The 115,343-nt window shown below is 44.9% G+C and carries 98 protein-coding genes, 2 tRNA genes and 1 riboswitch (1 of these 101 running past the window's edge); of the genes, 63 read left to right on the top strand and 37 right to left on the bottom strand.

Going from position 1 to position 115,343, the window contains the following annotated elements; translation table 11 throughout:
* The 4 genes in view from V513_RS11685 to V513_RS11670 are tightly spaced (at most 5 nt apart) and all read left to right on the top strand, a layout consistent with a single transcriptional unit that may run on beyond the window.
* Nucleotides 1–906 carry the 3' portion of an ABC transporter permease gene (locus V513_RS11685; protein WP_099772862.1) on the top strand. 75 nt of this gene lie to the left of the window's left edge, so 906 of the gene's 981 nt are visible here — the last part of the coding sequence; the start codon falls outside the window, past its left edge; its stop codon occupies nucleotides 904–906.
* A complete protein-coding gene (locus tag V513_RS11680; RefSeq protein WP_099772861.1) occupies nucleotides 906–1,883 on the top strand; it encodes an ABC transporter permease in 978 nt (325 codons plus the stop codon). The genes V513_RS11685 and V513_RS11680 overlap by 1 nt, the downstream gene beginning before the upstream one ends.
* A 5-nt stretch (nucleotides 1,884–1,888) precedes the next feature.
* Nucleotides 1,889–2,875 (top strand): ABC transporter ATP-binding protein, encoded by a 987-nt coding sequence (locus tag V513_RS11675; RefSeq protein ID WP_099772860.1) that lies wholly within the window; start codon nucleotides 1,889–1,891, stop codon nucleotides 2,873–2,875.
* Nucleotides 2,872–3,840, top strand: a complete 969-nt coding sequence (locus tag V513_RS11670) for an ABC transporter ATP-binding protein (RefSeq protein WP_099772859.1) — start codon at nucleotides 2,872–2,874, stop codon at nucleotides 3,838–3,840. The genes V513_RS11675 and V513_RS11670 overlap by 4 nt, the downstream gene beginning before the upstream one ends.
* A 550-nt stretch (nucleotides 3,841–4,390) precedes the next feature.
* On the opposite strand, the gene V513_RS11665 is transcribed toward V513_RS11670, so the two are convergent.
* On the bottom strand, nucleotides 4,391–7,105 hold the full coding sequence (locus tag V513_RS11665; protein WP_099772858.1) for an HD domain-containing phosphohydrolase: 2,715 nt from the start codon (nucleotides 7,103–7,105) through the stop codon (nucleotides 4,391–4,393).
* A 1,059-nt stretch (nucleotides 7,106–8,164) separates the two neighbouring features.
* Complete coding sequence (locus V513_RS11660; RefSeq protein WP_257212098.1) at nucleotides 8,165–8,353, bottom strand: hypothetical protein; 189 nt, start codon at nucleotides 8,351–8,353, stop codon at nucleotides 8,165–8,167.
* A 753-nt stretch (nucleotides 8,354–9,106) separates the two neighbouring features.
* On the opposite strand from V513_RS11660, the gene V513_RS11650 reads away from it, so the two are divergent.
* The 11 genes from V513_RS11650 to V513_RS13770 all read left to right on the top strand — a co-directional run bounded on the left by V513_RS11650 (nucleotide 9,107) and on the right by V513_RS13770 (nucleotide 20,273).
* Nucleotides 9,107–9,988: an alpha/beta hydrolase gene (locus tag V513_RS11650; RefSeq protein ID WP_099772856.1), complete on the top strand. Its 882-nt coding sequence runs from the start codon at nucleotides 9,107–9,109 to the stop codon at nucleotides 9,986–9,988.
* A gap of 137 nt (nucleotides 9,989–10,125) precedes the next feature.
* Nucleotides 10,126–10,344, top strand: a complete 219-nt coding sequence (locus V513_RS11645) for a hypothetical protein (protein ID WP_099772855.1) — start codon at nucleotides 10,126–10,128, stop codon at nucleotides 10,342–10,344.
* Nucleotides 10,345–11,906: 1,562 nt separating this feature from the next.
* A complete protein-coding gene (locus tag V513_RS11640) occupies nucleotides 11,907–12,650 on the top strand; it encodes a GntR family transcriptional regulator (RefSeq protein ID WP_099772854.1) in 744 nt (247 codons plus the stop codon).
* 12 nt (nucleotides 12,651–12,662) lie between these two features.
* Nucleotides 12,663–13,448 (top strand): nucleoside phosphorylase, encoded by a 786-nt coding sequence (locus V513_RS11635; protein WP_099773049.1) that lies wholly within the window; start codon nucleotides 12,663–12,665, stop codon nucleotides 13,446–13,448.
* A 21-nt stretch (nucleotides 13,449–13,469) separates the two neighbouring features.
* Nucleotides 13,470–14,750 carry an ABC transporter substrate-binding protein gene (locus tag V513_RS11630; RefSeq protein WP_099772853.1) on the top strand — a complete coding sequence of 427 codons (1,281 nt, stop codon included), beginning with the start codon at nucleotides 13,470–13,472 and terminating at the stop codon, nucleotides 14,748–14,750.
* Between the two features lie 53 nt (nucleotides 14,751–14,803).
* Nucleotides 14,804–15,691, top strand: coding sequence for a carbohydrate ABC transporter permease (locus tag V513_RS11625; RefSeq protein ID WP_257212094.1), 888 nt, complete (start codon nucleotides 14,804–14,806; stop codon nucleotides 15,689–15,691).
* Nucleotides 15,684–16,511 carry a carbohydrate ABC transporter permease gene (locus V513_RS11620; protein WP_099772852.1) on the top strand — a complete coding sequence of 276 codons (828 nt, stop codon included), beginning with the start codon at nucleotides 15,684–15,686 and terminating at the stop codon, nucleotides 16,509–16,511. The genes V513_RS11625 and V513_RS11620 overlap by 8 nt, the downstream gene beginning before the upstream one ends.
* 162 nt (nucleotides 16,512–16,673) lie before the next feature.
* Nucleotides 16,674–17,729, top strand: coding sequence for a zinc-dependent alcohol dehydrogenase (locus V513_RS11615; RefSeq protein ID WP_014731633.1), 1,056 nt, complete (start codon nucleotides 16,674–16,676; stop codon nucleotides 17,727–17,729).
* A gap of 11 nt (nucleotides 17,730–17,740) precedes the next feature.
* Nucleotides 17,741–18,547, top strand: coding sequence for a sugar phosphate isomerase/epimerase family protein (locus V513_RS11610; protein ID WP_014731632.1), 807 nt, complete (start codon nucleotides 17,741–17,743; stop codon nucleotides 18,545–18,547).
* Nucleotides 18,544–19,590 carry a Gfo/Idh/MocA family protein gene (locus V513_RS11605; protein WP_014731631.1) on the top strand — a complete coding sequence of 349 codons (1,047 nt, stop codon included), beginning with the start codon at nucleotides 18,544–18,546 and terminating at the stop codon, nucleotides 19,588–19,590. Before V513_RS11610 ends, V513_RS11605 begins: the two co-directional genes overlap by 4 nt.
* Before the next feature lie 536 nt (nucleotides 19,591–20,126).
* Nucleotides 20,127–20,273: an NAD(P)H-dependent oxidoreductase gene (locus tag V513_RS13770; RefSeq protein WP_143752432.1), complete on the top strand. Its 147-nt coding sequence runs from the start codon at nucleotides 20,127–20,129 to the stop codon at nucleotides 20,271–20,273.
* 132 nt (nucleotides 20,274–20,405) lie between these two features.
* Here V513_RS13770 and V513_RS11600 read toward each other — a convergent pair whose 3' ends face one another.
* Together V513_RS11600 and V513_RS11595 are read right to left on the bottom strand one after the other, a co-directional pair.
* Entirely contained in the window at nucleotides 20,406–23,018 is a 2,613-nt protein-coding gene (locus V513_RS11600; protein WP_099772851.1) for a calcium-translocating P-type ATPase, PMCA-type, read from the bottom strand.
* Between the two features lie 104 nt (nucleotides 23,019–23,122).
* The gene (locus V513_RS11595; RefSeq protein WP_099772850.1) at nucleotides 23,123–23,851 is read right to left on the bottom strand and encodes a TetR/AcrR family transcriptional regulator; all 729 of its coding nucleotides are present in this window, start codon (nucleotides 23,849–23,851) and stop codon (nucleotides 23,123–23,125) included.
* A 184-nt stretch (nucleotides 23,852–24,035) separates the two neighbouring features.
* Between V513_RS11595 and V513_RS14355 the strand changes: the two genes are divergently transcribed.
* The 11 genes from V513_RS14355 to V513_RS11535 all read left to right on the top strand — a co-directional run bounded on the left by V513_RS14355 (nucleotide 24,036) and on the right by V513_RS11535 (nucleotide 39,907).
* Entirely contained in the window at nucleotides 24,036–24,221 is a 186-nt protein-coding gene (locus V513_RS14355; RefSeq protein ID WP_143752436.1) for a transposase, read from the top strand.
* A gap of 710 nt (nucleotides 24,222–24,931) precedes the next feature.
* On the top strand, nucleotides 24,932–25,987 hold the full coding sequence (locus V513_RS11590) for a GntR family transcriptional regulator (protein ID WP_081484635.1): 1,056 nt from the start codon (nucleotides 24,932–24,934) through the stop codon (nucleotides 25,985–25,987).
* A gap of 1,314 nt (nucleotides 25,988–27,301) precedes the next feature.
* Nucleotides 27,302–28,531 (top strand): extracellular solute-binding protein, encoded by a 1,230-nt coding sequence (locus V513_RS11580; RefSeq protein ID WP_099772848.1) that lies wholly within the window; start codon nucleotides 27,302–27,304, stop codon nucleotides 28,529–28,531.
* A 43-nt stretch (nucleotides 28,532–28,574) separates the two neighbouring features.
* Nucleotides 28,575–29,486 (top strand): carbohydrate ABC transporter permease, encoded by a 912-nt coding sequence (locus V513_RS11575; protein ID WP_014731624.1) that lies wholly within the window; start codon nucleotides 28,575–28,577, stop codon nucleotides 29,484–29,486.
* Between the two features lie 4 nt (nucleotides 29,487–29,490).
* Nucleotides 29,491–30,369 (top strand): carbohydrate ABC transporter permease, encoded by an 879-nt coding sequence (locus tag V513_RS11570; protein ID WP_014731623.1) that lies wholly within the window; start codon nucleotides 29,491–29,493, stop codon nucleotides 30,367–30,369.
* A gap of 5 nt (nucleotides 30,370–30,374) precedes the next feature.
* Complete coding sequence (locus V513_RS11565) at nucleotides 30,375–31,790, top strand: endo-1,4-beta-xylanase (RefSeq protein WP_099772847.1); 1,416 nt, start codon at nucleotides 30,375–30,377, stop codon at nucleotides 31,788–31,790.
* A 16-nt stretch (nucleotides 31,791–31,806) separates the two neighbouring features.
* Nucleotides 31,807–33,753 (top strand): alpha-L-arabinofuranosidase C-terminal domain-containing protein, encoded by a 1,947-nt coding sequence (locus V513_RS11560; protein ID WP_099772846.1) that lies wholly within the window; start codon nucleotides 31,807–31,809, stop codon nucleotides 33,751–33,753.
* A 29-nt stretch (nucleotides 33,754–33,782) separates the two neighbouring features.
* Complete coding sequence (locus V513_RS11555; protein ID WP_099772845.1) at nucleotides 33,783–35,267, top strand: alpha-N-arabinofuranosidase; 1,485 nt, start codon at nucleotides 33,783–33,785, stop codon at nucleotides 35,265–35,267.
* Between the two features lie 104 nt (nucleotides 35,268–35,371).
* The gene (locus tag V513_RS11550; protein ID WP_099772844.1) at nucleotides 35,372–36,895 is read left to right on the top strand and encodes an FGGY-family carbohydrate kinase; all 1,524 of its coding nucleotides are present in this window, start codon (nucleotides 35,372–35,374) and stop codon (nucleotides 36,893–36,895) included.
* Nucleotides 36,896–37,639: 744 nt separating this feature from the next.
* Entirely contained in the window at nucleotides 37,640–39,166 is a 1,527-nt protein-coding gene (araA, locus tag V513_RS11540) for an L-arabinose isomerase (RefSeq protein WP_099772842.1), read from the top strand.
* Nucleotides 39,167–39,217: 51 nt separating this feature from the next.
* Nucleotides 39,218–39,907: an L-ribulose-5-phosphate 4-epimerase gene (locus V513_RS11535; RefSeq protein WP_099772841.1), complete on the top strand. Its 690-nt coding sequence runs from the start codon at nucleotides 39,218–39,220 to the stop codon at nucleotides 39,905–39,907.
* Between the two features lie 136 nt (nucleotides 39,908–40,043).
* Here V513_RS11535 and V513_RS11530 read toward each other — a convergent pair whose 3' ends face one another.
* Genes V513_RS11530 through V513_RS11505 form a run of 6 tightly spaced genes read right to left on the bottom strand, consistent with a single transcriptional unit; the run spans nucleotide 40,044 to nucleotide 46,155 of the window.
* Nucleotides 40,044–40,661, bottom strand: a complete 618-nt coding sequence (locus V513_RS11530) for a metal-dependent hydrolase (RefSeq protein ID WP_257212129.1) — start codon at nucleotides 40,659–40,661, stop codon at nucleotides 40,044–40,046.
* Nucleotides 40,645–41,151: a hypothetical protein gene (locus V513_RS11525; RefSeq protein ID WP_014731615.1), complete on the bottom strand. Its 507-nt coding sequence runs from the start codon at nucleotides 41,149–41,151 to the stop codon at nucleotides 40,645–40,647. Before V513_RS11525 ends, V513_RS11530 begins: the two co-directional genes overlap by 17 nt.
* A gap of 10 nt (nucleotides 41,152–41,161) precedes the next feature.
* On the bottom strand, nucleotides 41,162–42,031 hold the full coding sequence (locus V513_RS11520; protein WP_099772839.1) for a DUF4895 domain-containing protein: 870 nt from the start codon (nucleotides 42,029–42,031) through the stop codon (nucleotides 41,162–41,164).
* Nucleotides 42,028–43,221, bottom strand: coding sequence for a vWA domain-containing protein (locus tag V513_RS11515; protein WP_099772838.1), 1,194 nt, complete (start codon nucleotides 43,219–43,221; stop codon nucleotides 42,028–42,030). Before V513_RS11515 ends, V513_RS11520 begins: the two co-directional genes overlap by 4 nt.
* Complete coding sequence (locus V513_RS11510; protein WP_014731612.1) at nucleotides 43,211–44,308, bottom strand: AAA family ATPase; 1,098 nt, start codon at nucleotides 44,306–44,308, stop codon at nucleotides 43,211–43,213. The genes V513_RS11515 and V513_RS11510 overlap by 11 nt, the downstream gene beginning before the upstream one ends.
* Before the next feature lie 23 nt (nucleotides 44,309–44,331).
* Nucleotides 44,332–46,155, bottom strand: a complete 1,824-nt coding sequence (locus V513_RS11505; protein WP_257212092.1) for a hypothetical protein — start codon at nucleotides 46,153–46,155, stop codon at nucleotides 44,332–44,334.
* A gap of 325 nt (nucleotides 46,156–46,480) precedes the next feature.
* On the opposite strand from V513_RS11505, the gene V513_RS11495 reads away from it, so the two are divergent.
* On the top strand, nucleotides 46,481–48,064 hold the full coding sequence (locus V513_RS11495) for an IS1634 family transposase (RefSeq protein WP_099772836.1): 1,584 nt from the start codon (nucleotides 46,481–46,483) through the stop codon (nucleotides 48,062–48,064).
* Between the two features lie 981 nt (nucleotides 48,065–49,045).
* Here V513_RS11495 and groL read toward each other — a convergent pair.
* From groL to pfkA, 4 genes are all read right to left on the bottom strand, one after another.
* Entirely contained in the window at nucleotides 49,046–50,668 is a 1,623-nt protein-coding gene (groL, locus tag V513_RS11490; RefSeq protein ID WP_014731609.1) for a chaperonin GroEL, read from the bottom strand.
* Nucleotides 50,669–50,681: 13 nt separating this feature from the next.
* On the bottom strand, nucleotides 50,682–50,951 hold the full coding sequence (groES, locus tag V513_RS11485) for a co-chaperone GroES (RefSeq protein WP_006487663.1): 270 nt from the start codon (nucleotides 50,949–50,951) through the stop codon (nucleotides 50,682–50,684).
* A gap of 221 nt (nucleotides 50,952–51,172) precedes the next feature.
* Nucleotides 51,173–52,591 (bottom strand): pyruvate kinase, encoded by a 1,419-nt coding sequence (gene pyk, locus V513_RS11480; protein ID WP_099772835.1) that lies wholly within the window; start codon nucleotides 52,589–52,591, stop codon nucleotides 51,173–51,175.
* 13 nt (nucleotides 52,592–52,604) lie between these two features.
* Entirely contained in the window at nucleotides 52,605–53,564 is a 960-nt protein-coding gene (pfkA, locus tag V513_RS11475; protein ID WP_180274900.1) for a 6-phosphofructokinase, read from the bottom strand.
* Nucleotides 53,565–53,715: 151 nt separating this feature from the next.
* Between pfkA and V513_RS11470 the strand changes: the two genes are divergently transcribed.
* The 7 genes from V513_RS11470 to V513_RS11440 all read left to right on the top strand — a co-directional run bounded on the left by V513_RS11470 (nucleotide 53,716) and on the right by V513_RS11440 (nucleotide 60,034).
* Nucleotides 53,716–53,949, top strand: a complete 234-nt coding sequence (locus V513_RS11470) for a hypothetical protein (protein WP_014731606.1) — start codon at nucleotides 53,716–53,718, stop codon at nucleotides 53,947–53,949.
* Nucleotides 53,942–55,048 carry a glycine cleavage system aminomethyltransferase GcvT gene (gene gcvT / locus V513_RS11465; RefSeq protein WP_099772833.1) on the top strand — a complete coding sequence of 369 codons (1,107 nt, stop codon included), beginning with the start codon at nucleotides 53,942–53,944 and terminating at the stop codon, nucleotides 55,046–55,048. Before V513_RS11470 ends, gcvT begins: the two co-directional genes overlap by 8 nt.
* A gap of 12 nt (nucleotides 55,049–55,060) precedes the next feature.
* Nucleotides 55,061–55,432 carry a glycine cleavage system protein GcvH gene (gcvH, locus tag V513_RS11460; RefSeq protein WP_006487673.1) on the top strand — a complete coding sequence of 124 codons (372 nt, stop codon included), beginning with the start codon at nucleotides 55,061–55,063 and terminating at the stop codon, nucleotides 55,430–55,432.
* Between the two features lies 1 nt (nucleotide 55,433).
* Complete coding sequence (gcvPA, locus tag V513_RS11455; RefSeq protein ID WP_099772832.1) at nucleotides 55,434–56,780, top strand: aminomethyl-transferring glycine dehydrogenase subunit GcvPA; 1,347 nt, start codon at nucleotides 55,434–55,436, stop codon at nucleotides 56,778–56,780.
* On the top strand, nucleotides 56,777–58,225 hold the full coding sequence (gene gcvPB / locus V513_RS11450) for an aminomethyl-transferring glycine dehydrogenase subunit GcvPB (protein WP_099772831.1): 1,449 nt from the start codon (nucleotides 56,777–56,779) through the stop codon (nucleotides 58,223–58,225). The genes gcvPA and gcvPB overlap by 4 nt, the downstream gene beginning before the upstream one ends.
* Before the next feature lie 43 nt (nucleotides 58,226–58,268).
* Nucleotides 58,269–58,345 (top strand) — tRNA-Thr (locus tag V513_RS11445).
* A 288-nt stretch (nucleotides 58,346–58,633) separates the two neighbouring features.
* Nucleotides 58,634–60,034: a PAS domain-containing protein gene (locus tag V513_RS11440; RefSeq protein WP_014731602.1), complete on the top strand. Its 1,401-nt coding sequence runs from the start codon at nucleotides 58,634–58,636 to the stop codon at nucleotides 60,032–60,034.
* Between the two features lie 227 nt (nucleotides 60,035–60,261).
* Here the strand turns inward: V513_RS11440 and V513_RS11435 are convergent, their stop codons facing one another.
* From V513_RS11435 to yajC, 6 genes are all read right to left on the bottom strand, one after another.
* Complete coding sequence (locus V513_RS11435) at nucleotides 60,262–61,971, bottom strand: NAD+ synthase (protein WP_099772830.1); 1,710 nt, start codon at nucleotides 61,969–61,971, stop codon at nucleotides 60,262–60,264.
* Nucleotides 61,968–62,876, bottom strand: a complete 909-nt coding sequence (locus tag V513_RS11430; RefSeq protein ID WP_257212091.1) for a phospholipase D-like domain-containing protein — start codon at nucleotides 62,874–62,876, stop codon at nucleotides 61,968–61,970. Before V513_RS11430 ends, V513_RS11435 begins: the two co-directional genes overlap by 4 nt.
* Nucleotides 62,877–62,921: 45 nt before the next feature.
* Nucleotides 62,922–62,997: transfer RNA gene (locus V513_RS11425), tRNA-Ala, on the bottom strand.
* Nucleotides 62,998–63,051: 54 nt separating this feature from the next.
* Entirely contained in the window at nucleotides 63,052–63,972 is a 921-nt protein-coding gene (gene secF / locus V513_RS11420; RefSeq protein WP_014731599.1) for a protein translocase subunit SecF, read from the bottom strand.
* Nucleotides 63,969–65,474 carry a protein translocase subunit SecD gene (secD, locus tag V513_RS11415; RefSeq protein WP_041928237.1) on the bottom strand — a complete coding sequence of 502 codons (1,506 nt, stop codon included), beginning with the start codon at nucleotides 65,472–65,474 and terminating at the stop codon, nucleotides 63,969–63,971. The genes secF and secD overlap by 4 nt, the downstream gene beginning before the upstream one ends.
* A 66-nt stretch (nucleotides 65,475–65,540) precedes the next feature.
* Nucleotides 65,541–65,933 carry a preprotein translocase subunit YajC gene (gene yajC / locus V513_RS11410; RefSeq protein WP_099772828.1) on the bottom strand — a complete coding sequence of 131 codons (393 nt, stop codon included), beginning with the start codon at nucleotides 65,931–65,933 and terminating at the stop codon, nucleotides 65,541–65,543.
* A 155-nt stretch (nucleotides 65,934–66,088) separates the two neighbouring features.
* Here yajC and frr point away from each other — a divergent pair, with 155 nt between their 5' ends.
* The 10 genes from frr to V513_RS11360 all read left to right on the top strand — a co-directional run bounded on the left by frr (nucleotide 66,089) and on the right by V513_RS11360 (nucleotide 76,611).
* Nucleotides 66,089–66,646, top strand: coding sequence for a ribosome recycling factor (gene frr / locus V513_RS11405; RefSeq protein ID WP_041928234.1), 558 nt, complete (start codon nucleotides 66,089–66,091; stop codon nucleotides 66,644–66,646).
* Nucleotides 66,646–67,329 (top strand): polyprenyl diphosphate synthase, encoded by a 684-nt coding sequence (gene uppS / locus V513_RS11400; RefSeq protein WP_014731596.1) that lies wholly within the window; start codon nucleotides 66,646–66,648, stop codon nucleotides 67,327–67,329. The genes frr and uppS overlap by 1 nt, the downstream gene beginning before the upstream one ends.
* Nucleotides 67,329–68,183, top strand: a complete 855-nt coding sequence (locus tag V513_RS11395; protein ID WP_006487688.1) for a phosphatidate cytidylyltransferase — start codon at nucleotides 67,329–67,331, stop codon at nucleotides 68,181–68,183. The genes uppS and V513_RS11395 overlap by 1 nt, the downstream gene beginning before the upstream one ends.
* 12 nt (nucleotides 68,184–68,195) lie before the next feature.
* Nucleotides 68,196–70,805: an alanine--tRNA ligase gene (gene alaS / locus V513_RS11390; protein ID WP_014731595.1), complete on the top strand. Its 2,610-nt coding sequence runs from the start codon at nucleotides 68,196–68,198 to the stop codon at nucleotides 70,803–70,805.
* A complete protein-coding gene (locus tag V513_RS11385) occupies nucleotides 70,792–71,202 on the top strand; it encodes a Mini-ribonuclease 3 (RefSeq protein WP_014731594.1) in 411 nt (136 codons plus the stop codon). Before alaS ends, V513_RS11385 begins: the two co-directional genes overlap by 14 nt.
* A 23-nt stretch (nucleotides 71,203–71,225) precedes the next feature.
* Entirely contained in the window at nucleotides 71,226–71,945 is a 720-nt protein-coding gene (gene rlmB, locus V513_RS11380; RefSeq protein WP_236609153.1) for a 23S rRNA (guanosine(2251)-2'-O)-methyltransferase RlmB, read from the top strand.
* Between the two features lie 7 nt (nucleotides 71,946–71,952).
* Complete coding sequence (gene mutL, locus V513_RS11375; RefSeq protein WP_014731592.1) at nucleotides 71,953–73,749, top strand: DNA mismatch repair endonuclease MutL; 1,797 nt, start codon at nucleotides 71,953–71,955, stop codon at nucleotides 73,747–73,749.
* A 2-nt stretch (nucleotides 73,750–73,751) separates the two neighbouring features.
* A riboswitch (cobalamin riboswitch) is annotated at nucleotides 73,752–73,912 on the top strand.
* A 20-nt stretch (nucleotides 73,913–73,932) separates the two neighbouring features.
* Nucleotides 73,933–74,850: an ABC transporter substrate-binding protein gene (locus tag V513_RS11370; RefSeq protein WP_014731591.1), complete on the top strand. Its 918-nt coding sequence runs from the start codon at nucleotides 73,933–73,935 to the stop codon at nucleotides 74,848–74,850.
* Nucleotides 74,847–75,839, top strand: coding sequence for a FecCD family ABC transporter permease (locus V513_RS11365; RefSeq protein ID WP_014731590.1), 993 nt, complete (start codon nucleotides 74,847–74,849; stop codon nucleotides 75,837–75,839). Before V513_RS11370 ends, V513_RS11365 begins: the two co-directional genes overlap by 4 nt.
* The gene (locus tag V513_RS11360; RefSeq protein WP_014731589.1) at nucleotides 75,832–76,611 is read left to right on the top strand and encodes an ABC transporter ATP-binding protein; all 780 of its coding nucleotides are present in this window, start codon (nucleotides 75,832–75,834) and stop codon (nucleotides 76,609–76,611) included. The genes V513_RS11365 and V513_RS11360 overlap by 8 nt, the downstream gene beginning before the upstream one ends.
* Here the strand turns inward: V513_RS11360 and V513_RS11355 are convergent.
* Entirely contained in the window at nucleotides 76,602–77,072 is a 471-nt protein-coding gene (locus tag V513_RS11355; protein WP_014731588.1) for a YbaK/EbsC family protein, read from the bottom strand. The genes V513_RS11360 and V513_RS11355 overlap by 10 nt on opposite strands.
* A gap of 810 nt (nucleotides 77,073–77,882) precedes the next feature.
* On the opposite strand from V513_RS11355, the gene V513_RS11350 reads away from it, so the two are divergent.
* On the top strand, nucleotides 77,883–78,272 hold the full coding sequence (locus V513_RS11350; RefSeq protein ID WP_006487699.1) for a hypothetical protein: 390 nt from the start codon (nucleotides 77,883–77,885) through the stop codon (nucleotides 78,270–78,272).
* A 39-nt stretch (nucleotides 78,273–78,311) separates the two neighbouring features.
* A complete protein-coding gene (locus tag V513_RS11345; protein WP_014731587.1) occupies nucleotides 78,312–79,556 on the top strand; it encodes a hypothetical protein in 1,245 nt (414 codons plus the stop codon).
* 116 nt (nucleotides 79,557–79,672) lie between these two features.
* Here the strand turns inward: V513_RS11345 and V513_RS11340 are convergent, their stop codons facing one another.
* A complete protein-coding gene (locus V513_RS11340) occupies nucleotides 79,673–80,761 on the bottom strand; it encodes a serine hydrolase domain-containing protein (protein ID WP_014731586.1) in 1,089 nt (362 codons plus the stop codon).
* A gap of 464 nt (nucleotides 80,762–81,225) precedes the next feature.
* Here V513_RS11340 and V513_RS11335 point away from each other — a divergent pair, with 464 nt between their 5' ends.
* The 5 genes from V513_RS11335 to V513_RS11315 are packed head-to-tail and all read left to right on the top strand — an operon-like array spanning nucleotide 81,226 to nucleotide 86,409.
* The gene (locus tag V513_RS11335; RefSeq protein WP_014731585.1) at nucleotides 81,226–82,695 is read left to right on the top strand and encodes an ABC transporter substrate-binding protein; all 1,470 of its coding nucleotides are present in this window, start codon (nucleotides 81,226–81,228) and stop codon (nucleotides 82,693–82,695) included.
* Between the two features lie 15 nt (nucleotides 82,696–82,710).
* Nucleotides 82,711–83,661, top strand: coding sequence for an ABC transporter permease (locus V513_RS11330; RefSeq protein ID WP_014731584.1), 951 nt, complete (start codon nucleotides 82,711–82,713; stop codon nucleotides 83,659–83,661).
* Nucleotide 83,662: 1 nt separating this feature from the next.
* Nucleotides 83,663–84,466 carry an ABC transporter permease gene (locus tag V513_RS11325; RefSeq protein ID WP_006487704.1) on the top strand — a complete coding sequence of 268 codons (804 nt, stop codon included), beginning with the start codon at nucleotides 83,663–83,665 and terminating at the stop codon, nucleotides 84,464–84,466.
* Between the two features lie 6 nt (nucleotides 84,467–84,472).
* On the top strand, nucleotides 84,473–85,453 hold the full coding sequence (locus V513_RS11320) for an ABC transporter ATP-binding protein (RefSeq protein WP_014731583.1): 981 nt from the start codon (nucleotides 84,473–84,475) through the stop codon (nucleotides 85,451–85,453).
* Nucleotides 85,450–86,409 (top strand): ABC transporter ATP-binding protein, encoded by a 960-nt coding sequence (locus tag V513_RS11315; protein ID WP_099772827.1) that lies wholly within the window; start codon nucleotides 85,450–85,452, stop codon nucleotides 86,407–86,409. Before V513_RS11320 ends, V513_RS11315 begins: the two co-directional genes overlap by 4 nt.
* Before the next feature lie 73 nt (nucleotides 86,410–86,482).
* Here V513_RS11315 and V513_RS11310 read toward each other — a convergent pair whose 3' ends face one another.
* The 9 genes from V513_RS11310 to V513_RS11270 all read right to left on the bottom strand — a co-directional run bounded on the left by V513_RS11310 (nucleotide 86,483) and on the right by V513_RS11270 (nucleotide 96,739).
* Entirely contained in the window at nucleotides 86,483–87,661 is a 1,179-nt protein-coding gene (locus tag V513_RS11310; RefSeq protein WP_041928472.1) for an MFS transporter, read from the bottom strand.
* A 305-nt stretch (nucleotides 87,662–87,966) separates the two neighbouring features.
* Entirely contained in the window at nucleotides 87,967–89,685 is a 1,719-nt protein-coding gene (locus V513_RS11305) for an ABC-F family ATP-binding cassette domain-containing protein (protein ID WP_257212090.1), read from the bottom strand.
* Nucleotides 89,686–89,886: 201 nt separating this feature from the next.
* Nucleotides 89,887–90,288 carry an ATP-binding protein gene (locus V513_RS11300; protein WP_014731578.1) on the bottom strand — a complete coding sequence of 134 codons (402 nt, stop codon included), beginning with the start codon at nucleotides 90,286–90,288 and terminating at the stop codon, nucleotides 89,887–89,889.
* A gap of 4 nt (nucleotides 90,289–90,292) precedes the next feature.
* Complete coding sequence (locus V513_RS11295) at nucleotides 90,293–90,637, bottom strand: STAS domain-containing protein (RefSeq protein ID WP_014731577.1); 345 nt, start codon at nucleotides 90,635–90,637, stop codon at nucleotides 90,293–90,295.
* A 48-nt stretch (nucleotides 90,638–90,685) separates the two neighbouring features.
* On the bottom strand, nucleotides 90,686–91,807 hold the full coding sequence (locus V513_RS11290; protein ID WP_099772825.1) for a PP2C family protein-serine/threonine phosphatase: 1,122 nt from the start codon (nucleotides 91,805–91,807) through the stop codon (nucleotides 90,686–90,688).
* 12 nt (nucleotides 91,808–91,819) lie between these two features.
* Entirely contained in the window at nucleotides 91,820–94,834 is a 3,015-nt protein-coding gene (locus tag V513_RS11285; protein ID WP_099772824.1) for an FtsX-like permease family protein, read from the bottom strand.
* 2 nt (nucleotides 94,835–94,836) lie between these two features.
* Entirely contained in the window at nucleotides 94,837–95,535 is a 699-nt protein-coding gene (locus V513_RS11280; RefSeq protein ID WP_014731574.1) for an ABC transporter ATP-binding protein, read from the bottom strand.
* A gap of 32 nt (nucleotides 95,536–95,567) precedes the next feature.
* Nucleotides 95,568–96,119, bottom strand: a complete 552-nt coding sequence (locus tag V513_RS11275) for a hypothetical protein (RefSeq protein ID WP_014731573.1) — start codon at nucleotides 96,117–96,119, stop codon at nucleotides 95,568–95,570.
* A complete protein-coding gene (locus V513_RS11270) occupies nucleotides 96,119–96,739 on the bottom strand; it encodes a PRC-barrel domain-containing protein (protein ID WP_099772823.1) in 621 nt (206 codons plus the stop codon). Before V513_RS11270 ends, V513_RS11275 begins: the two co-directional genes overlap by 1 nt.
* Before the next feature lie 227 nt (nucleotides 96,740–96,966).
* Between V513_RS11270 and V513_RS11265 the strand changes: the two genes are divergently transcribed.
* The 4 genes from V513_RS11265 to V513_RS13905 all read left to right on the top strand — a co-directional run bounded on the left by V513_RS11265 (nucleotide 96,967) and on the right by V513_RS13905 (nucleotide 98,943).
* Complete coding sequence (locus tag V513_RS11265) at nucleotides 96,967–97,500, top strand: chromate transporter (RefSeq protein ID WP_099773046.1); 534 nt, start codon at nucleotides 96,967–96,969, stop codon at nucleotides 97,498–97,500.
* Entirely contained in the window at nucleotides 97,497–98,030 is a 534-nt protein-coding gene (locus V513_RS11260) for a chromate transporter (protein ID WP_099772822.1), read from the top strand. The genes V513_RS11265 and V513_RS11260 overlap by 4 nt, the downstream gene beginning before the upstream one ends.
* Before the next feature lie 576 nt (nucleotides 98,031–98,606).
* The gene (locus tag V513_RS13910; RefSeq protein WP_014731569.1) at nucleotides 98,607–98,753 is read left to right on the top strand and encodes a hypothetical protein; all 147 of its coding nucleotides are present in this window, start codon (nucleotides 98,607–98,609) and stop codon (nucleotides 98,751–98,753) included.
* A gap of 43 nt (nucleotides 98,754–98,796) precedes the next feature.
* On the top strand, nucleotides 98,797–98,943 hold the full coding sequence (locus V513_RS13905; RefSeq protein WP_006487741.1) for a hypothetical protein: 147 nt from the start codon (nucleotides 98,797–98,799) through the stop codon (nucleotides 98,941–98,943).
* A 24-nt stretch (nucleotides 98,944–98,967) separates the two neighbouring features.
* Here the strand turns inward: V513_RS13905 and V513_RS11255 are convergent, their stop codons facing one another.
* On the bottom strand, nucleotides 98,968–100,641 hold the full coding sequence (locus V513_RS11255; protein WP_014731568.1) for an HD-GYP domain-containing protein: 1,674 nt from the start codon (nucleotides 100,639–100,641) through the stop codon (nucleotides 98,968–98,970).
* 258 nt (nucleotides 100,642–100,899) lie between these two features.
* On the opposite strand from V513_RS11255, the gene V513_RS11250 reads away from it, so the two are divergent.
* A complete protein-coding gene (locus V513_RS11250; protein WP_099772821.1) occupies nucleotides 100,900–101,466 on the top strand; it encodes an MBL fold metallo-hydrolase in 567 nt (188 codons plus the stop codon).
* Here V513_RS11250 and V513_RS11245 read toward each other — a convergent pair.
* The 3 genes from V513_RS11245 to V513_RS11235 are packed head-to-tail and all read right to left on the bottom strand — an operon-like array spanning nucleotide 101,459 to nucleotide 104,268.
* On the bottom strand, nucleotides 101,459–102,751 hold the full coding sequence (locus V513_RS11245) for a carcinine hydrolase/isopenicillin-N N-acyltransferase family protein (protein ID WP_014731566.1): 1,293 nt from the start codon (nucleotides 102,749–102,751) through the stop codon (nucleotides 101,459–101,461). The genes V513_RS11250 and V513_RS11245 overlap by 8 nt on opposite strands.
* Nucleotides 102,752–102,763: 12 nt before the next feature.
* Nucleotides 102,764–103,531: a YdcF family protein gene (locus V513_RS11240; protein ID WP_041928229.1), complete on the bottom strand. Its 768-nt coding sequence runs from the start codon at nucleotides 103,529–103,531 to the stop codon at nucleotides 102,764–102,766.
* The gene (locus tag V513_RS11235) at nucleotides 103,528–104,268 is read right to left on the bottom strand and encodes a glycerophosphodiester phosphodiesterase family protein (RefSeq protein WP_257212089.1); all 741 of its coding nucleotides are present in this window, start codon (nucleotides 104,266–104,268) and stop codon (nucleotides 103,528–103,530) included. The genes V513_RS11240 and V513_RS11235 overlap by 4 nt, the downstream gene beginning before the upstream one ends.
* 390 nt (nucleotides 104,269–104,658) lie before the next feature.
* Between V513_RS11235 and V513_RS11230 the strand changes: the two genes are divergently transcribed.
* From V513_RS11230 to pruA, 5 genes are all read left to right on the top strand, one after another.
* Nucleotides 104,659–105,411 carry a hypothetical protein gene (locus V513_RS11230; protein ID WP_099772820.1) on the top strand — a complete coding sequence of 251 codons (753 nt, stop codon included), beginning with the start codon at nucleotides 104,659–104,661 and terminating at the stop codon, nucleotides 105,409–105,411.
* A 166-nt stretch (nucleotides 105,412–105,577) separates the two neighbouring features.
* Nucleotides 105,578–105,889: a (2Fe-2S)-binding protein gene (locus tag V513_RS11225; RefSeq protein ID WP_014731561.1), complete on the top strand. Its 312-nt coding sequence runs from the start codon at nucleotides 105,578–105,580 to the stop codon at nucleotides 105,887–105,889.
* On the top strand, nucleotides 105,882–107,699 hold the full coding sequence (locus V513_RS11220) for an FAD-dependent oxidoreductase (RefSeq protein WP_099772819.1): 1,818 nt from the start codon (nucleotides 105,882–105,884) through the stop codon (nucleotides 107,697–107,699). The genes V513_RS11225 and V513_RS11220 overlap by 8 nt, the downstream gene beginning before the upstream one ends.
* Nucleotides 107,683–108,831, top strand: coding sequence for an NAD(P)/FAD-dependent oxidoreductase (locus V513_RS11215; RefSeq protein ID WP_099772818.1), 1,149 nt, complete (start codon nucleotides 107,683–107,685; stop codon nucleotides 108,829–108,831). Before V513_RS11220 ends, V513_RS11215 begins: the two co-directional genes overlap by 17 nt.
* A 12-nt stretch (nucleotides 108,832–108,843) precedes the next feature.
* Nucleotides 108,844–110,415, top strand: coding sequence for an L-glutamate gamma-semialdehyde dehydrogenase (pruA, locus tag V513_RS11210; protein ID WP_014731558.1), 1,572 nt, complete (start codon nucleotides 108,844–108,846; stop codon nucleotides 110,413–110,415).
* Nucleotides 110,416–110,475: 60 nt separating this feature from the next.
* On the opposite strand, the gene V513_RS11205 is transcribed toward pruA, so the two are convergent.
* A complete protein-coding gene (locus V513_RS11205) occupies nucleotides 110,476–111,090 on the bottom strand; it encodes a hypothetical protein (protein WP_099772817.1) in 615 nt (204 codons plus the stop codon).
* A gap of 49 nt (nucleotides 111,091–111,139) precedes the next feature.
* Nucleotides 111,140–112,096 (bottom strand): aldo/keto reductase, encoded by a 957-nt coding sequence (locus V513_RS11200; protein WP_099772816.1) that lies wholly within the window; start codon nucleotides 112,094–112,096, stop codon nucleotides 111,140–111,142.
* 549 nt (nucleotides 112,097–112,645) lie between these two features.
* Between V513_RS11200 and V513_RS11195 the strand changes: the two genes are divergently transcribed.
* Both V513_RS11195 and V513_RS11190 read left to right on the top strand, forming a co-directional pair.
* Nucleotides 112,646–113,290 (top strand): DUF4230 domain-containing protein, encoded by a 645-nt coding sequence (locus V513_RS11195; RefSeq protein ID WP_014731555.1) that lies wholly within the window; start codon nucleotides 112,646–112,648, stop codon nucleotides 113,288–113,290.
* A gap of 81 nt (nucleotides 113,291–113,371) precedes the next feature.
* Nucleotides 113,372–115,343 (top strand): Ig-like domain-containing protein (locus V513_RS11190; protein WP_099772815.1); only part of this gene is annotated, 1,972 nt, incomplete at its 3' end.

The raw sequence follows: 115,343 nt of genomic DNA, 5'->3' as shown, positions 1-115,343 counted from the left end.
CCGAGAATGATGCCCGGTGATCCCGCACAGGATTTGATGGACAAGATGCAGGGCATTCCCCTTGAATCGCTCGAAGCTATAAAGGCCGCCTTCGGTGTAGATTCGACCGATCCTCTCCTGCTCCAGTACGGAAAGTACCTGCTGAACCTTATCAAAGGTGATCTTGGAATCTCTATTTCAAGATTCCCGACACCGGTCGGGCGAGTTCTCCAGGTTGCCGTTCCCTGGACCGTTGGCCTCATGGGTACGGCAACGATTATCAGCTTTTTCCTTGGCACGATAATTGGAATAGGCGTTGCATGGAAACGCAATACGAAGTTGGCCTCTTTCACCGTGGGGCTCTTTATTTTCGTACGTTCCTTTCCTTATTTCTGGCTCGGTTTGTTGCTGATCTACTTTCTAGCTTTCAGAATTCCCATCTTTCCTCTCGGAAATGCCTATACTCCGCAACTGGAAAGAGGCACTCTTGAGTTTTTCCTTTCGGTAGTCAAGCATGCGATTCTTCCAGCATTGACCATAGTCATCTCTTCGATGGGTGCATGGATCCTGACTATGAGGAACAATATGATAAACGTTCTTGCGGAGGACTACATAACCGTCGCCGAGGCAAAGGGACTTTCTCTGCGAAGAATCAAGACTTTGTACGCAGCGAAAAACGCCATTCTCCCTTCAATCACGGGCTTTGCAATGTCTCTTGGCTTCGTTGTTGGAGGGGGCCTACTCACTGAAATGGTCTTTTCTTACCCGGGAGTTGGGCTGATGTTGTATCAGGCCGTTCAAAGCAAAGACTATCCTCTTATGCAGGCCATTTTTCTCTTCATTTCGGTGGCCGTTCTAGTTGCGAACTTCATTGCAGATATCGCGATCCTCATACTAGACCCACGCGTCCGGGACGGTGGCAAGTGATGTTCAGAGACGTCTTTTCGCTTTTCATCGAAAATCGTAAGGCACTGATCGGGCTGATAATCCTGGCCTTCTTCTCTATCGTAGCGATATTCGCGCCGCTGATCGCGCCTTACGATCCAAAGACAAACAAGGTTGAAGTTCTGAGCATAGTCGAAGAGGAAATTGGAAGAACTAAGACGGTCGAGAGGGAGGAGATCGACGAATTTACCGAAAAAAGAGTATACACGCAGTCTATAACAACTACTTACGAAAAAGTCACCACAAAACTTCCGCTCAACGCCAAACCTTCCCGAAACCACTTGCTGGGAACGACACGGGCAGGCCAGGACCTCTTCTCCCAAATGGTCTATGGAACAAGAATCACACTTGCAGTTGGGCTCATTACTGGACTTTTCACAACGCTTCTAGCCCTTACTCTGGCTCTCGTGGCAGGGTATTTCGGCGGCATAGTGGATGATATAATCTCCCTGTTCACGAACGTATTCCTGGTTATCCCAAGCCTGCCTCTAATGATAGTAATTGCCGCTTACATAACCGTGAAGGGAGTCATCCCCATAGTCTTGATTCTGGGGCTCACTAGCTGGCCATGGCCTACGAGGGTACTTCGTTCCCAGGTTGTGAGTCTCAAAAACCGGGATTTCGTGAGAGTATCCAGGATTCTTGGCGAAAGGCCCCTGTACATAGTCTTCAGGGAAATACTCCCGAACATGATCTCGCTAGTTATGGCCTCTTTCTTCACATCCACTATGGCGGCAATAATGGGTGAAGCGACTCTTGAATTCCTGGGGCTGGGCAACGTATCGGTGGTAAGCTGGGGAACGATTCTATACTGGGCCCAGAACAGCGGGGCGCTTCTGTCCGGCGCATGGTGGTGGTTCCTTCCTCCCGGTATCTGCATAGCTTTGATCGGTACTTCCTTCGCCCTTATGAATTTTGCCATAGACGAGATCTCCAATCCGAAACTTAGGAAGAGATGATTTGAGTGAATAGACAAGAGAGCGAACAGCTACTCCAGTGCAGGAATCTTGTGGCCGGCTACAGGATCAAGAGCGGTTTTGTTCATGCCGTTGACGATGTCTCTTTCGATCTCGAACGGGGAGGCTTTCTCGGTATCGCGGGTGAGTCTGGGTGTGGAAAGTCTACGCTTGCCTTCGCAATTATGAGGCTTTTGAAGGACAATGCCACGATTGAAAACGGCAGTTTGTTGTTCAAGGGAACCGACCTGGTTGGACTTAGGGAAGAGGAGATGAAGAAAATCCGTTGGGTCGATATCTCGATGGCCTTTCAGTCGGCGATGAATGCCCTCAACCCCGTTCTTTCAATCGGAGAGCAGCTCACAGATGTCATCCATGCCCACGGTGAAGTTAGACAGAGCGAGGCACGTGATAGAGCATTAGAGGCTCTAAAGCTCGTAGATATTCCTCGTGACAGGTTCAATTCCTATCCTCATCAGCTTTCGGGAGGAATGAAGCAAAGGGTGATGATAGCGATGGCCTTGATCCTCAATCCCGACCTGATAATAATGGACGAACCTACAACGGCACTGGATGTAGTTGTACAAAGGACCATAATCGAAAAGATACAGGAGCTGAGAAAGTCCCTGGGATTCTCTGTGATATTCATAACGCATGATCTCTCTTTGCTTGTGGAAATCAGCGACACTCTCGCAATAATGTACGCAGGTAAGATTGTGGAGTACGGCAACTCCGATGAGTTGTTCAACATGCCGCTACATCCCTACACAATAGGACTCATGAACTCCTTTCCATCCCTCACCGGCAAGATCACCAGAATGGGCGGGATAGAGGGAAAACCGCCCGACCTTCTAAATCCGCCTGAAGGTTGCAGGTTCCATCCACGCTGTCCTCATGCAATGGACATTTGCGAAAAGTCCTGCCCGGCTCTTCAAAAAGTGGACCCTCGGCACAGTGTGGCGTGTTTCCTGCACAAAGGAGCTGAAACCCTTTGAACGGCGACATTCTGGTCCTCGAAGGGGTAAGAAAACACTTCCCCGTGAACTCACTGAGGAGACACGGCAAATTTGTTCACGCAATGGACGACATATCGTTCTCTCTGAGAAGCGGCGAAGTGCTGGCGATTGTCGGTGAGTCTGGCAGCGGAAAGACTACGACGGCTAACGTGATAGCACGTATATACAGACAAACAGAGGGGAGCGTAGTTTTCGAGGGCAGAGAGCTGAGCGGCAAAATGACTCGCACAGAAGAACTCAAGTATCACAAAAGAGTCCAGATGATCTTTCAGGATCCATTCGGGGCGTTGAACCCGACGCGCACAATAGGGAAAATCATGGAACGGCCCTTCGTTATTCACAGGATTGCCGAAGACAGGAAGGCCGTCAGTGAAAAGGTCGACAGCACATTGACACAGGTAGGCCTTGAACCGCCCGATCAGTTCAAGAGGAAGTTTCCCCACGAGCTCTCCGGTGGACAGAGACAGAGGGTCAACATAGCCCGTGCCTTTGCCGTCGAACCGGATCTTATACTGGCCGACGAACCGACCTCAATGCTGGATGTCTCAAACAGGATGAGCATAATGAATATGATGCTAAATCTCAAAGAAAGCCACGGAGTTTCATTCATATACATTACCCACGATTTGGCAGGCGCTAGATACATGAGCGACAGGATAATCGTCATGTATGCGGGAATGATCATGGAAATCGGTCCGGCAGAAGAGATAATTACGAACTCTTTCCACCCTTACACCAAGCTTCTTAAATCAGCGGCACCGGCCCCAGAAATGGGTCTAAAGCGAAAACCGCTCATTACGGGAGGAGAAATACCCTCCCTGATCGATCCGCCGAGCGGCTGTCGCTTCCACCCACGATGCCCCTTCGCCAAAGAGGTCTGTTCACTTGAGATACCCCCTATGAAGAAGATCGGAGATGACCACTACGCTCGATGCGTTCTTTAACTTTATAGACGCCTGATCGGGATTTGTAGCCACATTTCTACTAATCCTTCTCGAGAAAAACTGTGTTGCAAATCCGAAAAGCCTTTATATGAAATTGTGGTTCTGCTCGCATGCTTGTTCACACCTTAGTTTTGTGGAGGCGCTCTCTGAAATGAAAAAGAATTCCGGAGTGCTCTACGATCGAGATGTTGTTTCCGCCTGTGTGCAGATAATTGAATCGGGATTCACTTTCGAATCGAAATGAGTTGGCCTTCCGGAGGCGGAGCAGCTTCAAGCCACTGTCCAAAACGAGACTTACCGTTCTACATCTAGCAAGCCCTGACCAGCAGAACCTCAATCAAGCTTTCTAGGTGAGTCCTTGTTCTTGAGTTGTATCAGAGGAGAATCTGTCGCCCTCGTGATAAGCCATTGCATCAAGAAAGAGCAATCCGTGAGTGGGCCGGTATTTCCTCTATTATGGACTTTCTTTCGAAAAATCAGATCATCATCTGTCCGATTTGATGAATCCACGCATCATCATTAGTTCAAGAATACAAGCTTTTCATTTCACCTAAGCGTTCTTTCCGTCAATCATTTGAACAAACAACCTGGCGATATTTGGGTCGAATTGCTTTCCGGCGTCTTCTCTTATCACCTTCAACGCAGCTTTCCTCTTTTCTTCTAACGTGCCCTCCACCCTGCTCATTACGCGATCGTAGGCTCCCGCTATAGATATTATCCGTGATACTAGAGGAATTTGCTCACCCTTAAGACCTCTCGGATAGCCGCTTCCATCCCACCTTTCGTGATGGCTGTAAGTGTACTCGGCAATGTCTAACGTTTCGTCGAAGAGATTCAAAATTCGATAACCAACAATGGAGTGTTGCTTTATCTTCTCTCTTTCTTCCTCTGTCAAAGCCGTGTAGGTATCTTTGGAAAGGATGCTTTCGTCGAGTACGATCTTACCTATGTCATGGAGGTATCCGGCTCTTTTCAGGACGTTTATCTGCGACTGAGAAAGGTTCATGGCAGAGCCGATCTCCCCACACAATTCGCTTACCGCAATAGAGTGCTGTTTTTCCATAGGATACTTTGTGTGAAGAGTATCGATAATTGAGTCAATTAACTGCCTGTTCAAAGATTTTCGGTGTATCGTCTTGTCTTTGTACATGGAGCTCTCAGCGTTGGCCATTATTTCATCCAGTGACTGATCGGCTCGGGTCTTAGTATCAAAGCCAAGTGAAATGCTGCATTTAACTGCTTCGACACGGGCATCGGAGAAGCCCTCTTTGATTCGTGAAGCAATACTTTCAGTTTCCTCTTCACTCGTTCCCGGAAGAATAACGACAAACTCATCGCCACCCACACGTGCTATTAGATCTCTCTCTCTGCACGATTCTAAAAGGATTCTGGCTGACTCTTTTATTAACTCGTCTCCCGCCGCATGGCCGAAGACATCATTTGTCATCTTCAAGGCGTTAATGTCTGCAACGATTACGGATATGGGAAGGTTCTCTTCAACATCGACTGCTTTCTGAATCTGAGCCAAACTGCTTCTGTTGAGAAGGCCGGTTAGAACATCGTGAGAGCTAAGGTATTTGATTTCCTCCTCTCTCTTTTTGCGCTCGGTGATGTCTGAAAAAGTGATGACACCGCCAACGACTTCTCCGTTTCTCATTTGAGGATAGGAACGATACTCAACGTCAAAAGACGAGCCATCGGCTTTCCAAAAGACCTCGTCATCCGCCTGGAAACCTCTCCCATGTTTGATAGACCTAACAATCCTGCATTCTTCAATCGGGAATTTCGTTCCATCTCGCCGGCTGTAGTGAATCAACCGATGAACGTTCTTTCCGAGAATATCTTCTGGACCACTGAATCCCAACAGCTTTACAGAGCTCGCATTGCAGAATGTGCAGTCACCATTCAGATCTATACCATATATCCCTTCTGCGGTGGAGTCAAGCAGAAGCTGTAGCTGATTCTTGCTTTCTTTCAATTCCTCATTTGTCCTCTGCAGTTGCCTGGTTCTTTCTATCACACTCTCTTCAAGGTTATTGATCAAGAATTGCAGTTTGTCTGCAACTCTGTTCAGGCTTTCAGAAATCATCCCGATCTCATCATTTCTAACGACCTCTACTCGTTTAGACAGATCCCCTCTAGACAAGGCAGTTGAAACCTCAATCAGATTGTCTAGAGGCTTCATCAATTTTCTCGCGAAAACATTGTAAATAATCAATGAGAGCACTAAGGCAACCGCAACGATAATCGCGGTCAGATGGATACTGTCTATCACGTCCTTCATATAGAAGGCTTCAGGAATTGCGGACATCACAACCCATGTAGCATTGAGTATTTCGATCTCCCGCATGTTAATGAACAGCTTTTCCTCCTCACCTCTGTAGAATAAAGGTGATTCCCGGTTTGTAGTGGACTGAATGAAAGCCTTCTCAATATCGGGAAAGCCGATTTCGTCAACGGTGTGCTGCTTGAAAGAGCCATCTGGAAGAACTGTGAAGTTATCAACACCCATAGAGTTCGCTATTAGAGAGCCCGTTTCTTTGTCGGCAACTATTGCGTAACCTGAGTAGTCTCGAACAGCATCTACAAGGAAACTACCAATGTCAGAAAGAAGGATATGTGTCCCCATTACGCCTTGAAGACTTCCACTGGCATCATAAACTGGCCACGAGAAGGAGACTGTAAGGTCGTCCATCACGAAGTGCTTGTATAAAGGAGATAACGCCGGCCCTCCAGATTCCTCGGCGGCCTTATACCAGGCGCGTGTACGAGGGTCGAACTTACCGGCTTGAACGACCCTCTCCCCTGCGGTCAGATCCTCATTAACCGAGTAGTACCATGAGTTGCCCCCCGTAGAGGCGTCATTTCGCATTATTTCAATGACTCCCTTTTCATTTCTGCGGGCTCCATAATACTCCCCGTTTGCCGTGCCGTAACTAAAGCTATATATATGAGGGCTTTGAGCGCTCAACACTCCCACAAAGAACTTCTCTCTGAGCTCTTCATTTGACAAATCGAGAATTCCATATTCAATAACCTTATGGTTGACATCGTTCACACTGTTAGGTATATGCATAAACGAGGAGACTTGATTGTAGATGTTTTCCCCAACGTTTTCGACTATTCTTTCAGCCGCTTTTTCAGCCGAGGATAACCATCTTGAAATGATCAGGTATCCTATAACGACTGTCGAAAAGAGCAGTACTGAAACAGTCACGATAGTAATGATACTCTTTATTGAAATATTCTTCTTTCTCAACCTCATCTGCCTCACCTTGATAATTGTAATTGTCGATTAAGTCTATATGATAATCGAAATCATTTAAGCTCCTTTTCACAGAATCCGCTAACCATTCTTACCACCTAAGCCAGCCCCAAGAGTTTTCGCTTCATTGTACAAGTATCACAAAAGGCTAAAACCCTAAACTCCTACGAATTGTATACAGGATGTCCTCTCTTGAACAAACATGATGGTCTTACGATTCAAACTCATGACGAAATAATTGCCAGTGATTACTATGCCTTCAATAATCGTCGATTCTACACGTGAGACAGCACACCCGAAGACACTCAAAAACAATTATTACATATAATAGCAATCCTTCGTCATATTACGCATCAAATTGAGTCATGCAACTTCATGCCATAGCAATATCACAACTCGTAATTCAGTCATCCAAAGGGAGAAACAAGATCCTTAACCTCGGATTCTGCATGATACTTGCTGGAGTATAGTATCATCTCTCTTCAACAAAACCGGGATTGTGAGTCGAGAATTGCTGACCGCTGTAATTCGATCCGGGTCAAACATGACAGCTGTTCCTTGTTGTGAAATCGATGGGAATGGGATATTCGGTACTTAGCAAACTCATATTTCCGTCGAAGAAATTATCTCTTGCTATAGCTTTCGAGAAATTCGATAGTTATATTTCCATCTTTCGGTCTAGCAACGAGGCAACTCTGCATCCTATCACAGCCGCAAATCAGAAGAAACTGCCTCTGCTTTTCATTTTTCGCACCTTCGGTCGTAGCAAAATGTCCAGACTTGGGCGCCATAGAAATTACGTCGATTGTTATGGCCTCTTCCGCTTCTGCATTGGTTTGTCGACAAAGAGAACTCATCGGTCTTCGGCATACTGAGATCAAGAATCACTATATATCTCGATGCTCATCGATCTGCTACATCGTTCTACTGTGTTAGACGCTGTAAGGATATCATATCCTTTCAACATCCTCTCGATAATCATTAGGTCTGAAGCCGAATCGTCAACTATAGGATTTTTGTAGCCATTTCAATCCTCCCTTAATAAATGACACCCTTTTCTCAATCTTCGAGCTGACCAATCTCTTGTAGCGGTCTTCTGATCAAGAGGGTGAACCTCTTCTCAAGAGCCGGTATCTCCTCTCCCTTTTCACCTGCCAGAGTCTTTTGAAGCGCTACAAATACTTCATAAAGCCCTTTTACGCCAATACTATCGGAAGTGCTCTTTACATTGTGAACAATCCCGATCACATGCGAGAACCTTTCTTCTCTCATAGCTAGATTTACTTCAAAAGAAGAACATAGATTCCACTCTTGCATTGCTGAAGAGCATTCTTCTTTCCCTTTAGCATGAAATACCTTCTTCCAACAAGCCAAAACAAAAAAACGGTCCCGGAGGGACAAGCTCCGAGACCTAGTTGGATGTAATAGTGAGGTGTTACGAGGTGAATCCGTGCTTGCAGGATTACGTGAACCTGAATACATTGGGCGCTCAACTATCTTAATGATCGAGCACCACAAATCTATTATGAACCAGACTCACTCGATAATCCAAGTCTTTTCTCAACTCCCTCCAGGAAACTTCCACTCGGTCCAATTATATACCCGCTGTACTAATGATCCTGATCTTAAATCCTTCATTGAGGAAGGAGGGCGACGTAGTGGCGGGGGTGTCTTTGAGGTCGAAGAACAATGCATAAGACGCAATGCACCGGAAAGCATCGGCGGTCGCAATGCCGCCTTCAGCAGGAAGAGGAAGACCATTCGCGAAGTGCTTCAAAAAGGGTTTCCCCCAGTTCGACGTAAATACATCTAATCGCTGGAAATTAAGAAAGAAGCTTAAAGAAACGGTGCCACGCGAAGCGACTACGTCGGGCGTTGGTTGAAAAGTTGTCGCCTATTGGCGACAGAGATCGTCAGTTATCAGATCTTTTTCCAGTGAGTGAAAGAGATTCCACGCTCTTTTCACGCTATCTGGTTTACATTCGAAATGGAGGTGATCATATGAAGTTTCTCCTGACTTTAATGATAGTCGTTACCGGCACTCTTTGCCTTGCGAAGGGAAATTACACATTGCACTCGGAGATTCCATACAAATCTCACGAGGAGAGTCTTCTCAACTGTCTAGATATATACACACCCAATGAATTAGAAAGCAAGACCGGTGGAATTCCGGTAATGATAATGATTCACGGTGGTGCCTGGAGAACCGGAGATAAGTCTAATAAGAATGTCACTGTGAATAAAGTTCCATACTTCATCTCTAACAACTGGATCTTTGTGAGTATAAACTACAGACTATCACCAGAAGTGAAACACCCGGCACACGTCGAAGATGTAGCCGCTGCTATTGCCTGGGTCAGGGAAAATATATCTTCTTATGGAGGAAATGCCGATAAAATCTTCATCATGGGCCACTCTGCAGGAGCGCATCTTGCGGCTCTCGTTTCTACTGATGAGAGCTATCTGGCGAGATATGGAATCGGACTAGATGCTATTAAGGGAGTTGTACTGCTTGACGGGGCCGGCTATGATATTTGCGCGAGCATCGAGAAGTATGGTAGAGGGATCATCGCGAACTCGATGTATCTCAACGCTTTTGGTCAGGAAGAAGAGTCATGGTACGATGCTTCGCCAATCAATCATGTTGCTCCAGGAAAATCAATTCCTCCGTTCCTGATAGTTTATGCCGGCGAACGAATAAAGTCAGAAGAAATTTCCAATGACTTCGCTCTAAAACTCCGGCTTTCCGAAGTGCCTGTTCGGCTGTACCATGCCAAAGATAAAAATCACGCCGATGTGAATATCGATCTGGGATTAGTCCAAGATGATCTGACCATTGCAGTAGCAGACTTTCTGAACGATCTACTAGATTCTTTCGAGTGATAAGAACAGTTGTTTGCTGTTAATAGAAGTACGAAAAAAACTTTTAGAGTTCACTCCTCTTCAGTCTCGTCTCTCTTCTCGTAGAGAAGCTCTTAACGCTCTTACCAGAACCTGACCCCCTCTTCTCAGACACGTTGATGGAGAAATTCTACGCAAGATTTTTTGCGGATTCCATTTTTCACGAAAGAGCGAGAAAAGGAGAGAGAAGGGAGAAGAGAGAAAGGGAGAGAAGAGAGAGATTGGGAGAGAGAAAGAGAGAGAGAGAAAGGGAGAGAGAGACTGAAGAGATGAGATCCCGTATAGGAGCACTACGGGATGACAGCCCTACACGTCATCCCAACAATGCTCCTGGTTAGGATCTGGACGCGGTGCGACGGAAAGAGCAGGGTATCGAGTGTAAGGTCTGGGGTGTCGAGAAGAGAAGAACTCACCGTCTAGGCATTTTCACATAATAATGCTGATACAGTTATCCAGCTTGCGCCTTCAGGAGGTCCCACACATTGTCATCCCGAACTTGTTTCGGGATCTATTCTTTGAAGGCATCTACGATGATGAATCCGTGAATTTGCAAAGTTAGTGTGCAAAGAACATGATGCTGAAATGAGTTCATGACGCGAATAGCGGGGTATCGATTACAGGGTCTGGGGTGTCGAGAAGAGAAGAACTCACCGTCTAGGTATTTTCACGTAATAATGCTGATACAGTTATCCAGCTTGCGCCTTCAGGAGGTCCCACACATCGTCATCCCGAACTTGTTTCGGGATCTATTCTTTGAAGGCATCTACGATGATGAATCCGTGAATTTGCAAAGTTAGTGAGCAAAGAACATGATGCTGAAATGAGTTCATGACGCGAATAGCGGGGTATCGATTACAGGGTCTGGGGTGTCGAGAAGAGAAGAACTCACCGTCTAGGTATTTTCACGAATAACGCTGATACAGTTATCCAGCTTGCGCCTTCAGGAGGTCCCACACATCGTCATCCCGAACTTGTTTCGGGATCTTGGTGTTGATCTTATCCAACGAAGAACCTGGACGCGCAGCGTCGGAACGAAGAACTGCTCTTTCTAGGGACGGGTCCACGATTTGGGGAAGGACGGTTTTTCACAGCGTACAGCGGGTCTTCGTTCTTTAGCGCACAGCGGTTCTTGGGTACGAGATCCCGTACAGGAGCATTACGGGATGACACTCCTACACGTCATCCTGACATGCTTCTTGTCAGAATCTCTGTCCTTCGCGAAAAATGGGGCCATAGGAGCCGGTCAGTCCCTATTTTCGCTCTCGTCTTCTCGTGAGCGGAGCGAACCCTCGACAATGCATTTTCTCCGTTATCTCTTTGGAGGAAATAGATGCTGAACTTGATTCAGAATCTCGTGTCAATGGTTCCTGACTTTGACCAGAACGAAGAACAAATCGTCGCTCTGGAAAGAGTTCTCCTCGATGAACGGTGAACCATTCAACGGCTAACCAACCTTTCTTGAACTGTTTACCCTCAACCTACCCACAATCTACAACACACAACGGCTCTTGTGGATTTCTAGCCGTTTTTTAATGCGTATGCTTAAAAGGTTCTGATATCAGAACTGGTTCTGAGGTCAGAACAGCAGGTAGAAGTAGTATGAAAATAGGGACTCCTTTTTTACATTGCAGCGATGCCACTCTTCGTTCAGCAAGAGGTGCTGTTCGTTAGACACGTTAGTGGAAAAGTTCTCCGTAAGATCCGTTCTCCTACGATATGTACGAAAAACATCGTAATTATGCCCATCGTTGAGAATATTGCTTTCAATCGATCGTGGATACCCCAGAATTACTTTTTCACCCGATGAATAGAGATAGTAAATGAGAAAGGATTTTGTATACTCAGAATACGTCATACATAATACGTATGATGACTGAGATTTCCGGAGGTTGAGTAGAAAATGGCCAGGCGTAAATCCCTTTACGAGATCATATATTCACAGATAGAACAGAAAGTCCAGGAGATGAGTGATGGAACACAACTCCCATCAATAGAAAAGCTTTGTGAAGATTATGGAGCCAGCAGGACGGTGATAAGGGAAGTGATTACTGCTCTTGAAAAAGAGGGCCTAGTCGTTAGAAGGCAGGGGCTCGGTACATTCGTTGTTAAGGACAGCGGTCTGGTCCATACAGGGATCGAATATCTGAGAGGCCTGACACGGATCATTTCGAGCTCTGGAAAGACACCCGATTTGATACACGACAGATTTAAAAAGGTCCTTGCTGATAGCGACCTAGCAGCGAAGCTGGAGATGAGGGAAAAGGAAACACTTGTCCTGACGGAAAGGGTGTACGCCGCAGACGGTATTCCTGCAATATTTGCAAAGACGTACATTGCTTCGGAAAGAATACCCGGAGGCACAGAGGAATTACTCAAGACTCTCGGAGAAAGAAGGGCGAAGGAATTGGTCCTCTTTGATCTTCTAGAGGAGAAGTTCAAAGATCCAATTAGATATGCGATTGCAGAGATCGAATCTAGACTCGTGAACGAAGAGCTTGCGGACCTGCTCGAAATGACTCCGGGCACTTCGATAGTGCTGCTCAAAGAAGTTCACCGGGACATGAACAATGTCCCAATGCTTTACTCGGAGGATTTCATAAATACGTCGGTCTTCAGAATACATGTTCTTAGAAAGAAGATTTGAGGTGACGCTTTGATGGAGGATTACAGAGAGCCAGTAGGATTAGAGGGGAGATTTCAATATCACATTGAGTGCAGCGCGGGAGATATCGCACCCGTTGTAATTGTTCCGGGAGACCAGGGGAGAGTCGATAAGATCGTAGCCGGACTGAGCGAGGCAAGAAAGATCGCTGAAAACAGAGGCTTAATAACCTATACAGGTAAGTATAAGGATTACCCCGTTTCGGTGACTTCAACAGGCATGGGAGGCCCCTCTGCAAGCATCGTATACGAGGAACTGATCAACGTTGGGGCAAGAGTATTGATAAGAATTGGCAGCGTGGCAGGCCTCCAGGAGTATGTTAATGAAGGAGATATAGTAATTCCTTATGGCTGTGTGCGTGATGACGGGGCCTCGAACTACTATGTCCCGCCGAATTTCCCGGCCGTACCTTCTCCAGATGTCTATTCATCGCTTACAACATCTGCTAGAGAAAGGGAAAGAGAGATCGTCACCGGAATCAACTGGACACATTCCTGCTTCTACAAACGAGATCCCGAATACTTCCAGAGCTGGAGCAGGAGAAGGATTGTATCGCTAGAAATGGAGGCTTCTGCGCTCTTCGTCATTTCCTATCTTAGAAATGTCAAGGCCGGTTTCATTGGGATTTGCTATGCAAACAGATACAAACAATCTGCTGGCACAAAAGTAGATCTCTCTGTCAAGAACCCCAGAAGAGACGTCATTGAGAATTCAGTGAAAGAAGCGATCGAAATAACGCTGACCGCAATAAAGAAAATGTACGATGAAGACCTTGTTTAACTACCGAAGGGAGGAGATTCAATGAGAACCAGGTTCATGCTTTTGCTCTTTGTTCTGTTGATAGCTTCATGTTTTGCAGTTCCTTTGCGTCTTTCAAGTGAAGTTGGAATTCACACGGATGCCTGGAAGACCAGAATGGAAGGATTCACGAAAGAGACGGGAATCGAGGTAGAGATTCAACAGTTTCCTTACGCAAACTACCTTGATCAGCTGATGCTCGGTTACACATCTGGGAGGGTCGAAATCGATGTACCTTATATCTCGATGCTCTGGTATCCGGCTCTTTCGATTGCAAACTACATCTACCCGATAAGCGATATTCCGGGATACGAAAGAATCAACGAGACCGATATTCCCGGAATAAGAAACGCAAAGCTTAATGGCAAAACGTACATTGTTCCCTACATGAACGAGCTCGGAGGCATAATCTACAGGAAGGATCTCTTCGAAGATCCTGTGGAGAAGGCCAACTTCCTCAATAAGTACGGCTACGAGCTTCTGCCTCCTCAGACTCTGGAGCAGTACAGGGACGTTGCAGAGTTTTTCAACAGACCGCCGGATCTCTACGGAGTCACCATGATGGGAAGAAGAAGCATATTCCTTGCAACTCACTTCATGCAAAGGCTTTGGGCGAAAGGCGGGGCACTTCTAGATATGAATATGCGTCCAATCTTCAACTCGGAAGCGGGCGTTGAAGCGCTTGAAGAAGTCAAGTATATGTTCCAATTTGCGAACCCTGCCGCAATGAACTACGATTTCCAGGAAGCACTGAATGAATTCATCAGCGGAAGAAGCGCAATGGCGGAGGTCTGGACGACCGGAATGTTCTACGTAGAGGATGAATCGAGGTCCTCCATTGTTGGCAAGGCAGGATTCGTAGGATTCCCCAGACCTGAAGAAAAACTTGGAGAGATGCTTCCCATGCTTTATATCTCCTGGGGATTCTCGGTCAGCAGCTCGGCACCAGACAAGGAAGCAGCGCTGGAGTGGCTTTTGTATGTCACAGAAACAAAGAACGAAGTCGAGGCCGCTCCTACAGGCAACATACCGGCGAGATTCTCGGCGCTGAACAGCCCCGAGCTTGCGGAGTCCTTCCCCTGGATAGGAGACTTCGCCGCTGCTATGGAGAATTGCATTCCCACTCCAATCGTTCCATTGATACCGGAAGGCGGAAGTATAGTGAGCGGAATTATCGCTCCAGCGGTTTCTGAGTTCCTGGCTGGAACAAAGACGGCCGAAAAGGCTCTAGATGACGCAGTAAAAGAAGTAGACAGGCTCATGAGAGATGGAGGGTACTATTGATCTTATTCAAAGCCGGGTCGAAAGGCCCGGCATTTCTTGCGATGGGGGATCGGATGAAGTTGAAACAGAAAACTAAAGGTTTTGCATACATTCTTCCTGCACTTGTATTCATCGTGGTGATCTTCATGATCCCACTTACATACACTGTTGTCATGTCCTTTCTTCGGTGGAATCTGCTCAGACCCGATCTGGGAATCAAGCCAGCCGGTTTCACGAACTACGTAAGGCTTTTCACAGACTCCTTCACGCTGGACACAGTTGGAAGAACGTTCTACTTCGTAGTGGGAGCTGTCCTTGTTGAACTCATTATAGGGCTGTGTATCGCTCTCGCACTTGACACTGAGTTCAAAGGCTGGAAGATAGTGCAGTCGATTCTTCTTGTACCTTTCATGATCGCCCCTGTAGTCGTAGGATACGTATGGAGATTCGTGTTGAACAGCGACTATGGACCAATTATCCATTTGATGAAACAAATAGGGTTTGGCGGACTTGTAGATAAACCACTGCTTTCGAATCCCTCTGCGGCCATGCCAGTACTGATAGTTGCAGATGCCTGGGAATATATACCCTTTGTTACCCTGGTATTGCTTGCGGGTCTGAAGTCTGTTCCATACGAACCGTATGAAGCCGCATTCGTCGACGGTGCAAGCTCTATTCAGAGATTTTTCTACATAACCCTTCCGCTGCTAAGACCCTCGATACTCGTCGCGGTAGTTATCAGGACGCTTACGTCCTTGCGTGTGTTCGATATTGTGTTCATTATGACAGGCGGAGGTCCCGGGACAGCGACGGAAACGCTTGCCTTCTACGGTTACAGGACGGCCTTTCAAGCATACAACGTCGGCTTTTCTTCGGCAATAAACATGCTCACTTTCGGAATAGCTGTGGTCTTCACAATACTCTACATGAAAATTATAGGTGGTGGAAAGAACTATGATTAGGAGAAGACCTGTCACCAGAATACTGGTTTTCACTGTTATTGCTTTGGCTCTTATCTGGACTCTGGTGCCACTTGCGTGGATTCTTCTTTCCTCATTCAAGTTTGAAGCCGACCAGTTTTCTATACCACCAAAGTGGTTCCCAGAAAGACTTACGCTTCAGAACTACGCGAAGTTCTTCGGGAATTCTGAGTTTGTGAGATCATTGATCAACAGCGTCTTGATCACATTTCTTTCAACGGTAATCGCCCTTTTCCTGGGTGTGCCGGCAGCCTACGCTCTTGCCAGGTTCAACTGGAAGCATGCCAACACAATCGCTTTCGTAGTCCTTATAGCAAGAATGACACCCCCGATAGTCATGGTCTTGCCTTTCTTCATGATCGCCAGATATCTTGGAATATCCAACACATACCTCCCGATTGTTCTCGCTCTATCCTTTTTCAGCGTCCCTTTCGCGATCTGGATGATGCGTGGCTTCTTCCAGGAAATCCCTGTTTCTCTTGAAGAAGCAGCTATGATTGATGGATGCACCCGTTTGCAGTCGTTAAGGAGAGTAGTGCTTCCTCTTGTAATGCCAGGACTGTCAGCCACATCCATACTCTGCGCTCTGATTGCGTGGAATGAATTCCTTTTCGCACTTGTACTCACCGGTCAGGACACAAGACCTCTTCCTGTTCTGGTCAATATGTTCGTAAGCGAAAGGAATATTGAATGGGGTGTTATGAGCGCGGCAGCGATAATCACAGTGCTTCCGATGATTGTCTTTGGACTCCTCGTCCAAAATGACTTGGTTCGGGGATTGACAATGGGCAGCTCCAAATAGACCATTCTCAATCATCTTTCCGGACCTGCTGAGACTCTTCCCAGTGCGAACGCAATTATTCATGCACTGTATGAAACAAAGTAAGAATAAATAGTGTCTCCCTGCCTCATGTGTGATAATTGATCGGTGTAAAGAAAGTCTTTAACAAGGAGGTCAGGGTTGATGCCAAGGATGCTTGTGGCAACCGCACCGCGAAAAGCGGCCATCGTTGAGTATCAGGATAGAAAGGTAGCGGCCAATGAGGTGATGGTCGAGGTCGAGTTTGCTTCTCCAAAGCACGGCTCAGAGGTAGCAGACTTCAGAGGTGAAAGTCCTCTGATAGACGAATTCTACGACAAAGACTGGCATCTAATTTTACCGAGATCAGCTGGCGAAAAAAAGGGCGTAGAGTTCGGTTCCTGGAATCTGGGCAATATGTGGGTAGGAAAGATAGTAGTGAAAGGGGTAGACGTAAAAGACTACTCCATCGGTGAAAGGGTCTGCTCTTACGGAGGAATTCGTGAAACTCACATTATAAACGCTATAGGAAACGACCGTCTACTAAAGGTCCCTACCGGAGTCTCCTGGAAGAGCGCTGTGTGTTATGATCCCGCCCAGTTTGCCCTTTCCGGAATCAGAGACGGAAATGTAAGGCCGGGAGATTACATCGCAGTGATTGGCCTTGGAGCCATCGGATTAATGGCGGTACAGCTCGGGAAGAAAATCGGAGCCAGGCCAGTGATAGGTGTGGATCCGATCGCGATAAGGCGCGAGGCTGCGCTGAACTCCGGAGCGGATTACGTACTCGACCCAGGTGAGTGCGACGTCGGTCTTGAGATAAAAAGGCTTACCGGCAAGCTCGGGGCTGACTGCATCATTGAGACCAGCGGATCTGCAGGCGCGCTTCAGTCGGCTCTAAGGGGGCTTGCCTACGGAGGAACGGTTTCATATGTGGCCTGGGCAAGGGAGTTTGCCGGCGGCATCAACTTCGGAAGGGAAGCCCACTACAACTACGGAAGAGTTGTTTTTTCTCGCGCCGCGAGTGAGCCCAATCCAGACTTTCCAAGATGGGATAGAAAGAGAATCGAAAAAACCTGCTGGAATTTGATACTGGATGGTTCTCTCTCTGGCGACGACATCGTGAATCCAGTTGTGAACTTCGAAGAATCGCCGAGCGCGTACTGTAAATATGTGGACACTAATCCCGAACTGAGTATTAAGCTCGGAGTAGCTTTTTGAGAGGTGAGCATATGAAAGTGATAACTCAGGACAAGGACTTCTTCCCTTCTCAAATGGAGGAGAAACTGCAATTCATTCGAAGCCTTGGATTCGACGGTTACGAAATAGACGGAAAAGTTCTTCTGGAGAGGTTCGCGGAAGTGAGCGAAGCTGTCCGGTCAACAGGATTCCCTGTGACAAGCGCCTGTGGGGGATACCGTGGTTGGATCGGTGATTTTTCCCGGGAGAAAAGGGAGCAGGCAACAGAGGACATCGGAGAGATCTTGAAGGCACTATCTAAGGTCGGCGGAAAGGGAATCGTTGTACCTGCCGCCTGGGGAATGTTTTCGAAGAGGCTCCCACCTATGGTCCCTCCGAGATCTGATTCAGAAGATACAGCAGTTCTCCTGGAATCCCTTGGAAGCTTGAACAAAATTGCTGCAGAAACGGACACCTTCATCTATCTGGAGCCACTTAACAGGTACGAAGATCATATGTTAAACACCCTTCAATCTGCCGCGAAAGTGATAGAAATGGGCCGATTTTCTAATGTCAGACTGACGGCTGACGCTTTTCATATGAATATCGAAGAGGCCGATATCAGGCAGGCGGTAATAGAAAACGGCAGGTATATCGGACACGTGCACATCGCCGACAGCAACCGTTATCAGCCGGGTCAGGCGCACTTAGATTTCAAGACACTCTTTTCGGCACTGTCTGAAATCGGTTATTCCGGTGACATTGTATTCGAATGTAGAGTGATCGGAGACGATCCTGTTAAAGGATACGGTGAGTCATGCGCCTTTATTCGAGATCTTCTCAGGAGCATTGAAAGATGAAGTTTGGGAGACTCCGCGTCGCCTTGATTGGGGCCGGCCAGATTGCAGAGGTCACTCATCTCCCGGTTTTATCCGAGATGAGTGACAGGGTAGAACTGGTCGGGATAGCAGATCCCGCTGTAGAGAGGGCAGTTATGCTTTCCAGCAGATTTGGAATAGATAACACTTTCGGTGATTACAATGAAATGCTGTCTTCTTTGAATCCCGATGCCGTGTTCGTTTGTACTCCAAACAAATTTCACTCTGCAGCTACTGTAAGCGCACTGAGATCTGGATCTCATGTCTTTTGTGAAAAACCTCCTGCCATCAACGCAAGAGAAGTTCAAGAAATGATGGTCGCCTCAAAGGAAGCAGGAAAGATTCTTTCATTCAACTTCCATTATCGTTTCAGGAGTGAAGCAATCGCCATAAAGAAGTTTGTCGACAGTGGAGATCTTGGTGAGATATATTTTTGCGAAGCAACAGCGTTGAGGAGACGCGGAATTCCTGGATGGGGTTCCTTCACCAACAAAGAGATCCAGGGCGGAGGTCCACTGGTTGATATAGGAGTTCATATGCTGGATCTGGCGCTCCATATGATGAGATTTCCACAGCCGAAGAGCATTACGGCAAGCGCTTACTGTAAAATTGCCAAAAGGAGTGGAGTTGGACTTATGGGCGGCTGGGATCCTGAGAAATATTCCGTCGAAGATTCGGCCTTTGGCTTTGTGAGGTTTCACAACGGAGCTTCACTGATCCTGAAGACTTCCTTTGCGCTAAACATGAAAGATCGTTCAATCATGAATCTTCAAATTTTCGGTGATAGAGCAGGCGCTACGGTCTTCCCACCGGAAGTATTTGCCGAATCACACGGAGAGTTAACGAATACGGCCATACCGTTTGCAGAAAGCAAAGACTGCTATAAGAGGTCGGTAGAAAGTTTCATAGATAGTTGCCTGGGAAAGGAATCAACAATACCAACTCCCGAGGAGGCCCTGGCTGTTCAGAGCATCTTAGACGCCTTTTATCTGTCGGCCGAAAGTGCTTCGACTGTAGAGCTATAGCCGGAGATCCTCGTCATGAGAATCAGCATTTTGAACGGTGCACGATAGGTAGAGAAAAATTCGATGAGTACATTGACAGACTAGTTTCTTCTCTTCGAGATATAGAAGCAATGTCGAGTATTTCGCGCTAACGGATCTAGATATAAAACAGTGCATGGGATGCTTTGAATTCTGGGTGGAATCACCTGGAGAATGCGCCGCGAAAGATGATTCCGATGAAATAAGGAGATCAGTTAATTCTAGCCTTCTTCTATTTGCATCACCACTCATATTGTGTCTCACTTCGTCCATATTGGAGGAGGCGATCGATAAGATGATCCCAATAGTCCTTCCGTTTTTCACTGTTGGGGCAGGCAAAATCTATCAAAGAAGAGGTACGGGAAGTATCCCTTTCGAGTGTTCTGACTTAAGAATAGGACGATACAGCCATAGTTGATCTTGAGATCGTGAGGAAGATCTGTGAACGTACTGCTATAGAAATGGCTTCAATCTTGCCTTTTTTGATTCCACTGAGGGAACGTTAGAGGAGGTTTCAAATGAGACTGCTGGTCTTCAATGGATCTCCGCGAGAAGTTAAGAGCAACACATTGACGATTGTAAACCACTTTCTCGAAGAAGAAAGGTCATCTTTGGCGAGGAAGGGTTTATTGAGATTGTGGACCCTAGCAAGAAGCAAAAAATAATCCTCTCATTACATATATTATGATATATAACGAGGAACAAACGTGGAGAACTTCATGATAAGTCCTGTATGCTTTTCAGGCAAGCCCGGTTGCGCACGGTATTTTGTCGGCGAACTACAGGTCTTTTAATTATCAATCTCTGTGTCTTATGACGCCTGCGAGCTTTGCCAACTCAATCACCGGTATTGGTACAAGAGAAAGCAGAATAGCAAGCAGATACATCGAAGCGTTCAGCTCGGCTAGCCCAAATATTCTCGCGACTGGATCTATGAATAGAACAAAAGCAACCATTGCCAGCGACACTACTGTCGCAAAAATATGGAAGACATTGGAAAAGAGACCGGTTTTAAATAGCGAGTGATTTGACCGCATGTTAGAAGAATGAAAGATCTGGGTCAAAGAAAGTATAGCAAAGGCCATTGTTCTGCCTACAACGATATCTCCGGTACTCTTCCAGCCAATCGAAAACCCAATCAGAGTTAGAAAAGCGAACATGATTCCCTGCAGAATTACTCTGTAACCAAGTCCATTTGCAAATATTCCTTCATTCTTTCGTTTAGGCTTGCTTTTCATAACATCCTCTTCAACGGGTTCCATGCCTAATGCGATTGCAGGTAGGCTGTCGGTGACGAGATTTATCCAGAGCAACTGAGCAGATATTAGAGGAGCTTCTCTCCAGATAATCATCGCCGCAAATACAGTCAAAATCTCCCCTATATTCGTTCCAAGAAGGAAACCAACCACCTTTCTTATGTTGGCATAGATCCCCCGACCTTCCTTCACGGCCTCTACAATAGTTGAGAAATTATCATCTGTAAGTGTCATGTCAGCCGCGCTCTTTGCCACATCGGTTCCAGTTATTCCCATAGCACATCCTATATCTGCTGCCTTGAGAGCAGGAGCGTCATTAACTCCATCTCCCGTCATTGCCACCACTTCACCTTGTTTCTGCCATGCGTGAACGATCCTCAACTTGTCTGAAGGAGAAACTCTGGCATAAACCGAGATATCCCGAACTCGTTCTTCGAGCTCACTATCCAGCATTCTTGCAAGTTCGCTTCCATCAACAACCTTTTCTTCAGGTGACAGAATCCCGACTTCTCTGGCAATTGCTGCGGCGGTTAGCTTATGATCACCGGTTATCATGACCGGCTTTATCCCAGCCTGTTTACATAGTGCCACCGATTCCTTTGCTTCTGGCCGTGCTGGATCGATCATACCCACGAGACCCATGAATGTAAGCCCGCTCTCGATCTCGGCGGGATCAAGGATCTCTGGAATCTCCTCGATATGCTTATAGGCTATGGCAAGCACTCGCAGGGCATCGCTACCCATCTCTTCTGCAATTCTTCTTCCCTTTTCGACGTCTCCCGCAACACATCTAAGAGCAACTGAATCAATTGCACCCTTTGTAATTACTACATTCTTGTTTTCGATTCTGTTGATTGTTGTCATCATTTTTCGCTCTGAATCGAACGGAATCTCGGCTAATCTTGGATATTTCTCCTCAATTTTCTCTTTCTCAATTCCATTTCTTTTAGCGGCAAATACTATCGCTGTCTCAGTTGGGTCTCCTATTTGTTTTTCTTCTCCACTTTCGTAAATGATTCTTCCGTCTGAACAGAGTGTCGCATATAGTAAAAGGCTTCTGATTTCCGGCAAGTTCTCGGAAGAGATCTCTTCCAGAGTTGAGTCGTAATCGGAAAAGGCCTTAACCAGTGTCATTTTGTTCTGAGTCAGTGTTCCTGTCTTGTCTGAGCAGATTACGGTTGCACTTCCCAGGGTCTCAACGGCTGGCAGCTTGCGAATTATCGCGTTTCTTTTAACCATCCGCTGCACTCCTATGGCAAGAACAACCGTTACGATAGCAGGAAGGCCTTCAGGTATTGCCGAAACGGCTAGAGAAACGGAGATCATGAATATCTCCATTATCGGAATGCCATCAATCAAACCAACCAGAAAGATTATCGCGCAGGCAACTATAGCCGCAATTGCAAGATATTTTCCAAGAACATTCAATTTCTTCTGGAGAGGAGTTTCTGTCTCTTCTTCCGCTGAAAGCATGCTCGCAATTTTCCCCATTTCAGTTTGCATTCCAGTCTCTACGACAACAGCCTTCGCCCTTCCATAGGTAACGCTACAACCGGAGAAAATCATGTTGAACCTGTCTCCCAAAGTAGCATCTTCTTTTACCTTAGCCTCGGTTTTCTTCTCCGACGAAACCGATTCTCCGGTTAGGGCTGACTCATCCACTTTGAGACTTGCCGAACTCAATATTCTAGCATCGGCTGGAACGAAGTCACCGGCTTCTACAAGCACAATATCACCTGGGACCACGTTCGAAGCTTGAACGATCCTTTGCTCCCCATCACGTATTACCTTTGCATTAGGCGAAGAAAGCTTCTTCAAAGCGTCGAGAGCCTTCTCGGCTTTGCTTTCCTGTATTACACCGATTACCGCATTCAAGACTACTATAAGCATTATCAAAACAGGTTCGAAGAAACCTTCATTCTCGAATAGAGAAACAACGAAGGAAATTGCGGCTGCCGCCATAAGGATAGCTATCATAACGTCCTTAAACTGTTCTAGAAAACGCTCGAAGATGGTTTTCTTTCGTTCCTCTCTCAGGATGTTGCTGCCGAATCTAGCCAATCGTTCTTCCACTCCAGAAGAACTCAATCCTTTGTTGGGATCAACATTCAGTTTCTCTAATACCTCTTCTAGTTCCAATGAGTGCCATGCCATTCTTAGTATCCTCCGTTTTCTCTGTATGCAACTTTAAGGCCGCAAATCCATATCGCGACTTCTTGGATCGCTTTAAATACAGACTGAACTCCGGGCCGAGGCTTTCATCCAGTATCGTTAGAGCGCTTTGTTTTGAGCGAAATCTCATTCCCGCTTTTCAAAGAAGACAATACTTCTCTGAATGATTGAAGAAAGGAATTGCGCAGTTCATCACCACTCATCATACTTCTCTCTTTCAGATCATCATAGTATGCTGCAAAAGTTACAAGGGGCATTACAGAGAAGAAGAACTTGAACAATTCCATGTCCGGGGAGTAAGTGAAATCGTGGTCGGCTTCGGAAATCAATTTTAGGATGGGATTGCTATCGACGTCTCTCGAGAGATCAAGTAGTCTAAAGAGATCGTTATGGTGTTTGCTGTCTTTCAATGATTCGAACATCAAAACCCTCAGCAACAACCTGTTTTCCAATAGATAATCGAGTATCCTTTCATAGTATTCAAGTAGTCGGTTCACGAAAACAATAGCAGACTCCTCATTTGAAAACTTCATCCTCTCATATTCAATATCGAGTTCGCCGTCTTTGATCATCTGAATGATGCCTTCCTGGACGAAATCCATGGTGATGGAAGTAGCATCTTCAAGCAAGGAATTAACCACATGGCTTAGGATCTCCTCCTTACTTTTGAAGTAGTAATAGATCAGCCCTTTCGTCACTCCTGCCGCCTCAGCAATCTCACTTGTAGTAGTTGCATGGAATCCTCTTTTTGAAAACAGTTCTATCGATGCATCGATGATTCTTTCTCTTGCATCATTAGCATCATTTGATTTCATCACACCACTTCCTAACTGACCGGTTAGTCAAAATCATTTTACCATTTTGTTAGCTCTCTAGGGAGGTATCGAGTTTTTTAGATTCTCTCTGGTAAATGAATCAAGAAAATGGAAAGGTTTCGTATTCACCCCCAGGGAAACTGGACAAGTAAGTGAGGAATAGTAGACTAAGGAGAAGGGGTGAATATGGCTGAAGCATCCGAAAGGCAAGCATTATGATCCTGAGTTCAAACTCAGATTAGTTAGGGAGTTCTTAGAGACAGACAAAACCCTTGAAGAAATTGCACAAGAGAAAGGGATCGTACTTCAGAACACTTCAGAACATCACAAGACGATGGATTTCTCTAATTCGATGAGTATCGTTTATTAGGCGGGCCATTCACGTTTTCTAATCTCTGTTGGTTAACCATTCCTTGCAAAGGAAACTGTGAAAGTGCAACTTCTGGGAAGTCGAGATGGGAAGGTGAGAAATATTCTTTCTGGACTTAGCTCTTACCATTACCCGTAACTTGCAGTCACCACTGGATTCTTAGAAAATTACTAGCAAATAACTCTCAGGGAAATAGACTCGTTTTTGTCGTCTTAGCCCTTCAAAAAAACCATGAATAATGCAATAAACGCAATCGCAGCCCCATGAAACAATGGGGCCGACGTAGATCACTAGATGCACGAAACTTACCGAGATAACTCCATTCGAATCATTCAACTTGAAAAATCGAAATTTCCACTGCAGGGAAAGCTTGAAGAATAGATATGAACCGAGCGATAGAACCTTTGACACAGTTTGTTTAGGAGGTGCATCCAAAAAACCTTGTGAACAGCAAAAGATGGAAAACTACAACAAACAGTGCCTCAGCAGTGCTTTCCCGTCGTGATTAGAGAGCACGATCCCATTCCTGGAGAAGATACCCTGACTGTTGAATGACTGACTCTTGCCGCTATGCTTTCCCGCGCGACTGCTGAGTAAAATCCCGATCGATGACAATCTTTCTTTTTCTAGCTGAGTGCAAAAACTTGACTCAAAAATAATTCAGGTGTAGAATCCTATATGTACGTACATTCTAATTGGAGGCGACTGTTATCACTCCGAAGTATTCTGTAATTGAGCGTTTTCTGCTTGAAGAACTCAAGTCCGGGAAGTACTCTGTTGGAGATAAACTCCCAACGGAGAAAGAGCTAATGAAGAAGTTTAGTGCAAGCAGAGAAACTGTCCGAAAGGCTCTGGATAGGCTCTCTTTCGAGGCGGCAATAGTCAGAAGACCGGGTCTTGGAACCTTTGTAAGCTATGGAAGTGACAACCACCTCGTGGGTATTCTGGTCCAGCAAATAACCAGCTACATCTTTCCGTATATAGTGCTCGGGGCTGAGGACCACCTCTTTAGAAATGAATACAAGATGCTTCTAGGCAATTCAGCGGAGGATCCGGTCAAAGAACGACAGATACTCTCAGAATGGATTGCTTCCGGGGTAAAGGGTTTGATAATCGATCCGGTGTACAGTGCTACAAAGAGGTCAAATAAAGATCTAGTGAAATCTATGGCAAAATCGGGAGTCAAAATTGTTCTTGTACACAGCGACTGGAACATAGATCAAGTGAGCTGCAATGTTCTGGACGATGCCTTTGGAGGAGAAAAAGCGGCTGAGATCTTCTTTGAATACGGTCATAAAAGAGTTGCAGTAATATACAAATCAACACATCTTCCCGGCGTCATAAGGGCCAAGAGCTTCGTAGATCGATGCAGGCAACTGGGGTTTTCGAAGATATACGAAAAGTCCTTCAACGTTTCGGAGTTTACAGGTGCGCCTATGCAAATTGCTCACGAACTGATGTCGCTACCGCAGCAGATTCGCCCTACTGCAATCTTCTGTTACAACGATGCGACGGCCCTGCAGCTGCAGCTGGTAGCAAAGAGACTTGCTCTAAATATACCCGAAGATATCTCGGTTATAGGATTCGATGATGGACCTATCGGTGATTTCAGGGACGTCCTGACCACTTTTGCCCATCCAAAGGAAGATGTAGGAAGAAGATCTGTTGAAATCCTTCTTGATATGCTCAATGGCTCCAAAGCCTATAGAGTTGTCCATAAACCGGAACTGATTGAAAGAAGTTCAGTTGCTGGTGTGAAGGAATAGCTCTGAACCGCTTTCTTTATGAAACTCAAACTTCTGATCTTAAGACAGATCATCTGTAACCCTCTTTAAAGGCTAAGCGATCATGGAATTTCCATCTTTGGCTTTCACTCTATGACTATTTTAGTTTCTCTTCGTTATTCGCAAATCAAGTTGTGGCTATGACGTCCAGAGCGATTCCTTCTTAAACAACGTTGTCAAAAATCGCGGTTGTACTCTTCGCCTCGGGTTCTTATTAGTGGACTGGTAAGGGTTGGTTTCTCGAAGCCATAAGAAACGCAACGAAGAACTAGATTTTCAGAAAATACTGGACTAGCAGTGGCACAAGAAGCTAACTGGCGTCCTGCAAAAAAATACCTTTGCCGGGCACCGAGGAGCAGAAGTCGGCAGGCCAAAACAAAAAAGCTTCTCTCATATCTGTTCAAGGTTCTTCGATCTATTGAGAAATGAAACTTGACTTCTCTGCTAGAGAGACGCCGACAGGAATCCATTATAGAAACGACGGTTATGGAATCTTCCGAGAAAGTCATTCCCAACGTCAAAATGGATTTGGGTTTTTTGCGTCTCAAAATACGGACCTCTTGTTTCTCTTTCTCTCAAGCTCCAGGAACTTCGGTAAAGAGGAGAGAAAGTCGAGAAATGAAAAAGGGCATTTCCTACATGTTCGTTTCGCCAAAGGGATCAGAAAAGAAAAACAAGATGGTTTGCGCTTCCAAGACAGTTTCCGCCGTAATCGTTGCCCATATGCAATCCCCTGTTCTAGATCGAAATATCGGACTTCTTCATGAATTACTCCAGAGTAAACGCTCCATATATGTACGGACATTATTCTACGATAATCACGAAGAAATCAATGAGAATCCGTCCTTTCAATATTCGATTAATAGGAATTTGAAGATAGGGTCTTAAATTCGGCTCAAATCATCAGAGAACGGCTCTAATCGAATTTGGTGCAGCTTCTTCGATTTTGCTACAATGTGACCGTGAATTGATTCTCCTCTTAATAACAACTGATTTCTAATCGTGGCAGAATTCTGGATCTGTCTTTTGTGCGGAACTGTGGGCAAGCGTGTTTGGTTTTTTTCAATAAGGTACGTACATATATGTATTTCCCGACAAGCCAGAGTAGAAGCCAGTGCTTTCAAACGTATTCATACAACCAATTTATCTGTGAAGAGCTTAACTCATTTTTTCGGTCTGACTGATCAAGAAATATCATTTTTGGGGGGGTGGTATAACGGGCAATAGATCAAAAACTGGATCGCGTTCTTGTTCATTGACAATCTGCCATTTGGTATTTCTAGGAGGTGAAACTTAGTGAGAAAGTTGATGGTTTTGGTACTTGCGCTGGTTCTTGCCGTAGGTTTCTCTTTCGGTATAACAATTACGATGATGTCACCGCTGACCGGAGCTGACGGAGCTTACATGGATGAAATCGTGGCAAGATTCAACGAGGAACATTCTGACATCGAAGTTGTTCATGTGGTCGTAGAGTCTTCTCTGGATATGAAGAACAAACTTTCAATGGGTATTGCATCCAAGACAGCGCCCGAGATCATGTTCATCAGGAAATTCGACATGCCTCTTTACCTCGAACATTTTAAGGGATTCACAAAGGAAGAATGGCTTGAGAACTATGGAATCGACACAGATGATATCTTCCCTGGTGTTCTCGAAGGACTAGTTGTGGATGGTAAAGTGGTAGGAATTCCAATGGACATATGGCTGTTCTACATGGCCTACAACAAGGGAAACTTCGCAAAGGTCGGCCTAGATCCTAACAACCCGCCGAAAACGAGAGAAGAATTCATATCTGCCATGGAGGCTTTGTTGCCTATAACGCCTGAAGGCTTGACACCATATTATGAGAACCCTGCCTGGACATGGATCTGGTTCCACCTTCTCTGGCAGCACGGCGGCGAAGTGCTTACCGACGACTTCAAGGCACCTGCGTTTGAAAAAGCCGGAATCGAAGTTTGTAAGTTAATGCTTGAGATGCAGGATAAGGGCATTCTGCCGATGCAGGTAGCCGATCCAGGCGTTTCCTTCCAGTCGGGCGAAAGCTCAGTCTTGATTACCGGTATCTGGACTATCAAGCCATGGATGGAACAGCTGGGTGAGGATTTTGGTTATGCAGTAGCTCCTCAGCTGGGTAACACTAAGGCCGTATTTGGAGGATCCCACGTGCTTGCAATGCCAGCTGTCATGGTCGAAGATCCAAAGGTACTTGAAGCTGCGACAACATTCATCAAGTATCTTTGGGACCACTCGATAGACTGGTATGAAGCAGGGCAGACTCCCGCAAGAAAGTCCATTGCCGAGAGTGAGGAACTGAAGGAAAGGCTTCCTCATATCTACGCGGTCTCTCAGGACTCTGAATATGTAAGGCAGTTCCAGATGTTCCCGCTGATTTCAGAGATTGAGGCCGAAATCGCCGTTTATCTAGAGGAAATCCTCGTACTTCATTCGATGTCCCCAGAAGCTGGAATGAAGGAAGCTGCATTTGCCGTTCAGGAAATTCTCGACGACTATTGGTCGAGAAACTGATCTGCGTAAGTAACGGTTAATAAGGTGAAGGGAGGAGGAGTAATTGAGACAATCACATTCTAAGTCACCAAGAAGTTTCCGCAGGGAGGTGGGATCGTGGTTGTTCCTCCTCCCTCACCTGTTCTTTTTCATTCTTTTCGTTGCTGTCCCTCTAGTATTCGGACTCATAATCAGTTTCTTCAACTGGAGTCTCCTGAAAGAAAACGTATTCATTGGTTTCAATAACTATGTGCGGACATGGAACGATTCAAGGTTCTGGCCAACGGTTCAGCACACCGTGATCTTTGCACTGATTAGCGTCCCTTTGGTAATAATTGTGGCAATCCTTTTCGCCCACATACTCAAGAAGAAGCGCTTCGGTCAGCTTTGGTTACTCGTTGCCTTCGTTTCGCCAGCTTTCTTCGGATCTGTAGGAATTCTTAGTTCCTGGAAATGGATATTCGCTTCTTTTCCTTCAGGCCTTGCCAACTATTACCTGGATAAAGTCGGGCTCATCAACAAAGCGGTTTCCTGGTTTGGAAGCACTTCGGTAGCCTGGGGAGTGATTATCCTTGTTACGGTCTGGTGGATCGTTGGGTTCAGTATACTGCTATATCTTGGAGCTCTACAAAGAATCCCGCCCGAACAGTACGAATCAGCAAAACTAGATGGAGCCGGACCATGGAAGAGATTCATCTACATAACTCTCCCATGGATCAAGAGCGTGCTGTTTTTCGATGTCGTTCGTCAGGCGATTCTGGCATTCGGGCTCTTCGATCAAGCCTATATATTGTCTGGGGGAGGACCCGCAGGGACCACTCGTACACTCGTTTACTATCTCTATCTCGTAGGATTTGAGCGACAGGATTTTGGAAGGGCCGCGGCGATCTCCTGGTATATATTTGCGATCGTACTGATTTTCGCAGTGATTCAGCTAGTTCTGGTCACCAAATCTATACGATCGACGGAGGGGTGAAACTATGACTTCAACAGTCCCCAAAAACAAGAAGAAACTCAGCAAACGAATAACTGCAGTGATAGTGACTGTTCTTCTTTGGGCCTTTGCAGCTTTCTGGTTTGCACCGATCTTCTGGATGCTGTCGACTTCGATGAAATCAACGGCGGCAGCCGTCATTGAGACTCCTCCTCAATGGATACCTCAGAATCCAACTCTAGAAAACTACAAGATCATCTTCGCACCTTCAGGTGGTCTCTCGTTGGTAAAGGCCACGATTAATAGCATCATTGTTGCAGTTAGCTCTACTCTGGCAACACTTGCACTTTCAATTCCTGCAGCTTACGCGCTTTCCCGACTGAGATTCAGAGGGAGAATGCTGATATTCTGGATATACGTTGCGGTTCTCGCCTTCCCTTCAGTGCTGTTCCTCATACCACACTTTTTTATAATAAACGGAATGGGACTGTCGAATTCTTACCTTTCTCTGATTCTTCCGGGACTTGGGGGCACTTTCGGAGTATTCTTGCTCAGGCAGTACATGCTCGATATCCCAAAGGAGCTTGAAGATGCTGCTTGGATTGATGGTTGCACAAAATTGAGATTTCTTATCAGTATCGTAATCCCATTTGTTAAACCTGCTATGCTTGTACTTGGCTTGATGACATTCCTTGGCTCCTGGAACAGCTTTCTCTGGCCTCTGCTAATCCTCAGCAAAGCCGACAAGTTCACGCTCCCAATAGCTCTCATAAGATTTAGCGCGGGGTGGGGAGACCCCTACAGAGGAATCGGTCCGATGATGGCCGGTGCATTCTTCTCCGTAGCACCCTCTTTGATAATTTTCATTGTCTTCCACAGGTATTTGATGAAAGGAATCTCCCTGGGATCGCTTGGAAAGGAGTAGATATTATGTCAGGAATTAAGAAGTATTTTTGGAAAACCGAAGGAGAGAGTTTTGGAACACCCCTTAAGAGATACTTTGTCTTGATTCTTGGCCTGCTGTTTCTTAGTCTATGTTTTGGAGGTAGTGTTTTGCCTATCGACATCGACATTAGTGCTTTCGAAGAGAGAATAGAAGCCAATAGAAAGGTGCCCATTAAGATAGAGATCGTGGATGAGAATGGGCATCCTGTTAGCGATGCACACGTATCGGTAAGGCAGATTAATCACGAATTCTTCTTTGGAAATGCCCCTGAGTATCTGATTTATGCCTACGCTTGGACAAGCTACAACCGTGGCAGAAGGTTTGGAATCAAGCCCTTGCCTGAAGAGGATTTAGAGGTATATAAAAGGTTATACCTCGATCTCTTCAATTTTGCCACTCTTCCATCTTTCTACTGGAAGGACTACGAACCTACACAAGGCAGAATCCGGCTAGACGAAGCTTCAAAGAAGATAGCCGAATGGCTTAATGAAAACGGAGTGCCTGTTAAGGGCCATACTCTGGTTTGGGGCAACCCCCCAAGTGTAGGTGTTCCTGCGTGGATAGAAGTTAAGGGGAAGGTTGGCCAGTGGGCAGGGGTGAGAGAGGCCCTTTTCTTCAGAGTTGAGAGAGAAGTAGAAGAGTTCAAAGATTTGGTGCAGTACTGGGATGTTGTGAACGAACCTATTGTTCAAAGCTGGTTCGATGCTCTTGGTCCCGATTACATTGCAGAATCGTTTAGGATTGTTAAAGAGACTGACCCAGATGCCATAACGGTTCTTAACGAGTACGGGGTACTTGTCAACGAGCGGACAAGAAGAGCTTTCATTTCCAGAGCTCAACAACTGATAGGTGACGGTGTCCCTATAGACGTAATAGGAGCCGAAGCACATATCTTCACCGCTCAAGATCTATTAAGCCAGCTGCAATCACTGGAAAGTATCTATCTTGCTATAGATGAACTGGCTCAGCTCGGCAAGCCAATTCACATTTCTGAATTTCAAATCCCTCTTCCCGCGGTTATCGATGCCTTCGATGTCTCCATAACTGAGGCCGAAGAGATACAGGCGGAGATCGCAAAGATCTTTTACACGGTGTTTTTCAGTCATCCCGCAGTAGAGGTAATTACCTACTGGAATTTCTACCGTGCTTGGCAGTCCGGAAGCGGATTTCTTTGTGACGACCTGTCAGAAAAACCAATGTTCTACGAGCTGATGAAACTCATCCATGGAGATTGGAAGACCTCATTTGAAGCAGAATTAGACTCGTCTGGAGAATTGTGTTTCAGCGGGTTCTCAGGAGAATACGACATCACGGTAGCATTTGAGAACTTCTCCGAGACAGTATCGATAAACGTAAAGAAGAACGAGAACAATCAATTCACGCTCGTTCTTGGACAATGATCGAGGGGGTAATCGGATGAGATCAACGACGATAATCCTCACTCTGGTCTTTCTTGCTGTTTCACTTTCCACATCCGCTCTAGCGAATCCCGACCATGTCTTGACGGTAGACCCAAGCAGTTTGGGCCCAGAAGTTAGCTCTCTTCTGTACGGGATATTCTTCGAGGACATAAATCATGCTGTAGACGGTGGCCTGTATGCAGAAATGATAAGAAATCGATCTTTCGAGCATCAGGATCCTGTCGAAGGCTGGTTTGCGGTCTTTGAATCCGATTGCAAGGCTACCTTTTCGATTGAGACTGATCGGCCTCTCAACAAGAATAACACCAAGTATCTGAGCTTCGAAATTCAATCTGACGACAAGCTGATATCCCTTTCAAATGATGGCTACGACGGTATACCTCTTAAAAAGGGCCAACGCTACTTGTTCTCGGTATTTGTTCGAAGCGACGAAGAGTATAACGGTGAAATCAAGGTTATGCTGGCCAATGCTAAAGGTGAACCTGAGGCCGAAAAAAGCCTGGGAACGGCATTTAGCTCTGAATGGGAGAAATACTCTGTGGAATTGCAGCCTAACGAAAGCCTGGATGATGGAAGACTCATCATAACGATGAAGGGCTCCGGTAAGATCTCTTTTGATATGGTATCCCTCTTCCCCGAAGAGAACTGGAACGGCATGAGGATCGATCTGCTTGAGATGCTGGAAGAGCTGAAGCCCGCTTTCGTCAGATTTCCTGGCGGTTGTCTTGTCGAAGGCGATAGTCTCGAAAATGCCTACAGATGGAAAGATACAATAGGTCCAATTGAAGAAAGAAAGACCAACTATAATCTTTGGGGCTATCATCAGTCGTATGGAATCGGATTCTACGAGTATCTGCTTCTTTCAGAGCACCTTGGAGCCGAACCTATTCCGATCTTCAACGCCGGTATGTCATGCCAAGTTAGGGGTGCCGAATACTGTCCAATGGACGAAATGGATGAGTGGGTTCGAAATGTTCTCGACTTCATAGAGTTCGCTAACGGGCCATCCGATTCTTTGTGGGGCTCGAAGCGTTCCGAGCTCGGCCATCCAGAACCCTTCAATATCAAATACATAGGCATTGGAAACGAGAACTGGGGAACGGAGTATCACGATCGCTTCCCGTTGTTCAGAGAAGCTGTCAAGGAGAAATATCCCGAAATTACTATTATTTTCAGCGGTCCTCCTTCATATGAAGGAGCTTCGTTCAATCGTGCATGGAGATGGGCAAGAAGCAATGGTATCGAGATCCTTGATGAGCATATGTATGCAGTTCCGGAATGGATGCTAAGAAATACAGACAGATATGACAAATATGACAGATCTGGTCCGAAGGTGATGCTTGGAGAGTATGCAGCCCACGCGGCCGGCACCAGAAACACTCTTCAAGCAGCGATAACAGAAGCAGCACTAATGACCGGCCTCGAGCGGAATTCCGACATCGTAATAATGGCCGCTTACGCACCTCTGTTCAACAGAGAGGGCTGGTCACAGTGGACTCCGGACCTCATCTGGTTCGACAATACTCGAGTATACGGAACACCCAGTTATCACGTTCAGAAGCTGTTCAACGATAACACTGGCAATGTGATTATCTCCTCGTCACTGACCGATGAAGACATAGAGATAATCGGTTACTGGTTCAAGTCGCTGTATCATGTCTGCAGTTACGATTTTGAAAGCAAAGAACTGATTATAAAAATCGTGAATCCCTGGCCCGAAGAAAAGAAACTCAGAATTGAGATCGGCGAAGAGGTTCAGGTAACCGGGAAGGCAGAGATGATCTCCATTACCTCCGACAACATCTTTGACGAAAACACATTCCAGAATCCAGATAAAGTACGACCGAAAACGGTGGGAATGTCCAACCTATCCAACGAATTTACACTAACCTTTTCCGGGAATTCAGTAACGGTATTAAGACTGGAGACGACTGGTCTCTAGCACCATATAAATACGAGGGAGGGATTAAGATGCAGACATCAGTGAAAGTGTGGCCGAGAAAGCTTGGGAAGATAAACGAAATGATCTATGGTCACTTTACCGAGCATCTTGGAAGATGTATCTACGATGGAATCTATAACGAAAAATCTCCTAAGTCCGATTCGCGGGGTTTCAGAAAAGACATTATGGAAGCTATAAAGAGAATCAAGTGCCCAATTCTTAGATGGCCCGGCGGTAACTTCGTGTCTGCCTATCACTGGGAAGACGGGATCGGCCCTCTCGAGAAGCGTCCCCAGCTCCCGAACTACATTTGGGGAGGTGTGGAATCAAACAGATTCGGTACAGATGAGTTCATACAGTACTGCAGAGAGATTGACACCGAGCCTTACCTGGCAGTCAGTTTGGGAACCGCTACTCTCGACGAGGCGATCTCCTGGCTAGAATACTGTAATCTGGACACCCCTACGAAGTACTCCAGAATGAGGAAAGAAAACGGTCACCCAGAACCTTACGGTGTAAAGTATTGGGGAATCGGGAACGAAGTATACGGGCCCTGGCAGGTGGGTCATTGCAGTGCGGCTGAATACGCCGAGAAACTTCGTCAGTACACCCAATTCATGAAGGGCGTAGATCGATCAATAAAGGTGATAGCAGTCGGTGCAGACGACCCCAATTGGGATCTGACGGTTTTGAAACACGCGGGGCATTTGATAGATTACATTTCGATCCACGAATATCACGGGTCCGATGATTATCTTGGAACAGTAGCCTCCGTCTACTATTGCGAACAGAGACTGAGACTACTCGAAGCGCTGATAAAGCACCTGCGCCTCGATCATGTGAAGATTTCTTTTGACGAGTGGAATGTATGGTACAAGATAAGCGCGGAAAAGGAAGGCATGGACAAGGGCATCGTTCTACTTGAAGAACCCTATGCCCTGAAGGACGGCCTCTTTGCGGCGGGAATCTTTGTGGTCATGCATAGAATGGCCGATACCGTGCAAATGGCCAATCTTGCTCAGATGGTAAACGCTCTGGGCATGATAAAAACGAAGGGAGATGAAATGGTTCTCACTCCCATTTACCATGCTTTCGACCTCTTCGTTAATCACACCGGTAGAACTAGACTGAACATGGCGGTAGACTGCGATACCTACGACATCAATACGAGAACCTTCGTTGAGGGACGAAACAGCTTCAACCTGAGCGGCGTACCTTATGTTGACGGGTCGGCAACCTATGACGAAGAGAAACAGGTTCTAAGCGTCGCGCTAATTAACTACTACCAAAGGGAAGAGGAAGTACGTCTGGATCTATCGGGAATCGAGGTCAAGAAGAGGGCGGTTCTAAATGTGCTGACCGGTTCCGCTCCCGATGAGATGAACGATTTTGACAATCCAGATCGAATAAGAGTTCAAAAAAAGGTGTTAGATAACTGTTCTACGGAGATGTTCCTTAAACTCGATCCGATGTCGGCAAATGTAATCGAGTTCTCGCTGGAAAGTGGTCTGTAAGACCCTGGAAGGAAGGCGAAGTGTTCGGTTCCGGCGAACCTGGATTGGATGAGATACAATCTTGGTTAAGGCATGAAAATGACGAAATCTAGAAGGTGATATGTATGTACTTAATCGGATGTGACATTGGAACTCAGGGGACGAAGAGCGTACTGGTGAATGAAAGAGGAGAGGTCCTCTTAGAAGCTCAAAGGGAGTACGACGTAATAAAGCCAGGTTCAAATTGGGCCGAGCAATGGCCAGATGTCTGGGCAAAGGCCGCTTTCGACACAATAAGGGAAGTTGCTGAAAAAGCGGATGTTACAAAGAAGGAAATCGCCGGATTAGCTATCAGTGGCCTTTACGGTGGATCCGGCATTCCCGTTGATAGAGAGATGAAGCCACTACATCCATGCCTGATCTGGATGGATCGACGGGCGACCGCTCAGACAAGCTGGGTGAAGGAAAACATTCCTGAGGAGAAAATCTTCTCAATAACGGGAAACTATGTAGATTCTTATTACGGCTTCACAAAAATCATGTGGCTCAGAGACAACAGACCGGAAGTCTGGAAAAAGACTTATGAATTTGTGACGCCGAAAGACTATGTGGTTTATCTGCTTACGGGTGAAGACGCGATCGATTATTCCTCTGCAGGAAATATTGGAGGCGTCTTCGATATAAGGAAATTGACGTGGTCCAGGGAGATGTGCGAAGCTCTGGGAATACCAATGGAACTTCTTCCAGAAAGAATTGTGAAGTCTAGCGATATCGTTGGCAGAGTAACTGCCGAAAGCTCGAAGTTGTGTGGTCTTCTCGAAGGAACTCCAGTCGTTTCAGGGGGCATAGATGCGCCGGTTGCCCAGCTTTCCGCAGGAGCACTCGAAGAGGGTGAACACGTTGCTATGGTAGGGACTTCTACGTGCTGGGGGACGGTCCACGATGGAAAGGAAATGCCGTTTGGTCTGGTCAGTTTTCCATATGTGGTTCACGATACCAAAAGAATCTACTCTTTCGGAGGCTCGGCAACCACGGGAGCTCTTGCAAAATGGTTCAAGGATGAATTCGCAGACAGCGAAGAGTCTGTCGGAAAAAGAACTGGAACGTCTCCTTACCAGTTGCTGGATAGGGAAGTTGAAAAGATTCCAGCCGGAAGCGATGGACTAATAGTCCTCCCCTATTTCATGGGTGAGCGTTCTCCGATTTGGGATCCTTTTGCCAAGGGGGTTTTCTTTGGAGTGACTCTTGTTCACACAAGAGCGCATATGTACAAGGCTCTCATGGAAGGTGCTGCATACGCACTGAGGCACAACATGGAAAATGGAATCAAGGCTGGATTGAAACTTGACGATGAATGCTTGATAGTCGGCGGAGTGGCCAAATCTACGGTTTGGAACAAGATCTTTGCCGATATTACGGGATATAAGATGAGACAGGTATCCAGTCTCGTTGAGGCGCCTTTCGGTGACGCATTCCTCGCAGGCCTTGGAGTTGGGCTCATAGATAAACCCGAAAGAATCAAAGACTGGGTCAAATTCAGAGATCCGATTAGCCCGGACCCAAACCATAGGGAGATCTACGAGAAACAGTATTCTCTTTTCCGGGAGCTGTACGAGAAAACCAAGGAGACTATGTGGAAGATGGTCTAAGCGGTGAGAATGTATACCAGCAATAAGAGTTGAGACGGGAAACGATCTTTTGAGGAAACTTGAAGCTCGAAGCAAGTAGCTGAAAGTCATCGGCCGATGCACAGAAGGCTTTTCTAGAGAGGTCGTTATCGATTTATCGCTGAATGGTCTCCGTCTAGCTGGTCGAAGAGCTTAAAAGATACTCTGGATCCGTTTGTTCGGAACTGTTAAGTTCTCATTTAGCGCACTAAGACATTGAAAAGTTTAAGACGGCCGAGTTCGATGAAGCCTATTGACTCAAGGTAAGGAGACTAGCTTCATGTTAGATTCGTGGAATTTCACGGGCCAAGCATGAGCTTCATATAGTTTTTCGCCTCATGCGATTGACAAATCAAACTGTTCGAAACCTCTCCTGATTTTCTAAGGTAAGTGGGAGCAGATGTGCATGAGATTTGTTCGTGTCAGCTCCTAGAACACTAGAAGAAATGGAAATCATGAATCTCCTAGACAGATTCGAGGACCTGGTTCCAAAGCCAGGTGAGGGAGTTATGAGACGGCTTGATTGATTTCGGAAACAAAGCGTCGGCTGAGTTAAGAGGTGCAGAATCATTCATGCTTGACGAAACTAAATCCATAGGTTACGACAAAGCAATGAAATCTCGAAAGCCATCAATGTGTTTTGGTCTCAAGCGCTCCAAAGATCTACCGTTATTTGTAGCCTTAAAGCTTCAATGCTTTTTGGATAAACATGGGTGACCAATCTCTTTGCGAAAAGGAGGACTGATTATCATCAGCACAGATAGCCTTGAAGTTTGGTTTTTGACGGGAAGTCAAGAGCTATATGGTAAAGAAGTTTTAAGAAAGGTCGAAGAGAACTCTAAAAAGCTAGTGAACGCTCTCAATGAGAAGATAACTGCCCCAGCAAAAATCCTGTGGAAACCCGTGCTAAAAGATGCAATTCAGATAAAAGCAACAATTGATGAAGCGAACTCCAACAACAAATGCATCGGTTTGATCGCATGGATGCATACGTTTTCACCGGCGAAGATGTGGATCGCCGGTCTGAAATCCGTTGACAAACCCTTTCTTCATCTCCATACCCAGTTCGAACAGAAGATACCGTGGGATACCATCGATATGGATTACATGAATACGAACCAATCTGCTCACGGGGGAAGGGAGTTCGGATTCATCTCCACAAGGCTAGAACTGAAGCGCAAGGTAATTGCCGGACACTGGACGGACAAGGCTGTCATTGCAAAGCTTGAAGACTGGCTTAGGGCGGCTCTAGGCTGGAATGAAGCACATAGACTCAAGGTCGCAAGATTGGGAGACAATATGCGGGACGTTGCCGTTACCGAAGGAAACAAGGTAGACGCCCAGATCGACTTCGGTTACGAAATCCATGGCTTTGCGGTCGGAGATTACATAGAAGGATACTTCAAGAAAGTGAAAAGAAGCGAAGCAGAGGAACTAGTTAAGGAATACTTGAAAGAGTATCCCGTTGTGAAATTGACGGTCTCTGAAGAAGAATTTCAGGCTTCAGTTCGCGAAGCCGCAAGGATAGAAATCTCTTTGAGAAGGTTTCTGGAAGATGGTGGCTTCAAGGCATTCACAACTACATTTGAAGATCTTCACGGAATGAAACAGCTTCCAGGGATAGCAGTCCAAAGACTTATGAGGGACGGTTACGGCTTCGGAGGAGAGGGAGACTGGAAATCGGCTGCCCTTGTAAGAATCATGAAGGTAATGGCCGAAGGCATCGATAAAGGAACATCATTTATCGAAGACTACGTATATCACTTTGAACCGGGAAACGTGAAGGAGTTAGGGGCACACATGCTCGAGGTATGTGAATCGATAGCCGACGGTACTCCTTCTTTAGAAGTCCATCCTCTATCGATAGGAGGTAAGGAACCTCCAACAAGGCTAGTATTCAATGCGAAAGCGGGACCCGCTGTTCAGGCCTGTATCGTCGAATTCGGAGATAGATTCAGAATGATCGTAAATGAGCTGGATGTTGTTAAGCAGGAGGTGGCGATGCCCAAGCTGCCTGTAGCAAGGGCCCTATGGATTCCGAAACCAGATTTATCAACTGCCGCGACAGCCTGGATTCTGGCCGGTGGGGCACATCATTCAAGCATGAGTTACACGGTCACCACAGAACAGCTTGAAGATCTTTGTGAGATGTTCGGGATTGAAATCGTCGTGATAGATGAAAATACAGACATTAGGGAGTTCAAAAAGGAACTTAGATACAATGAAATATACTACAAACTGAAGAAGCTTTGATCTTAGCTCTGTCATGGAAATTGCTCACGCTGAATGTGAAAGGAAGAGAATATGCTGAATAAGCTTAAGGAGGAAGTATACAAGGCTAATATCGCTATCGATGAGTATGGACTGGTAAAGCTTACCTGGGGAAATGCCAGCGCAATATCTAGAGAAGAAGGTCTAGTTGTTATTAAACCCAGTGGGGTAGACTATTCCGTACTTTCGCCGGACGACATGGTGGTTGTCGATCTCGAAGAAAGAGTAGTGGAAGGTCGCCTTAAACCTTCTTCAGATACACCGACTCACATCTTTCTCTACAGATCCTTCCGTGAAATAGGCGGAATAGTTCACACTCATTCAACCTGGGCAACAGCTTGGGCGCAGGCTTGTAGGAGTATTCCATGCTTTGGTACGACCCATGCAGACCACTTCTACAAAGAAGTGCCCTGCACGAGATTTCTGAAAGCTGAAGAAGTCGAAAACGATTACGAACTAAATACGGGTAAAATAATAGGAGAGGCCTTTTCCAGTAGAGATTACCAAAGAACTCCCGGAGTGCTGGTAGCCGGTCACGCACCTTTTACCTGGGGAAAAGATGTGAAGGATGCCGTTAAGAACAGCATAATTCTAGAGGAAATTGCAAAGATGGCATGCCTGACGCTTTTGATCGAAGGGGAAACGCAAGTGCTTCCTGAGTATATAATGAACAAACACTATTTCCGGAAGCACGGCAAAGATGCTTATTACGGACAGAAATAGAACTGAAGAAGGCAGTCCTACTCCAGAAAGAACTGATAGAACGACTCGATAAAGAGGGCTTTAAACTGCCCCTGTTCGATAATTAAGTAAAGACAATCTTTGGCAGCATCGGAAATTTCTCGGGAACAGGCGGAAGTTACAGAATGGTATTACTCTCTTGCCCGGGGTCGGATCTTCGTGTTCTTTTGACCCCGTGGATTTTATCAAGAAGCAGATGTAGACAGTAGCCGCTTGAACCGGCTATACCCAGAAAGATTGTCTCCGTATGATTCATTGAACCGCCAAACGATTCCAGTCTGAAAATCACAACACTTTCGATTACCAGCCCATATAGAAGGCTTCCCCATACTGTATGAAAGAAGCCTCTGTGACTGAGAAGGTTTGTCAGTTTGGATACAACCAGTCCGGAAATAATGGCAAGTGAAAAGGAAAGTGTAACTGCCACGGGCAGTGAAGGAAGCCTGGAAAGCAGGAATGGCTGAACCCTGGGCGAAATTATGGAAATGTAAAGAGCAGAAGCAACAAAGCTTGCGATTAGTATTTCGATAATTCTCTTTATCAACGCGCTTTTCGAATCTATGTCGGGCAGATCGCTTCCAAGGACATAGAGAAGGTACCCAGAACCTATCAAGCTACTATCCTGAAGCTGTTGGACTGGCAAGAGCTCGATAGCACTCAGTGAAAACAAGGTGAATATCGGATAGGAAGCGATACCCCAGTATATGTGTGTCTTAAAGTCAGCCATCTTCCTCACTGCCAAACTTCGTCCCCCGACTCGAAATATCGACATAGAGAAGCACATCTTTCAGCGATATACTCATACCGCATTCTACTTCGTCGGGAACGGGTTCATTCAAATCGACCGGATATAGAGATGTCCGATTGCATAGAGAGAGGTTGACTCTTGAGAAACGTTTGTACAAGGCCGTTATTTCCTCCTCCTCGACATTGAGCCCAACGGTCGCCGTTATGCCCGACATAAAGAGATACTCAAGATCATCGAGATCAATCTTCACTGAATCTGAGCTGAGTCTCCCTTCTGATGGAGTACAGAAAAGAATGAGCTCTCTCGAAAGATTGTAAAACGGTGTACCTTCCAGTCTCTCGTACGTTCTATATTTGTCGACAGTAGTTTCATCTGCAAGAAGAACTTGACCAGTATATTCGATCAAGTCTCCGGCCTTCAACTTTCGAATATTCTTTATCGATATCGGATAGAACATTTTAAGCGTTTGCCTTGCCAAATCACACCACCTATTTGCTCAGCGGAAAATCAGTATGAATGAATCTCAACATGCTTTCTATCGTTTCAGATATGAATTTCGAGTAGTATTTGTAGAATGCTTCAAGCCTTTCGTATACTGGCTCTGAGTCTACTAGATCTATCTCGAAAACAGTTGCAACCGGTCTCGAGATATTCATGTCGGGAGTTACACTCGAGTTTCTGAGAACGTCACACTGTTTTGTTACCTCGATCCTGAACAACCTTGAAAGCTCCATAATTATAGAACGGTCGATGTTTTCATTTATCTTTGGTAGACCAAAGGCGATTTTTAGAATGTTTTGAAAGGGAAAAACAAGGACTTCTCCGTCGTCGAACTCAATCCACTTTCTATAATTTTCTCTGCAAATAGAGAACAGCGTATCATCGATAACTTCGGACAGCCTGAAGTAATCCTTTCCGCGCAGGGAGTCCTTCAGAATCTCTTTACGTAGAAGCCTTTCATTACCATAATAAGCAAGGAAGTAAAGCTTCAAAGGACTTTGAAAGATCGCTCGATGGTATGTCAGTTCCGTTTCGTCCCCAAAGAAACTGGCGAATGCTTCCATGAACGGGTTCTCGACTTCGTTTGGGAACCGGTACAAGGCGCTTGCTGTCTCAAATGGGGATGAGTTTGAAAGACCCACATAACCTCTGCCTTCGCTGTCCACAAAGACCGAAAGAACGGGAGCGTTCCCTTTTGAAGTCTGAACTACCAGTGTCATGAAGTGGCCAAAAGCATTGTCCAGTCGATCAGAGTGGTCTCCGACAAGTTTTGCCCACGAGGCGAAGCTGTCTTCAACTCCTTCGTAGACTCTCCTGAGAATTTCCCTGTAGCTTTCGGGGCCGGAATAGTAAGTCACTTAAGAAACACCACCGACGAACGTCCGTATATTGATTTTGCTTCTTCAGCAAAATCTGAATTGTGGCTCTTTGGTAGAACGAACAATACTCTTCTCGAAACTGTAGGCAAATCCGTGAACCCGTCGGTGAAGAGGAGGAGACCTTCAGGTCTCAGCTTTTCCTGAGCGTAATCGACGGCCGGCTGAAGATCAGTTTCTCCTCTTCCCATGAGCTTAAGGTCTCTCCACATTCCCTTTCCATATTTCATCACGCTCTGAACCGTCTCATCAACCTGCACCAGCCAGACCCTGGAATCTGTCACTCTTGTAACTTCGTCTATCTCACTGAAGAAAGAGTTGAACTCCTCTTCGATAATGCTGCCACTGGTATCGACCACTACTACCAGCTTTGCCGCATAGTCGTTTCTCCATCCCGGTTGATCATCATATCTTCGGTTGGGCCTCATCGGAGTTCTGTACCTTCCAACCTGCATGGAGGAACCAAAGAAACGTCGAATCATATTTCTCCAGTCCAGAACGGGATTGTCGAGAACCAGCTTCATAACTCCCTCGAGACCTTCTGGCATGCCGGTCTTGGCCTTTTCCATAGTCTCAGAGATCACCTGCTTCAGCAGATCCTCTACAAACTCCTTGGGAAGCTCGAACTTGCCAAAGTCCTCATGTGAATCCGGCTTGGAGATGTTTGAATCCAGTAGTTCGAGATCAATGGTCTTGTTCTTCTTCATGAAGTCAAGTCCCCAGTCGTGATAGAACTCAGCCGTCATTCCCGGATACTGCATTGGAGGTCCGACGAAAAACCTCTCGTTGTCGGTCCCGCAGCCTTCTTTCAAAATCGAATCCAATGGGAGGCTGAACGCATCGAGTTCCCGTATGAACTGATTCACGGCCGCGTCCATCGACAGATCCCACAGCATTTTTTCTCTGGACTTGCTTACCGGTATCAGTATGTGACCATTTACTATGTGGAGACACTCATGTTTTAGTAATGCCTTTGTGAAAGCCAGAGGTTTATTTCGAAGAGTATCTGGATTGTATAGGAGCTGAAACCTTCCTCTTGAACTCACTCGTAGTTTCAACGTTCTGACTGCAACCGAGGGGATTCTATCTATGAATAGGAGGAGAAAATTGTAGAAAGGACTGTCTTTTCCCAATTCAAAGACTGCCCGTTCCATCAATTCCTCATTTATCATCCTTTTCGCTCCTCTGAAGGAATTTCAGAACATCGTGATCCATTGCCAGTTCCTCAAGAAGATTCTCATAAAAAGCCCGTTTCAGTCCCTTCTCTCCTTCTACCTGATGAACAATGTGCCTTATCACCGAGAAGAATGAGTCTTTTGGAATCACTTTCCCAATTCTGAGAAGATTACCGGCGATTAGCGGAACGTTCTGAAAGTATTCCTGAACTTGCAAATCATCTAGCTCAGAAAGATGCTTCGTAACACGGAGCACCGAGGCACTGGTCCATGAGATGTCCCCCTCCGAAAGCCTCCCTAGAATGTTCTCGTCAAGATCAAGAAGGAGAGCTCTTGGAGAAGGGAGAAGTTCGCTACCCTGAATCTTGCTCATGAAAGTCCTGGCCGCCTCGGGACCAACAATGCCGGCAGCTATTACATAACCGTATCTCTCGATCTCTTCGCTTGAAAGGTCTGCGAATACTCTTCCAAGCTTATACCAGCTACGGGGGCTCGGCCTCAGCTCGAGACGCATCGAAACTATTGTATCCCTCGAAAGAAACTCCGGATACTCCCTAATAAAATTCGTCACGTTGCTTGGCATTCCCTGAATTTCAGCCCATTTAAGCCACTCATCGGGATCTGGAGTGAGCTCTATGTGGAAGAACCTCGACATGAAGGCGGGGTCAGTTATTAGCTCTACCTGATCGTATTCCTCATCCGGCGGGTTAGCCGCTGCCATTATCCAGCTTCCTTCCGGAAGAAAGTGATTGTGTATTCTTCTATCTATTAAGAGCTGCATTATTGCATTTCTTATCGATCTGTGAGCTCTGTTCACTTCATCTATCATCAATATGACATTTCCTTCGGTTGGCCACCAGTCAGGCCTTAAGAACAGTGTCCGCTCTCCATCCCTTGAAGGCATTCCGATGAGATCACCGGGCTCCATCTGTGAAATCACTAGAATTATCAGTTCTCTGCCCGTCTCGGATGCGATCTCCCTAGCGAGATCTGTCTTTCCAACCCCAAAGTGGCCCCAGAGAAGCGGGATCTCTCCAGACTCCATAATTATTTTACTCAAGTGTTTTGCATCTTGAACCTTCAAGCGTATCCCTCCAAAATCCTCATTCAGACAAAATTATAGCACAGTGATCTGAACGATGCCCAGGCTATAGAGACCCAGAGAGAAACCGGCAAAACAAGTCCTAAGAGCCAGGTAAAGGGTGAAACTATAGGGATATTCATGAAATTAAGAAAAAGACCGATATTTCCGGAAATGTACAGGGTCATTGGAAGCGTTGAAAAAACGGGGAGAAGTGTTGATAGAAGGAAAGATAGAATCGCACCCGAAAGACTTAGTGCCTTAAAAACGTTCTTCGAATCCTTCGTTCCAAAGCTCTTCTCGAGAAATCCCCCTAACAATGAAAGAACGAAGATCGTAGGAATCATAAATAGAATGAAATTCATCATGAAAGTCCCGTACTGTGAAGTGTTGTTGGAGACGTATAAACCCACAAGCAAAATGACGAAAGAATACAGAGAGGTAATAACGAACGATTTCGATAAGATCGTCTTGACCCGCCTGATGGGAAACAACCATGAAGTATCGCCAAGTTGCCTCTCAAAAGCAAAAAGTGCGGTAGAAGAGACGGTTGTATAGTTACTGAAGAGGAAAACTATAAGACCCAACAGCTGTAAAATACCAAAGCTGCTTAGAAGACCCGGGTTGACAAGGACAACCACAGGGACGAACAGTGAAGGATACAGAACTGCAAACATGAGTTTGGGCTCTCGAAGAAGCAACAATGAATCCTTTATCAGCAGACCCAAAAACAATCCATGAACTTTGAAATCTCCATTTGATTTCGGGGACACATTCCCGATTGGTCTAGTCATAAGCTTCTGGAGAACCTTGCTGTAAAGGAAGATTTCTAGCAGTGCTAGAGAAGAAAAGATACCTATCGAGGATACTATGAACACGGCAAGATCCCTTGTACCTCCCGTAATTGCTCTTACAAAGGGCGACCAGGGAAGATAGGGGGAAGTGACAATGCTCTGAAGCCCGCCGAATTGTTCTGCAACCTGATCAGGTTTTGCAAGATCAATTGCGGAAAAGTCCATGAATCTCAATGTGAAAATGAAAACGAAAAGCGTAACCATGGTCATCATAGCCGAAAGCGTCTTAAGAAAGCGCCCCTTAGATAGAAAGACAATCACGAATGAGATTATCGCAGTTATCGCCAGAGTGTTGAGCACGAAGACAAAGAGCAAGACGAGGGCCATCCAGAATCTCCCGTCCGAGTACCCCAAGCCTCTTAATGCGGCCATGAAGACCGGCGCAAAAAGAAGTATGGGCAATCCTCCCGCAGCCAGAACTTCAAGCAACTGAACATTTGCAATAGTGGCTGTCCTTACCGGCAAATTCAGCAGCATTTCAACCCGTTCAGAAAAGAAAAGGTTTGAGACTACAATTGGAAGGTCGCTCCCAAGAAGTATTGAGAATATTATCGCCGAAAAGAATGAGACAACTATCAGTTTTAGATCGATTCCCGTCAGTTCCCTTAACTGATCGGAGAGATCGGCGACCCTGGAGAAATTCGGCACGAGGTAACCTCTCAAGTAGAAGGCAATCGGAACAGCGATCATTATCACGAATGCGACAGCAAGAAAAGAAGCAACAAACGCTCTCTTTCCCTGACGGGTCAGCATTCTCAACCCTTCGACACCTCGCCACTTAAGAATCAACAAGAAATCTCTCATGAAACTATTTTGCCACACTCTACGAGTCTTTAGCCAAAAGGCCTTCTGCGAAATTGACGAACCTCTTTCAATAAAAGCCAGGGTCAAAGTTATCAAAGCTTCGTCACGACAAATCTTTATTAACTCAAGAAATTTCTCTTCCAGTCGACAATACCCGGTTATGCATCGTGGCGTAGAAAGAAGTGCCTTCATTCAGGCAGATTACCAATAACAGTGCAATATCGTGTAGGAAGCGTGAGACATTTAAACAGCCAGCTAAACGGTCCATCGTTCTTTTGAGAAGGAGCGAGTACAAACGAAAACAGTTTCCTCCCGAAATGAAAGTATCCAAAAGAGCTTTCGGAAAAGACTGGAGAATACCAATTACCAGTCACTGCTGAACCACTGTTTTGAACCCAAAATTCCCGAAAAGTCTAACGATGAAAACCTTGTAAAGGGTTGAAAAGACTGAGCCAGAGTTAGTCTCTCTAGGTTTGTTACTCGTTATATATTATAATGCATGTAACGAGGTGAAGAGATGGGAATTGTCTATCAGAAGAACAAGAAAACTGGAATCACATATGTCTACAACAATCAAGCCTATTGGGACAAGGAAAAACAACAGTCCAGAGCCAAGAGAACCTTAATCGGCAAGCTAGATCCAAGTACTGGAGAAATCCTACCGACCAGGTCATACAGGAAGGATAGCATTTCGAAAAAGCCCGGTCCAGTTCCCATAACCAAAATCCGCAGGGATTTCTATGGTGCTTGCTATCTTCTCGATCAGGTTGGAAAGATCACAGAAGTTGAGGCAGATTTGAAAGCGTGTTTCCCCGATCGTTATAGAATGATTCTGTCTATTGCCTATTATCTTATTCTGGAAGAGAACAACTCACTCAGTAGGTTTTCACATTGGCAGAGATTGCATGTTCATCCTTATGGAGAAGACATACCATCACAGCGCAGCAGTGAGCTGTTCCAATCTATTTCCGAAGAAGAGAGGATGATGTTTTTCAAGAAGCAGGGCAGACGTAGAATTGAGAAAGAATACTGGGCCTTTGACATCACTTCCATCTCCAGTTATTCAGAGACACTGAGACAGGTAAAGAAAGGAAGAAACAAAGAGTACGAGAGACTACCTCAAATCAACCTGGCCCTTCTCTTCGGTGAACAGTCTGGACTTCCCTTTTACTACCGGAAGCTCCCTGGCAATATCACCGACGTGAAAACGGTCAAGCAACTTATGGCTGAATTCAATGTCATGGGATACAAAAAGGTAAGTGTCCTTCTTGACAGAGGCTTTTATAGCAGAGAGAACATAAACCTGCTCTTCAAGAACCACCAGAAATTCATCATCGGTGTCAAACTGAATTTGAATTATGTGAAAGAGACCCTGGAAGAAGAGCGTGAGAACCTTCAACTGTGGTCAAACCTGCAACCCCAGTTCGGAGTATATGGCTTGTGCCGGACGATCCAGTGGGATTACGAGCAGGAAAGACCAAACAAAGGGGACGTATTAAGCTCGAAGAGACGGGCATATCTTCATCTTTTCTACAATGGCGAGAAGGCCGCCAAAGATCAGGCAGAGATGAACGATTATCTGAGCAGACTATACAATGATCTGGTAAACAACACACGTGAAGAATACCGCATGAAGGACTACGACAAATACTTTACTGTTACCAGTAAATTCAGGAAAATCACACCGAAGGAAGAGGCGATGCGTGAAGCGGCAAGAAACTATGGCTATTTCGCACTGCTCTCCAATGAAGTCAAAGATCCCTTCGAGGCCTTATCTTTGTATCGCAGTAAAGACATAGTGGAAAAGGGTTTTGGGAACCTCAAAGACCGTTTGAATTTCCGGAGAATGCAGGTTTCATCTGAACTATCACTGAATGGAAAGCTGTTTGTCGAGTTTGTCGCCTTGATTTATCTTTCCTACATAAAGAAGAAGATGCAGGACACCTGTCTCTTCGAGAACTGGACATTGCAAGGTCTCCTTGACGAACTTGACACCATTGAAAGGTTTGAGTCTCCCGAACATGGCCGCTTGATCGGAGAAGTTACTAAAAAGCAGAAGGATATCTATGCCAAACTGGGTATGAAATCACCCTCGTTATAATTTCCGGGAATGCAGGATGGATGTCTCTCACTTTGTCATCCCGAACTTGTTTCGGGATTCAGTTTTGATCTTATCAGCGCATAGCGGTTCATGGGTACGAGATCCTGTACCGGAGCACTACGGGATGACAGTATGTGGGAATTAGGGAATCACCCTGAACAGGAGCACTTCAGGGCAGGCTCTCCCTTCACGTCATCCTGACAATGCTCCTGGTCAGGATCCCTGTCCCTCGCGTAAAAAAGACGTGAGGAGAATCGTCAGTCCCTATTTTCGCTCTCATCTTCTCGTGAGCGAGTGAACGTCTCGACAACGCACTTTCTCGGTTGTTATTTTCGGCGAACGGGTCCTTGTTCTTGAACGGTCAACGGATAACGACCATTACAGCGATCAGCGGGTCTTCGTTCTTTAGCGCATAGCGGATCTTAGATCGAGATGCTGAAACAAGTTCATGACGCATTGTTAGATTCTCTGAACGATCTTGATCTTCATACATTTATCCTCAAACCTCTGACATCTTTATCGATTTTTTTGATCCTATTCAAAAACGGTTCTTCACAGCGATCAGCGGATCCTTGATTTTAAGAGTACAGCGGTCATCAAGGAACTCATTACTCTCTACTTTCGAATTTTCGTTTTCTCGATTTTTACACCATTCAATGACCAACTATCAGTGCCTTCTAACAAATAGATCTTTCAGCTGCAAACGGCCCCTCGATCAAGCGAGATTAATGTCAAGACCGTAGAGATGAGTGAAGTCGTGTTCGTTTGATGATGATTACCGATTCGGTAAGGAACTATTGAGCTCCAGAGAAGATGATATGGGTAATGATCAGCTATTCAAAGGAGAATTATAGGAAGAAACTGTGAGAGAAGATAATTCATAGAGGCTCTCTTAGTTCGTTTTCTTTATCGTACAAAGAGGCTTTTCTACTTAGCAAAAAAAAAGGGAGAGCAAGCTCTCCCTTCAAAAGATCTACTTCATCAATACTCAGGCATCTGTGGCATTGGAGCCTGGGGTTTTTCTTCTGGCTTTTCTGTAAGAGCGGCTTCTGTTGTAAGAAGTATACCCGCAATGGATGCAGCATTCTGAAGAGCACTTCTTGTAACCTTTGCAGGATCTATGATACCCACTTTGAACATGTCTGTATAGACATCGTTCAGAGCATCGTATCCAAAAGCTGCATCGTCACTGTGAAGAATCTTGTCAACAACAACTGCACCGTCTAAACCGGCATTTTCAACTATCTGCCGAATCGGAGCATCTAGGGCCTTCATGACCACCTTGATACCAATCTTGATATCGGGATTCTCCGTGCTATCGAAGAGTTCCTGAACGGGCTTCTTCGCTCTCGCAAGAACAACTCCGCCTCCGGCTACGATTCCTTCCTCTACTGCAGCTCTTGTCGCTGAGAGAGCATCCTCAATTCTATGTTTCTTCTCTTTGAGCTCGGTCTCTGTTGCAGCACCGACTTTGATAACCGCCACTCCTCCTGAAAGCTTTGCAAGTCTTTCCTGGAGAGTTTCCTTTTCGTATTCGGAAGTAGTCTGATCGATCTGAACCTTGATCTGACCAATTCTCTGCTTGATCTTTTCGGGATCTCCTTTGCCATCAACGATTATCGTGTCGTCCTTCTTGACCTTTACAACACCCGCACTACCGAGGTCATCGATAGTTGCATTTTCGAGGGTGAGTCCAACCTCTTCGCTGATCACAGTACCACCCGTAAGAATTGCGATGTCCTGCAGCATTGCCTTTCTTCTGTCACCGAAACCAGGAGCCTTAACAGCTACTGAGTCGAGAGTACCTCTGAGCTTATTGAGAACGAGAGTGGAAAGTGCTTCACCTTCAATGTCTTCAGCGATTATTACGAGAGGCTTGCCTGCCTGGGCCACCTTTTCCAGAATCGGAACGAGCGGTTTTACTGCTGAGACTTTCTTGTCGGTTATAAGAATAAGAGGCTCTTTGATTATAGCTTCCATCTTCTCTGGATCGGAAACAAAGTAAGGAGAAATGTAGCCTCTGTCAAACTGCATACCTTCAACGAACTCTACGTATGTGTCGAGGGTCTTGGAATCTTCTACCGTTATTACTCCATCCTGACCGACCTTGTCCATCGCTTCTGCAATGAGTTCACCAATCTCCGAGTCATTGGCAGAAATAGCTGCAACTGAAGCAATGTCCTCTCTTGAAGAGATCTTCTTCGATAGGGACCTGATGTGAGAGACGGCCTTCTCTGTTGCCTTCTGGATACCCTTCTTCATGAGTATAGGATTGGCTCCAGCGGTAACATTTTTCAAACCTTCCTTGATCATTGCCTGTGCGAGAACGGTCGCAGTCGTAGTTCCGTCACCGGCAATATCGTTCGTCTTGGAAGCTACTTCTTTTACGAGCTGAGCTCCAAGATTCTCGAATTTATCTTCCAGATCGATTTCCTTTGCGATCGATACACCATCATTGGTTATCGTCGGAGAGCCCCAGCTCTTCTCAAGAACTACGTTTCTCCCTTTGGGACCGAGCGTTATCCTAACTGCATCTGCTACCGCGTCTACACCTTTTTCAAGCGATCTTCGTGCTTCTTCGCTGTATTTCAGAATCTTAGCCATACCGATTCCTCCTTCAATCCTCGATCTTTGCCAGGATATCATCCTGATCGATGATTATGTAGTCGTCATCATCGATCTTGATCTCCGTGCCGGAATACTTGGAATAGAGGACCTTGTCGTTTTCCTTAAGGTCAATATCCTCGACTTTCTCTCCAACTGCAATTACCTTCGCAGTCATCTGTTTCTCCTTCGCAGCGTCGGGAAGAACGATACCACCTGATGTCTTCTTCTCTTCCTCATAAGGCTTAATCAGTAATCTTGTACCAAGGGGAACTACTTTCATAAAAAGCCTCCTTTCGAATTTTATGTTTTAGCACTCACAGTGATAGTCTGCTAATTAATAATAAAACATCGTTCCGATTTCTTCAAGAGCTTTCTGTGTTAAATGATCGTAAACATAAAAAAATAAGCACGCAAGAAGACGGTTTTTCCCATTTTTCTCTGGATTCTTTTTGTTATCTTACAGCTTCTGCCTCTTGCATGGTTTCGAGTCAGGCAACTCTATCACGCAGTTTCCAGTTTGAGAATGTTCGTGGAGTTGCTAGTTCCAAACGGAATACCGGCCGTCAGTATTATCGTGTCACCGGATTTCACAAGCTTTAGGCGTCTAGCAAGCGGTCCGGCCACTCTGACGAGATCGTCTGTCGAGGAGCCAAGGCCCATTAAAACTGGGCGGGCACCCCAAACGAGGTTCAACCTGTAATACGTCTCCTCGTTTGGAGTAACTGCAAGTATGTGAGCTCTCGGGCGAAACCCGGAGACGTTTCTAGCCGTGTGCCCCGAGAATGTGGAGCTCACTATTACTTTCACTTTCAGCTCCTCACTTATATCCCATGCTGCCCTGCATATGGCATCTGTATGGTCGTCCGTAGATATCTTTTCCCTTGTCCACTTCAGTAATTCCGGATTCTGCTTAAGATACTTCTCTGCAGCTCTAGCAGTAAGATCCATAACCGACACTGCTTCTAGAGGATACTTGCCGATTGAAGTCTCGCCAGAAAGCATTATCGCATCGCTACCGTCCAGAATGGCATTTGTGATATCGGTTGCCTCTGCTCTCGTCGGTACCGGATTTTCTATCATCGATTCCAGCATTTGAGTAGCAGTTATCACGGGAATACGCTTTTGATTACCGTGTCTAATTATCTTCTTCTGAGCTACCGGGACTTCTTCGACCGGTATTTCAACTCCTAAATCGCCTCTAGCAACCATTAATCCGTCGGAGACTTCCGCGATTTGTTCAATGTTTTTTAAGGCCTGTTCTGTTTCTATCTTCGAGATTATTGGAATAGAACCCCCAAGATCCTTAATCACTTTTTTGGCATGTACAACATCTTCCGATCTTCTCACAAATGAAAGGGCAAAATAATCAACCCGTTCTTCAATTCCAAGTTTGATGAACTTCTTATCCTTCTCGGTAATTGCAGGAATGCTTATGTCGATTCCAGGAAGGTTTATACCTCTTCTGTGTGTCACTATTCCACCGTTTAAAACCTTAGTTCTAACTTCAGAACCGGTTATCGATTCTACTCTCAGTTTTATCTTCCCATCATCCATGAGAATCAGATTCCCCGGCTGGACTTCTTCGGGAAGTTTCTTATAGTTCACACCGACAATCTTCTCGTCCCCCTCGATATCTTCGGTTGTTAGAATTATTTCACTGCCTCTTTTAATGTCCACCGCATCCTTTTTGAAGACGCCCGTCCTGATCTTTGGACCCGAGAGATCTAATAATATGGTAAGGGGAGAATTCGCCGACTTTCGAATCTCCTTAAGATTCCTTATTCGCTCCCTGTGTTCGGAAATGTCGCCGTGAGTCGTATTCAGTCTTGCAACATCCATTCCCCTTTTAAGAAGGGTTTTCAAAACCTCCAGAGATTCGGTAGCCGGACCGATGGTACATACAATCTTCGTCTTCCTCAATCAAACCACCTCATTAAGAGAGTATTTTCGCCATTTCCATCAGTTCCATATCCAGTTCTTTTTTGTGTGAAAGCACTTCCTCAAGAGGTATTCCTTTGATTTTCCCACCATTCAACGACATCATCATTCCCGCTTTACCTTCTTCAAGCGCCTTAACCGACGCATATCCCATTCTTGAAGCAAGTACTCTATCAAATGCAGTGGGAGAGCCTCCCCTTTGAATGTGGCCGAGAATGGTTATTCTTGTTTCGTATCCAATCCTGTGTTCAACATGTCTTGCAACTGTATATGCGCTTGCAGCCCCTTCAGCGACAACTATAATACAGTTGATCTTTCCCCTTTTCCTTTCATTCCATATCTTCTCGGCAATCGCTTCGTAGTCCACTGGAAGCTCTGGAACTATAATGGCTTCAGCTCCAACGGCCATACCGGAAGCAAGCGCTACATATCCAGAGTTCCTTCCCATAACTTCTACAACAAAGGCCCTTTCATGTGAAGAAGCCGTGTCCTTGAGCTTCTGAATCGTTTCTACGCAGGTATTCAAACAGGTATCGACACCGATACACATATCCGTCATGGCAATATCATTGTCAATCGTTCCGGGAAGACCTATTACGGGAATTCCGTTTTCATCCATGAGAAGCTTGGCTCCGTTTAAGCTTCCTTCTCCACCAATAACTACAAGTGCATCAATCCCATTGCTTCTCAAAAGGTCGGCCGCTCTTGCCCTTCCCTCTTCGGTTCTGAACTCCTCACAGCGTGAGCTGCGAAGTACTGTGCCGCCCTTCTCCATTATTCCTCCCACAGAGGAGTAATCCATATCGATGAATTCCTCATCGAGCAGACCGGAGTATCCTCTGCGAATTCCAACGACAGCTATCTCATCCGTGTAAGCCGTTCTTACCGTCGCTCTTATCGCCGCGTTCATTCCCGGTGAATCTCCCCCGCTCGTAAGGACACCAATCTTCTTTATCATAATTATCCCTCCCAACAACTTCTACACTCAGCTAGACGAAAACATTCTAGCACATTGAGCTTCTAAAGTCATCAATCAGAAAAGCTTCCAGAAGTTAACTAATCTAATTACTTGGTGTATAATTTCTGGTGAACCGGGAGGTGATAAAATGAAGGTCCTCAAATCGGGAGTTCCTGAATTTGAAGCGAAGATGTTCCAGGAGATTCTGCTCAAAGAGGGAATCTTTTCAGAACTTGTGGATTCTCATTTTGCATATACCGACAGTGTCTATTTTGGTTCGGGCGGTTTAGTAGACATTATTGTACCAGACGAAGTCTTTGATGAAGCCGTCCAGATCTTTGAAGACTTAAAGAAAACGGGGAGGGAGGAAATGGATGAGTGAGCTAAAGAGAACTCCGCTTTTTGATGAACACGTACGCCTAAAGGGGAAATTGGTGGATTTTGCGGGATGGGAAATGCCGCTCCAGTTCGATTCTATTATCAATGAACACAACCTTGTGAGAAAGGTAGCCGGTCTTTTCGACGTTTCACACATGGGAGAGATAGAGATCGCGGGTCCAGATGCCATTGACTTTTCGGACTACCTGGTAACGAACTCCGTTTCTTCACTCAAGAACGGAGCTATAGTGTATTCACCAATGTGCAATGAAAAGGGCGGAATAGTCGACGATGTTCTAGTCTACAGGTTGAACAATGCTAAAATTATGTTCGTTGTAAATGCCTCAAACAAAGACAAGGATTTCAAGTGGATTACGAGCAATAAGGGTAGTTTCGATGTGAAAATCAAAGACGCATCGGCTGACTTTGCGCAGATTGCATTTCAAGGGCCACGAGCGGAGGAGATCCTGTCGGAGGTATCACAGGTAAGGCTTGAGAAAATCCCATTCTATCACTTTGAATACGGCAGGGTGAATGGCATAAAGGCTCTCGTATCTCGCACGGGATATACGGGTGAGGATGGTTTTGAGCTATACGTTGACCCCGAAGCTGCAGTTGCTTTGTGGAGAAAGATACTTGAATTGGGGTCAAGTATTGGTGTCAAACCAATCGGCCTCGGAGCAAGAGATACCCTTAGATTTGAGGCTGCTTACATGCTTTACGGTAACGAGCTAAACGATTACAACTCTCCTCTTGAAGCAGGTTTGAAGTGGACCGTCAAGATGGAGAAGGATTTCATTGGCAAGGAAGTACTTGAGGAGCAACTGGCAAACGGAACAAAGTATAAATTGAAGGGACTGGAGCTATCAGGCAAGAGCATTGCCAGACACGGGTTCGAAGTCTTCGATGGTGAAAAGAAAATCGGCTGGATCACGAGTGGTATCTTCTCACCGACCCTTCAGAAATCGCTCGCACTCGCTTACTTAGAAAAAGAATACTGGAAAATCGGTTCCCAGGTACAGGTTGAGATCCGAGGTAAGAAGTCTCCTGCAACTGTAGTAAAAACACCTTTCTATAGAGGTTCTGTGAAATCAAAAGGTTAAGGAGGAGTGTAAATGAAAAAGTATGCTGCAACACATGAATGGGTATCGGTAGAAGGTAAGATCGCCACAATAGGAATATCCGATCACGCTCAAGATCACCTTGGGGACATCGTGTACGTTGACCTTCCTGAAGTCGGTAAGTCATATAAGAAGGGAGACGTCTTCTGCACGATAGAGTCTGTAAAAGCTGCCAGTGATATCTACGCACCAGTAAGCGGCAAGGTTGTTGAAGTGAATGAAGAACTCGATTCATCACCTGAAAAGATCAACGATGATGCTGAAGGTGAAGGCTGGATTGCAAAGATGGAGATAAGTAACGAATCTGAACTTGACAGCCTGATGGATTTGGAGGCATATAAGAAACACTGCGAAGAGGAGGGCTAATATGCCTGAGTTCCCCTATCTACCCCAAACAAAGAAAGACATAGATGAAATGATGGAGGTAGTTGGTGTCAAGAGCATATCAGAGCTGTTCAGCGACATACCCAAAAGGTTCGAGGTTGATATCTCTTTGCCTGAGAGTAAGGATGAATTCACTGTACTGAGAGACCTCAGTGAACTCAGCAAAAGAAATCTCACGCTTAACGATATGTCTGTCTTCCGAGGAGCCGGTGTGTATAAGCACTTCATCCCTAGCGCGGTTCAAGCGATAGCATCAAGAGGGGAATTCCTGACTGCTTACACACCTTACCAGGCAGAAGTTTCGCAGGGCACTCTTCAGATGTTATTCGAGTTCCAGACAATGATATGCGAACTCACCGGGATGGAAGTTGCCAATTCATCGATGTACGATGGTGCAAGTGCCGTTGCGGAAGCTGCTCTTATGGCTGTCAGAGTAAAGGGTGGTAAGAAGGTTTTGGTCTCGGAGGCACTTCATCCCGAATACGTTGAGACGATCAAAACATATTGCTTTGGTAGCGACATCGATGTAGAGACTGTTGCCTTCGATTCCGAATCTGGACAGATAGATGTCACTGACCTTCAGAAGAAACTAACAGAAGATATTTCTGGCTTTGTTCTAGGTTATCCAAACTTCTTTGGAATAATCGAAAATCTCTCCGAAATTCGCTCCACGATTGGGGAGAACACTATGATGATAGTGAGTACAAACCCTATCGCTTTGGGCATACTTGAAGCTCCGGGGATGTTGGGAGCCGATATAGTCGTGGGCGACGGTCAACCGTTGGGAAATGCGCCTTCCTTCGGTGGACCGGGGCTTGGCTTCTTCGCATCTAAGGAGTGTTACATCAGAAAGATGCCCGGAAGAATCATCGGGGAGACCAAGGACAACGATGGTCGCACAGGCTACGTAATGGTTCTCCAAACGAGAGAACAACATATCAGGAGAAGCAAAGCTACTTCGAACATATGTTCGAATCACGCTTTCAATGCACTAATCGCTTCAATATACATGAGCATGATCGGTTCTGAAGGTTTAAGGGAGATAGCGAAGAGATCCTTCGATAAGGCTCATTATCTTTCCGAAAGAATAAACAGAACAGATCATGTAAGCCTTGTCTTCACAGGGCCCTTTTTCAACGAGTTTGTGGCTCGCTTTGATTGTGATCTGAAAGAGTTTAACAAAGAGTTATTGAAGGATAAGATATTGGGCCCACTTGAACTTGAGAGATTCAACGAAAAACTGAAGGATTGTGGTTTGATTTGTACAACTGAAGCAAACCTTAACGAAGAAGTGGAGTTCTTTGCAGGTAGGTTGGAGGCGATAGGATGACAATATTCGAACTGTCAAAAGAAGGAAGAAAGAGTTTCTTTCTTCCAAAGGAAGAATCTTATGGTTACGAGCCTTCGGAATTACTGCCTGAAGAATCGGTTCGGAAGAATGAGCCGTTGCTTCCCCAACTGAGCGAACTTCAATTAATCAGACACTACACGGGACTCTCGAAGAAGAATCACTCTGTTGACAGCGGCTTTTATCCACTTGGTTCATGCACCATGAAATACAACCCAAGAGTGAACGAGAAGATCGCAAATCTTGACGGGTTCAGTCAGATACATCCATATCAGTCTGAGGATACGGTTCAGGGTGCTTTGGAAGTCATGTACAACTTGCAGAACTCCCTTTGCGAGATAACCGGCATGGACAGCTTTACCCTGCAACCGGCTGCCGGGGCTCATGGTGAACTGGTTGGAATGCTGCTGATGAAAAAATACTTCGAACTTAAGGGTGAGGATAATAGAAGAAAGGTAATTGTTCCAGACTCTGCTCATGGAACCAATCCCGCATCCGCAGTTATGGCGGGTTTTGAAGTCATAGAGGTCCCTTCAGGAAGAAATGGTAGAGTCGATTTGAAAAGCCTTGAGGAAATCCTGGACGAAAGTATTGCAGGAATAATGCTGACAAATCCCAATACGTTAGGGCTCTTTGAAAACGAGATTTGCGAGATTCAGGAACTGGCACATAGTAAGGGTGCTCTGCTGTATTACGACGGCGCGAATCTCAATGCCATTATGGGCCACGCAAGACCTGGTGACATGGGATTTGACATAGTGCATCTGAACCTCCACAAGACTTTCTCCACACCTCATGGTATGGGTGGCCCCGGAAGCGGCCCGGTTGGCGTTAAGAGTTTTCTGGCAGATCTTCTTCCGGTTCCCGTAGTTCGTTTTAATGGCAGAAGATTCTCGCTGGATTATGATTTGCCTAACTCCATAGGTAAGGTGAGGAGTTTCTATGGAAACTTTGGAGTCTTCTTGAAGGCATATGCTTACATTCTCACTTTAGGCGGAGACGGACTAAAGAGAGCAAGTGAGATGGCGGTGCTGAATGCAAATTACCTTCGGGCAAGATTGACGAAGCTGATACCTACTGCTTATGCCGGGATCTGTATGCATGAGTTCGTTTTGAAAGGAAGTAAACTCGTCTCGGATTATGGAGTAAAAACCCTAGACGTCGCTAAGAGGCTCTTAGACTACGGGATTCACCCGCCTACTATTTATTTCCCGCTAATAGTCGAAGAAGCACTTATGATCGAACCAACTGAAACGGAGAGCAAAGAATCACTAGACATCTTCGCTGACACGTTCGAGAAGATCTTGAACGAGGCAAAGAAGGATCCTGAGATACTGAGAGCTGCCCCTAAGTTTACTACCGTGGGCAGACTTGATGAAGCAACGGCTTCAAGAAAGCCAAAGACAAAGTGGAGCAAAGATAGTTGATATTGAAACTTGAAAAATGCTGTGATATCATAGTTTCAGCAGAGCAGGCGTAGCTTCAATCGGTCGAGCGCCGCCTTGGTAAGGCGGAGGTTGTGAGTTCAAATCTCATCGCCTGCTCCATTTTATAACCGGATGATCATCCGGTTATTTCTTTTGTTGGCCACGAAAGTACTAATTTTGAATCTTCTCCCAATCTATGCTAGAATAAAAATGTAACTTTCTTTTCGTAGCATAACCATCCAGTTCCCTTTGCAAGGCTTTGAACGGCATTGTTAGCAAAACGACTGTAACCTCCGGTTGAACATCAAAGTTTAGCTTATTCAGAATGGATTTTGCGAGTTGTTTCCTTTTTGGGTGGATGTATAGGTAACTGGTTTCATCGGTGCGTTCTGTTCAGGGGTGAAGTCTGTGTTTGATTTCTATTCAAAGCCACGAATTATCCTGGTTGGAAGAAGCCAAAAGGATGCAAGAAGGTTAATTGAAGCTTTCGATGAACGCTTCGATGTCAGATACGTTGAAGAAGTATCTGACGAATACAGTCGCTTTTCTGATGCAATGGTCTTCGATTATGTCGGAGAAGACATAATCAGGAATCTTCGTTCAGGTTCCATTCCTTATCTGTGTCTCATTGGTAGCGAGAAGGCTATTGTGAAGTACTCTCTCGAACCTGGAGAGTATCTTCTCAAGGGGCCCGGTTATCTTCACTATCTCCCCGAGATAGTCTATTCGATGTTGGAAAAGCATCGTCTTCAAAAAACTCTTGATTTCGAACGAGAGAAGTACATGGGTCTGGTGAATAGCATGGGCTGCGGAATGCTAATCCTTAGAAAAAGAGACGGAAACGTGATCTTTTGCAATCAGGTCGCGCAGAGCCTTCTGGGATACACGGAGGAGGAAATCGAAAAGATGCGATTGCAGGATCTTGTTTACGACGAACCCTTTGCTTTGGAGACTATTCTGGGGATTGAGCATTTCGACACTGATCGAGAAATCGTTATGCTAACAAAAACCGGTGGAAAGACTTATGTAATTTTCAACACTTCTGAAATGCTTTACGGCGCAGAGAGTGTTGTTCAGCTGACCTTCATGGATGTCTCAAAACAGAAGAGAGACAGAGAAGAACTGATATTCCAGTGGCGTTTTCTTGACAATGCAGAGGAAATTGCAATAGCCATCGATGAGAAGGGAAGGATTGTATATCTGAACAAATTCGCTGCAGAAATCCATGGATATGATCTTGAAGAAATGCTGGGAGATAATCTTGCCTCATATTTGGTACAGGGTGAGGGAGAGGCAGAATCCATGCAGTTCTCGATGATGAAGTCCGGCAAGTGGAAGGGAAGACAACTTCACAGACGAAGAGACGGAACCGAATTCATAGTTGAAGCGAAGCGAAGCATGTTGAGGGTTGACGATAATGTCTATGAACTCGTTATTGGAATAGACATTACCGAGAACATTGAGCTTCAGAGGCGCAATAATCTTCATTCCCTGCTTCTAAACGGGACTGGTGATCTGGCGATCGCAACCGATATGAAGAATCGACTGATTTACTTGAATGAAGCTGCCGAGAAATACTTTGAAACCAGACTGGAAGATGAAGAAAATAAAGCTCTGGAGGACATTAGTTCAGAACCTCTAAGGAACTTCCTTAAGATTGCCGCTTCAAAGCCATCAGAGCCCCTTGAAAACAAGATCAGATTTCCAGTCAGGCAGGAATCAAATGCCGTCATTGAATTCACGGGGGAAATTGTACGCGATCACGATGAAGAAGTAGGCACAATCTTTATTGGCAGAAAGGTTACTTAGTCTCTTTCATTCCTCCATAACTGACTGCCTAGCGCAAATGACAATCAGTTTCTCGGCGCTTAAGATGGCGACTGTCTCTCGAGGAATCGAGATCTTGAAGCTTTCTTACTTGAGTTATCACACAGAGAATTCCTATCACATTACCAAATAAGGTAAAATACCAAAATTGCTGAAGACTACCTCGAATCCCTTGATGATATTTGCTCTGTTCAAAACAGTGGAGTGGTTCAGTAGTGATTGGTAATTGGCATTCTCCAGTCTTTTCCGAAAGCTCTCTTGGACACTTTTATTCCGGGAGGACACTGTTTGCGTTTGTACTCGCTCCTTCTCAAAAGTTTGAGCGAGTGCTCCACAGTATCCCTCTCAAAACCCTCCAGCACAATCTCTTCCGCCGACTGACCCTCTTCAATGTGAAGCCTGAGGATTTCGTCAAGAATCTCATATGGGGGAAGAGAGTCCTGATCTTTTTGACCTTCTCTCAACTCTGCTGACGGAGCTTTGGAAAACACATTTCGCGGTATCATATCTCTCTTCGCGAGTTCATTTATTCGCTCTGCGATTCTATATACCTGGGTCTTGTACAGATCCTTGAGGACGGCAAATCCCCCCGCCATATCCCCGTAAAGAGTAGCATAACCTGTTGCCATCTCACTCTTGTTGCCGGTAATAAGAACCAGCCATCCAAACTTGTTAGAGAGAGCCATCAGTATCATCCCTCGAATTCTTGCCTGCAGATTCTCTTCAGTAATATCTTCAGATGTCCCCGTAAACACTGGTTCTAGAGTGCTCAGTGTCGTACACATGATATCGTCTATTGGTATTTCCAAACCCTCTATTTGGAGATTATTCACAAGTTCCAGTGCATCTTTCTTTGATTCGCCGGAAGTTATCCTCGAGGGCATCATTACACCCTTAACATTGTCGTTACCGATTGCCCTAACAGCTAGTGCTGCTACTAGCGAGGAATCCATTCCCCCACTTAAGCCAAGAACTACCTTCTTGAAGCCGTTCTTTTTCACGTAATCTCTTATACCGATTTCCAGGGCCGCTATCAGCTCATCGTACTTGCAGAGTTCTTGACAGGAGCTATCAGGGTTTACCGATGGACTCTGTCGATGAGATGGTGTTATTGAGACCTCTTCGAGGCTTACCTGCATAGAATAGTCTTTCCTCTTTCCTTCGAAAAGGTTGTATCTAGTCGAAACATCGGTGTCTATATCGAGCAGAATTATATCTTCTTCAAAAGCCTTTCCTAGAAGCAATCTTCCATCCGGCATCGCTACGCAGCTTCTGCCGTCAAAGACTAGATCATCTTGACCACCCACCAGGTTACAGTATACTATGATGCTGGAGTACTCCATCGCCCTTGTAAGCAACAGAGCGGACCTTGTCTTGCTCTTCATCCCGGAAAAGGGAGAAGCTGAAAGATTGAGTATGAGATTTGCGCCTCCAATAGCCTGTTCGTTTATCGGGCCGGAAGGAACCCAGAGATCCTCACAGATATTTATCCCGATATTCGCTTCCCCGTATCTTACTAGTAAAGGGTGGCTTCCCGGAGAGAAGTATCTCCTTTCATCGAATACCGAATAGTTTGGCAGGCTCATCTTTCTATAGACGGCTCTAATCTCGCCCGAATGAATCACGGCAGCAGCATTGTAGATTTCGTTGGAGAAATCTACAAACCCAAGAACGATCATTGTTTTGCTTCCTTCTGTGTAGTTGGCGATTTCCTTAAGCGCAGCCAAATTCTCTCTGAGAAAGCCTGTGTTTAATAATAGGTCTTCAGGTGGGTAGCCCGTAATTGTCAGTTCGGGGAACAAAAGTATTTCCGAATCACTTGCGGTCGCCTTATCAATTGCCTCTATGATCTTATTCTTGTTGCCGTTTATATCTCCAACAGTCGTATTTATCTGAGCCAGCGCCGTTCTGACAATCATCTTGAGACCCCCCTTATATACTCGAAATGATTCACAAATTCCTTTGCAAGTTCTCTCGAGTCGATTATAGCAACTACCTCTCGATTTTTCCCCCAGCCGCTCAGAGACGCATTCGCCGAACCAGTAATCACAGTTTCTCCGTCAACGACAAATGTCTTGTCGTGAATTGTGACAGCACCGCCTTCATCTACTTCCATTCCAGAAGTTAGATATTCCCGCAAAGGAGAATCCTCGTTCCAGCTGTCTACTATTCCAGTAACCCTCACTCCAATGGAAGCGCAAAATTTCAAAGCTGCTAAGATTTCCGGGTCGGTAAAGGCAAACATAGCGAAACATATCTCCCTTCTAGCTCCCATAAGCTCCTTTATTACTCTTTTCCTTGCCTCCTGTGAAGGGCACAAGTAGAAATCAATGTTTCCAATATTAACTTCGTCCAAAGAGACCCCAGTTTCAATTGCTTCAAAGTATCGTAGAAACAACTCAGCTACCGATGGAGATTCGAAAACCAAAAAGCTATTCGAATCTTCTCTTAGGCTTCCTTCAGTGAAGTTGCCCGTTCCGAAGACAACCACTTGTCTGTCAACGACAAGGAATTTCGAGTGGACTAGAGCCGCTGCAGTATCGCTCCTGATTTCAAACTCCGGTGATTTTGCGAAGGCTCTATCCACAGTCGAATCATCGATCATCACCTCAATTCTTACTCCCCTTCTTTCAAGGTTATTGAGACATTTCATTATCTCGGTTTCATCAAGAGAGTAAGATACCAAGATAACTTCTTCTTGCGCATCCTCAAGAACGTTCAGTATTCTTTGCACCGCTCTCCCATCATCAGTGAAAAACACAGAGGGGACTGCAACTAGTGCGGCTTCAATTAACACCAAGACAAAAACGAGGAGTCTCTTCATCCACATCACCAAAATTGAAAAAGCGGAGAACTCACGTTCCCCGCCTGGTGGAGACGAAGGGATTCGAACCCTCGGCCTATACAATGCCATTGTATCGCGCTCCCAACTGCGCTACGTCCCCACTCTAAAAAAATTATACTCTACCAGGTTTCACTTTTCAAGAGGTAGACAACGATCAAGCGTGGCTTCTGCTCTCTGATCTCTTCAACCACTCGATAACGACAGGGCTGGAGATGTACAGAGAGGAATATGTTCCAACGACAACACCGACCAGCATTCCGAACGCAAATGGTCTCAAGACCTCTCCCGAGAATATGAAGAGAGTGAGAACAGCCAGAAAAGTGGTCAAAGAAGTGTTTATCGATCTAACTATTACATCATTGATACTTGTATTTACCACTGTTTCTATCGTCTTTCCCCTCATCTTCTTGGTATTCTCCCTAATTCTGTCGTAAACGACGATCGTGTCATTGAGAGAGTATCCAACCAAAGTAAGGAGTGACGCAACTACCGGTGCATTGAACTCAATTCCGAAGATACTGTAGAATCCCAGTACTATAATCACATCGTGAATAAGCGTTAGTATAGCTCCTACTCCAAAAGAGAACTTGAATCTAATCGTTATGTATAGAAGAAGAAGCGCCATGGACACTGTTACGGCAATCCAAGCATATCCCCTTATCTCCTGGGCAGCATATCCCGAAATTGTACTCACAGAAAGTATATTGTCATTTGTAACATCTTTCACTTCTAGTCCGGCCAGCATCTTTGCTGTTATGGATTCTTCACTCTCTGAAGTATTGACGATAATCGAGAATCTACTCCTCTGTTCGGAAGAACCTTCTTCGGTAAGCGGTCTTTGTTTTATGATTCTTGCAGCCGCAAAATCGGGGTCCTCTGCGCTCAGGAGCTCTCTCATCTCAGCCACAGTCATATCGACATCCTGGACGGAAACGCTTATTTCGATTCCGCCGGTGAAGTCAACTCCAAAATTGAATCCTTTTGTGAAAATGAAGATAACAGAGACGACAATCAGCACAAGGGAAAGAGCAATGAAATACTTCCTTTTTCCGACGAAGTCTGCTTTGAAGGTCATCTTGCATCTCTCCCTTCCGTTTCAACTTCAACGTAGCGATGGGGTTTGAGACTTCCCGCCATTCCCGTAAGTACGGTTCTTGACACCACTATATTTGTGAACATTGCGCCTACAACGCCTATTATAAGTGTGACTGCGAATCCCTTAACCGTACCCGTTCCAAAATAGAAGAGAACGAGACCGGCGAGTATTGTAGTGAGGTTGGCGTCGAAAATCGTCCACACAACCTTAGAAAAGGCCGAATCTATTGAGTTCTCCGGCGTCTTTCCCAACCTCAATTCTTCTTTTATTCTCTCGAAGATCAGAACATTTCCATCGACTGTCATTCCTATTGTCAGAACTATACCAGCTATACCAGGCAGTGTGAGAATTGAACCGGTAAGAGATATCATTCCAAAGAGAAGCACCGCATTATACAGCAAGGCGATGTCTGCCACAATACCCATCTTCTTGTAGAAGACAACCATGTAGATCATTATTATAACGATACCTGCTACTCCGGCCCAAAGGCTTGAATTTATGATATCTCTGCCGAGCGTGGGCGACAAAACTCTCTTGTTGAACGATGCGAGATCGACGGGAAGATTTCCACTTCCGACAAGAATGGAAACTTCCTTCGCTTCTTCGATTGAATTCAAACCCTCAATTACGGCATTTCCATCGGAAATCTGAGACTGAACTAGAGGTGCGATGATTACCCTATCGTCCAGGACAATTGCGAGCCTCTTCTTCATATCGGTATCGGCATATGTGGACTTCACTGAAGTAATGTCCCTAAAAGTCTTCGCACCTTCGGAACTGAACTTCAGAGAAACCATGAATCTTCCTTGCCCGGGTCTGGGCTGATTGTTCACCAAAGGCTTAGCATCTGTAACCACGCTTCCGTCAAGCTCTGCATAGCTAGACCCTATGCTGACTTTGGGACTGATGAAATACCATGTGTTGTTCTGTACTCCTCCGACGTATTCTCCGTAGTGAAGTTCCTTGACCCAGTAAGGTTCGGCTCCTTGAAGCTTTCTCCTGCTTATCTCCAGCGACATTCCTGCTGGGATAGAAGGCGTAGAAACCGAAGTTTCAATCGCGAGAACATCAGCAAAATAGAGCCTCCCGGTCTTTCCCACTAGACTCTCGGCTCTAGATACATCTGTTATTCCAGGAATTTGAACTCTCACTCTCACAGGTGGAATATCTTCCCCAAACGAAATTCCCGTGGTAACCTTTTCTACTGTTGCTTCAGTGAATCCGGCAGCATCCAGTCTTGCCCTCAAAACTTCAATGACTCTGTCTGCAAGTGCATTCATCTCTTGATCAGAGACATCGGTAAGCATCTGGTACTCAAGAAGAGCTCCACCCTTTATATCAAGCCCTAACTTGATGTTCGCAGCCAATTTATCTATGAAGCTGCTTCCGGCTGGTGCACTACCGTGAGGTATAAGTAGTGGCAATAATGCCGCAACAAACACCACAACGGTAACGATCAAGCGTTTTTGGTTTGCTCTCATACGGACTTTGCCCGAAAGACTCGGACAGACACCCCCTTCCAATATCTACAAATGTACCTGAAACTATTACTGTTTGACATTCACATCGGGTTCTACTTCTTCTTTGTCATTCTCGCCTTTATTAACTACGACGGCGATTGCCTTTCTTGTAACATCAAGTTCTGTTCCGGTGCCGGTCCTGATCCTTAGGCTGTCAGGTTTTATCATTGTAATCTTTCCGATGATTCCGCCGGCCGTAACTATTCTATCGCCAACCTTGAGCTTCTCCATCATCTGCTTGAACTGCTTATCCCTCTTTCTTTGAGGCATAATTATGAGGAAATAGAAGAAAGCAACCATAAGAACTAGCAATATGATTATTCCTGAGAAGCCCCCGCTGGTTGCTGCCCCCGGATCTGTCGAAGGAGCTGCCACATCTCCTGCCGGGGCATATGCAATGAAACTAAGGACTGAAAACATTTACATACCTCCTGTCATGGTTAGAGCACCTGTATGATTTTACCAGAATAGACTACCCAATTCAACTAACAAACCTTTTTTGCAGTTCTGACGCTACTAATACGAAAAGCCTTACATGATATAATTCCGTTGACATACGAGAGAAAGGGAGGAAGATCATGAATAGCCTGCTGAAAGATGCTGAAAACCGAATGAAGAAGAGCGTAGAAAAAATCGTGGAAGAGTACGCCCAAATGCGTACGGGCAGACCTTCCCCTGCCCTTCTTGAGTCTGTAAAGGTCGACTATTACGGAGTGCCTACACCGATTAACCAGATAGCCACAATCACAACTACCGAAGACCGTTCTTTAGTCATTAAGCCCTGGGATAGAAGCGTCCTCAGCCAAGTTGAAAAAGCAATCTTTGCCTCTAAACTTGACTTGACTCCCATAAACGACGGGGTCAATATCAAGTTGAACTTTCCTGTACCGACGACGGAACAGAGAGAAAAGTGGGTGAAGATCGCAAGAGATAATGCGGAGAAGGGAAAGATAGCTATTAGAAATATCCGAAGAGACGTTATAAAGGAAGCTAGAGAACTTGAAAAGGCATCAGAGATGACTGAGGACGATCTTAAGAAATTCGAGGAGGAAATTCAGGAGCTTACAAATCGATATATTGAAGAGATGGACAAGGCCTTTGAAAAGAAGAGTAAGGAGATCATGGACTTTTAATGGCCTTTCCCGTTCATGTAGCCTTTATAATGGATGGAAATGGCCGATGGGCCAAGAAAAGGGGACTTGAGAGAATTGAAGGACACAGAAAGGGTGCTGAAGTAGCGGACGCCGCCTCTCACTGGTGTGCAGATCTTGGAATAAGATACGTAACACTTTACGCGTTTTCCACGGAGAACTGGAGGCGTCCAAAGGAAGAAGTCGAATTTCTATTTGAACTGATGCTCCTTTACATAAGCAGCAAAGTCGGCAGTATGCTGGAAGAGGGCGTTAGAATGCGATTCATGGGGAGGCTGAACGAGCTTCCTCCTGAACTCGGGGACTTCGTCTTTCAGATCGAGAACAAGACTTCGATGGGTAAGAAACTTGATGTTATCGTAGCCCTTAATTATGGTGGAAGGGCAGAGATTGTTGACGCGGTAAACGAGATTCTTAAGATCGGAAAGGAACAAATATCGGAAGAAGACATAGCCATGAATCTTTATCTTCCAGATGTTCCCGAACCCGATCTGATCATTCGAACCTCTGGAGAAGAAAGACTCAGCAACTTTTTGACGTGGCAATCGGTATACAGTGAGCTGTTTTTCACTGGAACTCTGTGGCCTGATTTCACGAAAGAGGAATTCCATAGAGCAGTGGACGATTACTCAAAAAGGAAAAGAAGGTTTGGTGCATTGGACTGATGAAGAAAATCTCGGAGACAGGTATCAGGATAGTGACCGCTGCCGTTGTGGCTCCTTTTGTCATTCTATGTTTCGTTAACTATTATTCATTCATTGGATTGGTCTCTGCCGTGGTGCTTTTTTCAAACTATGAATACCTAAAGTTCAGTTTAAAAGAGCGGAACCATCAGTCAGTCAGAATTGCTCTGTCCGGGGTAATACCTGCGATAATCGTTGCTTACGGAATACTTCTCGATAGATTTGCCAGAGTTGAATCTGCAGCTCCTAGACCGGAGTTGATTTTTGCAGTGGGTGTGATTTCTATTACTTCGATAGTCATAACTACAGTCGCCGATGTAAGGAGTGCCAAAGAGATAATAGCTAATTCCGTATTCTCCCTTATATACATTGGCTTCGATCTTGCATTCTTTTATCACATCTATCTCGGGTTCGGTTCATCTATGGCGTTGATGTCATTAACATCTGTGTGGCTATTCGACACCGGGGCTTACTTTTTAGGAAAGAAATTTGGTCACATCAGGATCTCTCCGAGTTACAGCCCCAAAAAGAGTCTCGAGGGAGTAATTGGTGGATACGTGACTTCTCTTCTTTTTATGCTTCTGTTCGTCTCTTTGAGCAAACTAACAGGACTTTACAACGGTCCCGACCTGGGAATACTTCAGTTCATGGTATTGGCAGTTGTGGTAGCCGTATTTGGTACAATTGGTGACATTGCCGAATCATCTTTCAAAAGATATCACGGTGTTAAGGATTCTGGCAGTTTGCTGCCTGGACATGGTGGTATGCTTGATCGTATAGACGGTGTTCTTTTCGTAACACCCATGTTTTATATTTTCCTTACTCTTTTGACTTGAGGAGGCAAGATAGTGAAATACATGACTGGCGCTGAGATAAGAGAGAGTTATCTCAAGTTTTTTGAATCTAAAGATCACAAAAGGTTGCAGAGTGCTTCATTGATACCGAACGATCCCCAGCTGATGTTCACAGTCGCCGGGATGGTTCCTTTTAAACCGATCTTCTGGGGCAAGATAGAACCCACTTACAGAAGAGTAACAACCTGTCAGAAATGCGTAAGGACTAACGACATCGAAAACGTAGGAAGAACCCCTAGACATCAAACGTTTTTCGAGATGCTGGGTAACTTCTCGTTCGGCGATTATTTTAAGAGAGAGACCATAAAATGGGCTTGGGAATTTGTTACCGAGTATCTGAATCTCCCGGAAAACCGTTTGTGGGTTTCCGTCTATCTTGACGATGACGAAGCGTTTTCAATATGGAGAGATGAAGTCGGCATCCCAGAAAAGAAGATCATTAGGCTTGGAAAGAAGGACAACTGGTGGGGTCCGGCCGGGCCCTCCGGTCCATGTGGACCCGATTCAGAGATCTTCATAGACAGAGGTCATGGAGACAACTGCCCGGATCCCGAGAACTGCAGCCCCGCTTGCGATTGCGGTAGATTTCTTGAATTCTGGAATCTTGTATTTACAGAATTCAACCAGGACGAGGAAGGAAATCTCACTTACCTCGAAAGAAAGAACATCGATACGGGATTTGGCCTTGAAAGAGCCGCCTCGATACTTCAAGATGTCGATTCGAATTTCGACACCGACTTGTTCATACCGATAATCAAAAAGATTGAAGAGATCCTTGGAATTAAGTATAAGGAAAAACCGGGCTCCGATATCTCGATAAAAGTCATTGCCGATCATGCGAGATCGGTTGCATTTATGGTTTCAGATGGTATTCTTCCCTCTAACGAAGGTCGTGGATACGTACTCAGAAGAATTTTGAGAAGGGCTGTACGCCACAGTTCACTGCTCGGATACAGTTCCCCGTTTCTTTACCGAATAGTGGAGACAGTTGCGGATCATATGGGAAATGTATATCCCGAACTGAGGCAGAGGCTTTCATTCACTCAAGAAATCACTCTTAAAGAGGAGGAGAGATTCCTCTCAACACTTGTAAATGGTGAAAAGAGATTGAAGTCAGTACTTGTCGACAAGAAAGAACTTTCAGGTCCCGAATTATTCATGCTACACGATACTTATGGATTCCCCCTGGAACTTGTTGAGGAGATCGTTGCGGGTACCGGTGTAACTCTTGACAAAGAAGGCTATGAAAGGGAAATGGCGTTACAGAGAGAGAGGGCCAGGGAGGCAATGGGAGACAGAGAATATCTTAGCAACGTCGAAGCATATTCAACTATATTTCCTGTGACCGGCAATTCGAAATTCACAGGTTACTCGAGATTCGAAGACAAATCCAAGATCGTCGCCATTCTAAAAGAAGGTGACGCCGTAGAAACCCTTAGCAAAGGCGAAACCGGAGATTTAATCTTTGAAAAAACACCGTTCTATCCCGAAAGAGGAGGACAGGTTACCGATACGGGTTTGATCCGTACAGACAATGCTTCTGCAAAGGTCGAGAGAGTGTTCATACCTTACCAGGAGATGATAGTCCACAGGGCTTTTGTTGAAGAAGGTGCTTTACATGTTGGGGACAAAGCTTGGCTTTCGGTGGATGAGGACCGAAGAAAGGCGATAACGAGAAATCACACCGCTACTCATTTGCTGCACGCAGCGTTAAGAAAGGTGCTTGGGGAACACGTCCACCAATCTGGTTCTCTGGTTCAGCCAGATAGATTACGTTTCGATTTTTCGCATTTTCAGCCGTTATCGACAGATGAACTCAACGAAGTTGAAGAAATCGTAAATGAAGAGATCCTCAAGGCTAAAGTAGTAGATAAGGCAGAAAAAAGCTTTGACGAGATTAAAGGGCAGGATGTGATGGCGCTTTTTGAAGAGAAGTACGGCGACAAGGTGCGGGTAATATCAGTCGAAGGATTCAGCAGAGAACTTTGCGGAGGCACTCATGTTGACAACACCGGAGAAATCGGTCTCTTCAAAATCCTTTCCGATACCTCTGTTGCTGCAGGGACAAGGCGAATAGAAGCGATAACAGGAAAAACGTCTCTTAATTATTTCAGAAATCTGTTCAACAGGCAGAAAACAATAAGAGAAGTGCTTGAGGTTCCCGAAGATTTAATTATCCAGAGGCTTCAAGGGGTTTTGAACGAGCTGAAGTCAGGTGGACAAGAGATAAAAAGATTGAAAGAAAAGCTGCTCTCTGGAGACTCCCTGATGAAAGATAAGAAGATGATCGTTAATGGGACGAAACTGCTCATAAGAAGGGTCGAAAACGCTCCTTCTAGCGCCCTGAGAAATGGGGCCGATGTTCTTCTTAGCAAAGAAGGCGGCGGAATAGTGATAATATTCAACGAGCTGGAAGACTCAGTCTCGTTCGTTGTGAAGGTCGAGAAGAAACTTACTGACAAATTCAACGCAGGTGAGATCGCCAGGAAAATCGCAAGAGACCTTGGAGGGGGCGGTGGAGGTAGACCAGACTTTGCCCAGGCAGGTGGAAAGGATCTATCAAAGTTGCAAACATTAATCGAGAGGATTGATGAATACCTATAACAACGGTAACGACAAAAGGGATAATCTCTTTTCTTTCTCGGTAAGTCCTGACCAGTTGTCGCTTGACAGCCTTGCTTTCTTAGGAGATGCAGTTTATTCGCTCTATTTTCGATTGAATACCTTGCCGCAGGCCCGGAGGAGAGCAGGTCATCAGCACAACATAGTAAAAGATTACGTAAGTGCCTCAGGTCAAAGGAAAGCTCTTGAAGAAGTTGCTGACCTTCTTGATGAAGAAGAGAAAGAAATCGTCAGAAGGGGTTACAATTCAAGAGGTTCAAAAAAACATGGAGATGATGAGGACTATAAAATGGCCACCGCTTTTGAAGCTCTCATCGGATATTTATTTCTTGAAGGAAAGACTGAGAGAATCAGAGAGCTGTTCGAAAGGGTGATTTAATGTATTTACATGGAAGAAATGTATTGAGAGAGCTTCTCACAGTCGACTCTTCAGCTCTGAACGTAAAGCGCATAGTTTTCACTAATCAGAAAAATGTCGACTCGCAACTTCTTGAACTGGCTGAGGAATCAAAGGCAAGGGGATTCAGAATTGAAGAGATGGCACCAGAAAAGCTTGCCAATCTCTGTAGAGAGAAGAAGCATCAAGGCGTCGTGATTGATCTTAAACAGTTTCCTTACTCTGACTCCGAAGAGCTCCTCCGAGCAATTGAAGAGCAAAGGACAGCTACGATTGTACTTCTTGACCAGATTCAGGATCCGCATAATCTTGGTGCAATAATTAGGACTTCAGTGGCAGTTGGGGCGGATGCTATCGCAATTACCTCGAGTAACTCCGCGGAAATAACCCCGTCGGTTGTGAAAGTCTCTGCCGGTCTTGCTTTTAAAATTCCGATAATAAAGATAATAAATATGGCACAGTTCGAAGAGATTCTGAAGGAGAAAGGGTTCTGGATTTATGCTTCAGATATGGAAGGAATCCCTTATTATGAAAACGAATACTCTGAAAAGTCTGCTATTGTGTTCGGGAATGAAGGGAAGGGTGTAAGGCGACTGGTAAAGGAAAGAAGTGACCGTCTCATTTCGATACCTATGGAAGATACAGTGGACTCCCTTAATGTAGCCGCCTCGGCCGCAATTATTCTCTTTGACAGGCGTCGCCAGCTTGCCCTGGGAGGAGAGTGAGCTTTTTATGAGAATACACGAGCTCCCGACAGATGTTGTGAGAAAGATCGCGGCGGGAGAAGTGGTAACGGGTTGTTTTTCTGTTGTAAAGGAGCTTGTAGAAAACAGTATAGATGCAGGAGCATCATTAGTTGAAATCGAAATAAGATCCGGTGGTAAGGAATACATAATGGTTAGAGACAACGGTAGTGGGATGACTAACCAGGAAGCGAAACTTGCAATAAAACCCCATACTACGAGTAAGATCTCCTCGATAGAGGATCTTGACTCGCTCATTACGTTTGGCTTTAGAGGCGAAGCTCTCTCGACAATTGCTTCAGTTTCACGCATGCGTCTTTCGACCGCAGCAGATTCAGAAGAACTTGGGACGATCCTGGAAATCGCAGGAGGAAGTGTCACTGGGCAGAAACCCCTAAGCGGCTCAAATGGCACTTTCGTGGAGGTCTTTGATCTGCTTTACAACACACCCGCCAGAAGGAAGTTCTTGAAGTCCGCCTCAATTGAAGGTCGTATGGTAACTGAGATGATCCAGAGATTTATTTTAGCTTTCGAAAATGTCGATTTTGTGTATTCCCGTGATTCTCAAACGGTATTCGACACAAGAGGAGCCGGATCTCTTCAGGATAGGATCGCTCTCATCTATCCGGGGATCTCTACGAGGGATCTAATTCCCGTATCAGGTGATTCAGGCGAAATCAAGGTCAATGGTTACGTTACACTCCCTAGCCGCACGAGAAAAAACAGAATGGGTGAAAACATCTTTGTGAACAGAAGATATGTGAGACAATTCGAACTGAATTATGCACTGGAAAGAGGTTATGGCGAAACCCTTCAAAAAGGTAATTTTCCTTTTGCAGTTCTTTTTATTGATATTGACCCTCAGGAAGTCGATGTTAACATCCATCCACAGAAACTCGAAGTTAAGTTTGCTTCTACTGCAGCCGTTCTGGATGAGGTGAAGAGAGCAGTGCGGTCGGCCATCAAAGGTGCCGGTCATTTCACAATCAATATAGTCCATAGCGAAGAGAACATAACCGGAAGTTCGGAGGAACGGAAAGATGTCTCAGAGATTTATCAGGATCACGAAGTAAGTAATCACGGCTTCAAACACCCATGGAGGAACCAAAAAGTCTTCGATAACAATGCTAGCGACACCTACACGCAGTCCAGAATTGATCGTCACCATTTCAGATCATTTGCTCTTGGTGGAGAGCGTGAAGGTTCACCGGAAAAGGAAAAAAGTGGGGAAGGAAAAGTCAGTTTTATTGGCGTATTCGGAGAAAGGTATTTGATTGCGGAATCCGAGGACGGTCTCTTGTTGATCGATCAGCATGCCGCTCATGAGCGGATCATTTTCGAGACCCTCAAAGAAAGCAAGAGAATCGCCCCGCAAAATCTTCTAATGCCTCTTGAACTGAATCTCGAGAGGTCAAGAATGGATCTGGTTATCGCAAGAGAGGAAACGCTGAAGAAACTTGGGTTCACTTTCGATTTCGTCAATGATAAAATCATAATGGTCTCTATCCCTCAGGTCATGGGAGTAGAAGGCGTAGTCGATGTGCTAGAGGAGATTCTCGACGAAATGAGGCTTGAAGGTCTTGAGGATCCGAAAACGGTTTTCGATAATCTCCTGGCATCGATTGCATGCAAGGCTGCAATAAGGACCGGAAACAGACTTGACATAGGACAAGCGGAGGAGCTCTTCGAAGAGCTGAGAAGAAAGAATCTTCTTGTTTGTCCCCATGGAAGACCAATCTCCATGGTAATAAGACTGGAGGATCTGGACAGGTATTTCTCCAGGTAACTCTGAAAAACATAGCTTCATATCAAGGGAAACCGGTGTGAATCCGGTACGGTCCCGCCACTGTGAGCGGTACGAACTCTGCGAGTGCCACTGGGTAACCGGGAAGGCGCAGACATTAGGTTGATCCGCAAGTCAGGAGACCTGAGTGAAGCTCAGATATCACCATCCTTCCGAGGTAGAGGGGTGGTGAAATTCCTTGCAAAAGAGGTGAGTGTTTTGAAAAGAGCTTTAACAGTTGGTTTGGTTGTACTGTTTGCTGCTTTGTCAGCTGCGATCGACATTGTGGATGATCTTGGAAGACTCGTAACGATCAATGAACCTCCCGAAAGAGTGGTTGTCGCTTCTCCCGCGATAACGAAGTATCTTGAGGTTCTTGACCTTTCATCCAGAATCGTAGGAGTAACCGACTGGGATCCATTTGCGCTTTCGAACGAAGTAGAAAAGATCGGCAATCTGGTTCCCTTAAACCTGGAGAAGATAGTCTCACTCAGTCCTGATCTTGTGATGATTTCGGGAGGGTTTCAGGAGGCAGAAGTTGAGAAACTGGAGAATATCGGGGTCAATACATACGTGATGAATCCAAACTCCTTCGAGGACATCTACAGAAATCTCGTGGTTGTTGGGAATATTTTTGGCGTTCCCGAGAGAGGCAAGACCTCCGCCGATGACTTCAGAGAAGAGGTTCTCGCAATCGCAAAAGACTCTCATAAGCTATCTCAAGATGAGAAACCCAGAGTAATTTACATAATGATAGCCGGGGAGGTTAGCGATATATGGACATGCGGGACAGGTTCCTTTGTGAATCAAGCAATCGCATTCGCAGGCGGTGCGAACGTCGCCGCTCCATACAGTGGAAACAACGGGTGGTTTCCAGTAAGCCCAGAGTTTGTGCTGAATTCTCAGCCCGAGATAATACTGGTTCCATACTATTACGAAGGTGGGCAGGAAGAAGCTGTCAATATGATTGTCTCATACAAGCCCTTTGAAGAACTGCCAGCTGTGAAGAACGATAGAGTTTATCCCCTTTATGACGGACTTACAGCTTATGCAAACCCCAATTTTGTCAACTTAGTTAAAACGCTAAAGGAGTTCTTCTTTTGAAACGAACTGTATTATTCGTACTGCTTTCCACAGCATCCATTCTAGGGATGCTGTGGTTTTCGAGTTTCGGCACGATAAGCTATTCCCTCGGCGAAATCTTCGAGATACTCATCGGTAATTCTTCGGGAACTGCCTCCAGTATCTATCTGAATCTAAGGCTTCCAAGGTTATTGGTGGCATTCCTAATCGGTTCGGGACTGGCAGTGGGTGGAAACGGTCTTCAGTTAACCCTTAAAAATCCTTTGGCAGATCCTTACATTATCGGTATATCTGCAGGGGCTTCTTTTGGAGCTGTTCTTTCTCTATTCTTGCGGGAAGTGAGCAGATTAGACCTCAATATGAACACGCTTGCTTTTGCATTCGCCCTGTTTTCATCTTTCCTGACTTACACGATCTCCAGAAGGGGAGGAAGGATTCCGATTACAACACTCGTCCTATCCGGGGTAATAGTCTCTTTTCTCTTTAATGCAGCAGTAACATTTCTCGTCGTTTTTGCGTGGCGAAACGTAATAACTCTACATTTCTGGTCCCTGGGTTCGCTGTCTGGAGCTACATGGAATGACGTCTTCAAATTAACTCCTGTCATTTTTGCCCAGTATGGAATATTTGCGGTAATCCACAGGAAAATGGTAATTATGGCGGCTGGTGAAGAACACGCAATTACCGTCGGTGTCCGTCCTGAATTACTCAAGTTTCTCGTCTTTTTCACGGTTTCTATAGTATCCGCCGTCGCCGTTTCAACTGCAGGGTTGATAGGTTTCGTAGGTCTAGTCATTCCGCATATGATAAGACTTGCTTTTGGGGCGGACAGCAAATTGAACCTTCCTGCAACTGCGCTGCTTGGAGGGCTGTTCTTGGTGATTTGCGATGCTTTTGCAAGAACACTGTTTCAACCAACAGAGCTTCCTATAGGTGCAGTTACAGCGCTTGTGGGAGCGCCCGTATTCATCTTCTTGTTGAGAAGCAAGGAAGTGGCTAAAGATGGTTGAACCTATACAAATAGAGGGACTCCATTTCAGCTACGGCAAAGAGGAGGTCTTGAGAGGAATCGATCTCCACCTAAAGAATGGTGAAGTACTTGGAGTTCTGGGACCTAATGGAAGCGGTAAATCAACCCTCATGAGCGTAATCTGCGGAATTCGAAAGAACTGGAGCGGCAAAATTAGTGTGATGGGCGATAACCTTCGGGGCCTCTCGACAAAAAAACTGGCAAGAATAGTATCTTACATTCCACAGAGCTTTGAACCATCATTTGATCTGAAAGTTGAGACTATTGTTTCCTTTGGAAGAAATCCACATTTGAACGGACTGGGAAACATGACAAATGAAGATTACAGGATCATTGAGGAATCGATGAGGCTTACGGAAGTATATGAATTCAAGGATCGTCCCTTCAGTACGCTCAGCGGAGGTGAGAAACAGCGTGTAATAATTGCAAAGGCTCTTGCCCAGGAAGGGAAGATACTTCTTATGGACGAGTTCACAACTCACCTAGACCCTGGCCACGCAAGAAGAGTCGGAAAAATCGCGACCGATCTCGTCCGCGCAAAAGGACTAAGTGCAATAGCGATCTTTCACGATATAAATCAGGCGGTAGAAATTTCAGACAGGCTTCTATTCATCAATAATGGAAGAGTAATTGCTTCAGGCAAGGTATGGGATATCGTTACTCCGGAAATTATTAGTTTGGTTTACGGCCTCAAATCAAGAATCATGGAAAACCCGATCAGCGGGCTGCCACTGGTAGTATTCTACGATTGAGACATGGGATTGCTGACATCGGCTACCTTGGCTCCAGTTATCCTTACAAGCTCTTCGAAGCTCGTCTCAACTGCAGAACCCGAAGTCCCCGCGGCAGGGAACACGACATCATATTCCCGTAGATTAAGATCAACGATAATATTGATATCCTGAAGTCCGAAGGGGCAAACACTTCCGGGAGAAAAGCCTGTTAACTGAAGTGTTGTGGTCTCATCTGCGAGTCTCGGTTTTTCACCGGCGATTTTCTTGAGCTTCGAAAGCGACACCTTCCGATCACCCGGGCAGACCACAAGATAAGCTCTTCCACTTTTGCAAATGAAGAGGATCGACTTTGCTATCTGACCGACTTTCACCTTCAACATCTGCGCAGCCGTGATGGCAGTGGGTGTCGTCCCTTCAGGAAACTCGTAAAACTCTAGGTCGTTGGCCTTCAGTATGGCCATTACCTTCTCTGGAATCATCGTACACCTCCGGGAAAGCAATTGAATTATGATACCACGAGTTTGAGAGTCAAATCGAGCATCCGATATGCAGATAATGAAGTCAAAATCTAACTCAAAGGGACGTGTTCTTAATCTCCTTCATGTCGACTTCGAGTAGATTTTATTTTGATGCATCAACTCTCTCTTAAGTAGATTTAATTATGATGCATTACGGCATCTATTACAAAAGTAGAAATGGAAAATCTTTGAGGAAAAAGCTTTCCCCTGAATAAAGGAAACATTCAAAGTTTTCTGCTGCCTTCCGATTCGGACCAATCGCAAGCCGTTTTCGTAATTTTGGACATCAAAGACGGGCATATGGATGCATAATCGATCACATTCTCATGAACAGTCGCCAAGCGATAGCTTTCTTAAATTTATTTTCACTCTCTTCATTAAAGACCGGGTCACTCTCTCGATCAGAATGCAATCAGATTAACAACGTGCGTGTTTCTACAGAGTTTTTTGACAGCCAGCCACAACCTAGAATTTCACGAACCGTCAATCTTCTTCACTGCGACAATCCAGCCTCTTCGCAGAACCAATGCCGTCATACAGAAATCCGCGCGCCAAAAAAATCAGAACCTGCTGAACCTTTCCAACCGCCTCGAGCGGAAAAGCTTGGTCTCCCGATCGCCTTCATCGCTTTGTTGGCAGTACTTCACCAATATAATGAAATGTATTTATAGAGATTCCGTATTGCCTTTAATTTACAATACGGTATTGTGGTAAACTATTGGTGTACATACTCATGTGCCCTATCCAAATTCAATCATTGGAGGTGGTATTATGAGACTTACGGTAGTTCTACTTCTGCTCTGCCTTCTATCAGTCTCTTTCGCAAACGGTCTGGAGCAAACAAAACAGACGCGTGTCGAACTTCCGGGTTGTTATATCATAAGATGCTACGGAAGCTGTTTCCGGGGCGATCAGGGATACGACTGCGTACTAACGGGCAGAGCGGCGAACTTCGATGGCAACGGAAATCCACTGGCCGTAACATTGCATCTCTATCTAGATTGTTACGTCGTTTATTTCATCGTTCAGTCCTGCAGTTCCAGCGGTGAGTTTTCCGGCATCGGAGAGGTTGAAGGTTCGGTGGGTTGTTTCATAAACACCGGGCCTTACGAAGGCTCTTGCTTCACTTATGAGTCATCATGTGCCTGTTCGGACTCATAAAGTTTCTCCGAAATGTCACAGATAACTGGAGGTGATTTTATGAAAAGGACAATGCTTTTTCTAATACTTTCTCTGTGTTTCGTCACTACCTTTGCCGCCGGCCTTACAGGCTACTTGACTCAACAGATTCCATGGATGGCCGGAAACGAAATGACGCTCGTCCCGCTCAGCGAATCAAAACCTGACACTCTGGAAGCTCCATCTATAAAAGGATTGAAGTACGGCCTTCTCGAGCTCGGCGCCAAGCCGATAGTATTCGCGCTCATACCCGGAGAGATCCCCCTCCTGTGGATCGACGCAAACAACAACAGCAATGTGCTTGACGACCCAACGATCGCACCGGACTTCAAGGAGACCCACCAAGACACTACGACCTACGAGTGGATTACCAGAGTCAAAACCTTTTATGAACTCGAGGGTTATTGGGAATCAAGATCTGTCAAACTGTTAGCCAGAAAGACGGGGTTGACTGGCGAGTTGGAGTTCCGATACTGTTTGTATGAGCACATGGAGGGGTTAGTCTGGGCCGAAGACGGCCCGAGAAAGCTCAAACTCTTCACGCTCGACCCCAAAGGTTTTTACTCTACCGACCAGGTTTACTTCGGAGTCGATACGGACGGCGACGGCGAAATTGCTCTAATCCACGACTCTTACGAGATCTTCCTGCATGGGGAAGTCTTCTCTTTGAACGGCAAGGCATACAGACTTGGCGAAGTTTCCAAAGACGGGAAAAAGGTTTCCTTCGAGGAGACCGGGTACGCTCCGACGGAGAAACCGAGATTTCTCAAGGGAGATGCTCTTCCGATTCCCGGAGTTCTCCAGACGGATCCAATTGTTAATGCGGCCTTTTTTGAGGGATCCCCCAGCCTGATCGTCCTCAGCAAAGTCACGCCTGCGACAGTCGTCGAACCGGTATACTCCGATTGCGACTGCATTTCTCTGAGCGCTTTCGAAAGGTTCAGATTGGACGGAATCATCGATCTCGCCCAAAGGTACACAGATCTGAAGGTTCTATGGGTACTCACAGGAAAGGAGCAAGTCGAGCCGGAAGCGGCGCTGCTGGAAAATATCTATTTGAGAGACGAAAAAGCCCTGGTCGATTTCTACGGCTTCCCAGGCGAGGAGAGGGTTTTCATCGTCGACTCGAAGGGCGTTATCGCCGAACTAGACAGCTACTGGGTCGACGAGGCGAGCCTCGACACTGACCGGCCGCAGAACGGAAAGTTGATGCTCAATTACTCCGACATAAGAAAGACTGTAGAAGCTCTGTACAAAACCGATTGAAGATTAACCCCGTTAGCAAATCGAGTCTTCCGATAAGGCAGAGAACCGCTCTTCAAATGAATGAGAGCGGTTCTTTCCATTTAGAACTTCCGACAAAAAACGCTCAACCCGCCGAATCAATTACTTCCCATATCGTTCACTATAACGGCTTTCGCCAGTTCGTGCGCGAGAGCGGTGAAATCCTTTCCCTCGATGTTGCTCAGCACCACCACAAAGATGTCGTCATCGACATACCTATTTATTCTAGTCGAGGTACCCTTCGTGTCTCCGTCGTGATAAACAACTCTTCTGTACTCGCCATCTATAAGCTCGTTACCGATGAAGACTCCATAGCCTGCCTCAAAGAGTTCGTTTGATGGACTCTGCATTAGTCTTAAAAAGCTTTCTGAAAGCACTTCGCCGGCGGAAAGCGCTCGGTCCCACAGATACAGATCATACACAGTGGAGTATAACCCCCCGGCTCCTCCGGGAAGCCTTCTATCGACCCAGTCAGCAGGTCTTACGCTAGAGAGATCTATAACATAGGAATCACAGTAGTAAGGAAGACCCCATCCGCTATCGTATTCATTGTAGTCGTAACCGGTGTTGTTCATTCCCAGTGGTTCGAAGAAGCTCGTTCTCAGATATTCATCATAGCGCTTCCCGCTTGCCCTTTCTACTATGACACTGAGAAGGAAATAGGCGCTGTTGCTGTAGAGAAAGCTGCTTCCAGGTTCAAACCTCAAAGGCAGAGAGGAGATGTAGGCGATTTCGGCCTCTTGAAGAGTTCTTCCCACTTCAAATTTCCTGATTTCCTCACGGAGTTCTTGCGTGTTAATCATTGTGGGGATTCCAGAAGAATGATTAAGCATTTGTTCGATCGAAATGATGTCGCCGTTTTGAAACTCAGGTATGAACTTCCCAACCGGATCTGAAAGAGACATAAGACCATCTTCGCATAGCCTCAGAATCGCCGCCGCAGTGAACTGCTTTTTTATAGAGGCAATTCTGAACTTCTTCTCTGGAGTATTGGGGATAGTTCTCTCGATATCGGCCATGCCATAGCCGCCTGCATGAAGGATAACGTCTCCCCTGGAGACAAGAATGGCCCCCCAAAAACCCTCAAAGTCGATAATTCTATTTATCACATCATTTATGGGATTGGAAACCAGAGATACAGAAGACATCACGACGATTACTGCTAATGTAGCTATTTTCCTTATCAACGAGCACCTCCCGCAATAAGAAAAGTATCGAGTATAACTACATAATAACCTATGACAAACCATCTCATATAGAGTTATCGGGAGATTTTACTAAGATGGTAGCGTCCGGCTTTTTCACAGTTTCTTTGGACATTCGTACTCTGGTTTTTCCGAAGTTTGAAATCAACACATGTAGTTCTGAAGAAGCCGTCTCGGCGACCTAAATACCTAGAACTACCTACGAACACACAATGAAGATTGATGAGCTGGATAAGAACTACAAGAATCTTCGCATAAAGCAACGTAATCTGCGATAGACTATTGATGAAACGGAAGATTTGCAAATTATCCCGGAATATTTCTCAACAAAGCCAGAGTTAGGTTTTTCCACTCATAATGTTTAAAATATCAATCGATGCTGGCTTTACTGTATATTACGCCCGGATTGAATGATGCACTGATGGGTTCGTTTGGGGAGGAATGAAGTGAGAAGAATTGGCTTAATGTTGATGTTGTTGATTGTTGCCGTTACTGCCTTGCTTTCACAGAGAATAGTGGTTGCGGTGATGCAGGATCCCGATTTTCTCGATCCACACAGGGCGGCGGCTTCGGGAACCTACGAAATGATGTTTAACGTGTTCGAGGGTCTTCTCAAGCCCAACCCTAATGGTACCGTAATACCTGCCATAGCCGAAAGCTACAGTATTTCTGAAGACGGTATGGTCTACACTTTCAATCTCAGGAGCGGAGTGAAGTTTCATAACGGATCAGAGGTTACGGTAGACGATGTTTTGTACTCTTTGAACCGGCTCAAAGGCTCTAACGGCGAAAGAGGACTTTCTCCCGATTTTGAGAAGTTTGTTTCGAAGATTGAAGCGGTAGATGACAAGACTGTCAGGGTCAAACTCAGTACACTCAACACTGACTTTCTCGAGAAGTTCATAGTGGCAATTATTCCGGAAAGTAACGAAAACCATGAGAAGAATCCTGTGGGAACAGGTCCTTTTAGGTTCGTAGAATATAGACCGGGTCAGAGGCTAGTTATCGAAAAGTTTGAGGAATATTGGAATCCTGAGCTGCCAAAAGTCGAGGAAGTTGAATTTAGAATAATTCCCGACAATCAGGCAGCAATAATGAGTTTCCTGGCAGGAGAGGTTCAGATACTTCCGAGACTCGATGCTATTCAGGCAATGGCACTAGGAGATCGATACAATCTATTAACTGCCGAACAGAATATGGTTCAGTTGATGGCAATGAACCATGCGGTCAGCCCTTTCGACGACATTAGAGTCAGGAGAGCGATAAACCATGCTGTGGACAAGGAGGAGATTATAGAAATCGTGGCCGGCGGTTACGGGACAAAGCTCGGCTCAAACATGTCGCCGATAATGAGCGCGTATTACAGAGAAGGTCTTGAGGACTACTACGAACCGAGTGTCGAGAAAGCAAAAGCTCTTCTCTCAGAAGCTGGATATCCAGATGGATTTGACACAAAGATTACTGTGCCTTCCAACTATCAGTTTCATATAGATACTGCCCAGGTAATTGCGGAACAGCTTAAGAGAGTGGGTGTAAGGGCGGAGATCGAGCTTGTCGAGTGGAGTGTTTGGCTGGACAGAGTCTACACAGCAAGAGAGTACGAAATGACAATAATCGGTCTTACTGGCAAATTGAGTGCTTACGAAATATTGAGGCGATATGTTTCCGACTATCCGAGAAATTTCTACAACTATTCCGACAGTGAATACGACCGTATAATTAGTCTGGCTATTGAAAAGACTGCCGTCGAAGAAAAAGCATCTATGTTCAAAAGAGCTCAAGAGATTCTTACAGAAGATGCCGCCGCAGTTTACATCATGGATCCCAACTTTATCGTTGCTCTAGCTCCCAATTTGCACGGATACACGGTCTATCCTCTCTACGTGCAAGACATGTCGACTCTCTATTATCGCTGACAAGGAGAGGCATTTGTGTTTGTTTATTTAAAGAAGCTCTTTGCCATGATTTTAACGGTGCTTCTGGTTTTGCTGATAACCTTTGTTACATTTGAGATCATTCCGGGCAATCCTGCGTTGTCAAGACTTGGTGTGGATGCTCAAGAATCCCAGTATGAAGCCTTGTCAGCAGAACTAGGTTTGGATGATCCATTAGGGATAAGGCTGTCCAGGTGGTTGAAAGGGCTTTTCACGGGTGATCTTGGAATCTCAATGAGATACTCCGTTCCTGTATCGGAATTAATCCTCGACAGATTGCCCGTAACTATTTCTCTCGCAGTGATGGCTTTGGCCCTGATTATCCTAATAGGCATTCCTCTTGGCATAGTTAGCGCAAAATATGGTGAAAGGCTACCAGGAGTTATGATCACACTAATCTCACAGATTGGGATGGCAATTCCATCTTTCTGGAGTGGGATTATTTTGATCTATATATTTGGAATTCTCCTTCGCTGGGTATCACCTGGAGGATATGTTCCTTGGAGCGAGGATGCTTATGGAGCGTTCAAGTCACTTATCCTACCAGCCATCGCCATAGCGCTTCCATCGATTGCATCAGTCATAAGATACACAAGAAACTCCGTAATGGATCAGATGAAGAACGATTATGTACGGCTCGCAATGTCGAAAGGGATGAACCTGAATTCAGTGTTATTGAGACATGTACTCAAGAATGCCCTGATTCCTATTATCACTGTACTTGGAATGATAACGGCAAACATTTTAGGCGGATCAATCGTCATTGAACAGGTTTTCACGCTTCCCGGCGTCGGAAGACTTCTGATAAACGCCATCACGACCAGGGATCTCCCTCTGGTGCAGGGAATGGTTTTGTACATTGCTTTCATAGTCGTTATTATTAACTTCTTTATCGACGTCATATACACAGTTATCGACCCAAGAATCAGATTGGGTCAGAGGGACTAACATGAACAAAAGGAGGATCAATCTATGGATTGGGACAGTGCTGATTTCCATTCTGATGCTGATGATGGTAGTCAGTCTATTCTATACTCCATTTCCTGTAACAGAGATCAATAGACTTGAACGATTTGAACCTCCTTCAGCGCGTCACCTCCTGGGCACAGACAACTTTGGAAGAGATGTGCTCAGCAGAATAATGAAAGGATCCCAGACAGCCTTCTTTGTGGGACTAGTCGCGGTATCGATTGGCAGTGTTTTTGGCGTACTTATCGGCGCAATCTCTGGTTACTTTGGAGGAATAGTCGACGAGATAATAATGAGAATCGTCGACGCTATGATGGCTTTCCCAAGTATCCTTCTTGCACTGATGTTTGTATCCGTTTTTGGAGTAGGCTTGAGAAATACGATTATTGCAATAGGGATAATGTCAATTCCTTCGTTTGCCAGAATCACAAGAAGCGGTTTCGTTCAACACAAAGAGCTGGATTACGTCAAGAATGCAAAGATAAAGGGCATCTCGAATTTGCGGATAATGTTCAGACACATACTGCCAAATGTGCTTTCCCCAATAGTCGTTGCTGCTTCAATGGGATTTGCAAACGCAGTTCTCGCCGAAGCGGCGCTGAGTTATCTTGGACTTGGAATTCAGCCGCCCAATCCCAGCTGGGGAAGAATGCTGAGTGAGTCTCAGGTCTTCATAACCGTCAGCCCCTGGTACGCGATAGCACCCGGAATCTTTATCACGCTTCTTGTGCTGGGATTCAACTTCCTAGGAGATGGGATCAGAGACATTAGAGAGAATAGGTGAAAGAGAATGAACTGTGAAAACGAGCCCTTACTAGAAATCAAAGATCTCAAAATTGGATTCAAGACTCCAGAAGGGCTTCTTCACGCTGTGAAAGGAATATCTCTTGAAGTAAAAAAGAGAGAAATCGTTGGGATAGTCGGAGAATCCGGCTGTGGAAAGACAGTAACGGCATTGTCAATAATGCGCCTTTTACCCGATAATTCATTCGCTACTGGAAGCATAAATTTCTCCGGCATCGATCTTCTTTCACTCACGGAAGACGAAGCGAGGGGAACACGCGGAAGAGATATATCAATGATTTTTCAGGACTCCCTCTCCTCTCTAAATCCCCTTATGAAAGTAGGAAGACAAATCGACGAGAATCTCATGATGCACACTTCTCTCGACAAAGCAGAGCGATTCTCAAGGGTTCTTGAGATCATGAAAGGTATCGGTCTTCCAGATCCAGAAAGAACATACGGCAAGTACCCTCACGAACTCTCCGGTGGGATGAGACAGAGAATAGCCATTGCTATTGCCATCGTGTGTAATCCCGATCTGATTATCGCAGATGAACCGACGACCGCTCTGGACGTCACAGTTCAGGCACAGATACTGGAACTTCTGAGAAAGATAAACCGTGAAAGCAACTGCTCTATTATTTTTATCTCGCACAATCTTGGAGTCATTCGGGAAATATGTTCTAAGGTCTATGTAATGTATGCAGGTCACATCGTTGAGAGAGCTTCTACAGAGGCACTTTTCACGAATCCAGGCCATCCTTATACTTTGGGCTTGATAAAAGCTCTACCAAAACTTGAATCTAAGGGGAAAGAGCTTTTTGATATTAGAGGCAGAGTTCCATCCATTGCCGATTTAACTCAAGGTTGTCCTTTTGAACCAAGATGTGATTACTCATTCGAGAGATGCAGGAAGGAGTTCCCCGATCTGAAAGAAATCGATTCCGATCACGAGGTGCGATGTTTTTTAGCCGGAGGCAAACTTTGAAGGAGAGAATTCTCGAGATTCAGGATCTCACGAAGCATTTTCGCTTGAGAAGAACCAGCTTGTTACGGAGGCCGGGCTCTATAAAAGCGCTTAATGGAATTTCCTTCAGTATCTCTAGAGGAGAGTCCTTCGGCATCGTCGGTGAATCGGGTTGCGGTAAATCAACGGCAGGATATAGCATAGTGGGACTTCTGAAGCCCACGGCAGGGAAGGTATTGTTCAAAGGCGAAGAAGTCAATTCAATGGATGCAAACAGTCTTCGAGAGTTCAGAAAGAAGGTACAGCTTGTTTTTCAGGACACTTCAGGCTCTCTTAACCCCAGAGGAACGGTTGAATGGATACTGTCTGAACCACTAAGAGCAATGGGTATGGCGAAAAAACAAATCAGAAATCTAGTTGTTGATAGTCTTGAACTCGTAGGATTAGACAAAGACCTTCTAGGTCGATTTCCTCATGAGCTTTCCGGAGGTCAGAAACAGCGTATAGGTATCTTAAACGCGCTCATACTCGATCCGGAAGTCATCATCGCCGACGAACCAGTGTCTTCTTTAGATGTCTCCATTCAGGCACAGATACTTAACCTTATGAACGAACTTCAGGATAGGCTTTCTCTAACTTATCTCTTCATTTCGCATGACCTGAACGTCGTGCACTATTTCTGCAACAGAATAGCCGTTATGTACCTCGGAGAAATCGTTGAGCTTTCCGAATCCGAAGAATTGTACAGATCGCCCCTCCATCCCTATACACAGTCTCTTCTTTCGGCAATACCCGGCGGCTCTTATCGGAAGACTGAAAAAATAATTCTCGAAGGTGACGCTCCAAGTCCTATGAATCCGCCATCTGGGTGTTTTTTTCATCCCCGATGTTTCAAAAGAATGGAGATTTGCTCGAGAGTCAAACCCAAAATAATTGAGGTTTCGAAAGATCATTTCGTAAGCTGTCACCTTTACTGAGCATTCCACTCTCTTGATATTGGAACACGAGGCGGTTTTTGACCGGCATCGCTTCGAGCACGAATCAACTCTTTCATCCGATCTTCTTGAGTAGATACATACTAAGCACATAAAGACAGCTTGCCATTACAGCCAGTGAGACAAAAGCAACTCCAAACGAGATTGTGTCAGCGATTCTTCCGAAGATGGGGAAGAAGATTATCATTACTAAGCTATACATCATACTTGCAAAGGATATTATCGTTGCCCTGCTCCTGGATGGAATCAGCTTATTTATGTAGTCGTTACCCGCTACAAACAACATAGCTTCAATCATTGCTACAACCATGAAGAAAGGTAACTTGTTTGAACAAAGCGCCACACCCCACATAGATGCGACGGAAATAAGAGGCAGTATGATTAGGACTTTCTTCTCCTTCAGCAGGTGAGATAGCCTCTGAACCTTCATGGCCACTAATCCCGCTAGAAACGACCCGGCCGCGAGGTATATGCCAATCTGAAACTCCGTGCGGCCAAGTCCTTTCCAGTAATTCTGAATGTAAAAGAATATGCAGGCGCTGAATGCCAGTATAGTCTGAACAAAAAAGATAAGAAATGCAACCTTTCTATCTCTGGCGATTAGTGAGAAGCTGTCAACAATCTGCTTCAAGAAGCCCCGGAAAGTTTTTGAATTACGGCCCACCGATTCAAGGATTGGTGGTTCTGTGAACGAAAGAGAATAGACCACCGAAAATGCGATGATCCCGGAGGAAGCCCAAAATGCATAGTGATAACTGTACGTTCCCAGGAACCCGCCGATCAGAAGCGCCACAACTGAAGACACTTGAAATATTGCCTCCTGCCTTCCAAGCACCGATATAAAATTGTTTTCTGCTTTCAGATATTTGAGAGAATCATATACAAGAGCCTCTCCAGAACCCGATTCCAGGTTATACGAAAGTGCAGCGAGTACCATGAAAATGGTGAAATGAAAGAAGCTTGTCGCACCGATCAACACCAGAATACTCACAAGAGAGAGACACCTCCCGATACTTCTGCTGAGTTTTCTTCCGAACAAGTCTGCTACAGACCCGGTAGGGACCTCCATCATCAAAGAGGTCACGTGGAATATTCCTTCAAGGAAGCCGATCTGCGTCAAACTCATTCCTCTGGAGGCCATGTATATCATCCAGAGGCCATTTGATAACCTGAAATTCATAAGAAAGGAGAATACGTAGTTTTTCTTTATGTTGCTTTCCATGAGTTCTGTCATTGTCTTCAAAGAAATTGCCCTCCAAAAAAAAGCCGTGACACTCGTCACGGCCATTGTCTAAGCTTAACAGTTCTAGATGGATACAGGCTCAACGAGGTAGCATTCACCCACAGATCTTGAAAATCCGCCCGACATAACCATAAAATACACCTGTATGATTTCTAGCATGTGGGTTGCTCCTCCTTTTTGGATCAAAATCATTATACAACAAAAGAATGGTAATAAGGTGCAGCCAAAGCAATACGAACGGTCAAAGTGAATTACGTTTACTACATGGCATCTTAAGTTCTTATCAGAACTCCACCTTACTGTAGAAACTCAGACCAGCTATCCCCACTCTTTCTTCTAGTTATCGATTGTTCATAAGAATCGGTAAGATTTCGCTTTGTTTCAGTAAAAGAATCGATGTCGATATCTTTAGTGTAATCAAGACTCTTCAATCCATCGTCTTCAATGGTAAAGATCTTTTCACCATGTTCCGCAATGAACTGCCGATCATGACTAATGAAGAGGAACCCTCCTGGAAAATCATTCAGAAGTTTGTCAAGCATTTCAAGAGATTCAATATCTAGATGATTCGTCGGTTCATCCATGAAGATAAATTCTACTCGTGAAAGGATGGCTTTCAATATGGCAAGCCTCATGCGTTCTCCGCAGCTTATCAATTCAGCATTTGCCAGTGCTCTGTCGCCCCTGAATCCGATATTTGCCAGATGGCTTCTGGTTGTCTGTTCATCCAGCCCGACATCGGAGATCTCTTCAAAGGGAGTTTTCTTTTTGAAGTGGCGCGTCATATCCTGTGGAATGTACACCCAATCGACACTGTCGTTTCTGTAAATTCTGCCATTTACCGGCTTCAGAATACCTGCAAGACATCTCATGAGAGTTGTCTTTCCTGAACCGTTGGGACCGATTAGCCCTATTCTCTCATTAGTATCGACGTTTAGCGAGAGTTCCCTAAAGATGTTTTTCTTTCCGTATGAGAATGATATCCTCTCGGCATTAAGCATTTTTCTATTAGGCACTTCGTACTGGGGAATCTTGATGGTTATAGGTTTCTCGACGAATGGTTTTTCCTGTTCTAGTTGTTGGACTAATCTCTCCTTCCTTTTCCGGACAACAAGTGCGCGCTTTGCAAGTTTAGCCGCCATGTGACCTTCATGCCCCTTATCCGACGAAAGTCTTTTTGAAGCCTCTCTTGAATCAGACCAGCTTTTCCTCCTGGCCACATCGAGTTCAAGCTGACGGATTTTCTTGTCTATTTCTACGCACTTCTTTTTTCTCGAAAGAAAATCCTTTTCTAAGAAGGCCAGCATCTCGGAATAACCGCCGCTTATGGATATTGCTATTCCCCGCTTCAAATAGACTGTTTTATGGGCGACCCGATCAATGAAAGTTCTATCGTGACTTACAACAATTATTCCCACACCACTTTCACTAAGAGAACTTACTATCTCTTCGAGCTTCAAAGTCATTTCGATGTCAAGATGATTTGTCGGCTCATCCAGCAAAAGAAGTTTGGAGCCGGAGAGAGCTCCTCTGATTACGGAAAGTATCCTTTTAAATCCATGAGATAGATTCCTATACGGAAAGTCTAGATCATCGATGCCTATTCCAAATTTATTTATTGTAGAGGAAATCGAGGCTTCCAACTCAAAGCCTCCGGCATCGTTAAAAGCATTTATTAGTTCTGCGTAAACAATTGGATCTGAAGAGCGACACAGTTCGGTGTAAATCCTGGAGATTTCTGGTTTCGCGCCGAAAAGATACTCCTTCACCGTGCCGGAGAAAGTGTCACACTCCTGATGAACGAAAAATGGGGCAATATCCTTTTGAAGTAAAATCTCTCCTTCCAAAGGGGTTATCTCGCCGGCAACTGCTCTCAGGAGACTTGTCTTACCAGTTCCATTCGCTCCCGTCAAGGCGAGAGTCTCCCCTGCGGCAAGATCCAGATTCACTTTTCTTAATACTTCAAAACCATCGAACGAAATGGAAAGGTCTTTTATCTGAAGCAATTCGATCACCTCCAGTAAAGGCTTGGCAGCAATAAACTACAAAAAACTAGGGATCACTTATGTAGTTGTTGATCGATGAGTCGTATGAGAAAGTATTGAATTACGCAGTTCAGAGAAGCTTTTTCTTCATTTCGGCACCTGCTGATCTATGATCTTTTATTTATATCATATCAAAACCAACTTAGTCAAACAGCCTCTGTACTGGCAGTACTAGATAATGATCTTCAAAAGGTTTTTCCCGTTCTCGTAACGATAATCAACCCTCTTTGAAAACCTCTTTATCAAATAAACGCCCATTCCACCTTTTTGCAGAAGTTCTATGTTCTCAAGATTTGGATCGTCTACCTTAAGAGGATTGAACTCTGTGGAGGCATCTTCGATGGTGATAGTCACTTCTTCTTCTCCAACTTCAAGGTTTACCGAAATAAGATCATCTTCCTTGAGTTCACCGTGCTTAACGATATTCGAGCACGCTTCTATTACTATCAGCCCTGCCCTGAATCCTGTTTCATTTCCTTTAGTTCTTCTGACTATCTCGGACACTTTTGCAGAAAAAGCATCAATCTTATACAGCTCGGGTTCGACCGTGAAACTGTAGTTCTCTTCGGCCATTATTTCAACACAAATCCTTGATGGCCTCTACAACGCTGCAGTTCTTAATGATGAAGAGCCTGTCAAGTCGCAATGTATTCAGTAGTTTCTTTATCTCTTCAGAAAGATTCACCAGAATCAAATCACTTCCTTTTGCGGAAACCGTCTTGTAAATGCTTATCAGAGCTGCAATTCCCATGGAATCAATGAACTCGATGTTATTGCCGTCCACAATAACTGTTGAGCAACTTTTCAGATCAACAGTCTCTTGCCATTTTCTGAAATTTGCCGACATTTCCCCCGTAATTCTTGCCCTCTTAACAAGGGAAATCACTCCAATCTCATCGTTAGCCTTCTTGAATTCGAACATTCTTCACTCAGCTCCTCATCCTAGACTTTTCGGCAACAGCTTACCGAACTAGAACTGTATCAGTAAGGCCGTAATATCGTCTTCCGCAAGTGTACTCCCCTTGAAACTCTCATAAGAGGATTTCAAGTGCAAAGCGGTACTCCTTATATCGATATCTGAACTGCTCTTCATAAGATTTCTAAGTCTTTCCTCGCCATACATTTCACCTTTTTCGTTCATTACTTCGATCAGCCCATCGGTATACAATAACAAGCGATCACCGCTACGGAAAGGCACCTTAGAAACATCTCCGTGAATCATATTTATTCCGACAAGAGCTTCTCTCTTCCCTTCAAGAAACTGTACAGATCCCTCTCTTTGCATCAAAGGAGTCGGATGTCCCGCATTTGAAAGCAGAACGAAGCCTTCCTTAAAGTCCACTATTGCGGAAACAATTGTGAAGAAAAGGTTGAACCTCTCAAAAATAAAGTTTCTATCCAGCTCCTTCATAAAACTTCTCAAATCGAACTCACCATCATAGATACTGGCCCTGAAATCTTCAATGAACCTGTGTACCATCACCGATAGCATTGCCGCATTTACGCCGTGTCCTGACATGTCGGCGAGATAAACAAAGTACCGATTTTCATCCAGCTTGAATATATCGAAGATATCCCCACCAACCCTGTAAGAAGGTTCATATATCCATTCAACAGAGAGTCCTTGAGGATTGCTTTTTGGAACAAGAGCATTTTGAATTTTACCGGCTGCTATGACATCGCTTTCTAGATTATCTACCGCCACTCTCAAAGATCTGATAAGATCATGAAGCTTCAGATGAGTATTTACCCTAAGTAGAACCTCTTCGGGGAGAAAGGGCTTTGAAATGAAATCAACGGCACCTGAACTCAGAGCAGTGAGCTTGCTTTCTCTGTCGGAAGAGCCCGTAAGAACAATAACGGGTATAGGCTCTAGCTCTTCACTTTCTTTGAGCTGAGCCAGAATATCAAGTCCATTATAATCAGGCAACATTAGGTCAAGAAGTACTATATCCGGCTTCTGCACAGCCAGCGATGAGAATGCCGACCTGCCATCCGCACTTTCTACAACGTCATGGTTGTCTCTCGAAAGAATCGATTTCAACAGAACTCTAACCGACAAGTCATCATCCACCACGAGTATCCTACTCACCCGGATCACTTCCTATTCAAAGTATCGCAAAGCTTCTGCAGGTGCAATTTTAGAAGCAGAATAGCTGGGAATAATGGTCGAAACAAGAGAGGCAATGTAGAATATTAACGCCATTGAGATTAGCTGATCCCAAGGAATGTAAAGCTTCATGCCCTCCATTAAAGGAGAGGCAAAGATTTCAACGCTTGTAAGCGTACCGGTCACCATCCCAAGGAGAATTCCAATGATCGCGATAAACGATGTCTCAAGTAAGAAAGAAGAAAACACCATTGCTTTGGTGAAACCAATTGCTTTGAGCATGCCGATAATTCTCTTCCTTTCATGAAGAGCCTTGAACATAATGATCGCTATACCAACTATGCCGACAAGCATTCCGAAGTACAGAAAAGACCTTAGAATGCTTATTGTCCCTTGCAACATTGTTGAGGTCAGGTTCATTATGTCATCTACGTATAGAAGAAAAGGACTTCTAGATGATATCTTATCCTGAAGCGAATCGAAGTTTGCCTTTTTCTCTACCTCGGTGTCTCCTGAAAGGTTGAAAAGGAAATGTCTCGCGGCACTGCTGCCTGTCAACTCCGCAGGAGTATTCCCTATGTAAATGAGCAGTCCATTAAGGAAGGAGATGGTGTTTTCCGGGATCGTTGCTATCACTTCAAGATAAATAGGGCCTGAATCAATCATCTCTGAAGATAGCTTTTTCTGCGTGAAAGCAGCGGCACCGTTTCCGGTATCGCTTTGATCAGCTATCCTTCTTAGTTCAAGCACATCCCCTGGTCGAACATCCGGCAAAACACTGTTTGAAACTATAACAGTGCCGGAATTGTCTCTCAGATAATTCCACAAGTCTTTCACGTCTGAGATCCCAAGCCCTTCAACGAAATCGAGTTCCGTCATCCTGTTATAGTCAATGAAATTGTCGTCAAGCGCAAAGACTTGCTCCACATCATATCTTCCGTCTCTTCTCAGCGCAACGTTTATCCCCGACACCGTCGAAATCTCCCTGACTTCCAGCTGAGATTTCAGTTCAGTAAAGGTAATTGCACTTTCACCAGTAAAAGAAAAAGCTCCGACATCAAAGCCAGCAAAGATTGCATCTCTGCTTTTGACGAGCATCTGTTCCATAGAGTAAGGAATTATCGAAATCAGGGTAATAACAAAAATGACAACGGCAAACATGGCAATAGTGAGGCCTGTTCTTAAACGGTTTCTTGCCGAAAAGGCAATTGAAATCTTGAATACAGGAGCTGCGGCTCTTGCTTTCTGAAAGAGTTTGTTCAGAAGGTACTCAAAGGTCTTCAAGTTGTAGACAATCAAAAATAGCCCGGCAAAGAGAATTGCTGCACCTTTTGCAATCGTGAGATAGATGGATGAGCCACTATTCGATGCTATTAGATCAAAGGAATTGCTGAACATTGTGAATACGATTACCGCAATTGAGAAGAAAGATTCTATCCATCTTTTGTTCTTCATCGGGATCGCAACCGGAATCAGCAATCCCGCAAGCATAACGCCGGTAAAAAAGCCAGTCGCATTTCCCAACGAATATCCACTGTAGGCCATCACTACTGAAACAAGAACCCCTACGGCTGCTATGACATTCAGCAGAAGTCTCTTCCTTTCATCAAGCTCTTCAGGTATATTTCTTACCGCGGTCACTATATTCGTGCGTGAAATCTTCCTTCCCGTGTAAACAATGATTATCATAGGTATGATAAGCCCCAAAAGAAATCCATAGGCAATTGAATCGATCCGCACGAAGAACACGAATGAGTTCTGCATGGAGTTAAAAGCGATATTTGCACCTTCGAAAGGTATCAGTGAGACCGCATCCTCAAATAGGTTTACGAAACTACCTAAAATAAACCTCGCAATTCCCAACCCAGCGAGGACTCCAATACCTGACGAGAAAATAGAATAGAAAAAACCCTCATAGAGAATCGTCCTGGACACTCTTTTTCTTGAATAACCAATCGCTCTGAGGGTACCAAGCTCGGTCCTCCTCTCTTGAGCAAGCATCAAGTAAATGTTTGTAAGAAGAAGCACACCTGCAAATATGGCAAAGACACTGAGCATGAGGAATAAGAGACCGATATTCCCCTGGTCAACCATACTCAAGGAATCCTTCTTGACCTCCCTGACCACCACTTCCTCACCGACTAAGGGCTTTATGCTTGCCACAACCTGATCTGTAAGCCTTTCACCTGTTAGAAAATCCCCACTGTTCGAAACGATTAGTGCATTATAATAGTCTTCAACACCTATCTTAAGTACTTCTCTGGCTTCTTCAACATCCATTAACATGGTAAACCCATTTGAACCCTGGTTTTCTATCTGGTAGTGAAGAATCCCATTCCCTTCAACAATTTCAGCCACCCTTACCTCAGGAAGAGGAATCCAGAAAAGCAATCTCTGTCCTGGGTCTACAAGAATTTCAAGAGTATCCCCGACCGCCACCCCGGCAACTTCGGCCAGCTCTTTGTTGATGACAACCTCGGGAAGTTCATCTGTAGCAGAGGGGAGGACCAGATCCACTTTATCGACGTCAGGCCAGTTTGAGAGTTGATCGGCTTCTACTCCTATCATGCTCACCTGAAAACTCTTTCCAGTTTGACTTCTGGCCTCTCCGGGGAGTCCAATAGAGACAGTTCTACTAAGAATAGGAAGGACACCGTCTACCTGTTCGTTCTTCAAAAGTGAATCGACAAGAATCTCGATTTTGGAATTGGGAATGAGCTCTTTACCAATGTTTTGATTATCTGAAGGGATGTAGATCAGTTCATCGATCTCACCATGGGTTCTTTCGATCTGACCGTAAAGGAAATTCTGAAAAGAATCATTCATGGCCATCGAACCCATGATAAGCGCCGTTCCAATCAGAGATCCCATTATCACCAAAAAAGTATCGGATTTTCTCCTGTAAATGTTTCTGTAACCGATTTTGAAAATTATCGGATTCCTTATCATTGAAACTAGTATCGCAATTACGGCAACACCCGCAAAAAGACTAATTATCTGTATTATCACTGTTACACCTTCAATTCTTTATTTTCTTCAATCTTCAAAATGCTACCACTATCCATGTGAAGAACTCTGTTTGAGAATGCAGAAACTCTCTCGTCGTGCGTAACAATTACGAAAGTCTGATTGAACGTTTCATTCAGCTCGGTGATGAGATTCATTAGATCATTGCTGGTTTTCGTATCCAGGGCTCCCGTAGGCTCGTCGGCCCATACAATAGCCGGCCTGTGAACGAGCGCCCTTGCTATTGAGACTCTCTGTCTCTCACCACCACTCAATCTTGAAGGGAGGTAATGTTCTCGCTCCCTTAAATTGACTTTTGCAAGAATTTCCATCGCCGCTTCACGGGCTTTCTTTTCATTACTTCCCATTGTAAGCATCGCGAGTTCCACATTTTCGACTGCTTTTAAGACAGGTATAAGATTGTAGAATTGAAACACGAACCCCATATTCATCGCCCTAAAGCGGGTCTTTTCATCATCCTTCAAAGAGTGAAGATCAACCCCCTTGACTGTAACCTTCCCCTCCGTAGGCGTATCTATTCCTGAAAGACAGTTCAGGAGTGTACTTTTTCCGCATCCGGACGGTCCGAGAATCGCTAGTATCTCGCCTTCATAAATATCAAATGAAACTCCCTTCAGTGCTTCGACCGACACCTCACCCGACCTGTAAGTTTTACTAAGGTCTCTGACCTCTACAAATGCCATTTTGAATCTCCTTCCAATAAAAAAACTCTCAATTATTGAGTGATATCGTCCACAGCTTTCCTAATTTCTTCATTCAGTTTTTCGATAGTCTTTTCAAGATTTGAAAAGGCTTTTCTTGACAAGAGAACAATTATCAGCGATGCCACATACGAAAAAAGACCCGCCACAATTTCGACTCTTCTCTGAACAATCACGGAGGATAACATAACCGCGAGCGGAAAAAGCGGCGCTGCATAAGCTGAAAAAATATACAGCTTTCTCTGTAGCTCAGATGGCTTCTTCAGTTTTTCTTCGAGTGAGGAAACAACCTTCTCAAGGTTTCTCAGATTCTCAGAATCGATAATCTTACCTTTTGTGCTCTCATCGAATGTTCGCCTGAGGGTGAGTATAGACTGTATATTTCTCAGAAAGGCTGAAATTCTTATTGAATAACTCCTCCCAGGAATACCTGAAACTATTAAATAATCAACAATGATTAAGAAAGGCAAGAAAAAAAAGACTGGATGAAAATAGGCACCCTTAGAAAAATTGAGCACGAATAAGATTCCGGCTGATGCCATATAGTACACCGTCACTTTCTTCATCAATCCATTTCCGGCAATTTTTCTACCATAACTGACGATGCAGAAACTCTTACTTTACACTCATCGATTTCTTCAACCCAGTCTATCGGTATCAGTTTCTTTGACCTAGAACCAAATCCTCCGCATTCACCTATCAAATGGGTGATCTTGCCTTCGTCATTTAGAACGAAGCTTTTTACCCTTCCCACAATCTTCTCTTCAGCGGTAACGATATCACATCCCGGCTCAAGGGATTTGCTGTCCTTTGGAACATTTATCGAAGTGTTTAACGGTGGAAGAGGGTATAGCTCTGCGTAATCCCCAACCGGTCTTAACCAGTAAACCGGGGTGACTCCGCTTTCGAGATTCTCTATTTCTTCTCCAGTAACGAAGAACGTCTCTTCGTAATCCTGCAGTGTTTCAACGTCTTTCGATTCAATTCTCAATCTAATTTCGTCGGGAGCTGCAAAAAACACAGTAGCTATTGGCACCAATTTTGCCACTCTATTGAAGATGCCCCTTTCTATCACTAGATGAGTGACTTCGTTGTTCTTAGGATGAATGACTACCCGAATGACTTTCCCGAGGTCTTTGCCGTCAGAAGAAATCGCTTTGGCGCCCCATCTGATTCTGTTTTCCATAGGTTCACCCCCTTTAGTAAAGTTTATCACGTGAGACATGCTCCGTTCAAAAGAATAACTTGACTTATGACTGCAGAAAACCAGAACGAGTTGTAAAATATAGGAGCAAATGGGCGGAGAACAGAAGACTTAGAGTCTTTCCGGGTTATTGCATTTGACTGAGCACTCATAATGATGAGAGGAGGAAGTTCGTCGCTCCAGCATGGATTAGATGGACGTTGAAATCAATGAGCCCACTTAGGCTTTTCTGGATATTCGTCAAAGTCAGCACATTCACTATAGGCGGCGGATATGCAATGATTCCTGTAATAAAGGAGTTTATTGTAGACAAATACAGGATAATGAAGGAAGACGAGTTTCTCGATGTCATTGTCACTGCCCAAACTGTACCTGGTGTTATAGCGATAAACACAGCTATGATCCTTGGAAGTAGGCTTGCAGGGTTTTGGGGCGCTTTTTTTGCGGTGCTTGGAGCTTCGTTAACTCCATTTATTATAATACTTGTAATAGCAAGTTTCTTCACCGATTTCGTAGACCTTCCTGTCTTCAAAGGCTTTTTTGCCGGCGCGAGAGTGGGTGTGACTGTAATACTTGCTAATCTTTCGTTTCAGCTTCTTCGAAAAAGTCTTAGAAGATACCTGATTGTAATCGTTATCGCTGCTGGCACTTTGGTAATTGTCTTTCTTAATGTATCGTCTATCTGGGTTTTGCTGGTATGCTCGCTTCTCATTTATTTCATCGACAGGAGGTCGACCAGATGATTCTACTGAATCTCTTCTGGTCTTTCTTTAAGATCGGTTTTCTAGCTTTCGGAGGAGGATACGGCGCTCTCAGCTTAATTCAAGATCAGATTGTCAACATAAACAACTGGATGAATCTCGAAGAATTCCTTACGTTGATCTCCATCTCACAAATGACTCCAGGTCCAATTGCTATCAATTCTGCAACTTTCATAGGATATCGGATCGCCGGTGTGCCCGGATCGGTCTGTTCTACTGTTGGAGTTGTTCTTCCAAGCGTATTCTGGATTTTCTTAATTCTAAAACTCCTCAAACTTCTGTCAAGATGGATTGACACTTCAGAGGTCTTCAACGCTCTCCGTTTAGGTATAGTAGCTCTTATTCTTTCGGCCACATTCAGAATAGGGATTGAGTCTATTAATAGTGTTTTCACCATTGTTACAGCGGTATCTGCCTTCTATATCCTCTACAAATTCAAACTTTCAGTCATCTGGATCGTATTTGGTACGGGCATATTGGGCGTTTTTTGGAGCTTCTTTTTACCTCTATAAACCACAACAAACTAGCAAAGGCTAAACTTATAAAAGGTATTCGCCTCATTAGACAATGCGAACTTTCGATTTCTATTTTTGATTTTTGCACTCGCATGAATTACTAGTTTAATTTTTGTGAGATCAGTTTCTAATCTTGCCTCGCAAAGGTTATAATTAATAGTACAGCATATGATTTGGTCATATTTATAGTTCTTACGTTTGATTATCTGTTCTACGCTTCATCATAGTCGTTTGTCAGCGATTATCACCTTTTGCACCTGATTATCACTTCCATTCTTCTTCTATTGATGTTTGCGTATTTGATTGCTCTTGTTCTAGAATGTAGTTGTTATCTTGTTCATGTAGAGATGCTGTTGTTTTCTTCTTGTCCATCCGACCAAACATTTATTCGTAGTAGCTTGAGTTTTGTTAAGAAATTTTAGAGGTGGAGAGAGATTCAAAAGGTAATTTATCACTCGAACACTTGACCAGGAGGTGCGGTGTATGTGGAAGATACCTGAAGAAGAAGATCATTAAGAGTAAGGTACTGAAACGGAACGAAATTCATCAAGCAGATTTTTGGAGGTGAAGTGAATGAAAAAGGTAGCAGCAATTCTTCTTATTGGATTGATAGCACTTGGTGGAGTTACTCTTGCAGGACCTGGACTTTGGAAGATTCCCGAAGGCGAGTTTACCGTTGATGGTGGCCCGGGACTTTGGAAGATTCCCGAAGGTTATTGATTTTCAACATCGATTTTTTCATGGGTAAAGGGAGGTTAGTTTGATGAAAAAGATGATCGCAATTCTTTTGATAGGTTTGGTATCGTTTGGTACGGTTGCGCTTGCAGGGCCTGGGCTTTGGAAGATTCCCGAAGGCGAGTTTACCGTTGATGGTGGCCCGGGACTTTGGAAGATTCCTGAAGGTTATTGATTTTATAGCTACAGCTCTTTCGACTTATTTGAAGAGTTCGGAGATTATTGAACGCCATAGTACAGTTATTTCTTTTTCTTGTATGCTTATTTCTTTGTGCTGAGCAAATCTTATAAACCTAGAGAGGAGACCTTTTGAGATTAATTGGTCGCCTTTTTCTTCTAGGTACTCCAGAGCTTTCTCCTTTGTAATCGCTTTTCTGTATGGTCTGTCGGTCGTCAGTGCATCGAATACGTCTGCTACTGCAACTATTTGAACGAGCTTGTGAATTTCGTCTCCCTTCAAACCGTCGGGGTAGCCCTTTCCGTCTATTCTTTCGTGATGATGTCTGACTATATCTCTTATTGCTATAGGAAAGTTCAAATCCCGCAAGTAACGCTCGCCGTACACGGGATGATTCATTATCTCCGTGAATTCCTCTTCAGTCAACTTTGACGGCTTGTTCAACAAGTCGAATGGTATGTCGACCTTGCCGTAATCGTGCAGCATTGCACCTATTGATAGATTGAACAGATCTATCTTTTCTAGTTCAAGCTCTTTACCAAACTCGTAGCATATCTTCAGAACTCTAAGTGTATGAAGAGCGGTATAGCTATCCTTGAGCCTGAGCTCTCTGATGAGCTGAGTGAAAACTGCCGAAATACTTCCAAAGAGATTATTTACGAAATCTTTAAGATGTGGCGACGTTGTACTGTAAAGTGTAAGCGTCTCGAAAGCGCCAACAGAGTTTTCAAGTGCTCGGAAATGTTCTCCCTTGGCTTGCATTATCGAAGCCTCGAGAATAAGCGTCTCCCCTCGGATATAGTTTGTAAGGGATTCGTCCGGAAGAGATTTCAGAAGATTTAGATAGTTTTGTGCCTTAGAGATATTGCCAATCTTCACGTAGAAATGCCCCAGAAAAATGTAAGATACTGCGATATCCGTCCATTCCCCATGAGAACGAATTAGGGATTCAAGTTGATCGGCAACGGCAGTTGCTCTTGCGAGGCTACTCATCTGCAGCAGGATCTTGAGATTTATCATGAGTCTGTATCCGTTTATGGAAACTACGTTGCAGCTTTCCGTCTTGTCAAGAAGCTTAAGAGCTTCTTTGAACATGTTCTTAGAGTAAAGATAATCAATCATATTCAGCTGTACCATCAGAGCTCTTACCGGCGAACCGGCAAGTTCCTTAGCCTTCTCGTAGAACCTCAACGGATTGCCGCCAGTTCGGAGCTGAGTTGATACAAGACCAAGATCGTTGTAATACTCAAAGCGCTTCTGAACTGGAACATACTTTTCGAGCTTCATAAGTTCTTCGAAGAGAAGTAGTGTTTCTTCACCGAAGCCCATTTCGAACGAGGTCATCATATGGAGTATCTTCAGATTAATCTCTTGCTCCCTTTCGCATTCTCTGGCAATATGATCTACCGCAAGCTTCGACACAAGGTACGCTATCTTGTCTTCGGAATTCCTGGCATAAAAATAGGACAGCGAATACACTCCTTCGGCCAGAAGCTTGAGATCTGTACCAGAGGAATCAAATTCCCTCGCCTCATCAAACGTACTAGAGTAAGCAAAATCGAGAGCCAGAAGCATTCCAATCTCTTCTCTAGAAAGGTCTTCTTGCTCATAAATGGATCTCAGCTCTGATCTGAAATCCTCGGGATTGTCATAATTAAATCTTAAGGCCAGACCGCAAATTCTAGAATTCTTCAAATCCAACTCCTCTTTCCCCCCATTATTCTATCATGGCGAAGGCTATCTGGTAAAATCAAAAGTGTGGTGCTTTGAGCCATCGGGAGCTTTCAAAAGAGTTGTGTATTTTCACTCCGAAGACAATGTTTTCAATGCAGGAGTTCTGGGGATTGTTGGCTTTCTCATCCTATATCGGGGCCAGAAGATTCCTGTCCAGATGATCCGTTTCTATAAGGAGGTGCCTAAACGATAGAAGTAATAAGGTTACTGGCTAAAGCATTGGATGAAAACTGTTATGTGGTCAGGGAGGACGAAAGAATAACTATAATTGATCCGGGTTATGGCGTTTCCACAGAACTGGCAGCTTTTGAAGACAAGAAACATCTAAGAGCATTGCTTACTCACGGACATGCAGATCACATTTTTGATCTTGACCAGATTGAAACAGATGAAATCATAATTCACCCCATGGACAAGCCAATGTTACTGGATGCCGAAAAAAGCTTTCTCAATTTATTCGGGAAGAATGCTCTCCTCCTTGGTGGAAAGAAGGTGTTATCTACTGAAGTTCTCCGTGATCGTTGGAAATGCCTTCATACTCCAGGCCACACAGAAGGCTCTTGCTGCTTTCTTTTCGACGAAAGATTCTTGTTCTCAGGAGACACCGTGTTTTCTGCTTCTGTCGGAAGAACAGATCTGCCTGGAGGCGACCATGATCAAATGACGAGCAGCATAAATCGACTCAAAGAGCTTTTCACTAAAATGCCTGATTTAATAGTTTTCCCGGGACATGGCCGGCAGACAACTGCTAGAATTATCTTGAGAGAAAATCCATTCTTTATGTAGGCAATTCTTTCCTGAAGTTTCTGGACTTCAGCCGGTGAAGCAATGCGTCTTGCTTCTTCCAGTAGCTTTTCTTTAAGAAACCTGCCTCTTCTCTTTCTCCTCTAAGAATAGAGGTCATCTTCCTTGCAATCTTCCAGCTTTTTTCAAAGGCCTGTTTCGTTAGATCTGCCTCAGTTGTTTTCCCCCTGCTTAACAACAAGTCCTGTTCAAAAGGAAGACAGTATTCTTTCCATAACTCTGCGGCTTTAGAATCTCTCAATATGGCAAGTCGGTTGAAGATCTCCCAGTTTCCCCAGTAGTTCAAGCCACTTTCCCCTTCTCCAAATGATAAGCTTGATTCTTGACTGTTGAACCAAACTGGCTTATATATTGAAAGGCACGGCAGACTGCTATTTGTGACCCATACCTCTATCTTATCTCCAATAGCTACAACCATGGAAGCGGTTGTTTGAGAAGTTACAACTCCTGCCCCGGCATGCATGCAAATATTTTTCATCGAGCTCTGATGTCTTCTGTCATTGTGGTCTCTAAGGATCTCGAAACATCTTTCGATATTCATTTCTTTCTCTTCAATTAGCTCTCTCATCCTTTTAAGCCTGATTTCGGCACCCGAGAACTTCCTGAATAATCTCCTTTCATATGAACCGGCAAAATCGAATTCCTTAGCTGGATTATGCCATTTTCGATCTTGTGAATTACTGACAACCTGAGGATGCATTTCGTCGATCTCCGTTTCAATAGTGAGGCAATTCGAAATCGCCGCTGATCCATAAACCCTTTTGGTTACCCAAAATCGATCGGAAGTCTCAACAATCCACGCACTCTCTCGATCTGCAACCAGAAATGAATTGTGATAATAGAGCGTTTTCGTGAAACCCCCGTTGCTTCCCTGACCGTATTTCTCAAGAATTCCGATTATTATTCTTACAGCGTGCTCTGCATTTTCAGATCTCTCAAGCGCAATCCTCAGTATGTCCATTCCAAGAAGACCATCTCTTCGCACTCTCTCTTTGGTGAAGACCGCTTCATTACCGATAACTACTCCCTTGTCATTTACTCCCATTTCGCCGCCCCACATCCATGAAGGTTTAGAAATGAGAATTGCGTTGGTCTCACTTACCTGATCCACTTTTTGGTTTGTCGTGAAGAGTTCGTCGGGATTGTTTGATGAGCGAGGAAAGAAGTATACGGCCTGAGGTTCGTTTGGCTCTCGATCACTGTTCTTTCCAAACAGGGTAATACCGTCCGGAGTTGAACTTCCAAGTACTACAAAAGTATCGCACATAATCTCAGCTTCTTAAGGGCTCTTAAAAAGATACCACAGCTGCCCGAAATACTCATGAATGGACGCCAGATTAGCATCTAAAGCTCCCTGATTAGGAAGGAAATCAACAAAACTAAGTTTTGTGTGATCGTATAAATAGTCTGTAGGAAAGGGTGTTACTCTCAAACCGAACTTCTCAAATGAAGTGACCGCTCTCTTCATATGAACCGCCGAAGTAACAAGCACTATGCTGGACCAGTTGAACTGACTGCATATGTCGGCAGAATATCTTGCGTTTTCCCAGGTTGTCTGAGCCATCGGTTCAACGATAACTTTGGATGATGCAACACCACGATCCAAAAGCCAGTCCCTCATAAGTTCTGAAACGGCCACAGTGGATCTGCCAGGCATAAACGATCCTGTCACAATTATGGGCAGCTTCGTCTGTAGATGAAGAGAGTAGGCTTTAGATAATCTGGCGACAGAGTGATTGTCGAGTACCTGACCTTCAGGAGAGATAATTATCCCGCTGCTCAAGACCACTATGGCCTGACCGCTCACGTTATTTGGCGCAGTATATGCCCTTTCCAAAGGCTGAAGATATAGGTGAGTTCCAAAGCCCGTAGAGAGAAGATATGCGAAGAAACACAGAATAATCATGACTACTCCAGAGATCTTTGTGCGTCGTTCTTCGCTTTTCTTAATAAGAATCACTGCAATTATAAGAAAGATTAGGATGAATAGTCCCGGTGGTGTAAGAATAGCTGAAGCGGATTTCTCAAGATACAGCAATGCCGTCACCTTCTTTCGCCTTTTCCTCCAAGTGCAGCCATTATACCCCGAAGATTGTCAGTAATTATAATGTCTACTTCACCCCTGATCTTAATAAGCAATGCGGGATCGTTTAATGTCCAGAGTGCGACCTTAACTCCTTTGGCTCTTACAAATCTAATTAAACTCATTCCCAACTCGAAGCCGATCTCGTCAAACAGTTGAACCGGCAGATTTATCGAATATGGGTGGTATGCTAGAAGCTCTTCGAAATACTCGACAGGATTCTTTCCTCTCGCGTCTTCTCCGATGAGGAGCCCAATCTTCGCCTTTTCATCCTTCTCCTTCACCTTTCTGAGACACTCATGCCAGAACGAAGAAAAGAGTGTTCTATCTATTGCGTTGAAGCTTTTCACCAAAGGTACTACATGATCAGCCGCTAGAGGATCCTTTATTTCAACATTGATGAAGGACTCCTCCGGAAGCTCAAGATAGACTCTTTCCAGAGTAGTAATGCCATCAGGTCTTACAAGTTTCATCTTTCTTAGAGATCTAAAAGTGGTATCCTTTATCTCTACATCAACACCCAGTGTTCGTTTCAAACTGGAATCATGATTGACAACCAGGACTCCATCTTTCGAAAGCTGCACGTCTAGTTCAACTCCATCTGCTCCAACCTGAACTGCTCTGATCAATGAAAGAAGTGAGTTTTCACCTTCTCCGGTTCCCATACCCCTATGTCCAAGAATCAAAGGCCTGAAATTCATAAGAACCTCCATTTCGATAATGATCACATAATCGAAAGCACTAACAAGGACTCAATGTAAGCTGTCTGTTATTTCGTTTCATCTGCGGTATCTGCATATACTCACAATTATAGCAGCATACTTTGTCTGTTCAGGAGAATTCGTTAATATGAAAACTCTCTTCAAAAGAAGAATGGAAATTAGTGGGCAGATCAGGATAAACATGATCAGATACCCAATACCACTTTGCATAGACGGCAGTTTTTGTATTACTAACACTGTATCGCAATATGTTTTGAAAAAAACTTCAAAACGTTGACAAAGAGAATCATTCTCAATTAGAATATTAGTATCGTGCCATATTCGATCTAAATGATCGAGAATATGACGAGATAAAAGGTGGCGTGAAAAATGGATACATTGAAACTGGAAGAAAAATGGCTTCAGGAAACTCTTCCAGAAGGAATCGTTTATCCATCTTCAACAGTTATCAGTGGACCTGGTGGATCTGGGAAACCGTTAGTTGAATATGCGTTTGTTGCCTCTTGGTTGAAAGCTGGCGGTTCAGTAATCAGCATCCCTCTGCAATACCCGACAATGGAAATGGGGAAGACTGCGTTAAAGGATCTATATAGGGTTGATCTGAACGATTACGAAAACCACGTTTCTTATATTCAGTTTGAGCCGGATATGGACAAACATGAAGAAATCGGGAAAAACACAATAAAAGCTAATCTGTTAAAGCCTGAGGTGTGGAAGTCGGTTGTCGAAACAGCAAACAATATGCTTGAACCGAGTGAACTAGGCACTCTAGTTTTTGGATCAGCCCTAAACCTACTTCTGTTTTCTCCAACCTATAGACAGGGGATGCTAAATTATATAACAGAGGTTATTAAGAGTGACAAAAGCAAATCATACATGTTTTCCGTCAGTACAAGTGCCTTTGCAGACGAAATCAAACAGTGGGAAGAGGCAGCGGATAATTTGATGTTTACCAGAATGGAAGACGACATGAGCTTGTTCTTTAGCGTCTGCAGGATGAAAGAAGTACCCTTTTCAACGGAAGAAGTAAAGGTCCCCATTTCGGAAAAGCAACTGGATAAAATCAAAGAGATAGCGCATGCCACTCGCAGCAAAATCATTCCTAAACTAAGCAGAATTTGACGAGTGATTAGTATATTTTCTTAGGCGTTAATCATGAATGTTTCATAACTGATATTGGCGTAGTACTATCCACTGGAGACCACTAAGAAGCTTAAGAGCAATGTACTTCATGGGACCGGATTTGAGACAGATCATTGTGTGATAGAAGTTGTATGGAGGCGATACCTTGGAAAGAATTTTCGAACATCCGTTAATCTCTTTCAAGAGAGGCGAGATTATCACTTTTTTCTTTGAAGGAAGAGAACTCTCGGCATATACTGGAGAGACTATTGCCGCAGCACTTCATGCAAATGGGATAAAAGACTTAAGGTACAGCCCGATAAGAAATCGACCCCAAGGTCTTTTCTGTGCGATTGGGAAGTGTTCGTCATGCTTGATGGAAGTTGACGGTAAACCCAACGTGCGAACTTGCATAACACCCGTAAAACCTGGAATGATCGTTAGAAGACAGCACGGTAAGGGTGAGATTAGTGAGTAATCTGGATCTTCTTGTCATAGGCGGTGGACCGGCCGGCCTTTCGAGCGCAATTGAAGCTGCCAAGAACGGACTTACGGTTCTAGTTGTAGATGAGGGGGTTTCCTCCGGCGGTCAACTGGTCAAACAGACACATAAATTCTTTGGGAATGAGAGTTTTTTTGCTTCGGTGAGAGGCTTCGAAATAAGCAGAAGGCTTACTGAACAATTGAATTCCCTGGACTCAGCTAAGCTTCAAAACGAGAGCTCCGTTGTCGCAGTTTATCCTGATGGAATACTTGTCCATGATATGAAAAATGATCACACTTCACTTTTGAAACCAAAGAAGATCATCCTCGCAACAGGTGCATCGGAGAGGTTTATTCAATTTGAAAACAATGATCTACCTGGTGTCTATGGAGCCGGTGCCGTTCAAACTCTTATGAATCAGTTCGGAATTCTCCCCGGAAGAAGTGTGCTTATGATTGGATCGGGAAATATCGGACTCATAGTCTCTTATCAGCTGCTTCAGGCAGGTGTAGAGGTTAAAGCGATACTTGAGGCTTCAAATCGGATAGGAGGTTACCAGGTACACGCTGACAAGGTGAGAAGAGTGGGAATTCCAATTCTGCTGCAGCATACAATTTTGAGAGCGATTGGAGAGGAGTCCGTGAGGGGAGCTGTCATTTCCAAACTTGATGAAAGATGGAGCCCGATTTCGGGAACGGAGAGGGAACTTGTCGTTGACACGATCTGCATCGCAGTGGGACTTTTACCATCAATAGAACTAGCAGCTCAGGCCGGCTGCGAAATGAAGTATGTCCAAGAACTTGGAGGTTATGTCCCTCTCAGAGACGAGGACATGAGAACATCGATAGATGACATATTTATAGCAGGTGATGCTGCCGGGATTGAAGAAGCAACTACGGCCATGATTGAAGGACAAATTGCAGGTTTAGCAGTGGTGAGTGACCTCACCAAGAATAGCATTCAAGAGAGATTGAAGTATCTTAAGGATACTCTCAGGAAATTCAGAAGCGGTCCTACTTCTTCAAAAACAAGAGCCGGTCTCTCTAAACTTGGAAGCAAGTTTGAGGAAGTGTCATTCACAAATGGTAATCAGAATGATTTCACCAAGTATACGGGTAAGATGCGACCATTAATTGAATGCTTCGAAGCAATTCCCTGTAATCCTTGTGAAACAAGTTGCCCGGCTGGTGCCATAAGCATCGGTGATAATATCAACAGTAGACCGATCATAGATTATTCAAAGTGTACTGGATGTGGCATCTGTGCAACTACTTGTCCGGGGCTTGCCATTTTCATGTTTAGAGAGAACAAGGATGGCACGTGTTCTGTTGGAATTCCTTACGAATTCCTTCCACTTCCTGCTGACGGACAATATGTAACAGCTCTGGGAAGAAATGGAGAGACAATTTGCAAGGCGAAGGTAGAAAAAGTGGTCAAATCGGCGAACAAAACAAATCTTGTCTATATAAGCGTTCCCCGCGAGTATGCTTCAGATGTCCGACATATCTTGGTGCCCTCCAAAGAATCAGGGGCTATGGTCTGTCGGTGTGAAGAAGTAACGGTTGATCAAGTAAGAAAGGCAATTAAAGATGGTTATACAGACTTTGAAGAGCTGAGGCGATACCTGAGAATCGGTATGGGGCCATGTGGTGGGAGAACTTGCAGGCTAAACACCCTCATGATTCTGTCAGAGGAAACCGGGGTACCTGTCGAAAGACTTTCTCCAGGTGTCTTCAGGCCGCCCTCAATACCGGTTAGTTTCAAAGCACTTGGTGAAGGCAGAGTTGATGGTTATGAGGAGTAAATACAAAGTAGTGATAATAGGAGGGGGAATCGTCGGAACGGCGACTGCCTTCTATCTTGCGAAGAGCGGCTTGAATGATGTTGTTGTTATTGAAAAAGAGTATCTTTCGTCGGGTTCAACTGGACGGTGTGGGGGTGGAATAAGGCAACAGTGGTCTGAAAAGTCGAATGTGAGACTCGCAATTAGAAGCGTCAAACACTTCAAGGAATTCCAAAAGGAAGTAGGATTTGATATTGAGTACTTTCAGGGTGGATATTTGCTTCTTGCATACACAGACGAAGAGGTTTCTCTCTTTGAAAAGAATACCAAGATGCAACGGGAAGAGGGACTAGATGTCTTAATGCTTTCGGCAAAAGAAACCGCAAAGAGATTTCCGCTGATAGATTTAAAAGGTATAAAGGCTGCCGCTTACTGTCCAAGTGATGGTCATGCCAATCCTCACTTAACAACTTTTGCTTACGCACACGCCGCCAAAGCGATGGGAGTTGATTTTTCAACTCACACAACCGCGCTGAGAATCTTAACTCAAAACGAAAGAATAACCGGTGTAGTAACCGACAAGGGGAAAATTGAAGCTGAAATCGTTGTTAACGCTGCCGGTGGATATTCCCGAGAGGTAGGGGCAATGGCTGGCATTGATCTGCCAACAGAATCTTATAAACACCAGATATTTGTTACAGAACCGCTGGAACATATGCTAGATCCGCTTGTCATAAGTTTTGAGAACAATTTCTACATAAGACAGACAAAGTCTGGAAATTTCATTATGGGTCAGGGTAGCAAGGACGAACTTCCTGGTCACAATATCGAGCCGACTTGGACCTTCATTTCGGAAATGACTAAGAAAATGCCAGGGATTTTCCCATTTCTCAGGAACGTTAGAGTGCTTAGACACTGGGCCGGTCTTTATAATATGTCTCCTGACGCGAGGCCCATAATTGACCGATCCAAAGATTTAGAGAATTTCTTCTATGCAGTCGGATTCTCAGGACATGGATTTATGCTGGCCCCAGCAGTAGGAGAGGCAGTTGCCGAGTGGATCATATACGGCGAGCCAAGGAGCGCCGATCTTTCAGATCTCAGCCTTGAGAGATTTGAACATGGCATCACCAAAGAAAGAAACGTAGTGTAGGAGGTAATTTCTATGTTTGATGTTACGGATTTCCAGATAATTCCACCATTCAAGAATGAACCATATATCGACCCTTCAGATCCAGAAGTAAGATCCCAGATGATGTTAGCTTTTGAAAGAATTCGTTCTCATGAAAGAAACTACGACTTGTTTATTGGAGGAAGATATCTTTCGACTGAATCCAAAATAGTCTCGAAAAATCCTGCAGATCCCGATGAAGTAGTAGGAACGGTTTCAAAAGCTACTAGAGAGATCGTTGACAAAGCGATTGATGCTGCTTATTTCGCTTTCAAGAGCTGGAGCCGAATGCCTGCTTCAGAAAGAGTAGTCCCTTTTCTGAAAGCTGCGCAAATAATGAGAGATCGACGATACGAATTAGATGCTACGATGATTCTTGAGGTGGGCAAGAGCTGGATAGAAGCCGACGCAGATCTAGCCGAAGCCATCGATTTTCTAGAATACTACTCTCGTGAAGCGCTTAGATATGGACAATCTCAGCCCGTTGTTCAAATTCCCGGCGAATACAATGAGCTCAGATATATTCCTCTTGGTGTCGGCGTGGTAATCCCACCCTGGAATTTCCCCAGTGCAATAATGGCCGGTATGACAACTGCGGCCGCAGTATCCGGAAACTGTGTTTTGCTTAAGCCAGCATCTGATGCTCCGGTTATCGCCGCAAAGTTCGTAGACATTTTAAGGGAAGCAGGACTTCCAGATGGTGTGGTCAACTATGTACCAGGTTCAGGTAGTGAAATTGGCGATTATCTTGTTGAACACCCTTTGACCAGGTTCGTATCATTCACTGGCTCCAAAGAGGTCGGATTGAGAATCAACGAGTTGGCTGCGAAACATCAAAAGGGCCAGAAATGGATAAAGAGAGTGATACTCGAGATGGGCGGCAAGGACTGTGTAGTGGTAGATGAAACGGCAGACACCGATGCCGCGTCGACTGGAGCTGTAGCCAGTGCGTTTGGTTTTCAGGGGCAGAAATGCTCTGCAGGATCACGGATCATCGTTGTTCGTGAAGTCTATGACGAGATGGTTAAGCTGGTGAAGCAGAAAACGGAAGCTCTAACCATTGGAGATACAACCGATCCCAACATTTACATGGGGCCGGTTATAAACGAAAGTGCTGTGTCAAAGATACTCCGCTACATTGAACTGGGAAAGAAGGAAAGCAAGCTTATAACTGGCGGTAATCGTTTGAAACGCAGGGGATATTTCATAGAACCTACTGTATTTGCCGACGCATCACCAACAGCAGCAATTGCACAGGAAGAGATATTTGGGCCTGTAACCGCCATAATAGAGGCGCGCGATTTCGACCATGCGATAGCAATCGCCAACGGTACTGAATATGGTCTAACTGGAGCCTTCTACAGCAAGAGAAGAGACAGAATTGAAAAGGCAAAGACAGAGATTCACGTTGGAAATCTCTACTTCAACAGAAAGTGTACCGGAGCGCTTGTGGGCGTCCAGCCATTTGGAGGGTTTAATCTGTCCGGCACTGATTCTAAAGCGGGCGGAAGAGATTACTTACTACTTTTCCTTCAGGGAAAATCCATCAGTGAGAAGATACTTTAGATTCGACTGTAGAAAAAAAGGTCTCCCGTCAGGGAGACCTTTTTCATCTAACTTCACGTCTTATTCTGCAACTCTCTTAACCGAAATAGTTCCACTTAGATGAATAGTGATAGTTGAATCCGAAGGTGCTTCATAGTCGTAAATCGCAAACCAATCTATATCTTCGGCCGTTCCACCGTTGATTATTTCTAGTATCATATCTAGTGCAGCGGATTCGCCAGAATGCAACCTGAAAGTGTTTTCGCCGGGATAAATTAAACCGCTGAAAAGCTTGCGATCGCTTATTAAATCAGGATCGTTGAAAAAATCCAGGAATTGTTCTTCTGAATGTCTCTCTCTGAAGACATAGAAGTCAATATCAATAGAGCCTTCTGAATCAGGGTTCTCTGGTACCCATTCTACTCTAGCTTTGATCTCCATACCGGTGATTACGAAGTTATCTGGAAGATTCAACTGGGTTTCTTTTTCGGCCTCTTGGATTATCTCGTCGAGCGATGGGACTGTCTCGGTTCCGAAAGCAAAGCCAGATAACGGCAATATACTCCCGGGGAGTTCAAATTCGATGGGTTCTATCAATCCTTCGCCAACTGGGATCGGCACCGAAATTACATACAGACAAGAACTCCCCAGAAAAATAATCAAAATAACCGACAAAAAAAGCAAGAGTCTTTTCATATTGGATTTCTCCTCCCTCTCTTCATTCCAAAAGAACACTCGAAAACGGTCATTCAATAATGGAGTAGATTTCTTTTGTTATCTCTTCGGTAAGTTTATCCTTTACGTCCAAAGCCTTTAGGTTATCTCTCAGCTGTTGAACCTTGCTGACTCCGAGTATTATTGAACTGACGTTTTCATTCTTCAAAATCCAGGCAAGTGCAAGCTGAGCAAGCTCAGTGTCGAGTTTCTTCGCAACGGCGGCAAGTCTTTCCACCTTTTTTAGATTCTCACTCGAAAAGAGCTTGCTCTCTTCCAGATGCTTCTTCAAACCGGGAAACTTTGCCAATCTACTGTCTTCCGGGATTCCTTTGTTGTATTTACCTGTCAGAAGGCCGCTCGCCAGGGGACTCCAGACGGTAAGCCCTAACCCATACTTCTCGTAAATCGGTCGATACTCCGACTCTACTCTTTCCCTCACAAACATGTTATACTGCGGCTGCTCGACAACCGGGTGAATTGCATTCAGCCTGTCGGCTACTTTATGGGCTTCTTCGAGCTCTTTGGAGCTCCATTCAGATGTTCCCCAGTAGAAAGCGAGACCATTTCTTACGATGTAATCCATCCCAAGGACCACTTCCTCCATTGGAACCTCCGGATCTGGCCTGTGAGCAAACAGAATGTCAACATAATTCAACTGGAGTCGTTTTAGAGAATTCCAGGTCCCCTCAAGTAGATGCTTTCTTGAGAGTCCCTTTTGATTTGGTTTGTTTCCTCCCCAAAAGATCTTCGTTGAAACAACTACTTCTTCCCGCTTGAATTCCTTCAGAATTTCGCCCATCATCGACTCTGCCATTCCGCTGGCATATGCTTCAGCAGTGTCGAAGAAGTTTATTCCAGCTCTGTACGCCTCTCTCATCGCCTCTCTTGCATTGTCTATATCTAGCTGAGCCCCAAAGGTAAGCCATGAACCAAGACTTAACTCACTTACAAGAAGGCCACTTTTACCAACTTTGCGATACTCCATTCAAATCATACCTCCCTTTTTAATTCCGATATAGATTGTTTTAATTATATCATCTAAGAATCGTCACGAGAGTTATTATACTTATGTATTTAAACGATAAATCTGTTAGCAGGATGGATTTTCTTTTTTCTCTGATAAACTTGGTATGAAAGAGAATCGAAGATGCCTATTTCTGTTGGAAAGAGAAAGCTTAAGTACCAGCTTTGGGATTCCCGAAGTATAAAGTTGATCTATCCTGCTCATTCGACTTCTGTGTGGTCACTTGGCCACAACAGGATATAAGTGTTGGAATCGATGGAAATTCGAACGAATGGCGGAAGATCTTTTCCGAAGATCAGTAATGGAATTTGGTGCTTGCGCTCATTCAAAATCTATATAGTTCTCAGAAATCACTAATGAGAGTTGAGGGATTTTTTTGCTGTATGTGCAAAACTCTCGATTTACTTTAGATGTAACTGATTGAAGTAATGTAATGGCTGCCAAGGGAGGCGGAATGACACTTTTATGAATACCTTCTGATGGTCGTCAGTGTTTGGAGGTGACTCGTAGTTGATACTCAATGTTGTTCTGATTGCACTTGTGATTCTGCTTGCAGCGTTTATTCTCATGTCCAGGCGAAAGACCAGCTTCAGGACAGAATCGATAATTCACAAAGTGGAGAGAATCTCGGAACTGAGTACTGCGAGGATGACAACGCTTCTGATTTTCGAACCTGAGCGGGAAAGCCTTGTTCCCGGAACATTTCAGCGGTTTATTTTCATTGTTCCCTTTCAGGTAAGGGGTTATGTAGACCTAAGAAAGTTGAAAGAGGATTCAATCGAAATCCATGAAGGTGAAGCAAGAAGGATTAAGCTGATCCTGCCTTCTCCAAGACTCGAAGTTACAATTCCTCAGAGTAAGATTCCCGATATTAGGGTAATCAACCAGAGTGGTGTTTTGACAAGGATCTTTGGAAACAAAGATATGTTGAAGATTTTTCAGTCTTACAGCGACAAAATAGAAAAGCAGGCACTTCAGAACGCCTCAGAAATGGGAGTTGAAGAGACATCTAGAGAAAGCGCAAGAAACTTCTTCCACGGTCTCTTCCTCGGAATGGGGTTTGACGAAGTTGTTGTTCTGTTTGAGCAGGATAACTCATTAGAAACTAATGTGGAAATTGAGAAAGCTGGCAATCAAAGAAAGGAGATTAATTAATATAAACTTTACTCGTAGTCCTTTGGATCACTATCAGCAGATATATTGAAAGAAGGCAATCGTGAGAAAGGAGGAGAAATAATGAAGAGATGGATGATATATCTACTCATTGCCGCAGTTGCCGTGGCAATCGTTCTGATTATTGCACTTCCCGCGCTCCTAAACAAAGAACCGAAACTGCAGTTTCCAGTTCATGTAGTGAATCAGGGCGAGAAGCTATCTGCAAATCTGAAGCCGTTCGTTATCGATGAAAAAATCGATGAAGTAGTTCTTGAACTGGTAGAAGGTCCCGGCACAATATCCGGTTTTTCCTATGTATTCGAACCAGGCTTCTCCTATGAGGGAGAAGTTCGTGTAAGTATAAGGGCAACCGACAAGAAGGGAAAGAGTTCTCAGCAAGAAATGCTGATAAACGTAGTTAGAGTGAACCGCCCACCGGAAATAGACACTTCTCCTATCGTAGTTCGCGAAGGTGAAACAGTGACTATCGACTTGAACTCGCTAGCAGTTGATCCAGATGGTGAAGAACTTGAATTCTCCGTTCAAGGCCCAGGGGAGCTTCACGGAAGTGCTTACATTTACTCTCCAGGCTACAGTGATTCCGGTAAGACGGTTTTGAGAGTACTGGCGAAGGACCCAAATGGAAACGAAACAGCACGAGATATCGAACTTGAAGTAATCGATGTTAACGCCCCGCCTGTTTTGCAGCTCGAGAATCAGATCGTTAATGAAGGAGAGGTTCTCTCGGTTGATATTTCTTCAAAGGTAGTCGATGAAGATAACGACAAAGTGGTCCTTTCTCTAGAAGAAGGTCCGGGAGAGATTACGGAAGGAGTGTTCACTTACGAGCCATCATACTCGGATTCCGGAACTGAAACCGTTAGAATCAAGGCATCAGACGGCTCGGGTAACGATGTCTTTTCAGGCTTCGAAATCCTCGTAATAGACGTGAACCGCCCGCCAAAGTCCTTGCTTAGCGACATGAACGTGAATGAAGGAGAGTCCCTTTCTTTCGATTTGCTTTCCAGGGTTGTCGATCCAGATGGAGATAACGTGACCTTCAGCCTAGAGGGACCTGGAGAGATCGTTGACGGATCTTACATATACAATCCAGATTACTCAGATGCAGGGGACAAATCGGTCGTATTAATTCTCGAAGATGAAAAAGGAGCAACAAACACGGCTTCTTTTATGGTTAGAGTCAATGATGTCAACAGACCTCCTCAAATATCTATTCCCGATCAATCGGCGAAAGAGGGAGAGCAGTTGAAAATATACCTGAAGGGTTTCATTTTCGATCCCGATGGAGATGAGGTCACCTTCGAAATCGCAGACGGACTGGGCTTCATTGAGGATGACCATTATCTATTCACTCCTGACTTCGATTCCGAAGGAATACATGAAGTGACACTAACGGCAAAAGATAATAAAGGACTTGAAAGCGTAGGGTTCTTCAAAGTCACGGTAGAAAACGTAAACAGATCGCCCGTAACGTTATCACCTTCGATAAACACCAGCATCATGGAAAGCTTCACTCTTGACCTCGATCTGGGAAGTCTTTTCGTTGACCCTGACGGAGATGATCTTCAATTCGAAGTGGAAGGCTATGGTATAGTCGTCGACAACAGCTATCAGTACTCTCCAGGGTACAACGACAAGGGAGAGAAGGTTGCAACTGTAACTGCCACAGATCCTTACGGACTGTCAGATAGCTTGGTGATCAGAATCGATGTCAAAGACAGGAATAGAAACCCAGAATCGTCAATAGAAGAGATGAAAACCTCGATACATGAAGGCTCTTCCTTGAAAATCGATCTTCGACCCCTGTTCTCAGACCCAGACGGAGACGAATTGATATACAGTCTCAGTGGTATCGGAGAGATTGAGGGCAGTAACTACTCGTACTCACCGGGCTATGACGAGGCGGGGGAGAAAAACGTTATTGTTACGGCTTCTGATAACAACGGAGGAAGTCTTTCTCTACCAATAATCATATCTGTAATAGATGTCAACAGACCTCCTCAAATATCTATTCCCGATCAATCGGTGAAAG

The organism is Mesotoga sp. H07.pep.5.3 (genome assembly GCF_002752615.1).
Lineage (GTDB): Bacteria > Thermotogota > Thermotogae > Petrotogales > Kosmotogaceae > Mesotoga > Mesotoga prima.
The sequence above is the reverse complement of the archived record's forward strand: the minus strand, read 5'-3'. Positions and strand labels throughout refer to the sequence as shown.

Coding starts and splice junctions, on each gene's coding strand:
- V513_RS11295 (WP_014731577.1), bottom strand. CDS start 90,637: ATGTTCGAATTCAAGAAGGCTAACGATGAGATTGGAGTGATTTCCCTT.
- V513_RS11385 (WP_014731594.1), top strand. CDS start 70,792: ATGAATACCTATAACAACGGTAACGACAAAAGGGATAATCTCTTTTCT.
- secF (WP_014731599.1), bottom strand. CDS start 63,972: ATGACCTTCAAAGCAGACTTCGTCGGAAAAAGGAAGTATTTCATTGCT.
- V513_RS11270 (WP_099772823.1), bottom strand. CDS start 96,739: ATGGAAAACAGAATCAGATGGGGCGCCAAAGCGATTTCTTCTGACGGC.
- V513_RS13905 (WP_006487741.1), top strand. CDS start 98,797: ATGAAAAAGATGATCGCAATTCTTTTGATAGGTTTGGTATCGTTTGGT.
- V513_RS11300 (WP_014731578.1), bottom strand. CDS start 90,288: ATGGCCGAAGAGAACTACAGTTTCACGGTCGAACCCGAGCTGTATAAG.
- V513_RS11615 (WP_014731633.1), top strand. CDS start 16,674: ATGCCAAGGATGCTTGTGGCAACCGCACCGCGAAAAGCGGCCATCGTT.
- V513_RS11280 (WP_014731574.1), bottom strand. CDS start 95,535: ATGGCATTTGTAGAGGTCAGAGACCTTAGTAAAACTTACAGGTCGGGT.
- V513_RS11555 (WP_099772845.1), top strand. CDS start 33,783: ATGCAGACATCAGTGAAAGTGTGGCCGAGAAAGCTTGGGAAGATAAAC.
- V513_RS11310 (WP_041928472.1), bottom strand. CDS start 87,661: ATGACAGAACTCATGGAAAGCAACATAAAGAAAAACTACGTATTCTCC.
- V513_RS11360 (WP_014731589.1), top strand. CDS start 75,832: ATGGTTGAACCTATACAAATAGAGGGACTCCATTTCAGCTACGGCAAA.
- V513_RS11235 (WP_257212089.1), bottom strand. CDS start 104,268: ATGAATTTCAGGCCTTTGATTCTTGGACATAGGGGTATGGGAACCGGA.
- V513_RS11560 (WP_099772846.1), top strand. CDS start 31,807: ATGAGATCAACGACGATAATCCTCACTCTGGTCTTTCTTGCTGTTTCA.
- V513_RS11535 (WP_099772841.1), top strand. CDS start 39,218: ATGCTGAATAAGCTTAAGGAGGAAGTATACAAGGCTAATATCGCTATC.
- V513_RS11260 (WP_099772822.1), top strand. CDS start 97,497: ATGATTCTACTGAATCTCTTCTGGTCTTTCTTTAAGATCGGTTTTCTA.
- V513_RS11610 (WP_014731632.1), top strand. CDS start 17,741: ATGAAAGTGATAACTCAGGACAAGGACTTCTTCCCTTCTCAAATGGAG.
- V513_RS11345 (WP_014731587.1), top strand. CDS start 78,312: ATGAAAAGGACAATGCTTTTTCTAATACTTTCTCTGTGTTTCGTCACT.
- V513_RS11320 (WP_014731583.1), top strand. CDS start 84,473: ATGAACTGTGAAAACGAGCCCTTACTAGAAATCAAAGATCTCAAAATT.
- V513_RS13910 (WP_014731569.1), top strand. CDS start 98,607: ATGAAAAAGGTAGCAGCAATTCTTCTTATTGGATTGATAGCACTTGGT.
- V513_RS11550 (WP_099772844.1), top strand. CDS start 35,372: ATGTACTTAATCGGATGTGACATTGGAACTCAGGGGACGAAGAGCGTA.
- V513_RS11605 (WP_014731631.1), top strand. CDS start 18,544: ATGAAGTTTGGGAGACTCCGCGTCGCCTTGATTGGGGCCGGCCAGATT.
- V513_RS13770 (WP_143752432.1), top strand. CDS start 20,127: ATGAGACTGCTGGTCTTCAATGGATCTCCGCGAGAAGTTAAGAGCAAC.
- V513_RS11275 (WP_014731573.1), bottom strand. CDS start 96,119: ATGAAGAAAGTGACGGTGTACTATATGGCATCAGCCGGAATCTTATTC.
- V513_RS11620 (WP_099772852.1), top strand. CDS start 15,684: ATGATTAGGAGAAGACCTGTCACCAGAATACTGGTTTTCACTGTTATT.
- V513_RS11665 (WP_099772858.1), bottom strand. CDS start 7,105: ATGAGGTTGAGAAAGAAGAATATTTCAATAAAGAGTATCATTACTATC.
- V513_RS11630 (WP_099772853.1), top strand. CDS start 13,470: ATGAGAACCAGGTTCATGCTTTTGCTCTTTGTTCTGTTGATAGCTTCA.
- gcvH (WP_006487673.1), top strand. CDS start 55,061: ATGAAAAAGTATGCTGCAACACATGAATGGGTATCGGTAGAAGGTAAG.
- V513_RS11650 (WP_099772856.1), top strand. CDS start 9,107: ATGAAGTTTCTCCTGACTTTAATGATAGTCGTTACCGGCACTCTTTGC.
- V513_RS11570 (WP_014731623.1), top strand. CDS start 29,491: ATGACTTCAACAGTCCCCAAAAACAAGAAGAAACTCAGCAAACGAATA.
- V513_RS11245 (WP_014731566.1), bottom strand. CDS start 102,751: ATGTGCGATACTTTTGTAGTACTTGGAAGTTCAACTCCGGACGGTATT.
- V513_RS11625 (WP_257212094.1), top strand. CDS start 14,804: ATGAAGTTGAAACAGAAAACTAAAGGTTTTGCATACATTCTTCCTGCA.
- V513_RS11595 (WP_099772850.1), bottom strand. CDS start 23,851: ATGAAATCAAATGATGCTAATGATGCAAGAGAAAGAATCATCGATGCA.
- V513_RS11205 (WP_099772817.1), bottom strand. CDS start 111,090: ATGAAAAGACTCTTGCTTTTTTTGTCGGTTATTTTGATTATTTTTCTG.
- V513_RS11645 (WP_099772855.1), top strand. CDS start 10,126: ATGGAGAAATTCTACGCAAGATTTTTTGCGGATTCCATTTTTCACGAA.
- V513_RS11565 (WP_099772847.1), top strand. CDS start 30,375: ATGTCAGGAATTAAGAAGTATTTTTGGAAAACCGAAGGAGAGAGTTTT.
- secD (WP_041928237.1), bottom strand. CDS start 65,474: ATGAGAGCAAACCAAAAACGCTTGATCGTTACCGTTGTGGTGTTTGTT.
- V513_RS11600 (WP_099772851.1), bottom strand. CDS start 23,018: ATGGCATGGCACTCATTGGAACTAGAAGAGGTATTAGAGAAACTGAAT.
- V513_RS11325 (WP_006487704.1), top strand. CDS start 83,663: ATGAACAAAAGGAGGATCAATCTATGGATTGGGACAGTGCTGATTTCC.
- V513_RS11355 (WP_014731588.1), bottom strand. CDS start 77,072: ATGATTCCAGAGAAGGTAATGGCCATACTGAAGGCCAACGACCTAGAG.
- V513_RS11635 (WP_099773049.1), top strand. CDS start 12,663: ATGGAGGATTACAGAGAGCCAGTAGGATTAGAGGGGAGATTTCAATAT.
- V513_RS11200 (WP_099772816.1), bottom strand. CDS start 112,096: ATGGAGTATCGCAAAGTTGGTAAAAGTGGCCTTCTTGTAAGTGAGTTA.
- V513_RS11495 (WP_099772836.1), top strand. CDS start 46,481: ATGGGAATTGTCTATCAGAAGAACAAGAAAACTGGAATCACATATGTC.
- yajC (WP_099772828.1), bottom strand. CDS start 65,933: ATGTTTTCAGTCCTTAGTTTCATTGCATATGCCCCGGCAGGAGATGTG.
- gcvPB (WP_099772831.1), top strand. CDS start 56,777: ATGACAATATTCGAACTGTCAAAAGAAGGAAGAAAGAGTTTCTTTCTT.
- mutL (WP_014731592.1), top strand. CDS start 71,953: ATGAGAATACACGAGCTCCCGACAGATGTTGTGAGAAAGATCGCGGCG.
- groL (WP_014731609.1), bottom strand. CDS start 50,668: ATGGCTAAGATTCTGAAATACAGCGAAGAAGCACGAAGATCGCTTGAA.
- pruA (WP_014731558.1), top strand. CDS start 108,844: ATGTTTGATGTTACGGATTTCCAGATAATTCCACCATTCAAGAATGAA.
- uppS (WP_014731596.1), top strand. CDS start 66,646: ATGGCCTTTCCCGTTCATGTAGCCTTTATAATGGATGGAAATGGCCGA.
- V513_RS11395 (WP_006487688.1), top strand. CDS start 67,329: ATGAAGAAAATCTCGGAGACAGGTATCAGGATAGTGACCGCTGCCGTT.
- V513_RS11515 (WP_099772838.1), bottom strand. CDS start 43,221: ATGATAAATGAGGAATTGATGGAACGGGCAGTCTTTGAATTGGGAAAA.
- V513_RS11215 (WP_099772818.1), top strand. CDS start 107,683: ATGGTTATGAGGAGTAAATACAAAGTAGTGATAATAGGAGGGGGAATC.
- V513_RS11470 (WP_014731606.1), top strand. CDS start 53,716: ATGAAGGTCCTCAAATCGGGAGTTCCTGAATTTGAAGCGAAGATGTTC.
- gcvT (WP_099772833.1), top strand. CDS start 53,942: ATGAGTGAGCTAAAGAGAACTCCGCTTTTTGATGAACACGTACGCCTA.
- V513_RS11680 (WP_099772861.1), top strand. CDS start 906: ATGTTCAGAGACGTCTTTTCGCTTTTCATCGAAAATCGTAAGGCACTG.
- gcvPA (WP_099772832.1), top strand. CDS start 55,434: ATGCCTGAGTTCCCCTATCTACCCCAAACAAAGAAAGACATAGATGAA.
- V513_RS11230 (WP_099772820.1), top strand. CDS start 104,659: ATGGATACATTGAAACTGGAAGAAAAATGGCTTCAGGAAACTCTTCCA.
- V513_RS11505 (WP_257212092.1), bottom strand. CDS start 46,155: ATGAAGGCACTTCTTTCTACGCCACGATGCATAACCGGGTATTGTCGA.
- groES (WP_006487663.1), bottom strand. CDS start 50,951: ATGAAAGTAGTTCCCCTTGGTACAAGATTACTGATTAAGCCTTATGAG.
- V513_RS11430 (WP_257212091.1), bottom strand. CDS start 62,876: ATGAAGAGACTCCTCGTTTTTGTCTTGGTGTTAATTGAAGCCGCACTA.
- V513_RS11435 (WP_099772830.1), bottom strand. CDS start 61,971: ATGATTGTCAGAACGGCGCTGGCTCAGATAAATACGACTGTTGGAGAT.
- V513_RS11265 (WP_099773046.1), top strand. CDS start 96,967: ATGAGCCCACTTAGGCTTTTCTGGATATTCGTCAAAGTCAGCACATTC.
- V513_RS11350 (WP_006487699.1), top strand. CDS start 77,883: ATGAGACTTACGGTAGTTCTACTTCTGCTCTGCCTTCTATCAGTCTCT.
- V513_RS11640 (WP_099772854.1), top strand. CDS start 11,907: ATGGCCAGGCGTAAATCCCTTTACGAGATCATATATTCACAGATAGAA.